Origin of the sequence: Kitasatospora sp. NPDC098663 (assembly GCF_044760075.1) — a bacterium.
In the GTDB taxonomy this organism is placed as follows: domain Bacteria; phylum Actinomycetota; class Actinomycetes; order Streptomycetales; family Streptomycetaceae; genus Kitasatospora.
In genome coordinates, this window is sequence record NZ_JBIWAP010000006.1 from 1 (window position 1) to 114,193 (window position 114,193).

A 114,193-nucleotide genomic window follows, 5' to 3' on the forward strand; every position below is an offset into this window, starting at 1 on the left:
CCGGTGGAGCGGATGATGCGGGACGCGAAGATCACCCAGATCTACGAGGGGACCAACCAGGTCCAGCGCATCGTCATGGCCCGCAACCTGCCGTAACAGCGCCTGCGAGGTGCACCGACGGCCGGGCCGAGCACCCGGTCCGGCCGTTCGGGGCCGATGCTATGTTCCGGGAATGAGCGAGAAGGAAGAGCAGGACCTGCCCATGAACGACGGGCCCGCCAAGCCGGCGATGCGCGAGGCGCTCGTCGCCGCGGCCTTCGAGCTCTTCCTGGAACGCGGCTTCGAGCAGACCACCATCGACGACATCGTCTCGCTCGCCGGGGTCGGCCGGCGCTCCTTCTTCCGCTACTTCCCGGCCAAGGAGGACGTGGTCTTCCCGGACCACGAGCGCAGCCTCGCCGAGATGACGGAGTTCCTGGAGTCCGGCACCGGCGAGGAGGACCCGGTCAAGCACGCCTGCGACGCGGCCCGGCTCGTCCTGCGGATGTACGCCGAACAGCCCTCCTTCTCCGTCCAGCGCTACCGCCTCACCCGCAAGGTCCCCGGCCTGCGGGCGTACGAGCTCTCGGTGGTCTGGCGCTACGAGCACACGCTCGCGGCCTACCTGCGCGGCCGGTTCGCCGACCGGCCGGACGGCCCGCTGCGCGCCGACGTGACCGCCGCCGCCGTCGTCGCCGCGCACAACCACGCCCTGCGCACCTGGCTGCGCTCGGGCGGCGAGAGCGACTGGGTGGTCGAGGTCGACGCGGCGATGGCCTTCGTCACCGGCACCTGGAACGACCGGCCGGGCGGCGAGAACGGCTCGGGCGGCTCGGGCGGCTCGGGCGGCTCGGGCGGGGAGTCCGGAGAGCCCGGGGAGTCCGGGGCGGACGATGTGGTGGTGCTGGTCGCCAGCCGCCGGGCGCCGCTGTGGCGGATGGTCCAGGGCATCGAGAGCGCGCTCGGCGACGTCCACCGGCTCTGACCGCCGTCCACCGGCTCCGTCCGCCGACGCCGAACCGCTCCGGCCGACGCCGACCCGCCGCGGAGGGCGTTCCCACCCGAACGGCGCAACTCCGCTCGTCCGGCGCCCGGCTGACGGCCCGCACGCCGTGCGGGCCGCCCGGCCCCGGGCGAGACTCGGTCGCAGGACGGGGGCCGCGCGCCCCGGGAGCGCGAAGGAGCGGCGATGCCGGGGACGCCCCAGCAGCAGGACGGTGGCCCCACCCTGCGCCAGGTGCTGCTCGGCAAGGGCTACCCCGGCCTGCTGCTGGTCGCCGTCCTGATCGGTGCCCCGGTCTCGCTGGTCGCCTTCGGCTTCGTCGGCCTGGAGCACCAACTCCAGCGCTGGGTCTGGGAGAGCCTGCCGGTCGCCGCCGGCTTCGACCGCGCCCCCTGGTGGTGGCCGTTGCCCGCGCTGCTGCTGGCCGGCCTGCTGCTCGCCCCCGTGGTCACCCGGCTGCCCGGGCGCGGCGGCCACGTCCCGGTGGACGGGCTGGGCGGCCCACCCACCCCGCCGGGCGCCGTTCCCGGCGTGGTGCTGGCCGCGCTCGCCTGCCTGCCGCTCGGCGCGGTGCTCGGCCCGGAGGCGCCGCTGATGGCGATCGGCGGCGGCCTCGCACTGCTCGCCGTCCGATCCGCCAGGCGGTCCCAACACCAGGATCTGGTACCGGTGTTGGGCACGGCCGGGGCGGCGGCCGCGATCTCCACCATCTTCGGCAGCCCGCTGGTGGCGGGCGTGATGATGATCGAGGCGGCCGGGCTGGGCGGCCCGCAGCTGACCGCCCTGATCCTGCCCTGCCTGCTGGCCAGCGGGGTCGGTGCGCTGGTCTTCACGGGCTTCGGCCACTGGACCGGGCTGTCGATCGGAGCGCTCTCGCTGCCGCGGGTGCCCGAGAGCGGCGTCCCGGACCCGGGTGACTTCCTCTGGGGTGTCCCGCTGGCGGTGGTGATCGCCGTGGTCTGCGTGGCCGGGCAGGCCCTCGGTCGGCGGGTCAAGGCCTTCACCACGGGTGATCCGGACGGCCCCCGGCCGGTGCCGACCGCTCGTCGGACCGCCGTCCGGACGGTGCTGTGCGCGATCGCCGTCGGAGCCTGCCTCGCGGCGTACGCCCTGCTCACCGGTCGCTCCCCGGAGGAGGCCGCGCTTTCCGGACAGGCCACCCTGGGCGCGCTGGCGGCCGACCCGGCGGCCTGGCCGATCGGCGCGCTGCTCGCCCTGGTGCTGTGCAAGACGGTCGGCTGGGGGATCGCCCTGGGCAGCCTGCGCGGCGGCCCGATCTTCCCGGCGATCCTGATCGGTGCCGCGCTCGGGGCGGCCTGCGCGCCGCTGCCCGGCTTCGGCACCGCGCCCGCGCTGGCCGCCGGACTGGCCGCCTCCGGCGCGGCCGTCACCCGGCTTCCGGTCACCAGCACGGTGCTGGCGGCGGCGCTGCTGGGCGGCCAGGCCGCCGACGCGATGCCGCTGCTGATCGTCGCCGCGGTGACGGCCTTCGTCACCGGCGAGCTGGTCCGGGGACGGTCGAGACGCGTCCGCGCCCTGCCCGGCCGACCTCGGCCGGCCCCGGCCGACTGACCGGCCCGCCCTCGTCCAGCCCTCGTCCGGTCGCCGGTCGCCGGTCGCCGGACGCCGGCGCCCCGACGTCAACGTTCTGCGGCGCGAAAATCCCTTCGGGAGACGGCAGATGAACAACTGCGGATTCCGCGGCACCCGGTCGGCGGTGTGCGCGATAACGGAGGGACCCCGACCGACCGACCGGCGGGGCACCAGGACCAGCAGCCAGGGAACCGAGGAACCACACCCATGCCGATCAGCGACTACGGCGTGCTCGCCGCCACCGCCGTCGACCGGCGCCGCGAGGGCGCCACCGACACCCCGCACTACCAGATCCACCTGCGCGACGCCGGGGGCACCGACTACCGCGCGGCGGTCAACGTCCTCTCCCAGCAGGCCCCCGCCGACCTGCGCTACCTCGCGGTCGAGGACTTCCGGCACCCCGTCACCGACCTCCTCCCGCCGGCCGGCAGCGGCTGGAACCCGCTGGCGTCCCGGCCGGGCACGGCGAGCCTGGACTTCGTCCGGGGGCGCCTGTTCGACCCCGCGGCGATGCACGTCCTGCCGCCCGATCTCCCGGGCCCGGACAACGACCTCGCCGACGTGCTCGACCAGCACGTCCAGCGGGCGATCGCCGACCCGGCGGCCGCGGTGTACGTCTTCGGGCAGCGGTTCGGGCCCGAACCCGGAGTCCCGGACAAGGTGTTCGGCTTCCTGCCCGGCAACGGCGTGCACGACGTGCACATGAACCAGGGCAACAGCGGGCGGTTCCGGACGGACGACGGCGTCTACCAGGACGGTGCGCTGCTCATCCACCTGCCGGCGGAGAGCCGGTGGGCGGCGGTGTTCCTGGCCTTCCAGTCGCAGTCCTGGCACACCGACGACCGCACCGGACACGCCCTGCCCGCGTCGGTCCCGCACCCCACCCGCCCCCGGACCGGGCCCCGTCAGGCGACCGGCCCCCAGCAGTAGCGCCCGCCAGGGCCCGCCGGCGGCCTCAGCCCGCGCTGTGGGACCGGCGGGACTGGGCGAGCAGCCAGGCGTAGACCTCGGGGTCGTCGTACGTCCGCGTCCAGGAGTCGTGGCCGACCCCCGGGTAGCGGGTGAACCGCACCGGACCGCCCACCTCCCGCAGCGCCTCGACCACCCGCTCGGTGTGGGCGACCGGGACGACGTCGTCCTCCCCGCCGTGGAAGGCCCACACCGGGAGGGCGGCGAGCCGCGGCGCAGCCTCCCTCAGCCCGGACCCGCAGATCGGCACGGCGGCGGCGAACCGGCGCGGGTACCGGGCGGCGAGCGCCCACGTGCCGGTGCCGCCCATGCTCAGCCCGGTGACGTACCGCCGGTCCGGGTCGATCCGGTACGTCCGCGCCACCTCCTCGACCAGGGCCGCCAGCGCGCTCACCTCCGCGACCCACGAACTGTGCGCCGGGCACTGCGGGGCCACCACCACGAACGGCAGCTTCGCCCCGGCGGCGATCTGCCGCACCGGCCCGTGCACGGCGAGGGCGTCCAGGTCCTCACCGCGCTCCATGGCGCCGTGCAGGAACAGCAGCAGCGGCCACGGCCCGGGGCCCTCGTCGTACCCGTCCGGCAGCGACAGGGCGTACCCCAGGTCGTTGCCGTCCTCGTCGACGGCGAACCGGTGGTGCTGAACAGGTGCGGACATCGGTCTCCTCCAAAAGCGTCAGGGGTTCCACGGGGCGGACCCGCCACCACCCTTCCGGAGCAGCCTCTCCGATTGATGACGCCGCCGTCACGGTTCACGTCGCAAAGACGCCGGACGCGGCCCGAGCGAGGGCGGCGCGGCGATGCCGAACTCCCTGCGGAGTGCGGAGAGGGCGGCGAGGTAGCCGCTCATGCCGTGGACGCCCGGACCGGGCGGCGTGGACGCGGAGCACAGGTAGACGCCGGGCAGCGGGGTCGCGTACGGGTTCCACCGGAGGGTGGGGCGCATGAGCAGCTGGCCGAGGGTCAGGGCCCCGGCCCCGATGTCCCCGCCGACGTAGTTCGGGTTGTACGCCTCGTACTGGACGCCGTTGGTGCTCCGGGCGGCGACGACCGTCTCGGCGAACCCGGGCGCGTACTTCTCGATCTGTGCCGTGACGGAGCCGGTGGGGTCCGCCGCGTACCCGTTGGGCACGTGCGCGTAGGCCCAGACGGGCCGCTTCCCGGCGCGGACCCGGTCGGGATCGGCGACGCCGGGATCCACCAGCAGCACGAAGGGGTCGCCCGCGTCGACACCGCGGGCGACCCCGGACTCCCGGCGGTAGATCTGCGCCTGCGACCCTCCGAGGTGCACGGTGGCGGCCCTGGCCACGTCGGCGTTGCGCCAAGGGATCGCCTCGGACACCAGGAAGTCGACCTTGGCCGCCGCGGGCCCGTACCGGAACCTGCGGAGCCGTCGCCGGTAGGCGGCGGGCAGCCGCTCGCCCGCCACGGCCGAGAACTCCTTCGGCCCGGTGTCGAACATGACGACGCGCGAACCGCGCACCTGCGCCAGGTCGGTGATGCGCGCACCGGTGTGGAGCTGCCCGCCGTGGCGCCGGATGTCCTCGGCCAGGCCGGCCGCGATCGCCGAGCTCCCGCCGCGCGGCACCGGCCACCCCGAACTGTGCGCCAGGTGGCCGAGGAAGACCGACACGGCTCCGCCGACGAGGCTGGGCAGCCTGCCGACGGCGTGCGCGGCCACCCCGGCGAGGAGGGCGGCCGCCTCGTCGGTCGCGAACCGGCGGGTGGCGAGCGCCGTCCCGTGGACCAGGGACCGCCATGCGAGCATCGCCGGAGTCCGCAGGGAGGTGGGGACGGAGCGGAAGTCGGAGAGGAAGAGCTCCCCGATCTCGGTGCTGCGGCCGATGAGCGGCGCCATCAACCGCCGCCAGCCGGCGCCGTCGCGGCCCAGCGCGTCGCAGGTCCGGTCGAGGTCCTGGTACGCCACGGCGGCTCGCCCGTCCGCCAGCGGATGGGCGTAGGACGCTTCCGGCCGGAGCAGGTCGATGCCGCGGGCCGACAGGTCGAACCGGCGGAGGAACGGCGAGACGGCGGCCATCGGATGGACGGCGGAGCAGATGTCGTGCCGTACGTCGCTGTCGAAGAGGGCGTGGGTGCGCAGACCGCCGCCGATCTCGTCCTGGCTCTCGTAGACGTCCACGTGCAGTCCGGCGCGGGCGAAGGTGACGGCCGCCGCCAGGCCGTTCGGCCCGCTGCCCACGACCGCGACGTCGCTGTTCCGTTCCATGCTCGGCCCGCCTCGTTCGTGCTCGGTCCGCCGCGCGGGATTCCACGGGCGGAGTGGCTGCCGGGAGCAGGCGCTACCGGCGGTCCTCCGCGTCGAACATTCCCTCCAGCTCCTTCAGGACCGACGGCAGGTAGAAGCCGGTCTCGCCCTCCCATTTTCGCTTCCCGACGCTGTACGCCGCGACGGTCCGGCTGACCGAGACGTTCGGGCGCCGCAGCAGGAGCTCCATGTTGTGTTCGACGACGGCATTTCCGGCCGGAAAGGCGGTGGCGAGCACGATCGGCTTCTCGGTGATCTGCAACGCCATGGTGGCGGGGGTGTTGCAGTTTCCCGCGGCGAGCCGCATGGCGAAATCGAGCGTCGCGGGGAAGACGGCGAAGGCGTCGACGCGTGCGCCGATCTCCACGTGAGCGGATTCCGGGAGGGAGGGGTCGGCGTAGTCGTCGGTCCACACGTCGCCGCCCACCAGTCGGCGCAGGGCGTCGAGCGTCACGAAACGCTGTGCGGACCTGGTCACCAGGAGATCGCTCGTGATCCGGGGAAACGACTGGCGCAGCCAGTGCAGCCAGTACGGCGTGAGCGCGGCGTTGATGGATCCGGTCACGATGAACAGGATCCGCTTCTCGCCCAGATCGGGGATCTCCTGATTTCCGCTGTTTCCAGCGGTTCCGAGGTTTCCAGCACTTCCGCTGTTTCCGGTGTTTTCGGGCATCTCGGTATTCCCCCGGTTCACAGGGCGAGTTCGGGCGAGATCATGATGGGCTTGATCCCGTCGGCACCCTCGGTCGGGACGGACGCCACGATCATGAACTGGTAGTCCCCGGACCCGCCGTTCTTCCTGCACGCGTCCCGCACGGCCCCGGCCATCAGGTTGTACCCGTCGCTGTTCAGCATCCACTCGAACATGGCCCCGTTCGAGGCGAGCGTGCGCACCTGCGACGCCATGTCGAACAGCGCCTTCGGAACCCGGCTCCCCGGGTTCCACAGCACGGCGAGCGGCTTCGCCTCGTTCCGCATGGCCAGGTCGGCCCACGTGGTCCAGCCGTCCGCGGGTGTCGCGCGCGTGCGGTAGAAGACGTACAGGTCCTCGATGCCGGGGTTCGGGGCGAAGAAGCGCCACTGCGGCAGGTCGGGGAAGAACGGCAGGCGCATCTTGATCGGCAGCTTGTCGTCGGGCAGGTTCTCGAAGACCGTCAGCACGACGTGCGTCACCAGGGCGGCCTTGACCAGGGACGCGACGGCCCTGCGCCACGCGCTCATGAGTTCTCCAGGATGATCGCCGCCGTCTGCTGCGCCAGGGCGGGCTTGGCGATGATGGACCGGTGGCTGCTCGCCGGGACGACGTGGAAGTCCGCGGCGACCCGCTCGCTGAGCTTGCGCTGCTGCTCGGTGTTGTCGGCGGCCGATATGACGACGCGCCGCAGCGGCCCTGCGGCCACGAAGTCCTGGGAAGGCCCTTGATGTGTCATGGTGTGCGCAATGCGAATCGGTTGCGGATAATTTCGAAGAAATTGACCAATTCCATTGTAGGTGGACATCCCGTGAATTCTGCACAATGCCCCTTTTGTTGTGGAGCCCCGGGTGTTTCTGTATTTGATCATTGATATCGCAGGTCAGGCCTTGATCGGGAGGTGGGGCGGGCGGCGGATTCCGCCGAACAGTCCGTATGGCCGCGAATCACCCCATTTGACTTGACGGCCTCGGAGTCGGGGCCGAGGTCGACCGGAGGGTGTATTTGGGTCGGCTTTGCAGGATTGGGACGCCTTGCTATGATCGGCCCAATGTTCAGAAAAGTGTGAAAATGAACGTTTCGATCATCCGAGAGAAGACGGCTCGTCGATTGAAAAAGAAAACCGGCAAGGCGGCGGACGCACCGCTGCTGCAACTCGTCGACGTCACACACACGTACGGTGACAGCACCGTGCTCGACCGGGTCTCCCTGCGCGTTCACCGTGGTGAGTGCGTCTCCCTGGTCGGGGAGAACGGGTCGGGCAAGAGCACGCTGCTCCGCGTGGCGGCCGGCCGGGAGAGACCCTCCGCAGGGTCGGTCGTCTTCGACGGGGAAGAGATCCACGAGGATTCCCTGGACGTGCGCAAGCGGGTCGCGTCGGTGATGGACCCCGGTGCGTTCTATCCGGACCTCACCGTGCGGGAGCACCTGCGGCTCGTGGCGTTGTCGCACGGCATGGGTGCCGGAGCCGATGCCGCGGTCGACGGGGCACTGGAGTCGCACCGCCTCACGGCGCAGTCCGAACAGTTCCCCTCGGCCCTGTCCTCCGGGCAGACCCAGGCGCTGCTCCTCGCCGCCGCCTTCATCCGGCCGCACGACCTCCTCATCCTCGACGAGCCCGAACAGCGGCTCGACTCCCACGCCCGGACCGCCCTCGCCCGCCTGATCGCGGAGCACCGCGACCGCGGAACGGCCGTCCTCATGGCCACCCACCACCGGGCCCTGAACGAGGTCGCGGACCAGATCGTCGAAGTCGGCTCGCGTGCGGGGCACTCGGGCCCGTTCGGGGCGGTGCAGGGGGAAGGATGAGCGGCTTGAGCGACAGCGTGGCACCCGCGACCGGGGCGAGGACGCGGGTGCCCGACAGGTCGGGGGACTGCACCGCGGACACCCTGCTGTTCCTGCGCGAAGCCCGGAGCGGTACGCGCCAGGAGAAGCGCAGGAGCGCGTGGTTCATCGCCTACACCGTCCTCCTGGTGGGCGGCTGCTGGGGCGTCCCCGCCCTGCTCCAGTGGACGAGTTCGACCAGGGCGGCCGACCGGCCACCCGTGCAGATCGGGGAACAGGCGTCCGCGACGCTCCTGGCGCTGATCCCGACGGTGCTGGTCCTCGCGCTGCTGCTCACCGCCCGGGGAGCGATGTGGCGGGGCCCGGTCCTGCTGGACCGGGCCACGACCGGCTTCCTGCTGCCCTCGGCCGTCGACCGGCGAGCCCTGCTCGCACCGGGGCTGCGGTCCTCGGTGGCGCTGGCCTGCGTGGTGAGCGGAGTCGCCGGCGCGGTCGCGGGCTTCCTGCTGCAGGGACTGGCCCCGCAGTCGTGGATCCTGCTGACCCTCGCGGGCTCCTGGACGGGCGTCTCGGTGGCGCTCACCACGAGCGCGGTCGGCGTCCTGGTCGAGCGGAACGACCAGTGGATGTCCCGGTACGGCCGCAGGGTCTTCGCCGCGGGGTGGCTCCTCGCCGCGGCCGCCGCCGCCGGCGTGTGGACGGCATGGAGGCAGGGGCGGCCGGGCTGGCCGCAGGACCTCCTGCTCTGGTCCGGTCCGTGGGGGTGGGCGTCCCAACCGCTCCTGTGGGCGCTCGGCCTCGTGGGTACGGCGGGCGCCGTCGGCACGGTGCTGTCGGTCGGCACCCCGGCTGTCGCCCTCGTCCTCGCCTGGCGGGAACTGCCCGCGATCCCGCAGGCCGCCCTCAGGCTGCGCGCGACGGTCGCCGCCCAGATCAGCACGTCCGTCCTCATGCTCGACCTCCGCCAGGCCCGCTCCGGAGTGCCGCGGCTCAAGGCGCGGCGCAGCACCCCCCGGCTCCGCCTCCCCATGCCGCGGCACCGGCTGCTGCTGGTCCCGTGGCGCGACCTCACCTGCCTGCTGCGCAACCCCCGCCGCCTGGGGTGGGCCGTCGCCTGGAGCGGGACCGCCGTCGCACTGACCGCGGCCGACCCCTCCTTCACCTCGACCGCGCAGCAGATCGTCGTCGTACTGTCCCTGGTCGCCGAATACCTGGCGGCCGCTCAACTCACCGAGCCGGCCCGCCTGGAGAGCGACGACCCGCGACGCTCCACCAACCTGCCCTGGACGTTCACGTCGCTCGCCCTCCAGCACTCGGCGGTGCCCGGCGGCCTCCTCCTCGCGCTCACCGGAGCCGGCGCACTGGCGTGCGCGCTCGGTGGCCGGGACACCGCAGGACTCCTCCCGCTCCTCGTCTCCGTACCCGCACTCACCGCGGCCGCGCTGGTCAGCTCCTACCGGGGCGTCGTGCCCATGCACCTGACGATCGGTGTCAACACCCCCATGGGCAACACCGGCCCCGGCCAGGTGGCGGTCTGGTACCTGCGCGGCCCCCTGGCGGTCGGCACCCTCCTGTTCCCGCTCGCCCGCTCCGCAGCCCAGGGCCACCCGTACACCGCGGCACAACTCGCCTGGACCCTGGCCGTCACCGCAGCCGCCCTCTGGTGGGTCCGGCGCACCGCCCACCGCCTCCACACCCGATAACCTCGACCCCGCACCAAGGGCCGGCCGACCCGCCATCACATCGGATCGACCGGCCCCACAAGGTCGGCCGCCCCCCGTCGCACCCGACGCCACGACGCCGCGACGCCCCGACGGAGATCCCCACCACCACCCGACACCACCCGCCGGGCCGCCGGCCCCGCGGTTGGTCACACGACGGCCGGGAAAAGCAAAAGACCCCTGAATCAACAGGGGTCTTGCTGGTGTCCGAGGGGGGACTTGAACCCCCACGCCCGATAAAGGGCACTAGCACCTCAAGCTAGCGCGTCTGCCATTCCGCCACCCGGACCGGGTGTTGTCTTTGCGGCTTCCGTTCTCTCGTCGGCCGCGCTGACAGATGTAACTGTAGCAAAGATCGGCTTGGGGTCCCAAAACGGTTCGGGGCCGGGGTGCGGGGGTGGTGGCGGGGGCAAGGGGGAGTGTGTGGCGGGGGCGTGACCAGGGGGTTTCGGGGGCGCGCAGGGGGTGGATCCGGGTCGGGGGCTGGGGGAGGATGGGCGTACGTGCTCGTACGGCCCGGGTGCAGGTCCTGGGGGTGGCGCGCTGGTGCGTCGGTGCGGGCCAAAGACGAGGAGTGACCGTGAGCGAGCGGAGCGAGTCGGCGGGGCCGAGGGCGACGGCTGAGTCGGAGGTCGCCGGGATCTGTCGCGATCTGATCCGGATCGACACCAGCAACTACGGGGACGGCTCCGGCCCGGGGGAGCGCAAGGCGGCGGAGTACGTCGCCGAGCAGCTCGCGGAGTTCGGGGTGGAGCCGCAGATCTTCGAGTCGGCCAAGGGGCGGGCCTCGACGGTGGTGCGGATCGAGGGCGAGGACCGCTCCCGCCCGGGCCTGCTGATCCACGGCCACACCGACGTGGTGCCGGCCAACGCCGCGGACTGGACGTACGACCCGTTCGGGGGCGAGATCGCGGACGGCTGCGTGTGGGGGCGCGGCGCGGTCGACATGAAGGACATGGACGCGATGACCCTCGCGGTGGTCCGCGACCGGCTGCGCACCGGCCGCAAGCCCCCGCGCGACCTGGTGCTGGCGTTCGTCGCGGACGAGGAGGCCGGTGGCACGTACGGGGCTCGGTTCCTGGTGGACAAGCACCCGGAGCTGTTCGAGGGCGTGACCGAGGGCATCGGCGAGGTCGGCGGCTTCTCCTTCACGGTCAACGACCAGGTGCGGCTGTACCTGGTGGAGACGGCCGAGAAGGGCATGCACTGGATGCGCCTGACGGTCGAGGGCCGCGCCGGGCACGGTTCGATGGAGAACGACGACAACGCGATCACCGAGCTGTGCGAGGCGGTCGCCCGGCTCGGCCGGCACAAGTTCCCGCTGCGGATCACCAAGACCGTACGGGCGTTCCTGAACGAGCTGTCGGACGCGCTCGGGGTCGAGCTCGACCCGGAGAACATGGACGAGACCCTGCGGGTGCTCGGCGGCATCGCCAAGATGATCGGCACCACGCTGCGCAACACCGCCCAGCCGACCATGCTCGGCGCCGGCTACAAGGTGAACGTGATCCCCGGCCAGGCCACCGCGCACGTGGACGGGCGCTTCCTTCCCGGCTACGAGGAGGAGTTCCTGGCGGAGCTGGACAGCGTGCTGGGTCCGCGCGTGAAGCGGGAGAGCCTGCACTCGGACAAGGCGGTCGAGACCACCTTCGACGGCGCGCTGGTCGAGGCGATGCAGACGGCGCTGCGGGCGGAGGACCCGATCGCCCGCGCGGTGCCGTACTGCCTGTCGGGCGGGACGGACGCCAAGTCGTTCCAGGACCTCGGGATCCGCTGCTTCGGCTTCGCGCCGCTGCAGCTGCCGCCGGAGCTGGACTTCGCCGGGATGTTCCACGGCGTGGACGAGCGGGTGCCGGTGGACGGGCTGAAGTTCGGCGTCCGGGTGCTGGACCGGTTCCTCGACGCCTGCTGAGCACCTTGGGTGGACGGCCCGTTCCCGGAGTGCCGGGGGCGGGCCGTCCGCATTGTCCGAGCTAATGATTTGGGACAGGGCAAAGGAGATCAACAGAAACGATCCTGCAAGGAAATGCGGATCGACCGTATGTGCGGACTGTCACCGTTGCGAGTGAATGGCAAATCTGTTCCGTACCCCGTTTGCCACACCCTCGTTCATCCCTGTGCAACCCGCCGAACGGGTTGCGTTGTCCATACAGGAGGAATGATGAAGGTCAAGAAGATCGCCGCTGTTGCCGCCGCCACCGGTGGCCTGGTGATCGCCGCCGCCGGTGTCGCGTCCGCTCACGGCGGTGCCGGCGCGGAGGGTGTGGCCGCCGGCTCCCCGGGTGTCGTCGCCGGCAACCAGGTGCAGATCCCGGTGCACGTCCCGGTCAACCTGTGCGGCAACACCGTCAGCGTGATCGGTGTGCTGAACCCGGCGTTCGGCAACCACTGCGCCAACTTCTGAGTCACGCTCCGAGCTGCTGAGGCTCGTTGAGCCGACTCATTCGGCCCCCGGGCGGCGGACGCGCCGCCCGGGGGCCGCTTGCATGCGGAGCGCGGGGAGCTGGCTGCGGGGAGCTGGGTGTGGAGAGGTAAACAAGGGGGCAATCGCTCGATCGGGTGAAGTTGGTTCGTTCGGCTCAACTTCCCCGCCGTTCTCTCGTTAACTCCTGTGCAGTCGAAGACCTTTCCGGATATCCGCATATGCGGAAATTCCGACTTTCGGACGGTATTTACGTCAAGGTCGTCACGTCGTTCTCGATACGTCAGGGGAAAAGATGAGGAATGTAGCCAAGAAGGGGATCCTCACGGTCGTGGCCACCGGCAGTGTCCTGGCCTCGACCGCCGGCTACGCCTACGCGGGCGCCGAGGCCCAGGGAGGTGCCGCCGGATCGGCGGGTGTCGCCTCCGGGAACTCGGTGCAGGTGCCGGTCGAGGTGCCGATCAACGCCTGCGGCAACACCGTCGACGTGATCGGCGTGCTGAACCCGTCCTACGGGAACCACTGCGCCAACGTCAGCGGCCACCCCGAGGCCGCCAAGCCGGGCGGATCCCACGCGGGCTCCGGCTCCCATACCGGTTCCGGCTCCCACACCGGCCCGGGGGCCAACGGCGGCTCCGGCCAGGGATCCTCCGCCTCGGGCACGTCCGCCTCCGGCGTCGCCGCCAACTCGCCCGGCGTGGTCTCCGGCAACAGCATCCAGGCCCCCGTGCACGTCCCGGTCAACGCCTGCGGCAACTCCGTCGACGTGGTCGGTGTCGGGAACCCGGCCTTCGGCAACGACTGCGCCAACACCGCGCAGCCCGCCCCGACCCCGAAGCCGGCGGACGACTGCCCCGAGAAGCACAGCCCGTCCGTCCCGCCGCAGGCCGGCGGGGAGACTCCGGGCTACCCGCGCAACGGCGGCCCGTCCACCACCCCCGAGGCCGGCGCACACTCGGCCCCCGCCGTCGCCCCGGCCGCGAGCGGCCAGGTCGCCCAGGTCGCGGCCCGCACCGCAGCCCCGGCCGTCGCCTCCGCGCCGAGCGGCGCCGCCGGCAGCCAGCTGGCCTCCACCGGCGCCGGTGACGTCGAACTGCTCGGCGCCGCCGGCCTCGCCCTGCTGCTCGGTGGCGGCGTGCTCTACCGCCGCGCCCGCGCCGGCGCCCGCTGAGCCACCGGCAGGCCACACTCCGGCAGCGCCGCACCCCCCGCGGCGCTGCCGGAGCACGACGCCGGAGTGTGACGCGCCCGCGGCCGCCTGGAGGTACGGGCGGTCGCGGGCGAGCGGAGGCCCGGCGTGAAAGCCCGCATCAAGGCCTGACGTGACGTGAAGCCCCGGCCCGAAAGCCTTGCGTGAGATCGCCACCGCGACGGCGTTCCCGGGCCCGAAGTTCCCCGATCCGGAGCCCCCGACCCGGCCGCCGCCCGTCTGGATCTTCCCCGCCCAGGCGCCCCGCCCGTCCATCCCCCCCGGCGGCGGGTGGGCTCAGGCATGCTCGCCCGTCACCAGCTCCGGACCTGCCGGATGATCCGCCGCTTCAGCCGGACCGTCCGGCTCCCGTCGGGGAACAGCCTCAGCCGGTCGAGCTCCCAGTGCCCGTACTCGGCGTGCTCGGTGAGCAGTTGGCGTGCCGCATTGCGCGTGGTGCCGCGCGGCATGCGCAGCGACTGGTACTCGTACTCCGGTTGCCGGACCGGCTTCGGTGGGGTCAAAACGCTCCTCCTGAGGATCACCTGCACGCAAGCCTACGACCTGCCTCGGACAGTCGGCCCGGGTATTTCCGGACGTCCTCCCGGCCGTCCGTCCGACCCGGCGGGACGCCCCGGACCGGCCGGGGCTCGCCGGCCCGTCTGACAGTGCATCAGTTTCGTTGTTCCTCCGGACGGGATACCCCGATCCCGGCGCGCGAAGCGGCACCCGATCGGCCCCGCGCGGCCCGGTCGCACGCCCTTCGCGCCGGGCATGCGCGGGGACAGAACCACGCGGATCGGACATCAGGGGGGAAGTTGCGGTGAAATCGCGGGTGTAGGTGACAACCGCTGTGCGTAGCGACACCGCGGGGAGATAGCGTCTGCACCATGTCTGATGCCGCGCAGCCAACCATTGCCGAGGTACGCGCCGCCGCCGAGGCGGTCAAGGCCGCCATCGACCGTCATCTGGAAGCGGTGTCGAGCCCCAGCGCAGCGGATGATCCCGCTGTGACCGCCGCCTACGAGCAGCTCGCGACGGCGGCCATCGCCTACGACCAGATCCTCTACGAGGTCTACGACGAGGTCACCCCCTTCGAGATCCCCGGGGACGAGGGTCCCGGCGGCTACCACGGCCCCGAACAGCCGGAGGCGATCAGCGTGCTGATCCGCCGCGACTACCACGTCGCCGACCCCAAGCGGCTGCGCGCCCAGGCCGAGCGGCTCGACGAGTCGCTGACCCCCGGCGGGGGCGGCACCAGCGGGGTGAACGCCGCGATCGGTGTGCTGTTCGGCGAGTACGAGCCGGACGAGATCGCCGCCCGCAGCGAGGAGTTCGGCCTGGAGGAGGCGGACTCGACGCTCTGGGTCGCGGCGGCGGAGCCGACCGAGCCGGGGGAGTGGCTGCCGGAACCCTTCGAGCACGCCGACCCGCAGATGCTGATCTGCCGGTTCGACGTGAGCGAGGTCTACGACGACGAGGACCCCGACGACTGAACCGTTCGTCGCGCAGACACCCGGAGGGCGGGCCCCACCTGTAGGGGGCCCGCCCTCCGCGCGTTTCGTTCCTAGTACGCCGAGGCGGCGTTCTCGGCGAGGATCGCGCGCAGCCGGGTGGTGCGCGGCTGCGCCGGGCGCTCGGTGACGGCCTGGGCGAGCGCCGGGCCCGCCGCGTGCACCACGGACAGGTGCCGCTCGCCGCGGCCGAAGGCGGTGTAGACCCACTGCCGGGTGAGCGCCGGGCCGGCGTCCTCCGGGAGCACCACGACCGCGCCCGGCCAGCGGCGGCCGAGTGCCTGGTGGACGGTCAGCGCCCAGCCGTGCCGCAGCCGGCCGGCCTGGGCGGGCGGGACGGTCCGGCGCGAGCCGTCCGCGTACGCCAGGTGCAGGCCGGTGGCGTCGCCGTCCAGCACCCGGGCCGGGCGGGTGACGCCGGGGGCCGGGGAGTCGACCACGCGGTCGCCCGGGTCGAAGCCGCCGAACCGGCCGGGCCCCGGGTTGAGCCGGGCCTTCGCGGCGGCGTTCAGCGCCCGGGTGCCTGCCGGGCCGCCGTGTCCCGGGGTGAGCAGCACCACCTGCTCGGCGGGGATGCCGAGGGCGCGGGGGATGGAGTCGGTGAGCAGTTGGAGGGCGCGGTGGACGGCTTCGCCGCCGTCCTTCGCGGTCAGGATGACCACCTCCTTGTCCGGCGCCTCGACGGGCTGGAGCTCGCCGATGCCGACGCCGGAGACCAGCTCGCCGATCGGGCCGAAGTCCGGGGTGCGGGAGGCGACCGCCGGGCAGACCTTGGCGGCCAGCAGGTCGGCGAAGAACCGGCCGGGGCCGGCCGACCAGAGCTGGCCGGGGTCGCCGCTGAGCACCAGCCGGGTGCCGTCGGCGAGCGACTCCAGGACGGTGGCGGCCAGTTCGACGTCCAGCAGCGGGGCGTCGAGGACGACCAGGACGTCCAGGGCGAGCGTGCCGTCGGAGGCGCGGCCCGGCCCGGCGGCGCCGGAGAGCAGGTCGGCGAGGGTGATCACGGCGGCCGGGGTGTCGGTGAGCGCGGCGAAGGACTCCCGGCCCTGGTCGGTCCAGGTGGCGGCCCAGGTCCGCAGTCCGAGGCCGCCGGCGGCGGCCAGCAGCGCGGCGGGTTCGGCGCGGGCGGCCTCGCCGCCGGTGTGCAGCACCAGGGCGCTGTCGGCGACGGCCTGGATCAGGGCGGTCGCGGAGGAGGACGGCGCGGCCTCGCCGGCAGCCGCCCACGCGGCCGGGCCGGGCGCGGCGGGGGCCTGCGGAGCGTCCTCCGCCGTGGGCTCCGCGGGGGCCGCGCTTGAGTCGGAGCCCGTCTCGGAACCGGAGGCCGACGAGGAGTCGGCCGCGGACTCGGAGTCCTCCGCCGTCCCGGCGTCCTCTGCCGCGTCCTCGTCGCCCGGCTCCGGGTCCTCGCCCGGCACGAAGGTCGACATCAGCCGGACCAGTCCGTCCGCGAGGCTCTCCTCGGCCAGCGCGAGCCGTTCCAGGGCGAGCAGCGTCCGGGTCGGCGGCTCCTCGTCCTCGTCGCCGCCCGCCGCGTGCGCCTCGGGACCGGTCAGCTCCTCCTGGAACGGCATCGCGCGCCCGTCCAGGACGGCGGCCTGGATCGCCGCGGCCGAGTCCGGCAGCCCGTGCCGGTCGAGCCCGGCCGCGATCTCGGCGACCTCGACGGCGGAGTGGCCGCGCAGCGCCGCCTGCTCCAGCAGCCACGGCACCAGCGCCTGGGCGCGGCGCGGGTCGCCGGGGCCGGCGGCGGGGCCGAGCAGGCCGCGGGCGAAGCCGTCCGCGTGCTCGGGGCGGACGCCGGGCAGGGACAGCACGGCCCACGGGTCGGAGCGCAGCTGTTCGGCGGCGCCGTCGCCGAACTCGGCCACCGCGGCGGCGGCGAGATCGGCCGGGGCGCCCCCGGCGGCCAGCACCTCGGCGGTGTCCTTGAGCGCCTGCGCGCGCTGCTGGTCGGGCTGCGCGGAGGCCGAAGCCTTGGCGTCCTTGACGTCCATGGCGCCCTCGGGAGCCGCGGGCCGGCCCTCGCCCTCCGGCGGTGCGGCCTGCGGGCCGACGCTGCGGATCCGCTGCGCCAGCTCGGCGATCGCCGCCGCCTTCTCCGCCGGGCTCGCCGTCTCCAAGGGGCTCGCCTTCTCCGCCGGACCGGCCGACTCCGCCGGGCTCACCGAGACTGCCGAGGTCTCCTCCGGAGCGCCGTTCTCCGTGTCACTCATCGTCCGCTCCAAGAGTCACTCCACTGCGTTTTCAGCTGGACGAGGGGGGCTACAGCTCGCTCCACCCCTGGTCCGGGTAGCGGTGCACCGGCGACGAGATGTCGTCCAGCGCACCACGGATCTCACCCGGAAGCGTAAGCGCCTCCACCGACAGCGCCGCCTGCAGCTGTGCCACCGTACGGGCCCCGACCAGCGCGCTCGCCACTCCGGGCCGGTCCCGGACCCAGGCGAGGGCGACCGCGAGTGGGCTGCTGGCGAGGCCGTCGGCGGCCGTGGCGACGGCGTCGACGATCCGCCGGGAGCGCTCCCCGAGGTACGGCTGGACGAACCCGGACAGGTACGGCGAGGCGCCGCGCGAGTCCTGCGGGACGCCGTGCCGGTACTTGCCGGTGAGCACCCCGCGCCCGAGCGGCGAGGAGGCGAGCAGCCCGACCCCGGCGTCCGCCGCGGCGGGGAGCGCCTCGCGCTCGATGCCTCGCTGGAGCAGCGAGTACTCCAGCTGGGCCCCGGCCAGCGGCGTGCGCCCGTGGTGGGCGCGCTGCCAGGTGGCTGCCTTGGCGAGCTGCCAGCCGCTGAAGTCGCAGACCCCGACGTACCGGGCGCGCCCGGAGGAGACGGCGATGTCGAGGGCGCTGAGCGTCTCCTCGACGGGCGTCATGGGGTCGAAGGAGTGGACCTGCCACAGGTCGACGTAGTCGGTGCCGAGCCGGCGCAGCGAGGCGTCGAGGGCGGCGAGGAGGTGGCCGCGGGAGCCGTCGAAGCGGCGGGCGGACTCCGGCACGCTGCCGGCCTTGGTGGCGATGACGAGTTCGGAGCGGGGGATGAGGCTGTCGGTGAGCCGGGAGATCAGGTACTCGGCGCCGCCGTCGGCGTACACGTCGGCGGTGTCGAGCAGGGTCCCGCCGGCGTCGACGAACTCCTTGAGCTGTTCGGCGGCCTCGTGTTCGTCGGTGTCGCGGCCCCAGGTCATGGTGCCGAGGCCGAGCCGGGAGACCTGGAGGCCGGTACGGCCGAGGTGACGTTTTTCCATCGGACGGGCCCTCCACTGGCCGGTGGCACCGGGCGCCCCGGTAGCCCTGAGAACGCGCAGGTGGGGAGAGCGCTCCCCACGTCGGCTGAGCGTAGCGGCCGGTGTCCGGGCAGGGGTGGCGACCCGCAGAACGATCACTGGGCCCGGGTGGCGGCGGGTGTGACCCAGACCACCACTACCGGTCAGTAGCATGACCGGCGAGTGCGCGGCTACCCTCGCCACCAACCCTCACCGACTGGAAGGTTCGGCACATGCGACTCGGAATCAACCTCGGCTACTGGGGTCTCGGCATGGACGCCGACAACATCGCCGTGGCCCAGGAGGCGGACCGGCTCGGCTACTCGGTGTGCTGGGCGGCCGAGGCGTACGGCTCGGACGCCGCGACGGTGCTGAGCTTCGTCGCCGCGAAGACCGAGCGGATCGACGTCGGTTCGGCCATCTTCCAGATCCCCGCCCGCACCCCGGCGATGACCGCGATGACCGCGGCGACCCTGGACACCCTGTCCGGCGGTCGCTTCCGGCTCGGCCTCGGCGTCTCCGGCCCGCAGGTCTCCGAGGGCTGGTACGGGGTGAAGTTCGACAAGCCGCTCGCCCGCACCCGCGAGTACGTGGAGATCATCCGCAAGGCGATGTCGCGCGAGCGGCTGGTCCACGAGGGCGCGAACTGGACGCTGCCGCTGCCCGGCGGCCCCGGCAAGCCGATCAAGCTCACCGTGCACCCGGTGCGTGAGCACATCCCGCTGTACATCGCCGCGATCGGCCCGAAGAACCTGGAGCAGACCGGCGAGATCGCCGACGGCTGGCTCGGCATCTTCTTCTCGCCCGAGCACGCCGCGCTCTCCCTCGACCCGCTGAAGGCCGGCCGCGCCAAGACCGGGCAGGGCCTGGACGGCTTCGACCTGTGCCCGACCGTCACCATCGCGGTCGGCGAGGACATCAAGGCCGGCGTCGACTCCCAGCGCTCCTACGCCGCGCTGTACATCGGCGGCATGGGCAGCAAGGAGAAGAACTTCTACAACCAGCTCGCCCGGCGGATGGGCTACGAGCAGGCCGCCGACGAGATCCAGGAGAAGTACCTGGCCAAGGACTACGCGGGCGCCGCGGCCGCCGTCCCGCACGACCTGATCGACGCCACCTCGCTGATCGGCGACACCGCCCGGATCGCCGACCGGATGCAGGCCTACGCCGACGCGGGCGTCACCACGCTCACCCTGGCCCCGTCCGGCTTCACCCTGGACGAGCGGATCCAGGCGCTGCGCACCGGCGTCGAGGCGCTGGAGCGCGCCGGCCTCGCGTAGCCGCCGGGGGGGGCCGTCGAGCGGCACTACAGCCAGTCGTGCCGCTTGAACACCCGGTGCAGCACTATGCAGACCGCGGCCATCAGCGACAGCACCGCCGGGTATCCCCAGGGCTGGTGCAGTTCGGGCATGTCCTCGAAGTTCATCCCGTAGACGCCCGCGATCATCGTCGGCACGGCGGCCAGCGCCGCCCAGGCCGAGATCTTCCGCATGTCGTTGTTCTGCTGCACGCTGACCTGCGCCAGGTTGGCGTTGAGGATGTCGGACAGCAGCCGGTCCATGCCCTCGACCTGGTCGGTCACCCGGGCCAGGTGGTCGGCGACGTCCCGCAGGTAGGGCAGGGTCTCCGGGCGGATGTACGGTTCGCCGCCGCGGGCCAGGCGCAGCGTCGGTTCCAGCAGCGGGCCGGTGGCGCGGCGGACGGTCATCACCTGGCGCTTGTAGCCGTAGATCCGGCCGGCGGTGTCGCGGCCGACCCGGCCGGGGGCGAAGACGTCCGCCTCCAGTTCGTCCAGGTCGGACTGGAGCCCGGTGGCGACCTCCATGTAGCCGTCGACGATGGTGTCGCAGACCGAGTGCAGCACCGAGCTGGGCCCGTAGCGCAGCAGTTCGGGCTGCTTCTCCAGCCGGGCCCGCAGGCCGGAGAGCGGGGTGTCGGCGCCGTGCCGGACGGTCATCACGAAGTCCGCGCCGAGGAAGACCATCACCTCGCCGATGGTCACCGCGTGGGCGCCGGGGTGGTAGCCGAGCGTCTTGAGGGCGACGAACAGGGAGCCCTGGTACGGCTCGATCTTGGGGCGCTGGTGGGCGCTGACGGCGTCCTCGACGGCCAGTGGGTGCAGGGCGAACTCCCTTCCGACGTGGTCGAGTTCCTCGGCGGTGGGCTCGAACAGGCCTATCCAGACGAAGCCGCCGGGCCCGGCGGCGCGGGCGGCGGCGAGCGCGCCGGCGAGGTCGTCGGGGGCCTCGATCCGGTGGCCGTCGTGGTAGCTGGCGCAGTGGACGATCATCGGGCCATTGTGGCCCGGGGCGGGGTGCCCGGGGCGGAGCCGGGCCAGGACGGCGTCGCGGGCCGGTGCCGGCGGCGGCTCAGGAGGTCCCGCACCTCACGCCCGCACCTCACGCCCGCACCTCACGCCCGCACCCCACGCCCGCACTCCGTGCCCGCACGCGATGCCCGTACCCCGCACCGGCACTCCACGCCCGCGCCCGGAGGCCGTAGGCTGAGCCCCATGCCCACCCTGCTGCTCGTCCGCCACGGCCGCTCGACCGCGAACACCGCCGGAATCCTGGCCGGTTGGACGCCCGGCGTGGACCTCGACGACACCGGGCGCGCGCAGGCCGCCGCGCTGGCCGGCCGGCTCGCGGGGATCCCGCTGGTGCAGGCCGTCAGCAGCCCGCTGGAGCGCTGTCGGCAGACCCTGGAGCCGCTGCTGGCGGCCCGGCCCGAGCTGGGCCCGCCCGCCGAGGACGAGCGGCTGGGCGAGTGCCACTACGGCGAGTGGACCGGCCGGCCGCTGGCCGAGCTGGCCAAGGAACCGCTCTGGCGCACCGTGCAGGACCACGCGGCCGCCGCGGCCTTCCCCGGCGGGGAGTCGTTGCGCGAGCTGAGCCACCGGACGGTCGGCGCGGTCCGGGAGTGGAACGAGAAGATCGCCGCCGAGCACGGCGCGGACGCGGTCTGGCTCGCCTGCTCGCACGGGGACGTGATCAAGGCGGTGGTGGCCGACGCCCTCGGCCTGCACCTGGACCACTTCCAGCGGATCAGCGTCGAGCCCTGCTCGGTCACCGCGATCCGCTACACCCCGCAGCGCCCCTTCGTCCTGAGGATGGGCGACACCGGTGACCTCGGCTCGCTCGCGCCCAGGCCCGGCGCGGCCCCGGCCGCCCCGGCGGGCGACGCGGTGGTCGGCGGCACCACCTGAGACGCTCGCTCCGCCCGACCTGCCCGACCCGCCTGGTACGACCCCGGCCTGACCGGCGCCACCCGGCCCGGAGCCGCATCACGTGGCGGGGGAGCCGCCGCACCCCGCCCCGCAGCGGCCGGCGGCACGGCCTGAGCTGGCCGGTGCCACTGCGGCTCGGCTCCCCTGCGGAGGCCCGGAGGTCGTAGGGTGACTAACGAGCCCCGCCGCGTGGCGAGCCCGCGCCCGGGCCGTCGTACGGCAGCCCGAGCCATGACGTCCGAACGATCCCTGTGATCCCCACGACCGACACGATCCGGAGCGAGAGCGTGCCCCGTCAGGTCTTCTTCTACGACCAGCCCGAACGGTTCGTGGCCGGCACCGTCGGCCAGCCCGGCGCCCGGGCGTTCTACCTGCAAGCCAGCGCCCGGGGCCGGATCACCAGCGTCCTGCTGGAGAAGACCCAGGTGGCGGCGCTCGCCGAGCGGATCGACGAGGTCCTGGACGAGGCGCTGCGGCGCAGCGGCGGCGACGTCTCCATCCCGGCCGCCGCCCCGCAGGACCTGCTCGACACCGCGCCGCTGGACCTGCCGCTGGAGCAGGAGTTCCGGGTCGGCACCATGGCCCTGGCCTGGGACAGCGTGGACGGCTGCCTGGTGGTCGAGGCGCAGGCGCTGATCGAGGTGGAGGAGGACGAGGACGAGGACAGCGCCGCGGCGGTCTTCGAGGACGACGACAACGGTCCGGACATGCTGCGGGTGCGGCTGTCCGGCGCGATGGCCCGGGTGTTCGCCAAGCGGGCGCTGGACCTGGTCTCGGCCGGCCGCAAGCCCTGCCCGTTCTGCAACCTGCCGCTCGACCCGGAGGGCCACCTGTGCCCGCGCGCGAACGGCTACCGGCGCTGAACACCGAGACCCCGCCCCAGGCGGACCCGGCGGCCGCCGCCGCCCTCGCCGCCGACGTGCCCACCGCGCTGGAGCTGCTGCGCGAGGGCGAGTTGACGGTGCACGGGCGCCTCACCGAGGCGTCCAACGCCGCGCTGTACTGCACCGCCACGCACGGTTCGCTGAGCGCGCAGGTCGTCTACAAGCCGGTCGCCGGGGAGCGCCCGCTGTGGGACTTCCCGGACGGCACGCTGGCCGGGCGCGAGGTCGCCGCGTACGAGGTGTCCGCCGCGACCGGGTGGGCGCTGGTGCCGCCGACCGTGCTGCGCGACGGGCCGCACGGGCCCGGCATGGTGCAGCTGTGGGTCGAGCCGGATCCGCAGGCCGAGCCGTTGCTGGCCCTCCAGGACCCGCGCGGCCCGGAGCACGGCTGGCTGCCGATCGTGCGGGCCGAGGTCGGCGGGGGACGCACCGCGCTGCTGGTGCACCACGACGACCAGCGGCTGCGCCGGCTCGCCGTGCTGGACGCGGTGCTCAACAACGCCGACCGCAAGGGCGGCCACCTGATCCCGGCCGCCGACGGCCGGGTCTACGGCATCGACCACGGCGTCACCTTCAACACCGAGGGCAAGCTGCGCACCCTGCTCTGGGGCTGGGCCGGCGAGCCGCTGCCCGCCGAGGCGCTGGAGGTGCTGACCCGGCTCGCCGAGCGGCTGGACGGCGAGCTGGCCGCGCGCCTCGCCCCGCACCTGACCGCCGCCGAACTGGAGGCGACCCGCGCCCGGGTGGCCGGGCTGCGCCGCACCGGCCGGCACCCGCTGCCCTCCGAGGACTGGCCCTCGATCCCCTGGCCGCCGGTCTAGGGGTACGGATCGGCTCGGGCCGAGCTGATGGTCTGGACCTGTCCGCGAACCGGCAGCACACTGCTCCGATGGACGCGTTACGGACCACCCCCACCCCCCGCACCACGCCGGACCTGCCGCTGCACCGGCTACAGGTCCCGCTGCCGCACCTGCTCCCGTTCGCCATCGGGAGCTTCGACACGATCGGCCCGCTGTCCCGGGCGGGCTTCCCGCACCGGCACTCGTTCTACGAGATCGTCCACGTCACGGGCGGCCGCGGCGCCCACGTCCTGGACCTGGTCCACCGGCCGCTGGCACCACCGCAGTTGTGCGTGATCACACCCGGCCAGGTGCACTACTGGTCGGACGCGGACGAACTCACCGGCCAGGTCGTCCTGTTCAACGAGGACTTCCTGCTCCGGAACCCGCAGGACCTCGCCGCGCTGCGCACCCTGGCCACCCGCCCCGCGCTCGGGCTCGGCGAACAGGCCGGGCCGATCGGCGCGTTGCTCGCCGACATGGAACACGAGTACTGCTCCAGGCAGCCCGGCTACCAGGGCGTGCTGCGGGCCAGCCTGCACATCCTGATCGTCCGGGCGCTGCGTGCCGGCCGGCCGGGGGAACGGCAGTCGCCGCCCGGCCGACCGACCGAAGTGGCCTCCGCCTTCACCCGGTTGATCGCCGGCCCGGGCGGGGTGCGGTACTCGGTGGCGTCCAGTGCGCAGGAACTCGGCGTCTCACCGGGCCACTTGCAGACCCTGGTCAAGCAGGCGACCGGTCGCACCCCGGGCGGGCTGATTCGGCGGCAGCAGACCCTGGAGGCCAAACGGCTGCTGGCCTGCACGGATTTGACGATTCGTCAGGTCTCGAAGGAGGCGGGCTTCGCCGATCCGGCCTACTTCTGCCGCTTCTTCCGGCGGGAGACCGGGATGACACCGGGGGAGTTCCGGGCCCGGGTCGACGGAAATCACCACGATCCCCGGATCGCGTCCATCGCGGCGGCCCCGGACTGCCCGTAACTTTGCAGGTGGCCACCGGTGGCCGGTCCGGCGCGCGCGGACGGGCGGCCGGTTCGGCCCTTGTCATGCCCCCACCATGGCAAGGGCCGTCCCCCACATCCACCCCACCCCCCACCCGAAGGAGAGGGCGCATGCCCACGCCCGACGGCATGATCAGCCGCAAGACCGTCCTGAAGGCCGCCGCCGCGCTCGGCGCCGCCCCGCTGCTGGTCGGCGGCGGCGTCGCGCTGGCCCGCGAGCAGGCCGGCACCGGCCGGCCCCCCGGCCTCACCCCCGAGTGCCACGACGGCGACGACCCCACCATCGAGCAGACCGAGGGCCCCTACTTCAAGCCCAACTCCCCACTGCGCAGCTCCATGGTCAACGACGGCCCCGGCACCCGGCTGACCGTCAGCGGCTACGTCTTCGGCCGCGCCTGCCGACCGATCTCCGGCGTCCTGCTGGACTTCTGGCAGGCCGACGACAACGGCGCCTACGACAACACCGGGTTCACCTTCCGCGGCCACCAGTTCACCGACGCGAACGGCGCCTTCAAGCTGGACACGATCGTCCCCGGCCTCTACCCGGGCCGCACCCGGCACCTCCACGTCAAGCTCCAGGCGCCCGGCCGCCCGGTGCTGACCACCCAGCTCTACTTCCCCGGCGAGCCGCGCAACAGCACGGACACCATCTACGACGCCCGGCTGCTGATGAACGTCCGCCAGAACGGCCCGGGCCGTGAGGGCAGTTACGACTTCGTCCTGGACGTGCCGCAGACCCCGGGCACACCGAGCCCGACCCCCACCGCCACGCCGACCGGAACGCCCACCGGAACGCCCACGCCGCCGAGCGGCAGCTGGAAGCCGGGGGCCTCGTACAACGCGGGCGACCGCGTCACCTACTCCGGCGCCTCCTACCTCTGCCTCCAGGCGCACACCGCCATGGTGGGCTGGGAGCCGCCGAACGTGCCGGCCCTCTGGCAGCGGTCGTAGCGGCTCCGGCCGCGTCCCCCGGGGTGCCGGGCGCCCGGTCGGCGGCAGGGTCGACCGGGCGCTCAACCGTGTCCGAAAGCCTGCCCGAAGCCTGTTGAGAGCCTGCTCGACGCCTGCCCAACGCCCGCCCGAAGCCTGCCGCACGCCTGCCCGAAGCCTGCCGCACGCCTGCCGGAAACAACGCCGGTCCCGTCAGGGTCCGTTCCTTATCAGTCGGGAAGCGGTCCGGCAATGACAGGAAGCGAATCCAGTCGATCTTGTGTACTGGTTAGGCTTTCAAATGTTCTCAAGGTTAAAGTCGGTTCCATGCATGCCTGGCCCGCCTCCGAGGTTCCCGCCCTGCCTGGTCAGGGGCTCCCCCTCCGTATCTTCGACACCGCAGCGGGCACGGTCCGCGAGGTCGTGCCGCAGGACGGCACCGCCCGGATCTACGTCTGCGGCATCACCCCCTACGACGCGACCCACATGGGCCACGCCGCCACCTACAACGCCTTCGACCTGGTGCAGCGCGTGTGGAAGGACGCCGGTCACGACGTCCTGTACGTCCAGAACGTCACCGACGTGGACGACCCGCTGCTGGCCCGGGCGGTCGAGACCGGTCAGGACTGGGTGGCCCTCGCCGAGCGCGAGACGGCCCTGTTCCGCGAGGACATGACCGCCCTGCGGCTGCTCCCGCCGGCCCACTACATCGGCGCCGTCGAGTCGATCCCGTGGATCGTCCCGCTGGTCCAGAAGCTGCTCGCCAGCGGCGCCGCCTACCAGGTGGACGGCGACATCTACTTCTCGGTCGAGTCCGACCCCCGCTTCGGCCAGGTCTCCGGCCTCGACCAGGAGGCCATGCGCCCGGTCTTCGCCGAGCGCGGCGGAGACCCGGACCGCCCGGGCAAGCGCCACCCGCTGGACGCCCTGCTCTGGCTCGCCGCCCGCCCGGGCGAGCCCGCCTGGGAGACCGAACTCGGCCACGGCCGCCCCGGCTGGCACATCGAGTGCGTCGCCATCGCGCTGCAGTACCTCGGCATGTCCTTCGACATCCAGGGCGGCGGCAGCGACCTCTCCTTCCCGCACCACGAGATGGGCGCCTCGCACGCCCAGGTCGCCACCGGCGCCCACCCGTACGCCAAGGCGTACGTGCACGCCGGCATGGTCGGCCTGGACGGCCACAAGATGTCCAAGTCCCGCGGCAACCTGGTCTTCGTCTCGGCGCTGCGCCGCGAGGGCGTCGACCCGGCGGCGATCCGCCTGGCGCTGCTCTCGCACCACTACCGCGAGGACTGGGAGTGGACCAAGGCGACCCTGGACGAGGCCGTCGAGCGCCTCGCCCGCTGGCGGGCCGCGGTCTCCCGGCCGGACGGCCCGGCCGCCGAGCAGCTGCTCGACGAGGTCCGTACGGCGCTCGCGGACGACCTGGACGCGCCCGCCGCGCTGGCCGCCGTCGACCGCTGGGCCGAGCGGCAGGAGGCCGGGGGCGGCACCGACATGGGTGCGCCGGGCCTGGTCAGCCGCACCGTGGACGCCCTGCTCGGCGTCGCGCTCTAGGGCTCACCCCCCAACACGCCGAAGGGGCGTCAGGACACCTGACGCCCCTTCGGCGTTGTCCGGGGCGGCGGCTACTCCTCGTCGCCGTCCTGGCTCTCCCGGGCCGCGCCCGGGGACTCCGGCTCGGCCGGCCGCTCCGCCGTGGCGTGCCCGGCGACCGGCTTCTCGCCGGTCGGTCCGACGTTCTCCCGGCGGCGCAGGTAGCGCTCGAACTCGCGGGCGATCGCATCGCCGGAGGCCTCCGGCAGCTCCGCGGTGTCCTGCGCCTCCTCCAACTGCTGGACGTACTCGGCCACCTCGCTGTCCTCGGCGGCCAGCTGGTCCACGCCCAGCTGCCAGGCCCGGGCGTCCTCGCCGAGCTCGCCCGGCGGGATGCGCAGGTCCAGCAGGTCCTCCAGCTTGTTGACCAGGGCCAGCGTCGCCTTGGGGTTCGGCGGCTGCGCGACGTAGTGCGGCACGGCCGCCCAGAGCGTCACGGCCGGGACCCCGGCGTGCGTGCAGGCCTCCTGGAGCACCCCGACGATGCCGGTCGGGCCCTCGTAGCGGCTCTCCTCCAGGTCCAGCCGGCGGGCCAGCTCCGGGTCGGAGGTGACCCCGCTGACCGGCACCGGGCGGCTGTGCGGGGTGTCGCCGAGCAGCGCGCCCAGGATCACCACCAGCTCGATGCCGAGCTCGTGCGCGAAGCCGAGCAGCTCGTTGCAGAACGAGCGCCAGCGCATGCTCGGCTCGATGCCGCGCACCAGGACGACGTCCCGGGTGGTCGGCTCGGTCACCCGGATCACCGAGAGCCTGGTGGTCGGCCAGGTGATCCGGCGGATGCCGCCGTCCAGCCAGACCGTGGGCCGGTTGACCTGGAAGTCGTAGTAGTCCTCCGCGTCCAGGGCGGCGATCACCTTGCCGCCCCAGGTGTCGTCCAGATGTGCCAGGGCCGCGGAGGCGGCGTCGCCCGCGTCGTTCCAGCCCTCGAAAGCGCAGACCATCACCGGGTCGATCAACTCGGGAACATCTTCCAGCTCGATCACCCAGCGTCTCCCTCCGGTCGGCGGTCGAACCCGCGCCGCCTCGGCTGGCCTGCCGGGGCGCCGACCGGTCGGCTGCCGACTGTCGAACCTCTCGTCACCCATGGAACGCCTCGCCCCATGGTCCCTACCTGCCCAGCCTACGGGCTTTGATGCGCACCGCGGCCGGGCACCGGGACAGTCTGGGGGAGCGTGCCGCCCCGATCCAGCGGATATCCGGACCGCTCCGGCTGACGGGGCGTCAGATGGCCCGGGGCGGGCGCGGACGGTGTCCGAACGGCGACGCGGCGCGACGACGCACCCTTCCCGCGCACACCCTTCCCGCACGCACCGCTCCCGCATACGCCGTTCCCGCGCGCACCGTTCCCGCACGCACCGCCGGAACGCCTCAGGCGTCGACCCACCCGCGCCGGTACGCCGCCCAGTGCTCCGGGGTGGCGGCGAAGTCCACGTACAGCGCGACGCCGAAGTTCCGCCGCCCCGGGTCCTGGCGGCCCAGGCCCAGCCGGACGCCCCGGACGGCGGCCGGCACGGTCTCGGCGTCACCCCGATGGCCGTGCCGGTCGTCCCAGAAGAACGGCAGGCCGATCAGCAGGTCCACCCCGGCCGGGGTGGCCTCCAGCGCCAGTTCGGTCTGCAGGGCGACGTAGCCGCCGTACAGCGGCTCGGTCGGCATGCTGGTGTCGTACGCCATCACGGCGACCTGGTCGACCCGGCGGGCGGTCTCGGTGAAGTACGCCTGGTCCCACCACTTGCCGTGGTCGGTGAGCAGGATCCCGGCGGTGTGCAGGCCGGGCACCGGGTCGAGCTGCGGGGCCGCCACCGAGAGCGCGGCGCCGCGCTCGGCCGTGACCGGGCGGACCTGGTCGAGCAGGGCCAGCCAGCCCGCGCTGCCGGGCCGGATCGGTTCCATGTCGAAGTGCACGCCGTCGAAGCCGAGGTCCAGGACCTGCCGGGCGGAGGCGGTGACCCGGTCCCGGGTGGGGGCGTCCTCCAGGTCCAGGGCGTCCTTCTCCGGCTTGACCTCGTCGCCCAGCCAGCTCTGCACCCGGACGTCCGGCAGCGCCCGGTGCACCGCGTCGGTGAACCAGCGGCCCCGGGGGTGGACGGCGGGCGGCAGCGAGCCGTCGTGTTCCAGCGGGCCGGTGTGCACGTACAGGTCGCGGATGCCGGTGCCGGCCAGCTGCCGCACCAGCGCGGCGACGTCGGCCTCGCTCTTGCGGCCGTCCACCCAGGCGTGGCCGAGCCAGAGCGCGTCCCGGCCGCGGGTGCGGGCCTCGGCGGACGGGTCGCCGGTGTAGTGCAAGCGGATCGCGACGAAGGCCGAGCCGAGCGCGGCCACCGGCACGGCCGCGGCGAGGCCCAGTACCAGCAGCGCCCGGCGCCACCGGGACCAGCTCCGCCAGCGCTTGCGCAACGCCGGGAACGGGGCCGCCAGGGCCCCTGCGACGCGTCGCGCGCCGGTCGGGAATCGGCCCACGCGGTTGCTCCCCCCTTGCGGTCGAACGCTCAGGATACGGAATGCGACCGCAGGCCGGGGCGCGGGCCGGATACCCTGGCCACGTGCGGGCCCGAGTAAGCGGGCCCGCAAAGCCGACAGCCGTCGCACCAGGGAGAAGCCCCATGGCCACTGCAGCCAATCCGTCCATCACTCAGCAGAGCCGCGCGAACGCGCTGCGTGAAGCGCTCGCCACCCGGGTGGTGGTCGCCGACGGTGCGATGGGCACCATGCTCCAGGCACAGGATCCGACGCTGGAGGACTTCCAGAACCTGGAGGGCTGCAACGAGGTCCTCAACGTCACCCGGCCCGACATCGTGCGCTCCGTCCACGAGGCCTACTTCGGGGTCGGCGTGGACTGCGTCGAGACCAACACCTTCGGCGCCAACTTCTCCGCCCTCGGCGAGTACGAGATCGCGGAGCGCATCTTCGAGCTGTCCGAGTCGGGCGCCCGGATTGCCCGCGAGGTGGCCGACGCCCACGCCGCCGACGGCCGCACCCGCTGGGTGCTCGGCTCGATCGGCCCCGGCACCAAGCTGCCCACCCTCGGCCACGCCCCGTACGAGACGCTGCGCGACGGCTTCCAGCAGAACGCGGCCGGCCTGATCGCGGGCGGCGCCGACGCGCTGCTGGTCGAGACCAGCCAGGACCTGCTGCAGACCAAGGCCGCCATCCTGGGCTCCAAGCGCGCCCTCGCCGAGGCCGGGCTGGACCTGCCGGTGCTGGTGCAGGTGACCGTGGAGACCACCGGCACCATGCTGCTCGGCTCCGAGATCGGCGCCGCGCTGACGGCCCTGGAGCCGCTCGGCGTCGACTACATCGGCCTCAACTGCGCCACCGGCCCGGCCGAGATGAGCGAGCACCTGCGCTACCTGGCCAAGAACGCGCGGATCGGCCTGTCCTGCATGCCGAACGCGGGCCTGCCGGTGCTCGGCAAGGACGGCGCCCACTACCCGCTCTCCCCGGCCGAACTGGCCGACGCGCACGACGTGTTCACCCGCGAGTACGGCCTCTCGCTGGTCGGCGGCTGCTGCGGCACCACGCCCGAGCACCTGCGCCAGGTGGTCGAGCGGGTGCAGGGCCGGCCGGTCACCCCGCGCACCCCGCAGCCGGAGTCCTCGGCGTCCTCGCTGTACCAGGCGGTGCCGTTCCGGCAGGACACCTCGTACCTGGCGATCGGCGAGCGCACCAACGCCAACGGCTCGAAGAAGTTCCGCGAGTCGATGCTGGCCGGCGACTGGCAGGCCTGCGTGGAGATCGCCCGCGACCAGATCCGCGACGGCTCCCACCTGCTGGACCTGTGCGTGGACTACGTCGGCCGCGACGGCGTCGCCGACATGAAGGAGATCGCCGGCCGGCTGGCCACCGCCTCCACCCTGCCGATCGTGCTGGACTCCACCGAGCCGCAGGTGCTGCGGGCCGGCCTGGAGGCGCTCGGCGGCCGCGCGGTGCTCAACTCGGTCAACTACGAGGACGGCAACGCCCCGGACTCGCGCTTCGGCCGGATCGCCTCGCTGGCCCGCGAGCACGGCGCCGGCCTGATCGCGCTGACCATCGACGAGGAGGGCCAGGCCCGCACCGCGGGCAAGAAGGTCGAGATCGCCGAGCGGCTGATCGCCGAGCTGACCGCCGACTACGGCGTCGACGAGGGCTCGATCCTGGTGGACTGCCTCACCTTCACCCTGGCCACCGGCCAGGAGGAGTCCCGCCGGGACGGCATCGAGACCATCGAGGCGATCCGCGAGCTCAAGCGCCGCCGCCCGGCCGTGCAGACCACGCTGGGCCTGTCCAACATCTCCTTCGGCCTCAACCCGGCCGCCCGGGTGGTGCTGAACTCGGTCTTCCTGCACGAGTGCGTCGAGGCCGGCCTGGACTCGGCGATCGTGCACGCCTCCAAGATCCTGCCGATCTCCCGGATCCCCGAGGACCAGCGCGAGGCCGCCCTCGACCTGGTCTACGACCGCCGCCGGGACGGCTACGACCCGCTGCAGCACCTGCTGGAGCTGTTCGACGGCGTCTCCTCGGCCTCGGTCAAGGCGTCCAAGGCGGAGGAGCTGGCCGCGCTGCCGCTGGACGAGCGCCTGCAGCGCCGGATCATCGACGGCGAGCGCAACGGCCTGGAGGCCGACCTGGACGAGGCGCTGGCCGGGCGGCCCGCGCTGGAGATCATCAACGACACCCTGCTGTCCGGCATGAAGGTGGTCGGCGAGCTGTTCGGCTCCGGCCAGATGCAACTGCCCTTCGTGCTCCAGTCCGCCGAGGTGATGAAGACCGCGGTGGCCCACCTGGAGCCGTACATGGAGAAGTCCGACAGCGAGGGCAAGGGCACCATCGTGCTGGCCACCGTCAAGGGCGACGTCCACGACATCGGCAAGAACCTGGTGGACATCATCCTGTCCAACAACGGCTACAACGTGGTCAACCTGGGCATCAAGCAGCCGGTCTCGGCGATCCTGGACGCCGCGCAGGAGCACAAGGCGGACGTGATCGGGATGTCCGGCCTGCTGGTGAAGTCCACCGTGATCATGAAGGAGAACCTGGAGGAGCTCAACCAGCGCAAGCTGGCCGCGAGTTACCCGGTGATCCTGGGCGGCGCCGCGCTCACCCGGGCCTACGTCGAGCAGGACCTGCACGAGATCTACGAGGGCGAGGTCCGCTACGCCCGGGACGCCTTCGAGGGCCTGCGGCTGATGGACGCGCTGATCGCGGTCAAGCGCGGCGTGCCCGGCGCGAGCCTGCCGGAGCTCAAGCAGCGCCGGCACGCCCGGGTCGAGGTGGTGGAGGAGCCGGAGGTCAACCTCGGCCAGATCCGCTCGGACGTCACCGTCGACAACACCGTGCCGACCCCGCCGTTCTGGGGCGACCGGATCGTCAAGGGCATCCCGTTCGCCGACTACGCCTCCTGGCTGGACGAGGACGCGCTGTTCAAGGGCCAGTGGGGCCTGAAGGCGGCCCGCAGCGGCGAGGGGCCCTCGTACGAGGAGCTGGTGGAGACCGAGGGCCGGCCGCGGCTGCGGATGTGGCTGGACCGGCTGCAGACCGAGGGCTGGCTGGAGGCGGCCGTGGTCTACGGCTACTACCCGGCCAACTCCAAGGGCGACGACCTGATCGTCTTCCACGAGGACGGCACCGAGCGGACCCGCTTCACCTTCCCCCGCCAGCGGCGCGGGCGCCGGCTCTGCCTGGCCGACTTCTTCCGCCCGGAGGAGTCCGGTGTGCGGGACGTGGTCGGCCTCCAGGTGGTCACCATGGGCAACCGGATCTCGGAGGCGGCGAACGAGCTGTTCGCCGACAACTCCTACCGCGACTACCTGGAGCTGCACGGCCTGTCGGTGCAGCTGGCCGAGGCGCTGGCCGAGTTCTGGCACGCCCGGGTCCGCTACGAGCTGGGCTTCTCCGGCGAGGACCCGCAGGACGTCAAGGACATGTTCGCGCTCAAGTACCGGGGCGCCCGCTTCTCGCTCGGCTACGGGGCCTGCCCGGAGCTGGAGGACCGTGCCAAGATCGCCGAGCTGCTGAAGCCCGAGCGGATCGGCGTGGTGCTCTCCGAGGAGTTCCAGCTGCACCCGGAGCAGTCCACCGACGCGATCGTCATCCACCACCCGGAGGCGAAGTACTTCAACGCCCGGTAACCCGGGCGCCTCGTTCCGTTCGCTCTTTTCGGGCGAACCGGGCGTATCCTGGATGATCCTGAACGGGCCGGTCCGCTCACCAGCGGGCCGGCCCGCGCCATCCCCGGGGGGCGCTCGAACGCGCCCGGGGGTACCGACGGAAGGACTCCCGCCATGACCACCTCCACCGCCGCCCGGATCCTCGACCACGGGGACGGCCGCGGCTTGCAGGCGGTGCTGCTGGACATGGACGGGACGCTGGTGGACACCGAGGACTTCTGGTGGCAGGCCGAGGTCACCCTGTTCGCCGAGCTGGGGCACGCGCTGACCGACGAGGACCGGGCCCAGGTGGTCGGCGGTCCGATGACGCGGGTGATCGACTACCTGGTCGGCACCACCGGGGTGGACCTCGCCCCGGCGGACCTGACGGTGCTGATCAACCAGCGCTTCGTCGACCTGCTGGCGGGCGGCGTGCCGCTCATGCCGGGCGCCGAACGGCTCCTCAACACCCTGGCCGCACACGGGATTCCGGCCGTCCTGGTGACCGCCTCGCACCGGCACGTGGTGGACATCGTGCTGCGCTCGCTGGGCTCCCACCACTTCGCGTTCACGATCGCGGGGGACGAGGTGCCGCGCACCAAGCCGCACCCGGACCCGTACCTGGAGGCGGCCCGGCGGCTGGGCGCGGACCCGGCCCGCTGCGTGGTGGTCGAGGACGCGCCGACCGGGGTCCGGGCGGCCGAGGCGGCGGGCTGCCCGGTCGTCGCGGTGCCCTCGGTGGCGCCGATCGAGCCGGCCCCGGGGCGGCTGGTGCGCTCCTCGCTGGAGCAGGTCGATCTTGAACTGCTGCGCTCGCTGGTCGCTTCGCGGGTGTGATTGTCATCTCATTGCGAGGGTGCTCTACTCGCCGGTAAGCGGCTGGATCCAGCCGCCGCCGACGGCCGTCCGGGGAGAAAAAGGGCATTGCCTGACAACTCGTCGGGTGTTTCGCGATGCCCTCAACCACCGTGTCCCAAACGTCATCTGCACGGGTATCGGTCGTGCGTGTTCGATATGGCACGCTACTCCAGTTCGTTCCCCTCCCTCGCGCCCTGCCACCGCCGACGACGGGCAACCCCGTCCCGCCCGCGGTCGTACGGGCGTCAGGCCCGCGCACGCCTTCCGCACCGGGAGCGCCCTCGACGCGGGCCGCCGGCCCCGGTCGGACCGCACCCAGAAGGACGCGCCCCGTGAAGACTTCAGCTGAACGCCTGGCAGCACTCGGCTGCGCCGGTCTTGTCGCCGTGACGGCGGCAGGCTGCGGATCGGTCACCGACGCCGTCAAGGGGGACGGCGGCAAGGCGATCGTCATGGGCACCACCCAGCTCACCGGTGTGCTGGACCCGGCCGCCGCCTACGACTCCGGCTCCTGGCTGCTGCTGCGCAACACCTTCCAGTCGCTGCTCACCTTCCCGGCCGCCTCCAGCGCCCCCTCCCCGGACGCCGCGCAGTCCTGCGAGTTCACCGCGGGCGACGCCACCCAGTACCACTGCACCATGCGGACCGGCCTGAAGTTCTCCAACGGCCACCCGCTGACCGCGGCCGACGTGGTGTTCTCGATCGAGCGCACCAAGAAGATCAACGACCAGAACGGCGCGGCCCCCCTGCTCTCCTCGATCAGGAGCGTCGAGGCCAAGGGCGACACCGAGGTGATCTTCCACCTCTCCACGCCCGACGCCACCCTGCCGGCCAAGCTGGCCGGCCCGGCCGGCGCCATCCTCGACCACCAGGCCTACCCGGCCGACAAGGTCGTCCCCAACGACAAGCTGATCGGCTCCGGCCCGTACCGCTTCGAGACGGTCGAGGTCATGGGCGGCGACGGCGACACCGCCAAGCAGCTGGGCAAGGTCGTCCTGGTGCCCAACGACAAGTACAACGGCGAGGCCAAGCTCCGGAACAGCAAGTTCACCGTCCGGTACTTCGACAAGCCCGCCGACCTGAAGACCGCGCTGGACAAGGGCGACGTCGACCTCACCGACAACAGCCTGGACCCGAACACCGCCGCCCAGATGCACTCCGACCAGCAGGGCGGCAAGACCGACCTCCAGGTCGTCGAGGGCGACAGCAACGACACCCGCTCGCTGGTCTTCAACACCAAGGACCCGGTCGCCGGCAACGTCGCCGTCCGCCAGGCCGCCGCCCAGCTGCTCGACCGCAAGTCGCTCGCCCGCGACGTCTTCGCCCGGACCGTCCAGCCGCTGTACGCGATGGTCCCGGCCGGCGTCACCGGCCACACCACGGCCTTCTTCGACCGCTACGGCGACCAGGACAGCGGCAAGGCCAAGAAGATCCTCACCGACGCCAAGGTCCAGCTGCCGGTCAAGCTCACCCTCACCTGGTCGCGCTCGCGGGCCGGCAGCGCCGAGCCCGAGACCCTGAAGAAGCAGCTGGAGGCCGGCGGCCTGTTCCAGGTGACCGTCCAGACGGAGCCGGACTGGGACAAGTACCGGGCCGGCTGGTCCGAGGGCCGCTACCAGGCCTACCTCATCGGCTGGTTCGCCGACTACCCGGACCCGGACAACTACATCGCCCCGCTGCTCATCGACGGCGGCGCCTACCACCACGGCTGGGACGACCCGAGGATCAGCCAGAAGCTGGTGCCGGACGGCCTCAAGCAGGCCGACCGCAGCGCCGCGGTGGCCGGCTACGCCCAGATCCAGCAGATCGTCGCCGAGAACGCGCCGCTCATCCCGCTGTACCAGAACAAGGGCTTCTTCGCGTCGCGCTCGTACATCACCGGCGTCGAGTCGACCATCGACACCACCGGCGTGTTCCGCTTCTGGGAGATCAGCCGCAGCGCCGGCAAGTAGCCGACCGGACGACACCCCCCGACACGGCGGCCCGCCCGCCTTCCCCCTGGGTGCAGGGGGAAGGCGGGCGGGCCGCCGGCTCGTTCCCGAGGGCTTACAGGGCGCCCGGGCGCACCAGCCCGCTCTCGTACGCGTACACCGCCGCCTGCACCCGGTCGCGCAGCTGGAGCTTGGTCAGCACATGGCCGACGTGCGTCTTCACGGTGGTCTCGCTGACGAACAGTTCGGCCGCGATCTCCGCGTTCGAGAGCCCGCGCGCCACCAGCTTCAGCACCTCCAGCTCACGCTCGGTCAGCGCGCTCAGCGCCTGCGGCGGCGCCTCCTCGCCCGAGGGCAGCTTGGTGGCGTACATGTCCAGCAGCCGGCGGGTGATGCTCGGCGCCAGCATCGCCGCGCCGTCCGCCACCACCCGGATCGCCTGCACCAGTTCCTCCGCCGGGACGTCCTTCAGCAGGAAGCCGCTGGCGCCCGCGCGCAGCGCCTCCACCACGTACTCGTCCAGGTCGAAGGTGGTCAGCACCAGCACCTTGGCCGGGCCGTCCCGCCCGGGGCCGGCGATCCTGCGGGTCGCCTCGACGCCGTCCATCCTGGGCATCCGGATGTCCATCAGCACCACGTCGGGCTGCAGCGCCCGCACCTGGTCCAGCGCCTGCTGACCGTCGCCGGCCTCGCCGACCACGACCAGGTCGGACTCGGCCTCCAGGATCATCCGGAAACCGGTGCGCAGCAGCGGCTGGTCGTCGACCAGCAGCACTCGGATCGTCACTAGGACTCCTTGCTCATCTGATCCCCCGTGGGATCGTCTTCGTCAGACGTACGCGACAGCGGCAGCGGGTACGGCGGGGGAGTGCCGCCGAACTCCGGGCAACTGGCCTGGTGGTCGCACCAGTCGCAGAGGCGGTTGCGGGTCGCCGGGAACTCCCCGGTGGCCACCGCGTGGGTGATCCGCTCCCAGAGCGCCCGCAGCTTGCGCTCCACCGCGAGCAGATCGGCCTCGTCCGGGTCGTAGCTGACCACGTCCCCGCCCCCGCCGAGGTAGACCAGCTGGAGCCGCTTGGGGACGACACCCTTCCAGCGCCACACCACGAGCGCGTAGAACTTCATCTGGAACATCGCCTTGCCCTCGAAGTCCCGCGAGGGCGCCCGGCCGGTCTTGTAGTCCACCAGCCGGACCTCACCGCTCGGGGCGACGTCCACCCGGTCGATGTAGCCGCGCAGCAGCAGCCCCGACTCCAGGGCCGTCTCCACGTACAGCTCGCGCTCCACCGGGTGCAGCCGGGTCGGGTCCTCCAGCCGGAACCACTGGCCGACCAGCTTCTCGGCGTCCGCCAGCCAGCGGGTGAGCGCCGCGCCGTCCGGATCGTCCGGGAACAGCGAGCCCAGCTCCGGGCGCTCGCCCAGCAGCCGCTCCCACTGCGGGCGCAGCAGGCCCAGCGCCCGCTCCGGCGTCCGCTCGGTCGCCGGGCTGTCGAAGAGCCGCTCCAGCACCGCGTGCACCAGCGTGCCCCTGGTCGCCGCCGCGCTCGGCGGCTCGGGCAGCCGGTCGATCACCCGCAGCCGGTACAGCAGGGGACAGGTCAGGAAGTCCCCCGCCCGGGACGGGGACAGGCCGGTCGGGGGCGCCGCCGGGCGCGCCGGGGCCCCGGCGGCGCTGGTGGTGTCGGTCTGCTGCATGCCTCCGACCCTATTGCCCCTCGCTGTCATCCCGCTGCCACGGTGCTGCCACACCGCGCGGCACAGTGGGTATGAAGCCTGACAGAGGGCCGCACGCCACCGGAGCGCCGCGATCACGTAGCGTGGGCGCACCGGGGCACGACGGGGCAGACGACCGAAGGGATCACGGTGAGCGACAGCAGGGGGCAACAGACCTCCGACCAGCCACCGCAGGACGACGGCGGCCGCCCGGCAGGGCGGCCGCCCCGGCCGCCCGAGCGCGGCAGCGGCCTCCTGGTGGGCCGCCCCTTCGGCGTGCCCGTCTACGTGACCCCCTCCTGGTTCGTCATCGCCGCGCTGATCACCTGGGTGTTCGGCGGCCAGCTCGGCGACGTCCTGCCGGACCTCGGCGCCGCCCGCTACCTGCTCGCGTTCTTCTTCGCGGTCGCCTTCTACGCCTCCGTCCTGGTGCACGAGCTCGCTCACACCCTGGTCGCGCTTCGCTACAGGCTCGGGGTACGGCGGATCCAGCTCCAGTTCTTCGGCGGCGTCTCGGAGATCGAGAACGAGGCCGAGAGCCCGTGGCGCGAGTTCTGGCTGGCCTTCGTCGGCCCGCTGCTCTCGCTGGTGCTCGGCGGCGTGTTCTTCCTCGCGATGCAGGCCGTGGAGCTCTCCACCGTGCCCGGGGTGCTGCTCACCGGGCTGATGGTCTCCAACCTGGTGGTCGCCGCCTTCAACCTGCTGCCCGGCCTGCCGCTGGACGGCGGCCGGATGCTGCGCGCGGTCGTCTGGGCGATCAGCGGCAAGGCGATGACCGGCACGGTCGCCGCCGCCTGGGTCGGCCGGGCGCTGGCCGTCGTGGTGCTGGTCGGCCTGCCGCTGGCCAGCGCCGCCCGCGGGATCGAACGCACCACGACCGACACCCTGGTGGACGCGGTGCTGGCCGCCGTCCTCGCCGCGATCATCTGGAACGGCGCCACCGGCAGCCTGCGCAACGCCCGGCTCAAGGAGGTGCTGCCCGGCCTGCGGCTGCGCGACCTCGCCCGCCGGACCGTCGAGGTCACCGCCGACACCCCGCTCGGCGAGGCGCTGCGCCGGGCCCGGGAGGCCCAGGCCGGCGCGGTCGTGGTGGTGGACGGCCGGGGCGACCCGATCGGCATCGTCCGCGAGTCCGCCGTCCGCGCGGTGCCCGAGCACCGCCGCCCGTGGGTCGCCGTCGGCCCGCTCGCCCGCGACCTCGAACCCGGCCTGCGGCTGGACGCCGACCTTGGCGGCGAGGACCTGCTGCGCGCCGTCCAGGCCACCCCGGCCGGGGAGTACCTGGTGGTCGAGGCGGACGGCCGGGTGTTCGGCGTCGCCGCGCTCACCGACATCGAGCAGCGCCTCACCGCCGCCGTCGCCGGCCGGTGATCACTCTGGTCGGGCGGACCGTCCGCTTCCCTTAGGATTGACCGCATGTCCGAACCGACCGGTGCCACCCGCCGACGCGGGCCCTTCCAGGTCGGGGACCAGGTCCAGCTGACCGACCCCAAGGGCCGCCACTACACGTTCACGCTCCAGGCCGGGAACCAGTTCCACACCCACAAGGGTGCGTTCCCCCACGACGAGCTGATCGGCGCCCCCGAGGGCACGGTCGTGCGCACCACGGGGAACGTCCCGTACCTCGCGCTGCGCCCCCTGCTCCCCGACTACGTCCTGTCCATGCCGCGCGGCGCGGCCGTGATCTACCCCAAGGACGCGGGGCAGATCCTGGCCATGGCCGACATCTTCGCCGGCGCCCGCGTCGTCGAGGCCGGTGTCGGCTCGGGCGCGCTCTCCACCTACCTGCTGCGCGCCGTCGGCGACACCGGCATGCTGGCCTCGTACGAGCGCCGGCAGGACTTCGCCGACATCGCCAAGGGCAACGTCGAGCGCTACTTCGGCGGGCCGCACCCGGCGTGGAAGCTCACCGTCGGCGACCTCCAGGACAACCTGGTCGAGGCCGACGTCGACCGCGTCATCCTCGACATGCTCGCCCCCTGGGAGTGCCTGGACGTCGCCTCCAAGGCGCTCGTCCCCGGCGGCCTGATCTGCTGCTACGTGGCCACCACGACGCAGATGTCCAAGACCGTCGAGGCACTGCGCGACCACGGCACCTTCACCGAGCCGCAGGCCTGGGAGACCATGGTCCGCACCTGGCACCTGGAGGGCCTGGCCGTCCGCCCGGACCACCGGATGATCGGCCACACCGGCTTCCTGCTCACCGCCCGCCGCCTCGCCGACGGCGTCGAGCCGCCGCTGCGCCGCCGCCGCCCGGCCAAGGGCGCGTACGGCGAGGACTACGACAACGGGGGCTCGGAGCCGAGCCTCCAGGAGCGTGCCGCGGCCCGTGCCGCCGCCCGTGCCGTCGAGACCGAGCAGCCCGACCTGGGCTGACCGGGAGCGCTTCCCAGGGGTGGTACGAGCCTGCTCGTGCCACCCCTCGGCATTCCGGCCGCCGGCGTGTGGGACGATGCTCGCGCACGCAGACCAGCTCCTGGGAGCACTGGAGGGGACGCCTGGTGGAGACCGCGGTCGGGACGACGGCTGGACAGCAGACACCGCGGGGCCGCACCGGGCCCGGGCACGCGCGTACCGCCCCCTGGCACTGGGCCCTGGCCCTGGCCGGCTGCGGCGCGGTGGTGGCCGCGGCCCTCGCCGCCGGCCCCGCCACCGGCACCCCGGTGCCCGTCCACGGCACTCCCAAGGCCCTCGGGGCGAGCGCCGCCCCGGACCCGGCCAAGGCCCAACTTCCGCTCGACTGCGGCCCGTTCCCGGTCGCGACGGCCATCAGCATGCCGGCCGACCTGGGCGACGGACGGCCCGGCACGGTCGTCGCCGCGCACTGCGCGGCCGAGAACGGCACCCCGCCGGACGCCGTCTACCTGCTCGGCTTCGGCCCCGGCGAGCGCCCGGTGGTGCTGGCCACGCTCCTCTCCGAGCGCGAGAACCTCACCCTCGGCCGGCTCGCGCTGCGCTCCGACGGCGCCATCACCGGTCACGCGCAGGGGTATTCGAGCGACGAGGTGCCGCGCTTCCGTCCCGACATCTCACTCGACCTCACCTGGATGCGCAAGGGCGGCGGCTGGGAACGTTCCCAGACCGCCGCCCCGGTCAGCCAGACCTGAGGGGAGGACGCGTCAGTCCGCGTCCGGCCCGTACACCTCGACCCGGTCGGTGACCCGGCGCACGTGGATGCAGTCGCCGGGGCACTCCTTCGCCGAGTCCACCACGTCCTGAAGGATCGTCAGCGGCACCGGGGCGGTCTGCCCGGGCTGCTGGCGCAGCTCGTCGTCCGGCCCCTTCACGTAGGCGAGGCCGTCGATGTCCAGCTCGAAGACCTCGGGTGCGTACTGCACGCAGATGCCGTCGCCGGTGCACAGATCCTGGTCGATCCACACCTCCAGCTGTTCGGCCGCTGCGGCCGTCTGCTCGGTTACCGACATGGTCCCCTGCCGTTTCTGTCCCGGGTCGCCCTTTTCCGGGGGCAATCCCGCCATTCGTACAACGATCGGACCCAGGCGCCCGGTCGCGATCGGATATCACTTCGCTCGACGATACATCTGGCCCGCTTTGGGTGGTGAGCGGTGGGTATCCCCTTAGCAGAGGGGAAGCACGCTGGGGCGAAGATCGGACACGCCCGTTCCATCTTTCTTGATCTAGGGGTTTACGGACCCCTGGTCCCAGGTAGGGTCTGGAAGCGTCCAGCTCCCCGGAGGAGGTGAGGACCGTGGCAGCCCACGATGACGACTACAACCGCAGCACCGGCAGGCCCGCTCGTGGTTCCGACGAGGCCGCTCAGGTCTCGTTCCTTGAGCAGGAAATCGCTGTGCTGCGCCGCAAGCTCGCCGACTCGCCGCGCAATTCGAGGATCCTCGAAGAGCGGATCGTCGAGCTCCAGACCAACCTGGCCGGAGTGTCCGCCCAGAACGAACGGCTCGCCTCCACCCTGCGAGAGGCCCGCGACCAGATCGTGGCCCTCAAGGAGGAAGTGGACCGGCTGGCACAGCCCCCGGCCGGGTTCGGCACCTTCCTCGAGGCCAACGAGGACGGCACCGCCGACATCTTCACCGGGGGGCGCAAGCTCCGCGTGAACGTCAGCCCCAACGTCGCCCTCGACGAACTGCGGCGCGGCCAGGAAGTGATGCTCAACGAGGCCCTCAACATCGTGGACGCGATGGCCTTCGAGCGCATCGGCGAGATCGTCACCCTCAAGGAGATCCTCGAGGACGGCGAACGCGCCCTGGTCGTCGGCCACACCGACGAGGAGCGGGTGGTGCGCCTCGCCGAACCGCTGCGCGAGCTCACCATCCGGGCGGGGGACGCCCTGCTGCTGGAGCCCCGCTCCGGCTACGTGTACGAGGTCGTGCCGAAGTCCGAGGTCGAGGAGCTGGTCCTCGAGGAGGTCCCGGACATCGACTACCGCCAGATCGGCGGACTGAGCAACCAGATCGAGCTGATCCGGGACGCGGTCGAACTGCCCTACCTGCACGCCGACCTCTTCAAGGAGTACGAGCTGCGCCCGCCCAAGGGCGTGCTGCTCTACGGTCCGCCCGGCTGCGGCAAGACGCTGATCGCCAAGGCGGTCGCCAACTCGCTGGCCAAGAAGGTCGCCGAGGTCACCGGGCGCCCCCAGGGGAAGAGCTACTTCCTCAACATCAAGGGCCCCGAACTGCTCAACAAGTACGTGGGCGAGACCGAACGGCAGATCCGCCTGGTCTTCCAGCGGGCCCGGGAGAAGGCGAGCGAGGGCACGCCCGTCATCGTCTTCTTCGACGAGATGGAGTCGCTGTTCCGCACCCGCGGTTCCGGCGTCAGCTCGGACGTGGAGAACACCATCGTCCCGCAGCTGCTCGCCGAGATCGACGGTGTGGAGGGCCTGGAGAACGTCATCGTCATCGGCGCCTCGAACCGTGAGGACATGATCGACCCGGCGATCCTGCGGCCCGGCCGCCTGGACGTCAAGATCAAGATCGAGCGCCCGGACGCCGAGGCCGCGAAGGACATCTTCTCCAAGTACCTCAAGGAGTCGCTGCCGTTCCACCCGGACGACCTCAAGGAGCACGACGGCTCCCTGGGCACCACGGTGGCCGCGATGATCCAGTCGGTCGTGGAGCGGATGTACTCCGAGACCGAGGAGAACCGCTTCCTGGAGGTCACCTACGCCAACGGTGACAAGGAGGTCCTGTACTTCAAGGACTTCAACTCCGGCGCCATGATCCAGAACATCGTCGACCGCGCGAAGAAGATGGCCATCAAGGACTTCCTCGACCACGGTCAGCGCGGTCTGCGCGTCTCCCACCTGCTCGCCGCCTGCGTGGACGAGTTCAAGGAGAACGAGGACCTGCCGAACACCACCAACCCGGACGACTGGGCCCGCATCTCCGGCAAGAAGGGCGAGCGGATCGTCTTCATCCGCACGCTGGTCACCGGCAAGCAGGGCGCCGAGTCCGGCCGCTCGATCGACACTGTCGCCAACACGGGGCAGTACCTGTAGGCACGCGGTGAGACCGGGCCGCCCGGCGGTCCCCGGAACAGCACGCACCCCGTCCGGCTGTGGCGCCTCGCGGCCCCGCAGCCGGACGGCGCGTCTCGGGGTCCGCCCGTCGGCGCCGGGTTCTAGGCTCGACCCACCGATCGCGGGCAGAACGCCGGCGCCGGTGTTGTTCAGCGGTACGTCGGCGTGCTCCGCCCGTGGGGGGCGGCGCACCGGGCAAGGAGGGCCGCATGACCGTACGGCGCGTGATGGGCATCGAGACCGAGTACGGGATCTCCGTGCCCGGGCACCCCAACGCCAACGCCATGCTCACCTCGTCCCAGATCGTCAACGCGTACGCGGCGGCGATGCACCGGGCGCGGCGGGCCCGCTGGGACTTCGAGGAGGAGAACCCGCTGCGTGACGCCCGGGGCTTCGACCTGGCGCGCGAGGTGGCGGACGCCAGCCAGCTGACCGACGAGGACATCGGCCTGGCCAACGTCATCCTCACCAACGGGGCCCGGTTCTACGTGGACCACGCGCACCCCGAGTACAGCTCGCCAGAGGTCACCAACCCGCGCGACGCAGTGCTCTGGGACAAGGCCGGCGAGCGGATCATGGCCGCCGCCGCGCAGCGCGCGCTGGAACTGCCCAACGGGCAGAACATCCACCTGTACAAGAACAACACCGACAACAAGGGCGCCTCCTACGGCACCCACGAGAACTACCTGATGAAGCGGGCGACGCCGTTCGCCGACATCGTCCGCCACCTCACCCCGTTCTTCGTCTCCCGCCAGGTGGTCACCGGCGCCGGCCGGGTCGGCATCGGCCAGGACGGCTCGACGCACGGCTTCCAGATCAGCCAGCGGGCCGACTACTTCGAGGTCGAGGTCGGCCTGGAGACCACGCTCAAGCGCCCGATCATCAACACCCGGGACGAACCGCACGCCGACGCGGAGAAGTACCGCCGGCTGCACGTGATCATCGGGGACGCCAACCTCTCCGAGATCTCCACCTACCTCAAGCTGGGCACCACCTCACTGGTCCTGTCGATGATCGAGGACTCCTTCATCGCCTCCGACCTCGCCGTCGACCAGCCGGTGCGCACCCTGCACCGGGTCTCCCACGACCCCACGCTCAAACACCTGATCACCCTGCGCAACGGGCGCAAACTCACCGCCGTCCAGCTCCAGCTGGAGTACTTCGAGCTGGCCCGCAAGTACGTCGAGGACCGCTTCGGCACCGACGCGGACGAGCAGACACTGGACGTGCTGGCCCGCTGGGAGGACGTCCTCGGCCGGCTGGAGCGCGATCCGATGTCGCTCTCCCGGCAACTGGACTGGATCGCCAAGCGGGAGATCCTGGAGGGCTACCGCAGCCGGGACGCCCTCGGGTGGGAGAACCCCCGGCTGCACCTGGTCGACCTCCAGTACAGCGACGTACGGCCCGACAAGGGCCTCTACAACCGGCTGGTGGCCCGCGGCCGGTTCGAGCGGCTGGTGACCGAGGCGGAGGTCGAGCGGGCCGTCTCCAAGCCCCCGGAGGACACCCGGGCGTACTTCCGCGGGCGCTGCCTGGAGCAGTACGCCGACCACGTCGCCGCGGCCTCCTGGGACTCGGTGATCTTCGACCTGCCGGGCCGGGACTCGTTGCAGCGGGTGCCCACGCTGGAGCCGCTGCGGGGCACCCGCAACCACGTCAAGGAGCTGCTGGACCGCTGTCGCACCGCGGAGGACCTGCTGCGGGTCCTCTCCGGCGGGTAACTTTTCGATCACCATGGGTGAACGTCCGCCGAATGGGAATCATCCGGGGTGGCAGCGGGTGTTGGACAGGAAGCGCCACCGGCAAACCGGGAGCGGCGGTCGCACCTTGTGTATAGGGTCGGTGCAGCAAGCAACGACCAAACCGTGCCAGAAGAATCGAGCGGGGTGAGGGAAATGGCGAGCAAGGACACCGGCGGCGGCCAGCAGCGGGCGAACCGCTCCTCCGAGGAGGTCGAGGAGCAGGCCGCGGAAACCCAGAATTCCGACGACCTCAAGGAACGCCAGGAAAAGCTGAGCGACGACGTCGACGCGGTGCTGGACGAAATCGACGAGGTCCTCGAGTCGAATGCGGAAGATTTCGTCCGCGGATTCGTGCAGAAGGGCGGGCAATAGCCCACCCCTGGTATTCGGGAATTCACGGTCGTGACCGTCGAGGGCGGTCGGGCGGCGAGGGCCGCCCGGCCGTCCGGCACCGGCCCCCTGCGCGCGTGGACAGTGATCGCCGGGCGGGTAGGGTGCGGGCAACGCGAGCTTCAAGCTACCTGGAAGGAATCGTGTGGAAGCCAACACTCGTGGCACCGGGCGTCTACCGGCTGCCTTCCTGACCCCGGGGTCCTCCTCCTTCGTGGACTTCCTCGCCGAGCACCGGCCGGAGCTGATCCCCGGCCACCGCGGGCTCCCGGCGGGGGCCGTGATCGAGGCCCCGCACGGGACCACCATCGTGGCCGCGGTGTTCGACGGCGGCGTGGTGATCGCCGGTGACCGTCGGGCGACGATGGGCAACGTGATCGCCCAGCGCGACATGGAGAAGGTGTTCCCGGCCGACGAGTACAGCGCGGTCGGCATCGCCGGCACCGCCGGCCTCGCCATCGAGATGGTCCGGCTGTTCCAACTGGAGCTGGAGCACTACGAGAAGATCGAGGGCGCGGTGCTCTCGCTGGAGGGCAAGGCCAACCGGCTCACCGCGATGATCCGGGGCAACCTGGGCATGGCGATGCAGGGCCTGGCGGTCGTCCCGCTGTTCGCCGGCTACGACCTGGACCTCGGCCGCGGCCGGATCTTCAACTACGACGTCACCGGCGGGCGTTCCGAGGAGCGCGGCTTCGCCGCCACCGGCTCGGGCTCGGTCTTCGCCCGCGGCTCGATGAAGAAGCTCTACCGCGACGGCCTGACGGCCGACCAGGCCGCCACGCTGGTCGTCCAGGCGCTGTACGACGCGGCCGACGACGACTCGGCCACCGGCGGCCCCGACCTCGCCCGCAAGATCTTCCCGATCGTCTCGCTGATCACCGAGGACGGCTTCCGCCGGCTCACCGACGCGGAGGTCACCGAGATCGCGGTCGCGATCACCGACGAGCGCCGCTCGTACCCCAACGGCCCGCAGGCCCCGCTGCTCTAGCCATCACCTCTCAGGAAAGGGACGACCGCCGGTGTCGACACCGTTCTACGTCTCGCCCCAGCAGGCCATGGCGGACCGCGCGGAGTACGCCCGCAAGGGCATCGCGCGCGGCCGCAGCGTGGTCGTGCTCACCTACGCCGACGGCATCGTCTTCGTCGCGGAGAACACCTCCAGAGCGCTTCACAAGGTCTCCGAGATCTACGACAAGATCGCCTTCGCGGCGGTCGGCCGCTACAACGAGTTCGAGAACCTGCGCATCGGCGGCGTCCGCTACGCCGACCTGCGCGGCTACTCCTACGACCGGGCCGACGTCACCGCCCGGGGCCTGGCCAACGTCTACGCCCAGACGCTCGGCACCATCTTCTCCTCGGTCGGCGAGAAGCCCTACGAGGTCGAGCTGATCGTGGCCGAGGTCGGCCGCACCGCGGACGAGGACCAGATCTACCGCCTCACCCCGGACGGCTCGATCGTCGACGAGAAGAACTACGTCGTGGTCGGCGGCAACGCCGACTCGATCGGCAACTACCTGGGCCAGCGCCACCGGGCCGGGATGAGCCTCACCGAGGTGGTCCGGGCCGCCGTCGACTCGCTCGCCCGCGACCCCAACGGCGGCAGCCCGCGGGCCCTCACCCCGGAGCAGCTGGAGGTGGCCGTCCTCGACCGCCAGCGGTTCCAGCAGCGCAAGTTCAAGCGCATCCTGGGCAACCAGCTCGCCCGGCTGCTCGACGGCGACCAGTCCGCCGAGTCGGACGACGAGGACAACCCGGCGGACACCGCGCCGGAGTAGCAGTGCCTGCGGAGTCCCGTACGGCGGCCGGACGGAGGCCGTACGGGACTCCGGTGCCCCTGCGGCGGCCCAGTCGTCGTGGAGGCGGTTTCGGACAGCTCCGACACAGAATGGAGTGCTCATGGACCGCCGGATTTTCGGGCTGGAGAACGAGTACGGCGTGACCTGCACGTTCCGCGGGCAGCGCAGGCTGTCGCCGGACGAGGTGGCGCGGTACTTGTTCCGCCGGGTCGTCTCCTGGGGCCGCAGCAGCAACGTCTTCCTGCGCAACGGCGCCCGGCTGTACCTCGACGTCGGCTCCCACCCCGAGTACGCCACCCCCGAGTGCGACGACGTGATCGAGCTGGTGACGCACGACAAGGCGGGCGAGCGGATCCTCGAAGGGCTCCTGGTCGACGCCGAGCGGCGGCTGCACGAGGAGGGCATCGCGGGGGACGTCTACCTGTTCAAGAACAACACCGACTCGGCCGGCAACTCCTACGGCTGCCACGAGAACTACCTGGTGGCCCGGCACGGCGAGTTCTCCCGGCTGGCCGACGTGCTGATCCCCTTCCTGGTGACCCGCCAGCTGATCTGCGGCGCCGGCAAGGTGCTGCAGACCCCGCGCGGCGCGGTCTACTGCGTCAGCCAGCGCGCCGAGCACATCTGGGAGGGCGTCAGCTCCGCCACCACCCGCTCCCGCCCGATCATCAACACCCGCGACGAGCCGCACGCGGACGCCGAGCGCTACCGCCGGCTGCACGTGATCGTCGGCGACTCCAACATGTCGGAGACCACGACGCTGCTCAAGGTCGGCGCCACCGACCTGGTGCTGCGGCTGATCGAGGCCGGCGTGGTGATGCGCGACCTCACCCTGGAGAACCCGATCCGGGCGATCCGCGAGGTCAGCCACGACCTCACCGGCACCCACCAGGTGCGGCTCGCCAACGGGCGCGAGGCCAGTGCGCTGGACATCCAGGAGGAGTACTACACCAAGGCGCTGGAGTTCGCCGACCGCAAGGGCATCAACACCGGCACCATCGGCCGGGTGCTCGAACTGTGGGGCCGGACCCTGGAGGCCGTCCGCACCGAGAACCTGGACCAGGTGGCCACCGAGATCGACTGGATCATGAAGTACAAGCTCATCGAGCGCTACCGCGAGAAGCACCAGATGAGCATGTCCAACCCGCGGGTGGCCCAGATCGACCTGGCGTACCACGACATCCACCGCCGGCGCGGCCTGTTCTACCTGCTCCAGGGCAAGGGCCAGGCGAAGCGGGTGACCACCGACCTCAAGACCTTCGAGGCCAAGTCCATCCCGCCGCAGACCACCCGGGCCCGGCTGCGCGGGGACTTCATCCGCCGGGCGCAGGAGCAGCGCCGGGACTTCACGGTGGACTGGGTGCACCTGAAGCTGAACGACCAGGCGCAGCGCACGGTGCTCTGCAAGGACCCGTTCCGCTCGGTGGACGAGCGGGTGGAGAAGCTGATCGCCGGGATGTGAGCCCCGCGGGGGATCCCAGGTTTGTGATCAAGGCGGTGTCCGGCCCCGGTGGTGTCTACCGGGGCCGGACACCGTCCGGGCATACGCTGTCCGTCGAAGTCAGGAGAGCCGACCTCGATCGACAGTTAGGACCACCGTGCGCCGCACCGCCGGTTTGCTACTCACCCTGCCCCTGCTGCTGGCGGTCGCCTGCAGCAGTTCGCCCAAGGCGGCCGGCCCGGCGACTCCGTCCGCGGCGAGCGCGCCTCCGACGGTGCCCGCGCCGGTCGGCGAGGCGTCGCCGATGCCCACGCTCTCGGGGGGCGGTTTCGGCAGCAAGGCCACCATCACCCTCCCGGAGGGCCAGCCCGGCGGCCAGTTCGTGGTGAACACCGTCAGCGAGGGCGAGCGGTCGACGGTCAACAAGGGCGACTGGGTGACGGTCAACTACACGGCGAAGGACTGGACCACCGGCAAGGACCTGCCCAGCTCGTACGACCCGAGCGGGAAGCCGCAGCTCTACCAGGCCGGCAGCGGACAGCTCGTGCCGGCGCTGGACCAGAGCGTGATCGGCAAGAAGGTCGGCAGCCGGCTGCTGGTGGTCGCCCCGCCGGCGGCGGCCTTCGGCGAGCAGGGCAGCACCCAGCTCGGCGTCAACAAGGGCGACACCGTGGTGTTCGTCCTGGACATCATGGAGAGCCTGCCGCAGGACTCCACGCTGACCGGCGCCATGACCCCGCCGCCGGCGACGATGCCGCAGGTCAAGGACAACGGCAAGGCCCCGGTGACGATCACCGTGCCGGCCGGGCAGGCCGCGCCCACCGACCTGGAGCAGGCGGTGCTGATCAAGGGCGAGGGCAAGCAGGTCAAGAGCGGGCAGACCCTGGTGGTGCAGTACACCGGGGTGCTCTGGAACAACGGCCAGCAGTTCGACTCCTCCTGGACGCACGGGGGCGCGCAGGCGGTGCAGATCGGCACCGGCAGCGTGATCGAGGGCTGGGACAAGGCGCTGGTCGGCCAGACCGTCGGCAGCCGGATCCTGCTCGTGGTGCCGCCCGCGCTCGGGTACAAGGACCAGGCGCAGGGCTCGGTGCCGCCCAACTCGACGCTGGTCTTCGTGATCGACGTTCTGGAAGCGGTTTAGGGAAGCGGTTTAGGGCGGACACGCTCTAGGAAGTCCCCTAGGGGATTCCGTACGCTTGGGCGGACGCTCGTACAACGAAGCGTCCGCCCTCATCCTGAGCTGTCATACTGCCCTCGCACTGTGGCAGGCGCCGCCCGGCGTCGAGGTCCGGGGCGGACGGTGCGACGGCAGACCGGCAGTCAGCACGCCGGTCGCAGACCTGGAAGACCTCGTGGCGAGATGGATGGGGAGTCATGACTGAGAAGACGCCGAGCCCGGGCGGGGCCGGCACCGCGGCGAACGACAGCTCTGCGGGTGACCCGGCCGCCTCGCGTCCCGGCGGCCCGCTCCCGGGGGACGGCGAGTCGATCGTCGTCCCGCCGTCGATCCTGAAGCAGCAGGCCGGCTGGGCGCAGCCCGGCGAGCAGCCGCGGGCCTCGGGCGGGACCAAGACGGACGACGCCCCGCAGATCTTCGCCTCCACCGTGCGTCGGGGCGACACCTCGGAGGCCGGGTACGACGAGAACCCGCCCGGGGTGGGCCGGCTGGGCGTGATCCTCGGCACGGTGCTGGCCGTGCTGCTGGCCGGCAGCGCCGTGACGCTGTACCTGGTGAACAAGGACGGCAAGTCGGACACCGCCGCCAAGCCGGACGCCGCCAAGAGCGCGCCGCCCACGCCGACCGCCGACCCGGTGCCGCCGATCAAGGACAGCGCCAAGGTGCTGCCCGCCGTCACCGGTGACTTCGGCAAGAAGGCCGAGATCCAGGTGCCGGGCGAGGCCTCCGACGGCTCCTTCGTGGTGAAGGTGCTGACCGAGGGCACCGGCCCCAAGGTGGACAAGAACTCCTGGACCTCGGTGGACTACACCGCCAAGGACTGGACCACCGGCAAGGACATCCCGAGCTCGTACGACAACAACGGCAAGCCGCAGATCTTCCAGGCCGGCACCGACGCGCTGATCCCGGCGCTGGACCAGGCCGTGGTCGGGAAGAAGGCCGGCAGCCGGGTCCTCGTGGTGGCCCCGCCGGCCGCCGCGTTCGGCTCCCAGGGCAAGGCCGACATGTCGATCGGGGCGAAGGACGACCTGATCTTCGTGATCGACATCCGCAACGCCAACGCGCCCGACTCGGTGGTGAGCGGCACCGTCACGCCGCCGCCCGCGGACTTCCCGCAGGTGAAGGACAACGGCAAGAAGCCGGCCGAGATCACCCCGGTGGCCGGCGCGAAGGACCCGACCGAGCTGAAGTCGCACGTCCTGATCAAGGGCACCGGGCCGGCGGTGGAGAAGGGCGAGAAGGTCGTCGTCCAGTACACCGGCGCGCTGTTCAAGGACGGCAAGATGTTCGACTCCTCGCTCAGCAAGGGCCAGGCGTTCTCCTTCCCGGTCGGCGGTGGCCAGGTCATCCAGGGCTGGGACCAGGGGCTGGTGGGCCAGACCGTCGGCAGCCGGGTGGAGCTGGTGATCCCGGCCGCGCTGGCGTACGGCGACAAGGGCCAGGGCGACATCCCGCCCGGCGCGCCGCTGGTCTTCGTGGTGGACATCCTGGACGCCGGTCAGGGCTGATCCACTTTCGGGTGACAATGGTGTGCGTGTGACCTTCAGGTCCGGCCGCGTGGCCGGACCACCCCGGGCGGTGGGCGCCCGTACCGTGGTCCGGGAACGGACCGGGGTGCGGGCGCCCGCCGCTTGGTCGTGACTGCAATGCGAAACGTGAGAAGAGGGACTGTGAGCGTCAACCTCAACGAGAAGCCCGAGATCGACTTCCCGATCGGCGACGCCCCGGCGGACCTGCAGATCCGCGACATCGTCGTCGGTGACGGCGAGGAGGCCAAGTCGGGCCAGGTCGTCAAGGTCCGCTACGTCGGCGTGACCTTCGAGACCGGTGAGGAGTTCGACTCCAGCTGGAACCGGGGCACCGCCCCGTTCTCGTTCCCGCTGGGCGCCGGCCGCGTCATCAAGGGCTGGGACCGCGGTGTCGCGGGCATGAAGGTCGGCGGCCGCCGCGAGCTGACCATCCCGTCGCACCTGGCCTACGGCAACCAGTCGCCGACCCCGCTCATCCCGGCGGGCTCGACCCTGATCTTCGTGGTCGACCTGATCGGCGTCTGAGTCGTTCCAGAGCGTGGGCCGAACCCCGACCGGGGTTCGGCCCACGGTCGTCTCCGGAGGCGGCTTTTGCACTGCGTACCGCTACCGGTACGGTCGGTCCCGCCGGGTGACGACCGCCCGGCGGGCGCACCCCGCGCACCCCGCGCACGCGCGGCACACCGGAAGGGTCAGCGATGGCGATCGCCAAGGCAGAGCGGCTGATGAATCTCGCCCTGTGCCTGATGAACACCAGACGTCCGCTCTCCAAGAAGGAGCTGCGGGAATCCATCGAGGCGTACCGCGAGGCCTGGCAGAACAGCAGCGAGGACGCCTTCAACCGGATGTTCGAGCGGGACAAGGACGACCTGCGCGAACTCGGCCTGGTGATCGACGTCGACGAGAGCGCCCTGGACGGCGAACTCGGCTACCTGGCCCGCGCCGACCGCAACCGGCTGCCCGAGATCGCGCTGGACGCCGAGGAGGCGGCCGCGCTGACCCTGGCCGCCCGGGTCTGGCAGCAGGCCAAGATGTCCGGCGCGGCCAGCGGCGCGCTGCAGAAGCTGCGCGCCGCCGGGGTGCCGTTCGCCGAGCCCGAGGGCCGGACCGCCCTGGAGCCGCGCATCCCCGCCCGGGAGGCCGCGTTCGAGCCGCTGCTCACCGCCGCCCGGGACCGCCGCCCGGTCGGCTTCGAGTACCGCAAGGCCGGCGCCGCCGCCGGCGAGCTGCGCACCGTCGAGCCGTGGGCGCTGGAGTGCTGGCGCGGGCACTGGTACCTGGCCGGGTGGGACCGCGACCGCGGTGACGCCCGGGTGTTCCGGCTCAGCCGGATCACCGGCAAGGTCCGGGCCAGGACCGGCGCCTTCCTCGGCACCGTGCCCGAGCACGTCGACGTCCGTGCCACCGTCGCCAAGTTCGCGGGCGAGGGCGCCACCGCCACCGCCACCGTCCGGGTCCGCCGGGGAGCGGGCTTCCCGCTGCGCACCAAGGCGCTGAGCAGCGCGCGGGTGGACGACGGCTGGGACGAGCTGGAGATCCCGTACGGCAACGGGCTGGGTGCCGACCTCGCCGAGTTCGGGCCGGACGTGCTGGTGCTCGGGCCCGAGGAGCTGCGGGCCGACGTGATCGACCGGCTGCGGGCCGTGGCCGGGCTGGACGTGGTGAACGGAAGCGGAGGGGTTCAGGCGTGAGCAACGCGATCGACCAGACGCGGCGGATGCTGTCGCTGGTCACCTACCTGCGCGAGCGCCCCGGCGCCGAGGTCGCCGAGGTGGCCCGCGCGTTCGGGATCTCCGAGCGCGAGCTGATCGGGGACCTCAACGTGCTGCCGATGTGCGGCACCAGCTTCCGCGGCGGCGACCTGCTCGACATCGACACCGACGGCGAGCGGATCTGGTGGCACAACGTCGACGACGTGGCGCAGCCGCTGCGCCTCGCCGCCGACGAGGCCACCGCGCTGCTGGTCGCCGCCCGTGCGGTGGCCGGGCTGCCCGGCCTGCGGGCCGGCGACCGGGAGGCGCTCACCCGGGCCGTCGTCAAGATCGAGAACGCGGCGGGCGAGAGCGCCGCCGGCAGCGCCCGGGTCGGCGTGACCTTCGAGGCCGAGGGTCACGTGTTCGCCGACATCGACCGCGCGCTCAGCGAGGGGCGCCGGCTGTGGCTGCGCTACTACTCGCACGGGCGCGGCGGGATGACCGAGCGCGAGGTCGACCCGATCCGGCTGCTCACCGAGGGCCACACCTACCTCGAGGCCTGGTGCCGCACCTCCGAGGACCACCGGATGTTCCGGCTGGACCGGGTCGCCGAGATCCGGGTGCTGGACGTCCCCGCCGACCCGCCGCGGCGCGAGCCGCGCGACCTGAGCGGCGGGCTGGTCAACCCGTCCGCGGACGACCCCGAGGTCGTCGTCGAGGTCTCCTCCGGCGGGCGCTGGGTGGCCGAGTACTACACCCACGACCGGGCCGAGGAACTGCCCGACGGCGGGCTGCGGATCACCCTGCGCAGCGCCGACCCCTCCCAGCTGCGCCCGCTGGCGCTGCGGCTGGGCCGGGACGGCCGGATCGTCTCGCCGCCCGGGCTCGCCGGGCAGGCCCGCGCGGCCGCCCTGGAAGCGCTGGCCGCGTACGGGGAGCAGACCGTCGCCGACGGGGAGGGGCGGGTCTGATCGGTGGAGCCCGGGACCAGATTCAAGGTGTACTGCTCCGAGTGCCGGGAGAAGGTCGAGCTCCCGGCGGACGAGTTCCGGCTGACCCTCGGTCGCACCCCGGCCCAGGCGCACTACAGCTTCGGCTGCCCGCTCTGCGGGGCGGCGGTGCGCAAGCCGGCCGGGGAGAAGATCGTTGCGGCGCTGGTCGGGGCCGGTGTCCGCACCATGCGGCTCGTCCCGGCCGAGGGGTAGCGGGCGCTCTCCCGCGGACCCGGCTGGGGGGCCGGGCCCGATAGGGTGGGGCGCATGTCCTGGATGCTCGTCGCCGCCGTCCTGCTCGCCACCGCGGGCCTGCTGGTCCTCGGGGTGCTCGCGATCCGGCTCTGGCTGGACGTGCGGGCGCTGGCCAAGGGCGTGGACGCGGCCGCGCGGGCGCTGGCCGAGGCGGCGGGGGAGCTGGCGGAAGCCGTACCGGGCCGGTAGGGCCGTCCGGTGGCGCCCTTCCGCCAGGGCCCGCCCGGTGAGACCGTCCGGTGGCGCCTGTTCGGTGGCGCCGGTTCGGTAGCACAGGAGGGCCGTCGGTGGTACGGGGGCTGCTGCGGGGAGGCTGGGGCGGGTTACGCTCTCAGATGGCTCCTGCAGATGGCTCCTGAACTGCGAACCGGGGCCGCTGTCCTGTTCGGGCGGCCGTCGTCGTGGCGTCATCCGCAGCGGTTACCATCCGCGGCGGGGGGCCCGACGGGTCTCCATGAGTGAAGGTGGTCGCGCAATGCGCATCTCGATGACCGCGATCGTGGTGGTCGTGATTTTCGCCGTTCTGCTGTTCGGCGCCAAGCGGCTGCCCGACCTGGCTCGCTCGCTCGGGCAGTCGATGCGGATCCTGAAGAGCGAAACCAAGGCCATGCGCTCGGACGGTGCCGAGGAGGACGCCGCCGCGACGCCGCCTCCGGCGCCCCGGGTCGACGGCGGTTCGGCGACGACCGCGGCCAGGACCATCCAGGCGGCTCCGGGCGCCTCGGGCACCGCCCGCCCGGTGGCCGAGCCCGCCGCCGGGCCGTCCGCGGCCGACGGCGACCGCCCGCACTGAGCGCGGCGCACGTGACGAACGCGACCACGGAGGCCCGTCGACCGGCGGGCCTCGACGCACGAGTTGAGGACCGGGGTTGAGCAAGCTCTCCAAGGCGTCGAAGGCGTCCAAGGATCCTGAGGGGCGGATGGCCCTCACCGACCACCTGCGGGAACTGCGCAACCGCGTGGTCAAGTCGGTCCTGGCGATCGTGGTGATCACCATCGTGGCGGCGGTCTACCACCGGCAGATCGAGAACTTCCTGTTGGAGCCGCTGCCGCGCTGCACACCGGAGACCGCCGACCAGTTCAAGGGCAAGTGCGCCCAGGTCTCCAACATCGGTCTGACCGCCGGTTTCACCTGGATGCTCAAGGTGTCGCTGACGGCCGGCGTGGTCGCGACCGTGCCGATCTGGCTCTACCAGGTCTGGGCCTTCGTGGCGCCCGGTCTGCACCGGCACGAGAAGAAGTACGCCGTCATCTTCATGCTGTGCGGGGCGCCGCTCTTCCTGGCCGGTGTGGGCTGCGCCATCCTGGTGCTGCCGACCACCGTCGACGTGCTGATCTCGTTCACCCCGGACAAGACCACGCCGATCCTGCCGCCCGAGGACTACCTCGACATCGCCACCCGGATGGTGCTGGTCTTCGGCCTGGCCTTCGAGTTCCCGCTGCTGCTGGTCATGATGAACATGGTCGGCATGGTCAGCGGCAAGCGGCTGCTCGGCTGGTGGCGCGGCATGGTCATGGGCATCACGGTCTTCGCCGCCTTCGCCACCCCGAGCGCCGATCCGGTGAGCATGCTCACGCTGGCCGCGCCGATCTGGGCGTTCTACTTCCTCGCGGTGGGCATCGCGATCTTCAACGACAGGCGCAAGGAGCGCCGCAACCCCGACGCCGGGCTGAGCGACGAGGAGGCCTCGGAGCTGGACCTCTCGGTGCAGCCGGTGGCCGGTACGGAGATGGTCCAGGCCTCGGCCGCGCCGACGGCGGGCGCCCCGGTGCCGGCCGCCCGTCACGAGCAGATCGACGACATCACCTGAGCCGGTAGCGCGTCCTGAGGCCCCGGCCCGCCGCCCGACGCGGTGGGCCGGGGCCTTTGCGCTGCTCCGGCCCGGTTTCGGGATTCGGCGGGTGGTCTTGGCATGGTTGATGGCATGTGACATATTACTGACGTGCTCAAGACCCAGAGACCTCCCCTGGATGTCGTCGTGGTCGGCGCCGGCGTGGTCGGCGCCGCCTGCGCCTACTACGCGGCCCGCGCCGGGCTCACCGTCGCCGTCGTCGACCGCGGGCCCGTGGCCGGCGGCACCACCGGCGCCGGCGAGGGCAACCTGCTGGTCTCCGACAAGGAGCCCGGGCCCGAACTCGACCTCGCCCTGCTCAGCACCCGGCTCTGGCACGACCTCGCCGAACACCTCGGCGCGGCCGTCGAGTACGAGCCCAAGGGCGGCGTGGTGATCGCCTCCACCCCGGCCGGGCAGGACGCCCTGCGGGCCTTCGCCGTCGGCCAGGCCGCCGCCGGCGTCACCGCCGAGGAGGTCGCCGCCGAGCGGCTGCACGAGCTGGAGCCGCACCTCGCCCCCGGCCTCGCCGGCGGCTTCCACTACCCGCAGGACGCCCAGGTCCAGCCCGCCCTCGCCGCCGCCCACCTGCTGCGCGAGGCCCGCCGGATGGGCGCCGAGCTGATCACCGGGGAGACGGTGACCGCCGTGCACCGGGGGCCGGACGGCGCCGTGCGCGGGGTGCGGACCGACCGCCGCCGACTCGACGCCCCCGCCGTCGTCAACGCGACCGGCACCTGGGGCGGCGAACTGGCCCGGCTGGCCGGGGTGCACCTGCCGGTGATGCCCCGCCGCGGCTTCGTCCTGGTCACCGAGCCGCTGCCGCGGATCGTCCGGCACAAGGTCTACGCCGCCGACTACGTCGCCGACGTCGCCAGCGGCTCGGCCGGGCTCCAGACCTCCGCCGTGGTCGAGGGCACCCCCGGCGGGCCCGTGCTGATCGGCGCCAGCCGCGAACGGGTCGGCTTCGACCGCACCCTCTCCCAGGAGGTGCTGAGGCGGCTCGCCGCCCAGGCCGCGGCGCTCTTCCCGGTGCTCGCGGACGTCACCGTGATGCGCACCTACCGGGGCTTCCGCCCGTACCTGCCGGACCACCTGCCGGCCATCGGCGAGGACCCCAGGGCGCCCGGGCTCTACCACGCCTGCGGGCACGAGGGCGCCGGCATCGGGCTGGCCCCGGCGACCGGCCTGCTGATCAGCGAGCAACTGACCGGCAAGCAGCCGGAGCTGGACCTCGCACCGTTTTGCCCGGACCGCTTCCCGGCGGACGCCGGGGGCTGAGTCGCGGCTCCTCGACCGCCGTTGCCCGCCTACCGACTGCCCTCGCTCTGTCGATCGCCCCCGTCGTGCCGATCGCCCCGTCGTGTCGACCGCCCCGTCGTGTCGATCGCCCTCGTTCGTCGACCAACCCCGGAACGGAGAAGCCGCCGATGCGCCGCACCCCCGCCGACCTGGTCCGGGCCGAACCCGGCCCCGCCCACCACATCGAGTTCGACGGGCGACCCGTCCCGGCCCTGCCCGGACAGTCGATCGCCGCCGCGCTCTGGGCCGACGGCGTGCTCTCCTGGCGCACCACCCGGGTCGGCGGCCGCCCGCGCGGGGTGTTCTGCGGCATCGGCGCCTGCTTCGACTGCCTGGCCACCGTCGACGGCCGCCCCAACCAGCGCACCTGCCTGCTCCCCGCCGACCCCGGCACCACCGTCACCACCCAGGAGGGCCACGGCCGTGCCGACCTCGCCGTCTGACCGGGCCGCCGCCGAAGCGGCCCGACGCCCCGACCTCGCGGTGATCGGCGCCGGCCCGGCCGGGCTCGCGGCCGCCGTGACCGCCGCCGACCTCGGGCTGCGCTGCGTCCTGTTGGACGCCGGCCGCAGCACCGGCGGGCAGTACTACCGGCACCCCGCGCCCGGCCTCGGCGCCGCCCGCCCGGACCGGCTCCACCACGGCTGGTCCGTCTACACCGGACTGGCCGACCGGCTCGCCGCGCACGAGCGGGCCGGGCGGGTCCGCTTCCTCGGCGGCCACCAGGTGTGGGCGCTGGAGCGGACCGGCGACGGCTTCGCCGTGCACGTCACGCGCGGACCGGAGGCCACCGACCGGGCCACCGTCCCGGCCGCGGCCGTGCTGCTCGCCACCGGCGCGTACGAGCGCCAACTGCCGTTCCCCGGCTGGACCCTGCCCGGAGTGGTCACCGCGGGCGGCGCCCAGGCGATGCTCAAGGCCGGGCTGGTGCTGCCCGGGCGGCGGATCGTGGTGGCCGGCAGCGGGCCGTTGCTGCTCGCGGCGGCGTCCTCGCTGGTCACCGCCGGGGCCGAGGTGCCGGCGGTCGTCGAGGCCACCGACTACCTCGGCTACGCCCGGCGCCCCGGCGCCCTGGCGGCCGTCCCCGCCAAGCTCGTCGAGGGCGCCGGCCACGGGAGCACGCTGCTGCGGCACGGCGTGCGGCTGCGCCCGCGCAGTGCCGTCGTCGAGGCGCACGGGACCGAGCGGGTCACCGCCGTCACGGTGGCCCGGCTGGACGCCGACTGGCGGCCGGTGCCCGGCACCGAACGCCGGATCGCCTGCGACGCCGTCGCCGTGGGCCACGGGCTGCTGCCGCAGATCGACCTGGCCACCGAACTGGGCGCGGCCACCAGGACCGCCCCGGACGGCGCCGTCGGGCTCCGGGTCGACGCCCGGCTGCGCACCACCGTGCCCGGCCTCTGGTCGGCCGGGGAGACCAACGGCGTCGGCGGCGCGGACCTCGCGATCGTGGAAGGCGAACTGGCCGCGCACGCCGTGGCCGACCGGGTACCGAAGCCCGCACTGCTGCGCCGCCGGGCCCGGCTGCGGAACTTCGCCGACCTGATGGCCGCGGCGCACCGGCCCGGCCCCGGCTGGACCGGCTGGCTGCGCCCGGACACCGACGTCTGCCGGTGCGAGGAGGTGTCGGTCTCGGCGATCCGGGAGGCCGTGGACGAGCTGGGCGCGGGCGATCCGCGCACCGTCAAGCTGCTCACCCGGGCCGGGATGGGCTGGTGCCAGGGTCGGATGTGCGGTCCGGCGGTGGCCTGCCTGGCCGGCTCGGGTGAGCCGGGGCCGGACCGGCGGCCGCTGGCCTGCCCGGTGCCGCTGTCCCAGCTGGCGGCCGGGTCGTCAGGGTCGTCAGGGCCGTCAGGGTCGTCAGGGCCGTCCGGGAGGTTCGGGCCGACCGGCGAGGACGCCGACACGGCCTGAGGTCCGTCGAACACGCGGGCCGGGGACTCTTGTCTCCGGCCCGTCTCCTCTAATAAAATGTCACACCTCACCAAGGAGCTCACCGTGTCCAACACCCCCCACGACACCGCCCGGCCCTGGCGCGGCATCATGGTCGCCACCACGATCCCGCTGCGCCCGGACCTCTCCGTCGACTACGACGCGTACGCCGAGCACGTCCGCTGGCTGATCGAGTCCGGCTGTGACGGCGTCGTCCCCAACGGCTCGCTGGGCGAGTACCAGACGCTCACCGCCGAGGAGCGCGCCCGTGTCGTCGAGGTGGCCGTCGAGGCGGCCGGCGACGGCTCCCGGGTGATGCCCGGCGTGGCCGCCTACGGCAGCGCCGAGTCCCGCCGCTGGGCCGAGCAGGCCGCCGAGGCCGGCGCCGGCTCCGTGCTCCTGCTGCCGCCGAACGCCTTCCGGGCCGACCACGCGTCCGTCCGGGCGCACTACGCCGACGTCGCCAAGGCCGGACTGCCCGTCGTCGCGTACAACAACCCGATCGACACCAAGGTCGACCTCGTCCCCGCGCTGCTCGCCCAACTGCACGGCGAGGGCTCGATCGTCGCGGTCAAGGAGTTCAGCGGCGACGTCCGCCGGGCCTACGAGATCGCCGAACTGGCCCCCGGGCTGGACCTGCTGATCGGTGCCGACGACGTGCTGCTGGAACTGGCGCTGGCCGGCGCGGTCGGCTGGATCGCCGGCTACCCGAACGCCCTGCCGGAGGCCAGCGTCGCGCTGTACCGGGCCGCCGTGGCGCACGAGCTGGACACCGCGCTGCCGCTGTACAAGTCGTTGCACTCGCTGCTGCGCTGGGACTCCAAGACCGAGTTCGTCCAGGCCATCAAGCTGTCCATGGACATCGCCGGGCGCCCGGGCGGCCCCGTCCGCCCGCCGCGCCAGCCGCTGACCCCGGACATCGAGGCGGCCGTCCGCGCGGCCACCGAGAAGGCGCTGGCCGAGGGCCTGGCATAACCGGGAGACCTCGCCGCCAGGCCGGCTGAGGGGGCAGCCGGCCCGGCCCCACCCCACCCGATCCCACCCGATCCCACCCGATCCCACCCGATCCCGCGTACGGTCAGCTCCTCCGTACGCCCACTCCGACGGGAGTCGTCAGAGCCATGCGCAGCCGTCACGTGTTCCACGCCGTCGACTCGCACACCGAGGGCATGCCGACCCGGGTCATCACCGGCGGCTTCGGCGTCATCCCCGGCGCCACCATGGCCGAGCGCCGGGCGCACTTCCAGCAGCACCTGGACCACTTCCGCACCCTGCTGATGTACGAGCCGCGCGGCCACGCGGCGATGAGCGGCGCCATCCTCCAGCCGCCGACCCGGCCGGACGCCGACTTCGGCGTGCTCTACATCGAGGTCTCCGGCCTGCTGCCGATGTGCGGCCACGGCACCATCGGCGTCGCCACCGTGCTGGTCGAGACCGGCATGGTACCGGTGGTCGAACCGGTCACCACGGTGCGGCTGGACACGCCCGCCGGGCTGGTGATCGCCGAGGTGCGGGTCGAGGACGGCGCCGCCACCGCCGTGACCATCCGCAACGTGCCGTCCTACTCGGCCGCCCTGGACGCCAAGATCGAGGTGCCCGGGTACGGCACGATCGGCTACGACCTGGCGTACGGCGGCAACTTCTACGCCGTCCTGCCGCTCGCCGAGTTCGGGCTGCCCTTCGAGCGCGAGCGCAAGCAGGACATCCTGGAGGCCGGACTGGCCCTGATGGCCGCCATCAACGCGAGCCCCGACCGCCCGGTGCACCCGGAGGACCCGTCCATCCACGGCTGCCACCACGTCCAGCTGCTCGCCCCCGGCTCCACCGCCGAGCACTCCCGGCACGCGATGGCCATCCACCCCGGCTGGTTCGACCGCTCGCCCTGCGGCACCGGCACCTCGGCCCGGATGGCGCAGCTGCACGCGCGCGGCGAACTGCCGCTGGGGCGCGACTTCCGCAACGACTCCTTCATCGGGACGACCTTCATCGGGCGCCTGGTCGAGGAGACCGAGGTGGCCGGGCGGCCCGCCGTGGTGCCCACCGTCACCGGGCGGGCCTGGGTCACCGGCACCGCCCAGTACTTCCTCGACCCGCGTGACCCGTTCCCGGCCGGGTTCCTGCTGTAGAGCGGTTCGAAGCTGTCCGAAGCTGTTTTGAAAGAGGAGCCGGCCTCGCGGGAGGGGCCCGCTCAGACGTCCGCTGAACCACCTTCGAAGGGCTGCTGGTCGTGACCATCACCTCGTACAACCCCGCCGACCCCGCGGACCTCGTCGTCGCCGTCGAGGAACCCGGCGCCGAAGCCGTCCGGGCCGCCGTCGCCCGGGCCCGGGCCGCCCAGCCCGGCTGGCTCGCGGCCGGCGCGGGCGCCCGGTCCGCGGTGCTCGGCCGGGTCGCCGAAGCGGTCGAGGCGCACGCGGACGAACTGGCCGGGCTGATCGTGCGCGAGGTCGGCAAGCCGCTCGCCGAGGCGCGCGGCGAAGTCGCCCGCACCGCGGCGATCTGGCGCTACTACGCGCAGGCGCCGTTCGCGCCGTCCGGGGCGGTGCACGAGACCGCCGCCGGGCCCGGGCTGCTGCTCACCCGGCGCCGCCCGTACGGCGTCGCCGGGCTGATCGCGCCGTGGAACTTCCCGCTGGCGATCCCCACCTGGAAGGCCGCGCCGGCGCTGGCGGTCGGCAACACCGCGGTGCTCAAGCCGGCGCCCGAGGCGACCGCCTGCGCGCTGCGGCTGGCCGAACTGGCCGCCGGGGCCGGGCTGCCCGAGGACGTGTTCACCGTGCTGCCGGGCGGCGCCGAGGAGGGCGCGGCGCTGGTCGACACGGCCGACGTGATCTCCTTCACCGGCTCGACCGGCGTCGGCCGGGCCGTGGTGCGGGCCGCCACCGAGCGCGGCGTCCCGGTGCAGGCCGAACTCGGCGGGCTGAACGCCGCGCTGGTGCTGCCGGACGCCGACCTCGCGCAGGCCGCCGCCCACCTCGCCGCCGCCATCGCCGGGTACGCGGGGCAGAAGTGCACCGCCACCAGCCGGGTGATCGCGGTCGGCGCCGCGTACGAGCCGCTGCGCGACGCCCTGGTCAAGGCGCTGGAACTGGTCGACGACGCGGCCTGCGGGCCGGTCATCAACGCCGCCGCCCGGGACCGGCTGACGGCCGCCGTCGACTCGGCCGTCGCCGCCGGGGCCACCCTGCTCACCGGCGGCCGGGCGCCCGAGCGGGACGGCTGGTACCTCGAACCCGCCCTGCTCACCGACGTGCCGGCCGAACACCCGCTGGCCCGCGAGGAGTTCTTCGGCCCGATCGCGCTGCTGCACGCCGCAGCCGACCTCGACGAGGCGATCGCGCTCGCCAACGACACCCCGCACAGCCTCTCCACCTCCGTGCACACCCGCAGCCTGGACGTGGCGCTCGCCGCCGCCGACCGGCTGGACGCGGGCATGATCCGGGTCAATGCGCCGTCCAGCGGCGTCGACTTCCACCTGCCGTTCGGCGGCGCCAAGGGCGCCGCCCACGGCGAGCGCGAACAGGGCCAGGCGGCGCTGGACTTCTACACCGTCAGCCGCACCGTCAGCCTGCTGCCGGGCGGGGGCGCGTGATGCTCGTCCGCACCGTCGACTACCACGCGGCCGGTGAGCCGTTCCGGATCGTGCTGGACGGCGTGCCCGCGATCCCCGGCGACAGCGTCGCCGAACGGCGGGCCATCGCACTCGGCGCCGGCGGCAGCGCGACCGCGCCCCGGCCGAGCGCGCTGGACGACGCCCGGCAGCTGCTCAGCCGTGAACCGCGCGGCCACGCCGGGATGTACGGCGGGTTCCTGGTGCCGCCGGACGACGACGAGGCGCACTTCGGGGTGCTGTTCTGGCACAAGGACGGCTACTCGACGGCCTGTGGGCACGGCACCATCGCGCTCGGTGCCTGGGCGGTGGACTCCGGACGGGTCGCGGCCCCCGCCGACGGCGTGGCCCGGGTGCGGATCGACGTGCCGTCCGGCCGGGTCACCGCGCTGGTGCACCGGGCCGGCGGGCGGACCACCGGCGTGACCTTCCGCAACGTGCCCACCCGGGTCGCCGCTCTGAAGTTGCCGTTGGCCACTTCACGGGGCACCGTGGAGGTCGCGGTGGCGCACGCGGGCGCCTGCTACGCCTCCGTGCCGGCGGCCGCCCTCGGCCTCGCGGTCGAGCCCGCGCAGCTGCCCGAACTGACCGCCGCCGGGCGGGAGATCAGGGAGCTGCTGGCCGGTGCGGCGGCGGTGGCGCACCCGAGCGACCCGCTGCTGTCGGGGGTGTACGGGGTCATCCTGTTCGACGAACTCGTCTCGGAGGACGGCGTGTTGAACCAACGGAACGTCACCGTCTTCGCGGACGGGCAGATCGACCGCTCGCCCTGCGGCTCCGGGACCTCCGCCCGGCTGGCCGTCCTCGCCGCCGAGGGCCGGCTCGCGCCGGGGGAGGAACTGCGGCACGAGTCCGTCATCGGGACGGTCTTCACCGGCCGCGTCCTGCCCGGCGGCGACCCGCTGGACGGCGGCGTCGTCACCGAGGTCACCGGCAGCGCGCACCGCACCGGCGAGCACGCGTTCGTCCTGGAACCGGACGACGAGCTGGGCGCGGGGTTCCTGCTGTGACGGCTCCCGCGAACCCGCCCGTGGACCCTTCTGCGCGGCCTCATGCGTCGTCTCATGTGCCGCCTCCTGTGCCGCCCGGTACGGCGGCTGAGCCGCTCCAGTACGCCGTGCCGGGCGTCGGCGGGGTCGGGCCCGCGGCCGCGGTGGCGGCGATCGAGCGGGTGCTGCTCGACGGGTTCGACCCGGAGCCCGCACCGGCCCGCTCGGCCGTCCCCGTCCCGGCCGGCGAACTGCTGATGATGCCGGCCGCCGCCGGCCCGTACGCCGGGGTGAAGATCGCCGGGGTCGCGCCCGCCAACCCCGGCCGGGGGCTGCCCCGGATCACCGGCAGCTACCTGTTGCTCGACGGGCCCACCCTGCAGCCGCTCGCCCTGCTCGACGGCGCCGCGCTCACCGCGCTGCGCACGCCCGCCGTCACCGCCGTCGCGCTGCGCCGGCTGGCCGCGCCGGACGCCGAACACCTGGTGCTGTTCGGCTCCGGGCCGCAGGCGTACGGGCACCTGGACGCCCTGCTGGCCGTCCGGCCGCTGACCAGGCTCACCGTGGTGGCACGGGACGCCGGCCGGGCCGGGGCCCTCGCCGCGTACGGGCGCGGCCTCGGGCTGGCGGCCGGGGTCGGCGGGCCGGAGGCCGTCGCCGAAGCGGACCTGGTGGTCTGCTGCACCACCGCGCGCACGCCGCTGTTCGACGGCGCCCTGGTGCCCGCGCACGCCGCCGTCGCGGCCGTCGGCTCGCACGAGCCGGACGCGCGGGAGGTGGACGAGGTACTGGTCGGGCGGTCCGAACTGTACGTGGAGGCGCGGACGGTGGCCGCGCGCGAGGCCGGCGACCTGATCATGGCGGGCGTGGCCGGCCGGCAGCTGTGGAACCTGGCCGAGCTGGTGCGCGGCGACGCGCTGGTGCCGGATGGGCGGCCGCGGTTCTTCAAGAGCGTCGGCATGGCATGGGAGGACCTGGCGGTCGCGGCGGAGGTCTACCGGCAGGGGTAGGCGCCGGGCACTCCCGGCTGCCAGGGTCGGCGCGGCCGGAGGGCAGGTGTCCGAATCGCGAAATGTTGCGCACTCAACGTAACGTGACATTGTACGCTGGTGTTCTGCACCCACCCGGAGGAACACCATGGCCGACCTCAAACCCCGCACCCTGATCTCCGTACAGGAGCGGCTTCGCGACCAGGTCGCCCACGCGCTCCGGGCGGCCCTGATCTCCGGCGAACTGCGCCCCGGCGTCGTCTACTCCGCACCCGCGCTCGCCGCCGACTTCGGCGTCTCCGCCACCCCCGTCCGCGAGGCCATGCTCGACCTCGCCCGCGAAGGCCTCGTCGAGGCCGTCCGCAACAAGGGCTTCCGGGTCACCGAGCTCACCGAGCGTGACCTCGACGACTACACCGAGATCCGCGCCCTGATCGAGGTCCCCACCGTCGGCCGGGTGACGCGGACGGCGACCAGGGAGCAGCTGGAGCGGCTGCGTCCGCAGGCCGAGGAGATCGTCGCGGCCGCGCGCAAGCACGACCTCATCGGGTACCTGGAGGCCGACCGGCAGTTCCACCTGGACCTGCTGGGGCTGGCCGGCAACGCCCGGCTGGTCGACGTCGTCAGCGACCTGCGGAAGCGCTCGCGGCTGTACGGCCTCAACCGGCTCGACGAGCGCGGCGAGCTGACCTCCTCGGCGGAGGAGCACCTGGAACTGCTCGACCTCATGCTGGCCGGCGACGCCGAGGCGGCCGAGGCCTGCATGACCCGCCACCTCAGCCATGTCCGCTCGCTGTGGGCGGGGCAGGACGAGGCGGCGGAGGAGGCCCGCCCGGCGCTGAAGCTGCGGGCGCGGTAGGGGCTAAACCATCCGTTCGGGTGAAGACTGGGGACTGGGCGTCGGAAGGTGCTTGCGTCCTACGATGATGTTCTCGACATCGGCAGCCAGGAGGAAATCCATGTCCGCCGCAGCAGTGGAAGAACCCATGGGGCAGCCGACGCTGCTCGAAGCCGCCGAGCTGATCTCCAGCCAGTTCGCCGGGCACCGGGTCGAGATCGTCGGGAGCCAGATCACCGTGACGCCGCCGCCGAACGCTTCGCACGGCAAGTCGCTGAGCCGCCTCATGCGTGTGCTGTTCGCGGCCGGCCTCGACGGGGACGAGGTCGACGTCATTCAGGGCGTTGGCATCTGGCTGCCGGATGGGCCGTCGGACTACGCCGTTCCCGACCTGGCGATCGTCGATGCCGACATCGATGACCACTTGATCGAGTACAACTGTTACGACCCGGCGGTCTTCCGTCTCGTGGTGGAGGTCACGTCGTCCAACCTCAGTGACGACCTGAAGAGAAAGCCCTTCGTCTACGCCGCCGCCGGAGTACCCGTCTACGTGATCGTGGACCGGACGAACCAGCGGGTGATGGTGCTCACCGACCCGCAGGACGGCGAGTACCGCGTGCACGCCGTCCACCACCCGGGGCAGTCGTTCACCCTGCCGGAGTCGATCGGGGCGTCGGTGACGCTCTCGGTGGACGACGTGCTGGCGGCGAAGAAGTAGCTCAGGCCGCTGCCGGGACGGTCAGGCGGCCGTCGTGGACTTCGGCGATCCGGTCGACGGCCGTCAGATGGGTGCGGTCGTGGGTGACCAGGACGGTGGCGGTGGCGCGGCGGTGGGTGAGGTCGGTGATGAGGTCGAGTACGGCGGCGCCGCGTTCGTGGTCGAGGGCGCTGGTGGGTTCGTCGATCAGTAGGACGGTGGGGTCGTTCATCAGCGCGCGGGCGATGTTGACGCGCTGGCGCTGACCGCCGGAGAGCTGGTGCGGGCGGCGGGCGGCCTGGTCGCGCAGGCCGACGGCGGCCAGCAGGTCCAGGGCCCGGGGGAGGGCGGTGCTCGGGGAGCGGCCGTCCAGGTGGGCCATCACCTGGAGCTGTTCGACGGCGGTGAGCGAGGGCAGCAGGTTGGCCTGCTGGAAGACGATGCCGATCCGGGTGCGGCGCAGGGCGGTGAGTTCGGCGCGGCCGAGTCCGCTGGTGTCGGTGCCGTCCAGCACGACCCGGCCGGAGTCCGGGCTGATCAGGGTGGCGGCGACCGCCAGCAGGCTGGACTTGCCGGAGCCGGACGGGCCGACGACGGCCGTGATCGAGCCCTTGGGGACGGTCAGCGACACGTCGTCCAGCGCCGTGAGCCGGCCGTCGCCGTCCGGGTAGGTGAGGGTGATGCGGTCGAGGGTCAGGCTCATCGGGCACTCCCCAGGGCGGTCAGCGGGTCGACGGAGGTGATCCGGCGGATGGACAGGGCGGCGCCGACCGCGCCGAGCGCGATCATGACGGCGGCGGGCAGCAGCAGGGTCGGCGCGTCGAGGACGAAGGGGACGGCGGAGCCGATCAGCGCGCCGGCGCCCAGGGCGAGCGCGGTGCCGGCGGCGGTGCCGAGCACCAGCAGCAGGACGGCCTGGCCGAGGGCGTCGCGCAGCAGGTAGCGGGTGGAGGCGCCGAGGGCCTTGAGCACCGCGACGTCGCCGCTGCGCTGGATCGTCCAGACGGTGAAGAAGGCGCCGATCACCAGGGCCGAGATGGCGAACAGGAAGCCGCGCATCAGCTGGAGCGAGCCGTTCTCGGAGGTGTAGGAGCCGATCGCGGCGAGGGCGTCGTCGCGGGTGCGGGTCTCGGTGCCGTGGCGGGCGTCGGCGCCGTGCAGGTCGGCGCCCTTGGCGGTGGTGAGCGCGATGACGGTCGCGTGGCCGGTGCCGCCGGGGGCGGCCTGCTGCCAGTCGGCGAGGCTGGTCCAGATCACCGGGGTGTGGCTGTACGCGGCGTCGCCGTCGACGGCCGCGACCCGGAGGCGGTGGCCGGCCAGGGTGAAGTCGGCGCCGGGGGCGAGGTCGCCCAGGTTCTCGGCGGCGGTCTTCGACAGGACGGCCTGGCCGGGGGCGATCCGGGCGCCCTGCGGGGCCAGCGCGGAGCCGTCCGGGACGCCGAAGGCGGACAGCGCGGTGGTGCGGGTGCCGGCGGCGGCCTTGGTGGTGGTGATGCCCAGCGGTTGGGCGGAGGTGACGCCCGGCTCGGCCGCCCAGGCCTGCCACTGCTCGGGGGTGACCTGGGAGTCGGTGAAGGAGAGCTTCTGCCCGTCGGCGGGCTCGCCGAACACCAGGTGGTCGGCGGGCAGGCCGGTGATCGCGGAGATGTTCTGCCGGCCGAGTCCGGCGGTCAGTCCGGACAGCAGACCGACCAGTACGGTGATCAGCACGATGACGGTCCCCATCAGGGCGAACCGCCCCTTGGCGAACCCCAGATCCCTCCAGGCGACGAACACGGTGGGCCTTCCTGCTGAACGAGTGCTTCCGACGCTTCCACCGTCCCGGAGAAGGGGCCCCGCGGGCATCGCACCGCGGATTGCATCCTCGGCATCAAAGGGCAGAAGCGGAGTTCAACCTTTTGATTGATGCCGGGGCCCGGTCCGGAACCTAGGCTGGACGGATGGCGACCGAACGATCCCGCACCACCCCCGTCGCCCGCGTCCTCCAGGTCTGCCTGCACCTGCTCGTGGCGGGTCTGCTCGCCCTGGCCGTCGCCCGCGCCGTCGTCGGCCGCGGCGACCCACTGCCCGTCGCCGCCGCGGCCACCGCGATGGCCGCCGTGTACGCCGTCGGCCCCCGGCTGGCCGCCGTCCGCCGCTCGCGCCGGGCCGCCGCGCTGTGGCTGGCGCTGCTCGGCGTCACCTGGGTGGGCGTGCTGATCGCCACCCAGGACGGGGTGTGGCTGGCGTTCCCGCTGTACTTCCTGGAACTGCACCTGCTCGGGCGGCGCGGCGGCCTCACCGCCGTCGGGCTGACCGCCGCCACCGCCATCGCCGCCTGGTCCTGGCACCAGCACACCTTCAGCCTGCCCGCCGCGATCGGACCCGCGCTCGGCGCGGCCGTCGCCACCGCCACCGTGCTCGGCTACCAGGCGCTGTACCGGGAGAGCGAGGAGCGCCGCCGGCTGATCGACGAACTCACCGCCGCCCGCGCCGACGCCGCGGCCGCCCACCACACCGCCGGGGTGCTCGCCGAACGCGAGCGCCTCGCCCGGGAGATCCACGACACCCTCGCGCAGAGCCTCAGCTCCATCCAGCTGCTGCTGCGGGCCGCCCAGCGGGCCCTGCCGGAACGCACCGAGGCCGCCTCCGGGTACGTCGAGCAGGCCCGGCAGGCAGCCCAGGACAACCTGGACGAGGCCCGGCGGTTCGTCCGCGCGCTCACCCCGCCCGCGCTCGACGGCGACCCGCTGCCGGTCGCGCTGGAACGGCTGTGCGCCACCACGGCGGCGCACAGCGGCCTGCCGGTGAAACTGCACGTCTCCGGGGACCCGGTACGGCTGCCGGTGCCGCAGGAGGTCGCGCTGCTGCGGATCGCGCAGTCCGCGCTCGGCAACACCGTCCGGCACGCGCACGCCTCGCACGCCGAGGTGACGCTCAGCTACATGGAGGGCGAGGTGGCGCTGGACGTGTTCGACGACGGGGCCGGCTTCGACCCGGCGGCGGTCGCCGGGCGCAGCGGAGGGGACGGCGGGTTCGGGCTGCCGTCGATGCGGGCCCGGGCGCGGGCGCTCGGCGGCACCTTCACGGTGGAGTCGGCGCCCGGCGGGGGCACGGCGCTCGCGGTGCAGCTGCCGGTGACGGAGGGCGGGGCGTGAACGGGCGCAGTGACGGCGGGCGGGGCGACGGCCGGCGGGGCGAAGGCGGGCGGGGTGTGATCGGGCGGAACGAGGGAGGGCAGGGCGTGAACGAGCGGAGTGACGGCGGGAGCGGGAGCGGCGCGGTGATCCGGCTGCTGCTGGCGGACGACCACCCGGTGGTGCGGGCGGGGCTGCGGGCCGTTCTGGAGGGCGAGCCGGACTTCACCATCGCCGCCGAGGCCGCGACCGCCGAACGGGCCGTCGAACTGGCCGCGGCGGGCGGGGTCGACGTGGTGCTGATGGACCTCCAGTTCGGGCCCGGCTCGGCCATGAACGGCGCGCAGGCGACCGCCGCGATCACCGCCCGGCCGGGTGCGCCCCGGGTCCTCGTCGTCACCACCTACGAAACCGACGCCGACACCCTGCCCGCCCTGGAGGCCGGCGCCACCGGCTACCTGCTCAAGGACGCCCCGCCGGAGGAACTGGCCCAGGCCGTCCGGGCGGCCGCCGCGGGCCGCTCGGCGCTGGCGCCGAGCGTCGCCGACCGGCTGCTGGAACGGATGCGGACGCCGGCGGCGGCGCTCAGCGCGCGGGAGACCGAGGTGCTGGGGCTGGTCGCGGACGGGCTGACCAACCAGCAGATCAGTCAGCGGCTGCACCTGAGCCAGGCCACGGTGAAGTCCCATCTGGTGCACGTCTACACCAAGTTGGCGGTGGACTCGCGGACGGCGGCGGTGCGGGCGGCGCGCGGGCGGGGGCTGATCCGCTGAGCGTAGGGTGGGCCCGGTCCGAACCGTTTCCCGGAGTGGAGGACCCCGGTGGCCGTGCGTCTCGATGAACTTTCCGTGCCGGTGATCGGCGCGCCGATGGCGGGCGGGGCGTCCACCCCGGAGCTGGTGGCGGCGGTGAACCGGGCCGGCGGGCTGGGGTTCCTCGCCGCCGGGTACCGGAGCGCCGCCGCGATGGCCGAACAGGTCGCGCTGGTCAGGGAGTCGACCGGTGGGCCGTTCGGCGTGAACCTGTTCGTCCCGGCCCCGCCCGGCGATCCGGCGGCCGTCGCCGCCTACCGGGAGCGGCTGCGGCCCGAGGCCGAGCGGTGGGGCGTGGCGCTGCCCGAGGAGATCGGGCCGGACCGGGACGACTGGGAGGCCAAGCTCGCCGTGCTGCTGGCCGACCCGGTCCCGGTGGTCTCGTACACCTTCGGCCTGCCGACACCGCAGGAGGCGGCGGCGGTCCGCGCGGCCGGGTCGTTCCAGGTCGGCACCGTCACCACGCCCGCGGAGGCGCGGGCGGCGGAGGCGGTCGGGATGGACGCGCTGTGCGTGCAGGGCCCGGAGGCCGGCGGGCACCGCGCCACCCACCGGATCGGGGACGAGCCCGGCGACGTCCCGCTGCTGGAGCTGCTGCCCGCCGTCCGGGCGGTGACGGCGCTGCCGCTGATCGCGGCCGGCGGGCTGGGCGACGGCCCGGCGGTCGCGGCGGCGCTGCGGGCCGGCGCGGCGGCGGTGCAGCTGGGGACGGCCCTGCTGCGCGCCGACGAGGCCGGCACCTCGGCCGCGCACCGGGCGGCGCTCACCGAACTCCCGGAGACGGCCGTCACCCGGGCCTTCACCGGCCGCCCGGCCCGCGGCCTGCGCAACGCCTTCATCGACCGCCACGGCCCGTACGCCCCGCCCGCCTACCCCGAGGTGCACCACCTCACCCAGCCGCTGCGCGCCGCCGCGACCCGCCGCGCCGACCTCCGGTCCATGCACCTCTGGGCCGGCACCGCCCACCACCTCGCCCGCACGGGCCCGGCGGCGGACCTGATCGCGGAGCTGTGGGCGGCGGCACGGGCGGTGTGAGCAACCGCTCCCCGGGCTCAGCCGAGGAGGTCGGCCATCCAGGATTCGATGGCGGGGGCGGTGCGGGGGAGGGCGTGGGACATGAGGTGGGCGCCGTCGGGGGTGATGACGAGGTCGTCCTCGATGCGGATGCCGAGGCCGCGGAGTTCGAGGGGGAGGGTTTCGTCGTCGGGCTGGAGGTAGAGGCCGGGCTCGACGGTGAGGACCATGCCGGCTTCCAGGGTGCCGTCGAGGTAACGGTCGGCGCGGGCCCTGGCGCAGTCGTGGTAGTCGAGGCCGAGCATGTGGCCGCTGCCGCAGAGGGTGTAGCGGCGGTGGAGGCCGTTGTCCTCGGCGAGGGACTGCTCGGCGGGGATGCGCAGGACGCCCCAGTCGGCGAGGCCTTCGGCGATGACCCGCATGGCGGCGTGGTGGAAGTCGCGGAAGCGGGCGCCGGGGCGCAGCGCGGCGATGCCGGCGCTCTGGGCGGCGAGGACGAGGTCGTAGGCCTGCCGCTGGACGGGGGTGAAGGTGCCGCTGAGCGGGAGGGTGCGGGTGATGTCGGCGGCGTAGAGGGTGTCGGTTTCGACGCCGGCGTCCAGCAGGAGCAGGGAGTTCGGGTCGAGGGCGCCGTCGTTGCGGATCCAGTGCAGGACGCAGGCGTGGGCGCCGGAGGCGGCGATGGTGGTGTAGCTGGTGCCGTTGCCTTCGGCGCGGGCGCGCAGGTCGAAGACGCCCTCGATCCAGCGTTCGCCGCGGGGGTGGCGCAGGGCGGTGGGCAGGGCGCGGACGACGTCCTGGAAGCCGGTGACGGTGTGGTCGACGGCGAGTTGCAGCTGGCCGATCTCCCAGGTGTCCTTGACCAGGCGCAATTCGGCGAGGACGGCGGCGAGTTCGCCGTCCCGCGCGGTGTGGGCGCCGGGGCGTCCGGTGCTCTCGTCGACGAGGGGGTCGGTGCCGGCGAGGACGCGGGTGGGCGGCTGGGGGCCGGTGAGGAGTTTGTCGAGGTCGTCGAGGTGTTCGGTGCGCAGTCCGGTGAGTGCGGCGGCTTCGGCGAGGTCGGGGCGGCGGCCGACCCAGAACTCGCCGTAGCGGCGGTCGCGGTAGAACTCGGTGCCGTTGGCGTGCCCCCCGCGGGGGGAGCGGGGGCGCAGGTACAGGACCGGCTCGTGGCCGTGCGGGCCGGTCGGTTCGAGGACGAGGACGTGGTCGGCCTGGTCCTCGCCGGTGAGGCCGGTGAGCCAGGCGTAGGCGCTGTGCGGGCGGAAGCGGTGGTCGAGGTCGTTGCAGCGGACCTTGAGCCGGCCGGCGGGGACGATCAGCCGCTCGCCGGGGAAGGCGGCGGAGAGGCGGGCGTGGCGGCCGGGGAGGCGGTCGCGGCCGGGAACGCGCTGGTCGGCGGGGAGGGGGGTGGCGGCCCAGCGGGTGCCCATGAAGGCGTCGAGGGCGGGGGAGACGGGGAGGTCGTGGCTCCCGGTGTTGAGGCCGGTCTGGCGGAGGGTCACCGGTGAACTCCTAGGAGGTGCGGGGGTGGTGTGGCCCGGACACAGCTCGGTAACGGGGGGCGTCACCTCTTGTGCAGTGCAATTTCACATTACTATGTTACGGGTCACACCGCGGAGCGGCCAGATCTCGAAGGTCTCCTCCCGGTCGGGTCCCGGATCACCTCCCGGGGCGGACCACGGGCTTCACGGCAGGCCCCCCACAGCGGAGTTGCACATGACCAGGCGCACCCACGCCGCCCTCGCGGCGGCCCTCGCGGCGACCCTCACCCTCGGCCTCGGGGCCTGCAAGAACGACAAGAGCGACAGCGGCGCCGACGCGGCGGCGGGCAGCACCAAGGGCCCGGGGGCGGAGTCCGGGTCGATCGTCGGTGGCACCCCGGTCAAGGGCGGCACCCTCACCGTCCTGTCCAACCAGGACTTCGCCCACCTCGACCCGGCCCGCAACTGGGTGGTGCCGCACATGGACTTCGGCACCCGGTTGATCTACCGCACCCTGACCACCTTCAAGTCCGAGCCGGGCGCGGCCGGCAGCGAGATCGTCCCGGACCTCGCCACCGACCTGGGCAAGTCCAGCGAGGGCGGCAAGGTGTGGACCTTCACCCTGAAGGACGGCCTCAAGTACGAGGACGGCACGCCGATCAAGTCCGCCGACATCAAGTACAACGTCGAGCGGTCCTTCTCCCCGGACCTCACCGGTGGCCCCGACTACGCGGCCCAGTACCTGGCCGGCGGCGAGAGCTACAAGGGCCCGCTGAACGGCGAGCACCTGGCGAGCATCGAGACCCCCGACGACAAGACCATCGTCTTCCACCTGAAGCGCCCGGTCGCCGAGTTCTCGGACACCGTCACCCTGCCGACCTTCTCCCCGGTGCCGCAGGCCAAGGAGAAGGGCACCCAGTACGACGCCCGGCCGTTCTCCTCCGGCCCGTACAAGATCGAGACCTACGACCGCGGCAAGCAACTGGTGCTGGTCCGCAACGACAGCTGGGACCAGGCCACCGACACCGTCCGCAAGGCCTACCCGGACCGGATCGTGGTCACCCAGGGCATCAAGGGCGGCCAGGCCGACGACCGGATCATCGCCAGCGACGGCGCCGACGCCAACGCCATCAACATGCCCTGGATGCAGCACGAGACCGTCGCCAAGGTGCTGCCCAAGGCGGACGTCAAGTCCCGCATGGTCGCCGAGCAGACCGGCTGTACCGACATGCTCTACCTGAACACCGCCAAGGCCCCCTTCGACGACCCGAAGGTGCGCGAGGCGATGATGTGGGCGGTCGACCGCGAGGCGCAGGTGACGGCCTTCGGCGGTCCAGCGGTGACCGACGCGGCAACCTCCTACCTGCCGCCGTCGCTGACCGGCGGCGTCAAGTCCGACCCGCTGAAGATCCCGGTGGCCGGTGACCCGGAGAAGGCCAAGGCGATGCTCAAGGACGCGGGCAAGACCGACCTCAAGGTCTCGCTCACCGTCTCGCTCGGCGACAAGACCCGTGCCGAGGCGATCCAGCAGTCGCTGGCCAAGGCCGGCGTCCAGGTCACCGTCAACACCACGGACCCGTCCGCCTTCGCCGACACCATCGGCGACACCAAGAACGCCCCCGAGCTGACCCTCAACGGCTGGTGCCCCGACTACCCCTCCGGCGCGACCTTCCTGCCGTTCCTCTTCGACGGCCGCACCATCAAGGAGAAGGGCAACCAGGGTAACTACAGCCAGTTCAAGGACCAGGCCACGATGGACCGGATGGACCAGATCGCGGCCATGACCGACGTCGACGAGGCCGGCAAGGCCTGGCAGCAACTGGACCAGGACCTGATGAAGAAGGCCCCGGCCGTCCCGCTGCTGTGGGAGCGCCGCCCGCTGCTGGTGGGCACCAACGTGGCCGGCGCGTTCGGCAACGCGGGCTTCGCCGGGATGATCGACCTGGCCACGGTCGGCCTCAAGGACCCCGCCAAGGGCAAGTGAGGGACCACCAGCGATGAGTACCACCACTGAGCCCGCCGCCGTGGCCGAGTCCACGCCGGCGGGCGCCCAGAAGAGTGCCGGGCGGGGTCCGTGGCGGCTGGTCTGGGACCAGCTGTGGGCCAAGGGCCCGGCCCGGTTCGGACTGGTCACCGTCGGCGTGCTGGTCCTGGTCACCGCGTTGGCCGGACCGCTCAGCTCGCTCGGCGGCTGGACCCCCGAGGAGTTCGACAAACGCGCCATCGACCCGTACCTGGGCGGCCTGCCCCGGGGCGACTTCGGCGGCATCAGCGCCAGGCACTGGCTGGGCGTCGAGCCGATCACCGGCCGCGACCTGTTCGCCCGGGTGCTGCACGGAGGGCAGGTGTCCCTGCTGATCGCGTTCACCGCGACCGCCGTCGTCGTGATCGTCGGCACCCTGGCCGGCATCGCGGCGGGCTACTTCGGCGGGCGCGTCGACACGCTGCTGTCCCGGCTGATGGACCTCACGATGTCCTTCCCCTCGCTGATCTTCATGATCGCGATGATGTCGGTGGCCAAGGACGTCAACCGGATCCTGCTGATCACCCTGGTGATCGGCCTGTTCACCTGGCCCGGCATCGCCCGCGTGGTGCGCGGCCAGACCCTCTCGCTCAAGCACCGCGAGTACGTCGAGGCCGCCAAGGTCGGCGGGGCGCGCTCCTGGCGCATCCTCACCCGGGAGATCCTGCCGAACGTCTCCGGCCCGATCATCGCCTACACCACCCTGCTCATCCCCGGCATGATCGCCACCGAGGCCGCGCTCAGCTACCTCGGCGTGGGCGTCCGCCCGCCGACCGCGTCCTGGGGCCAGATGATCGCGGAGAGCATCGTGCACTACGAGACCGACCCGACCTACTTCCTGATCCCGACCGCCTTCCTGTTCCTCGCCGTGCTCGCGTTCACCCTGCTCGGGGACGCGCTGCGCGACATCCTCGACCCCCGGGGAGGCCGGTCGTGATCCTCTACCTCGGCCGCCGGCTGCTCGGCGTGGCGGGCATCCTGCTCGCCATCTGCGCCATCACCTTCACCATCTTCTACCTGCTGCCCAACGACCCGGCGGCGGCCGCCTGCGGCAAGACGTGCAGCCCCGAGCGGCTCGCCGACGTCAAGGCGGCGATGGGCCTGGACAAGCCGATCTGGGAACAGTTCCTCGCCTACCTCGGCGGCATCTTCGCCGGCCGCGACTACGGCTCCGGCCCCGGCGCGGTGCACTGCGGCTTCCCCTGCCTCGGCTACTCCTACGAGTACGGGCTGCCGGTGTGGGACCTGCTCGTCGACCGGCTGCCGGTCTCCATCTCGCTGGCCCTCGGCGCGGCCGTGCTCTGGCTGGTCCTCGGCCTCGGCGCGGGCGTCACCTCGGCGCTGCGCAAGGGCAGGCCGATCGACCGGACGTTGATGGTGCTCTCGGTCGGCACCGCCTCGCTGCCGGTCTACTTCACCTCGATCATGCTGATCTGGGGCGTTGTCAGGACGGCCGGCGTGCTGCCCTACCCCTCGTACCACAAGTTCGCCGAGAACCCCTTCGAGTGGGCCTCCAACCTGCTGCTGCCGTGGATCGCCCTGGCCCTGCTGTACGCGGCCATGTACGCCCGGCAGAGCCGCAACTCGATGATCGAGACGATGGCCGAGCCGTACATCCGCACCGCCCGGGCCAAGGGCCTGCCGCCGCGGACGGTCACGGTCAAGCACGGGCTGCGCGCCGGGATGACGCCGATCCTCACGATCTTCGGCATGGACCTCGGCGGCCTGCTGGCGGGCGCCGTCATCACCGAGTCCATCTTCGGCCTGCCCGGCGTCGGCCGGTTGTTCTACGACGGTCTGGGCCGCTCCGACCAGCCCGTCATCCTCGGCGTCACCCTGCTCGCGGCCTTCTTCATCGTCGCGGCGAACCTGCTGGTCGACCTGCTCTACGCGTTCGTCGACCCGAGAGTGAGGTACTGATGACTCTGTTGGAGGTCGACGACCTCAGGGTCTCCTTCGACACGCCCCGGGGCGTCGTCCGGGCGGTGGACGGCATCTCCTTCGCCGTCGAGGCCGGGCGGACCCTCGGCCTGGTCGGCGAGTCCGGCAGCGGCAAGTCCGTCACCTCGCTCGCCGTCATGGGCCTGCACCGCGGTGCCGCCGTCACCGGCTCGATCCGGCTCAACGGGACGGAGCTCAACGGGCTCGGCGAACGGGAGTTGGGTACCGTCCGGGGCCGCCGGATCGCGATGATCTTCCAGGACCCGCTGTCCAGCCTGCACCCCTTCTACACCGTCGGCGAGCAGATCGCCGAGCACTACCGGGTGCACTTCAAGGCCAACCGCAGGGCGGGCCGCGCGCGGGCGGTCGAGATGCTGGCCGAGGTCGGCATCCCGGAGCCGGCCCGGCGGGTCGACGAGTACCCGCACCAGTTCTCCGGCGGCATGCGCCAGCGCGTCATGATCGCCATGGCCCTCGCCTGCGAGCCCGAGCTGCTGATCGCCGACGAGCCCACCACGGCCCTCGACGTCACCGTCCAGGCGCAGATCCTCGACCTGATCGCCCGCATCCAGCAGGAGCGCGGCCTCGGCGTCGTCATGATCACCCACGACCTCGGCGTGGTCGCCCGGGTCGCCCACGAGGTGCTGGTCATGTACGGCGGCCGGGCCGCCGAACAGGCCCCGGTGGACCGGCTGTTCGCCACCCCCGGGCACCCGTACACCCGCGGCCTGCTGGACTCGCTGCCGCGCCTGGACGACACCGACGACGCCCCGCTGCGGGCCATCCCCGGCAGCCCGCCGTCGCTGATCACCCCCGCCCCCGGCTGCTCCTTCGCCCCGCGCTGCACCCGCACCGGCGCCGCCACCGCCGAGGAACACGCCCGCTGTCTGGCCGAACGCCCCGAGCTCGGCCCGCTCGCCCCCGGCCACCAGGCCGCCTGCCACCTGCCACTGGTGCCGGAAGGAGTCCGGTCATGACCGAAACTCTGCTGTCCGTACGGGACTTGGTGAAGACCTTCCCCGGCCGACGAAGCCGCACCGGCCGCCCCGGCGCCCCGATCCGGGCCGTCGACGGCGTCAGCTTCGACGTCGGCAAGGGCGAGACGCTCGGCCTGGTCGGCGAGTCCGGCTGCGGCAAGTCCACCACCGGGCGGATGATCGTCCGACTGCTCGACCCGACCTCGGGCACCGTCACCTTCGACGGCACCGAGATCGGCGGGCTCTCCCAGACCCGGCTGCGACCGCACCGGCGGCACCTGCAGATGGTCTTCCAGGACCCGTACTCCTCGCTCAACCCCCGGCAGACGGTGGCCCGGATCATCTCCGAGCCGCTGCTGCTCCAGGGGTCGGGCGCGGCCGACGCGCGCAGGCGGGCGGGCGAGCTGATGGAACTGGTCGGGCTGATCCCCGAGCAGATCGACCGCTACCCGCACGAGTTCTCCGGCGGCCAGGCGCAGCGCATCGGCATCGCCCGCTCGCTCGCCACCTCGCCGAAGCTGGTCATCGCCGACGAGCCGGTCTCCGCGCTCGACGTCTCCATCCAGGCCCAGGTGGTCAACCTGATGGAGCGGCTCCAGCAGGAGCTCGGCCTGGCGTACGTGTTCATCGCGCACGACCTCTCGGTGGTCAAGCGGGTCTGCGACCGGGTGGCGGTGATGTACCTCGGGCGGATCGTCGAGATCGGCGACAAGGCCGAGGTGTACGGCAGCCCGGCGCACCCGTACACCAGGGCGCTGCTGTCCGCCGTCCCGCTGCCCGACCCGGCGGCGGAGCGCGCGCGGGAGCGGATCGTGCTGCTCGGCGACCCGCCGAGCCCGGCGAACCCGCCGTCCGGCTGCTCCTTCCACCCGCGCTGCCCCAAGGCGCAGGAGGTCTGCCGCACGGACCGCCCGCTGCTGCGGATCGCCGGGCCGGGCGGCCGGGAGGCGGCCTGCCACTTCCCGGAGGCCTGATTCCCGGAGGCCTCCGGGGGCCGACCGAGTCCGGCTGAGGCCGGGCACACAGAGCCGCCGTACCGCCCAGTTGCCCCCACGCCGGGCGGTACGGCACCCAAGGGGCGAGGGACGCGATCCCTCGCCGCAGACGCCCGGTCGGGCGCGGCGGGGAACCTCACGAGGGCCGCGTCCGACCGGGTTCCACCGTGTTCACGGTCCGGCCGTTCTCACGGTCCGGCCGTTCGCACGGACTGATCGTTCTCGTGGGCCGGCCGTTCTCGTGGGCCGGCCGTCCTCACGATCCGGACGGCCCGCCCGCCTCGCCCGCCGTGCCCGGCAGCAGCCGGCGCGGGCCGGGCCCCTCGGCGGCCAGTTCGTCCCCGGGGTTGAGCACCCGGCAGCGGCGCAGCGACACGCAGCCGCAGCCGATGCAGCCGGTCAGTTCCTCCTCCAGCCGCTCCAACTCGGCGCGACGGGCGCGCAGTTGTTCGGCCCAGCGCCGCGAGATGCGGTCCCAGTCGTGCTTGCCCGGCATCCGGTCCTCGGGGAGCCCGGTGAACACCTCGGCCACCTCGGAGAGCGGGATGCCGAGCCGTTTGGCGACCAGGATGAGCGAGATCCGGCGCAGCACGTGCCGCCGGTAGCGGCGCTGGTTGCCCGGCGACCGCTCGGAGGAGATCAGCCCCTGGTCCTCGTAGAAGCGCACCGCCGAGGTGGCGATCCCGGCCCGCCGGGCCACCTCGCCGACGCTCAGCAGGTCGACCGGTGCGGTGTCCATGCCTGCTCCTCGACTCCTTGACTTCAAGTCCTGTTGAAGATCCAGCCTACCGGACGTGGCCGTACCATGCGCTGCGCGGAGCGTTACTACCCCTGCCGAGCAGGACAGTTACCGCTCGATTCGGCGCCGAACGGCCTCGTCGGAGGTCGGCGTGAACCGTTCTCCGGGTGCGGCGAGACCCACGAGCCGGCCCCGGGCCCCTTTTCGTCGGGGGCCCGGGGCCGTCGCCGCGGGTTCCTACGAGGCCGGGCCGACCCGGACGGTGGTGATCCGCCCGCCCTGGGACTCCCGGACGACCTCGATCCTGGTGTTGGTGTCCGGGACCTTCACCGCGAGCTGCGGGAGGGCCGGGTCGGTGTACGTGCCGGTGTGGTCGTTGAAGACCGGGACGGCCGGTTCGGACGGGATCCGCACCGCGACGCCGCCCTTGTGCAGGGTGAACGCCGTGGTCGGCTTGAGCGAGAACGGCGCGTCGTAGGTCTGCGCCCGCCCGTTGACCAGGGTGCCGTCGGCGAAGCGGACCGCGGCCGGGTGGGCGTCGATCGGCAGGATCAGGCCGCCGCCGGGGTGGTCCTTGGTGTTGTTGTCGCCGTACGCGGTGTCCCACAGCCAGAGCAGGACGCCCTCCTGGTACGGGTAGGTGTCGACGATGTCGGCCTTGCCCGCGACGCCGCTGTACCCGAAGTTGTACGGGCCGGTCTTCAGGAACGCGCCGTAGCCGGTGTAGCGGCGGTTCTCGGCGAGGTAGGCGCGCGGGTGCTGCTTGACGGCGGTGCGGCCGGTGATGACGGTGAAGCCGGTGGCGGTCCAGCCGTTGGCGCCGTTCTCGGCGCCGTCGGCGAAGAGCTCGGTGCCACCGGCGCTGATCTTGACGGCGTCGACGAGCACGCCCCGGCCGTGGGTGTTGCCGTCCGAGGTGGCGTGGAAGCGCAGCCGGACCTGCTGGCCGAGGTAGCCGTCCAGCGGGATGTGCAGCTTCCGGTAGGTGCCCGAACTTCCGCTTAGGCCTGGGGTGTTGGCACTGGTGTTGCCGATCGGCGCGCCGTCGACGGTGCCGCCCAGGGCCGTCCAGTGCTTGCCCTTGTCGGTGGAGGCCTCGACGGTGAGGAAGTCGTAGTCCTGCTCGGTGTCGTACCAGGCGGCGGCGTCCAGGGCGGCCGGGCCGGTGGCGGTGCGCAGGTCGACGTCCCGGCTGAGGGAGTTGTCGAGGTTGTCGCCGGTGTCGCTCCACCACTGCCTGGCGCCTTCGTACGGGTCGGCGAGGTCGGTGCTGGTGGTGCTGTCCGGCAGGTGGACGAGCAGTGCCTGGGCCTGGTCGGTGTTGTAGCCGCTCACCCCGAGGGCGTGGCTGGACCGGGTGGCGGCCTGCGCCTCGTCGTAGTCGAGCCAGCCGAACTGGAGCTTGCTCCAGGCGTCGAGGTCGCCGGGGTAGCCGCCGGTGGTGTTCGGCCCCTTGCCGAGGTAGGAGCCGGAGGACATCAGCGACCAGAAGTTGACGCTGTTGTCGCCGCCGTTGGTGCTGTACAGGTCGGGCAGGCCGAGGTTGTGGCCGTACTCGTGGGCGAACAGGCCGACGCCGCTGTTCTCGCCGGCCTGGACGTAGTCGTAGACGTAGAGGCCGGTGTCGCCGACCGGCGCGCCGCCGATCTTGTTGCCCTCCGGTCCGGTTTGGCCGGTCGCGTCGGGGAATGTCCAACTGCGGTGCGCCCACAGCGCGTCGGCCCCCTGGGCGCCGCCGCCCCAGGTCTCGTCGACGCCGGCGTGCACCACGATGACGTTGTCGAGGTAGCCGTCGGGCTGGTTGAACTCGCCGGTCCTGGTGTGGTCGTAGCGGTCGTAGACGTCGTACTGGGCGAGCCGCGCCTTGATGTCGGCCACGCTGCGGCCCTTGGCGATCTCGCCGTCGTACCAGGCCTTGACGGCGTCCCGGATGAACTCCTGCCCCTGGGTCCAGGCGCCGGAGCCCTGCGGGCCCTTGTTGCTGCCGTAGCGGGCCTCGTTGTACGGGACGGTGACCCAGTCGCTGACGGTGCCCTGGACGTCGTAGCGGCCGGAGGACTGGGTGCGGTAGTAGTTGCGCATCGACACGGCGCCGGGCGTGTCGTCGAAGAACATCTTCTGGTAGTAGTCGCGGCTGAAGTCCGGCTCCCACAGCGTGTGGTTGTCGCCCTTGCCCGGCTTGGGGATCTGGTCGTGGCGCGGGCCGGGGGTGCCGCCGTAGCGGGGCTGGCCGTTGTACTGGGTGGTGTTGTCGACCTCGTCGCCGAACTGGGCGAGGATCACGAAGACCTTGTCGGTGCGCTGGTGTGCCAGTTGGACGTAGTCGTTGCCGACCTTCACCTTGGCGGGGGCCCGCTTGCCGGCGGTCTTGGCGACGGCGCCCTGGTTGAGCTGTTCCAGGGCCTTGGTGCGGAGGGCCTGGCGCTCGCGCTCCTGGGGGGCGAGCGGCGCGGGCGGGGCTTCGGCGCCCTGCTCCGCCGGGGCGGCGGCGATCGTGGCGGGGGCGGTCGTGGCGGCGGGGGGAGCGGCCTGGGCGGGGGTGCCCAGCAGGGCGGCGGCTATCGCGCTCGTGGTGAGCGCGGCCGCGAGTGCGGCGGACAGTCTGCGCAACTGACCGGTCCTTTCCGGGGGATGGGGTCTCGGGCTTCCGGGTGGTCCGGGTGGTCCGGTGGTCCGGGCGGTCCGGGTGGGAGTAATCGTTCGGTGAAGCGCAGGTAATATTTCACATGTCACGGGTCACGTGGAAGAGGTGGAGGCAAGGCGAAGGGCGTCGCACCACCGGTGCGACGCCCCTGCCCGTGAATCCGGAGGCTCAGCCCAAAGACGCCCGCAGGAAGGCGAGTTCGGCCTGGGTGACCTGCTCGTTCACCCCGCCCGGGGTCATGTGGGTGACGCCCGGCAGTGGCAGCACGCTGTGCGGGCGGCCGGCCTTGGTGAGCGCCTCGGAGAGCAGCAGGGTGTGCGAGGGGTGGACGTTGTCGTCGGCCAGCCCGTGGATCAGCAGCAGCGGCCGGGTCAGCCCGGGCGCGTCGGTGACCAGGCAGTCGTCGGCGTAGCCCTCCGGGTTGTCCTGCGGCAGCGCGAGGTAGCGCTCGGTGTACGCGGTGTCGTAGTGCCGGAAGTCGGTGGGCGGGGCGCCCGCGCAGGCGGCGTGGAAGACGTCCGGGCGGCGCAGCACGGCGAGCGCCGCGAAGTACCCGCCGTAGGACCAGCCGCGCACGCCGACCCGGCCGAGGTCGAGGTCGGGGTGCTGCCCGGCGAGCGCCCGCAGCGCGTCCACCTGGTCGTCCAGCGCCACCTGGGAGAAGCGGCGGAAGATCGCCCGGGTGAACTCGGGCGAGACGAACGGGGTGCCGCGGTTGTCGGTGGTGACGACGGCGAAGCCCTGGTCGGCCCACCACTGGCGGAGCTGCCAGCGGCGCGGCTCGGCCGCCACGGCCTGGAAGCCGGGCCCGCCGTAGACGTCCAGCAGCACCGGCAGCCGGCGGCCGGGGGCGTGGTCGCGCGGGTACACCACGGCGGTGGGCAGGGCGAGTTCGGTGACCCGGGCGAGCCGGGGCCGCACCCGGTAGGGCAGGGCGGCGCTCAGGTCGGTGAGCGGCAGCGCGGGGCCGTCGGGCGAGGCGTCGAGCGAGCCGTCGCGCAGCAGGCGGCGCCGGATGCCGTCGGCGTCGGCGGTGGTGAGCAGCAGGGTGCGGCCGGCGGCGAGTGCGGAGTGCGCGCCGGGGCCGGTGGTGACGGGTTCGGGTGCGCCGCCGTCCGGGTCGACCAGGTGGACGTACTGGTCGGCCGGGTCGCCCTGGCCGGTCTCGCAGAGCAGCCGGCCGTCCAGGTGGCCGACCACCCGGCGGATCTGGAGCCCGGTGGTGTCCAGCGGCTTGCCGTCCAGGGCGAGGCCGCGGGCCTGCGGGGTGTCGTGGGCGGTGAGCAGCCGGCCGTCGGCCAGCCGGGCGGGGGTGCCGGGCAGGTCGTCGACCCAGAACTCGTCGGTGGTGCGGGAGAGTTCGCGGGTCTCGCCGGTGGCCGGGTCGGCGGTCAGCAGCAGGACGTGCTGCTGGAGCCGGTCGGCGACGGTGAGCAGCAGCTCCTGGTCGCAGGCCCAGGTGGCGGCGCAGAGGTACGGGAACGCGGCGGCGTCCCAGCGGAGCCGTACCCGGCTGCGGTCGAGGCCGAGCACCCAGAGCTGGACGTCCGCGTTGGGGCCGCCGGCCTGCGGGTAGGCGAAGTCCTCGGCGGGCTCGCCGGGGTGGGCGGGGTCGGCGAAGTAGCGCCGGGGGAGGGCGGATTCGTCCACCCGGGCGGCCAGCAGCGCGCCGCCGTCGGGGCGCCACCAGTGGCCGCGGGAGCGGCCGAGCTCCTCGGCGGCGGCGAACTCGGCGACGCCCCAGCGGGCGCCGTCGGCGGGGGAGAGCGGTTCGAGGTCGGGGGTGACGTACAGGGCGTCGTCGGCGACGTAGGCGACGCGTTCGCCGGCGCCGTCCGGCCTGGGGTCGAACGCGGGCCCGGCGACGGGCAGTTCGGTGCCGGTACCGGTGGCGGTGTCGATCCGGAACAGCCGGCCGTCGAGGACGAGGACGGCGGTCGCGAGGTCGGCGGTGGCCGCGTACGTGCCGATGCCGGCGGCGACCAGGCGGGTGCGCTCGCGCAGCCGTCGTTCGACGGCGGGCAGGTCGTCGCGGCGGCCGGTGCGCCCGGGGGCGAGGACGGCCGGGTCGGCGACGAGTCGTTCCTCGCCGGTGGCGGTGTCGAGCAGGTGGAGGCGGTCGACCGGATCCTCGGAACCGGTCGAGCGGAGCAGCAGCAGCCGGGTACCGTCCTCGGCGAGGGTGAACGCGCGCGGCGCACCGAAGGTGAACCGGCCGGTGCGGGCGCTGAGCGACAGGAAGGGGTCGGTGATGGTCACGGCCCGATCGTCGTCTCGGGGCGCGCCACCCGACCAGTACCCTGTCATGTGAAATGTCACACATCACAATGCGGAGGATGCCGTGATCGAGGACCTGTGGACCGCCGAACCCCCGGCACCGCTGCCCGCGGCCGACGGGCTGTTCGGCGTCTCACCGGACGCGGCGCACCTGAACCACGGTTCGTTCGGCGCGGTGCCCGTCCCCGTGCAGCGGGCACAGCAGCGGCTGCGCGCCGAACACGAGCTGGACCCGGACGGCTTCTTCGCCGACCTGCCGGCCCGGGTCGGCGCGGCGCGCACCAGGATCGCCGCCGACCTGGCCGTCGACCCGGACCGGCTCGCCCTGGTCTCCAACGTCACCGAGGCGGTCGCGATCGCCCTCGACACCATCCCGTTCGCGCCCGGCGACCGGATCCTGGTCACCGACCACGGCTACGGCGTGGTCACCCGGGCCGCCGAGCGCCGGGCCGCCGAGACCGGCGCCGAGGTGGTCGAGGTCGAACTGCCGCTGGACACCCCCGACGAGCAGGCCGTCCGGGAGGCGGTGCTCGCCGCCGTCGACGAGCGCGTCACCGTCGCGGTGCTCGACCAGATCACCTCGCCCACCGCCCGCCTGATCGCCGGCCCGGGCCTGCTCGCCGACCTGCGCGAACGCGGCGTGACCACCGTCGTGGACGGCGCCCACGCCCCCGGCATGCTGCCCGCCCCCGTCGACCCGAACGCCGACTTCTGGTTCGGCAACCTGCACAAGTGGGCCTTCGCCCCGCGCGGCACCGGCGTGCTCGCCGTCCGCCCGGAGTGGGTGGACCGGGTGCGCCCGCTCACCTTCTCCTGGGAGCACGACCGGGGCTTCCCGTGGAACGTCGAATGGCGCGGCACCTGCGACTACACGGGCTGGCTGGCCGCCCCGGCCGGGTTCGAGCTGCTGCGCGAACTCGGCCCCGAGGCGGTGGCCGCGCACAACGCCGCGCTCGCCGGGTACGGCCAGCGGGTGCTCGCCGAGCGGGCCGGCCTGTCGCCGCTGCCCGCGACGCCCGGGGTCTGGATGCGCTCCGTCCGGCTGCCGGCCGGGTGCGTCGAGGCGGAGCAGGACGTGAGACCGCTGCGGGACGAGGTGTGGCAGCGGCTCGGCACCCGGATCGCGATCCGCCCGTGGGCCGGCGGCGGGGTGCTGCGGGTCAGCGCGCAGCTGTACAACCGGCCGCGGGAGTACGAGCGGCTGGCGGACGGGCTGGCCGGCCTGCTGAAGGGCTGACCGGCGCGCGGGGGCAGGCCTGCGCGCGCGGTTGGTCCGGGCCGGTCCGCACGCGGCTACTCCGGGCCGGCCCGCTCGGAGCCGGTTCGGTCGGAGCCGGCCCGTTCGGCGTCGGCTCGTTCGGATCCGGCCCGCTCGGAGCTGGCCCGCAGCTCGGCGAGCAGCAGGTTCTGGTCGGCGAGCAGCCCGGTGAGGATCCGCCGGGCCGCCCGCAGCAGGTCGGCGACGTCGCCGCCGGCCAGCGCGTACACCACCGTGCTGCCCTCCCGGGTGGCGGTGACGATGCCGGACCGGCGCAGCACCGCGAGCTGCTGGGAGAGGCTGGAGGGTTCGACCTCCAGCTCGGCGAGCAGCCCGCGGACGGGCGTCGGTCCGGCCTGGAGCAGTTCCAGCACCCGGATCCGGACGGGATGGCCGAGCATCCGGAAGAACTCGGCCTTGGCCTGGTAGAGCGCTACCGCCACGAGTCCCCCCTTCCCTGGTGTCGGTCCGTTCAGATCTCCAGCGAGAGTTCGATCCGCTTGAGCTGGTGGCGGGCCATCGCGAGGTTGGAGCGGCCGCGGTTGAGCGCCAGGAAGAGGAAGAGGCCGCGTCCGGTGGGCGTCGTGATCGGTCGGACCATGTGGTACTGGTTGGTGAGGCTGATCAGGATGTCCTCGATCTCGTTGTCGTGCAGGTTGAGCATCTCCATCGCCCGCATCTTGGCGCGGACCACGTCGGTGTTCCCGGCGGCCGCGACGTTGAGGTCCAGTTCGCCGCCGTCGCCGAGGCTGCCGAGCGCCATGCCGCTGCCGTAGTCGACCAGGGCCACGCCGATCGCGCCGTCGATCCCCATGGCCTCTTTGAGGGACGTCTCCAGGTTCGCCATCGTCGGTGTCCTCCCGTGAGTTGGTGGCGGTCGCTCCGCCGTGCCAACGACGGTAGGGAGACCGGCGGCGGTCCACCGGGGATGACCGGAGACGTCCGAAGCTGGTCGGACTCCGATCACTTGAAGATGTTTGCAACTATGGATGTGAGAGGGAAGCGATCCCGGAATGATCCCGCGGCCGATCCCGCCGTGCGGAAGCCCCACGGACGCTGCACGGAAGCCGCAGGGAAAGCCGTACGGAAGCCGTGGGGAAGCCGTACGGAAGCCGCACGGAAAGTCGCACGGAAAAACGGTGCTATCGATGTCAGTGCCGCCGGGTAACCTCTCGCTGAGATGCGAGATCACACCAACCACACCCGGACGGCGATGAACACCCCTGAGCCCCAGCCCCACGACGACCAGGAGCTCAGCCCCGCCGAGGCGTACGCGGCCAGCCGCCGTCGGGCCAAGGAGCAGGCGACCGCGCTCCACGGCTTCCAGCAGCTGTACGACTTCCCGCTGGACGACTTCCAGCTGGAGGCCTGCGAGGCGTTGGAGGCCGGCTCGGGCGTCCTGGTCGCCGCGCCCACCGGCTCGGGCAAGACCATCGTCGGCGAGTTCGCCGTGCACCTGGCCCTCCTGGGCGGCCGCAAGTGCTTCTACACCACGCCCATCAAGGCGCTGTCCAACCAGAAGTACGGCGACCTGGTCAAGCGCTACGGCGCCGCCAAGGTCGGCCTGCTCACCGGCGACAACACCGTCAACGGCGACGCCCCCGTGGTGGTCATGACCACCGAGGTGCTGCGCAACATGCTCTACGCGGGCTCCAGCACCCTCGACGGCCTCGGCTACGTCGTCATGGACGAGGTGCACTACCTCGCCGACCGCTTCCGCGGCGCCGTCTGGGAGGAGGTCATCATCCACCTCCCCGAGTCGGTCACCCTCGTCTCGCTCTCCGCGACCGTCTCCAACGCCGAGGAGTTCGGCGACTGGCTGGACACCGTGCGCGGCGGCACCCGGGTGATCGTCTCCGAGACCAGGCCCGTGCCGCTGTGGCAGCACGTGATGGCCGGCAACCGGATGTACGACCTGTTCGCCAACCCCGACCGGGACGGCCGCCCCAAGGACGGCCCGCGCAACCCCGGCAAGGCCGTCAACCCCGAGCTGGTCCGGCTCGCCCGCTCCGAGCTGGACCGCAACCCGCGCGACCGGTTCGGCCGCGGCCGGGGCCGCAGCATGCCCAACGGGCGCCCCGGCCGGGTCTGGACGCCGGGCCGGGTGGACGTCATCGACCGGCTCGACGCCGAGGGGCTGCTGCCCGCGATCACCTTCATCTTCAGCCGGGCCGGCTGCGAGGCCGCCGTCCAGCAGTGCCTCAGCTCCGGCCTGCGGCTCAACAAGGACGCCGACCGCGCCCTCGTCCGGGCCTTCGTCGAGGAGCGCTGCGCCGACATCCCCGACGAGGACCTGCACGTCCTCGGCTACTTCGAGTGGCTGGACGGGCTGGAGCGCGGCATCGCCGCCCACCACGCCGGGATGCTGCCGCGGTTCAAGGAGGTGGTCGAGGAGCTGTTCGTGAAGGGCCTGGTCAAGGCCGTCTTCGCGACCGAGACCCTGGCGCTCGGCATCAACATGCCCGCCCGCTCGGTGGTCATGGAGAAGCTGGTCAAGTGGAACGGCGAGACCCACGCCGACATCACCCCCGGCGAGTACACCCAGCTCACCGGCCGGGCCGGGCGCCGAGGCATCGACGTCGAGGGCCACGCCGTGGTGCTCTGGCAGCGCGGCCTCGACCCGGAGGCGCTGGCCGGCCTGGCCGGCACCCGCACCTACCCACTCAAGTCCTCGTTCCGGCCGTCCTACAACATGGCCGTCAACCTGGTCTCCCAGTTCGGCCGGCACCGCTCGCGCGAACTGCTGGAAACCTCCTTCGCCCAGTTCCAGGCCGACCGCTCGGTGGTCGGCATCGCCCGCCAGGTCCAGCGCAACGAAGAGGGGCTGGAGGGCTACCGCGAGTCGATGACCTGCCACCTCGGCGACTTCGACGCGTATATGGACCTGCGTCGCCGGCTCAAGGACCGCGAGAACGAACTCGCCCGCGAGGGCAGCAGCCAGCGCCGCGCGGCCGCCGTCGAGTCGATCGAGCAGCTCAAGCCGGGCGACGTCATCCACGTCCCCACCGGCAAGTTCGCCGGCCTCGCCCTCGTCCTCGACCCGGGCCTGCCGCCGGTCAGCCGCAACGGCCGGGTCGGCCGCCACCCCGACTTCCAGGACGGGCCCCGCCCGGTGGTGCTCACCGCCGAGCGGCAGGTCAAGCGGCTCGCCATGATCGACTTCCCGTACCCGGTCGCCGCCGTCGAGCGGGTGCGCATCCCCAAGTCCTTCAACCCGCGCAGCCCGCAGTCCCGCCGGGACCTCGCCTCCGCGCTGCGCACCAAGGCCGGCCACCTCGAACCCGAGCGGTTCCGCCGGGGCCGCGCGGCCGCCGCCGACGACCAGGAGATCACCCGGCTGCGCACCGAACTGCGCCAGCACCCCTGCCACGGCTGCGACGAGCGCGAGGACCACGCCCGCTGGGCCGAGCGCTACCACCGCCTGCACCGCGACACCGAGGTGCTGGAACGCCGGATGCGCTCCCGCACCCACACCATCGCCCGCACCTTCGACCGGGTCTGCGGGCTGCTCACCGACCTCGGCTACCTGAGCGGCGACACCGTCACCGACGACGGCAAGCGCCTCGGCCGGCTCTACGGCGAACTCGACCTGCTCGCCTCCGAGTGCATCCGCGAAGGCGTCTGGAGCGGCCTGGACGCCGCCGAACTCGCCGCCTGCGCCTCGGCGTTGGTCTACGAGGCGCGCCAGTCCGACGACGCCACCGCCCCCCGGGTGCCGGAGGGCGGGGCCAAGGAGGCGCTCGGCCAGATGGTCCGCATCTGGGGCCACCTGGACGCCCTGGAGGAGCAGCACCGGATCAACACCGCCGAGGGCGTCGGCCAGCGCGAGCCCGACCTCGGCTTCGCCTGGGCCGCCCACCGCTGGGCCCTCGGCCACAGCCTGGATCAGGTGCTGCGCGACGCCGACATGCCGGCCGGCGACTTCGTCCGCTGGACCAAGCAACTGATCGACGTCCTCGGCCAGATCCAGGACGCGGCCGGCGAGGACGCCGAACTGCGCCGGACGGCCCGCAAGGCCGTCGACGGCCTGCGCCGCGGCATCATCGCCTACTCCTCGGTGGGCTGACCACCGTACGCCAGGGGCCCGCCCGTTCACCCCGAACGTGCGGGCCCCTCCGCATGGTTGCTCAGTCGAATCAAGCCGCCCCAACCCTTCTCCTTCGTGGAAGGAGAAGGGTTCGAAGTGCTTCTGCCCCTGCCAACGGCAGAGGCAGAAGCGGCAACGGAATAATGCGGGGTTGCGAAAGTCGATTCGATCGACCTCCTGCTCGGAAGGAGGGGCGGAGAGAGTATTCCTGCAGCCTCTGTCCTGGTCCTGAGAACGCGATGACCTGCATCGGGGCCCGGTGTCAACGCAACAACGGAGGCGAGAGCCCCCCGTCACCTCAAGGCCGTTGACGCGGCGGGACTTCTTCTGAGGCTGGGCTCCCCGTTGCGGGCAGGACCATCGCGTCGTACACGGGGCTGTCGTCGGCGTGCTTGATCTGCCCGATGATCTCGTAGCCCCACCGCCGGTAGGCGCCGTGTGCAGGCTCGTTGTCCGGGATGCAGGTGAGTGCTGTCCAGCGCTGTCGCCGTTCGGCGATCCACTCGTCGTGCAGGCGCCGACCGATGCCCTGGTTTCCATAGTCAGGTCGGACCATCAGTTCGCGCAGCCAGGCTACGCCTTCGGCTTTGGCGGCGGTGATCATCGCCTCCGGGCGCTGGTCACCGAGGGACGTCCACCAAGTGCGTTCGGCCGGCAGGGTGACGCCGTGGATCAAGCCGACGACGGTCTCGCCGCTGTGCGCGGTCAGGCACTCGAAGCCGTTCAGCTGGGTGGCGCCGAGCAGTCGGTCACGGAAGGCGTCGACGGAGAAGAAAGGGTCTCCGATGTACGGCGGGACGTTGTAGACGCGGGTGTAGAGGTCGAGCAGGTCGTCCAGCGCCCGTACGGTGGCGTCGGGGGTATGGCGGTTGAGGCGGAGTTCGGCGATGGGCATGGGAGGAGCTTCCTTGCTGGTCAGGCGGCCGACTGGGTAATGCGCTCGATCGTGTGCCGGGCATGAGGGTTGTCGTTGAACCGGTGCAGCCCGTTGGCGATGTCGAGCAGTACCCGTTTGTTCCGGCGGGAGGTCATGCCACTGCCGATCATCCGGACGGACCGTTCGGCAGCGTCGATCGATTGGTCCAGGTTGCCGGCCGACAGAGCGGCTGCGGACAGGCGGACCAGGCACATCCCGCGGTTGCGGTCGTGCGCCGCGTCCTGCAACTCCGCCGACCGGCTGAGAAGGCGGATGGCCTTCTCGTGTTCGCTGAGGTCGCTGCGGCACATCCCTTCCAGGCAGACCAACTCTGCTTCGTTCAGGAACCGAGCCCAGTCCGGATCGTCCTCGCTGGCGCCCCGCTCAAACCCGCGCCACGCCCGGAGGATCGCTTCGTTGGTACTGGCTGCGTCGCCCAGGGCAGCGTGCCCCTGAGCCTCACGAATGGCCAGGAGTGAGTGGACGCGAGGCGGTACCCAGGGTCCGAGTCGGGTCGCAGCGATCTGTGCGTAGCGGACGGCGTCACGACCCTTGCCGAGGTCGACGGCCTGCCTCGCCATGACGGACAGCGTGCGGATGGCCAGCGGCGAATTGTTGGACAGCAACGCGGTGTTGAGGGCCTGGGACCAGTAGACAGAGGCGTCTTGGGTCCGTCCGGCGTCGTAGCAGTACCAGCCGATGGAGGTGGTCAGTGAGCCCTGCATCGCCTGGAGTTCGTCGCCTACCTCCGTGGAGAACGTCCCCCGGTCCAGGAGCCCGTGGATGTAGTGCAGGGTGTGTCTGGCGGAGCGCCAAAGGCTGTCGCCGCCGAAGCGCTGATCCCATGCGTCGAGGTGCTGGAGGACCGTGCGTAGGTCCTCGACCTCGTCCTCACCGATCCGGAGAGGCTCGGTCGGCCGAACGCCGACGACCGGTGAGAGCCAGGGCAATCCGCCAAGGGCGGCAGCCACTCCGGCTGCCAGTGCGTCACGTCGGTTCACAGGCGGGATGATGACTCCTCCCATGACTCCTGCGCCATCTGGCGAAAGATCTACCGGCGACACGAAGCCCAGTTTGTCGTACGAGACCTGGAACACTTCGCATAGCGACCGGAGGACCTCCGGTGCGCGGGGGACGTCCGGGCCGGGTGTTGTCTCCCAGCGTCGCCACTGCCGTTCGCTCACCCCCACCGCTTCAGCGGCGGCAGCCTGAGTGAGGTTCAGTCGCTTTCGGGCCTCGTACAGCAGCTGGTTCCGGCTTTTGGGGATGCGCCTGCTCACGGCAGCGCCTTATGCAGCATCACATACCAAACATAGAGAGGGATTCAGTCCTTCGGCCGGATTCCGGCCGGATTCACCGCTGCGGACGTGGAATGTCCGGTGAATGTCCGGTCGATGTCTGGCTCCATGTCCTTCCCGGCCTTCGTAGCGGCTGGTGGAATGAGCGTCCACTACGGAGCGGATTCGACTCGTCACGGAGTGGTGTATCCGCCTCGCGGTAGCTCTTCCCACCCCTGGCACCGGAGCCACCCCCCGGAGGGAATGTCATGCCCACCTCTGAGTTTGAGCTGTCGGCCGAATCCGTCAGCGCCAGCACGGCCCGACGCACCACACGGAGGATCCTTCGCGGGTTCGGCCTGGTTCTCGGCCAGGACCTGGAGGACACTGTCCTGCTTCTCGTCTCCGAGCTGACGACCAACGCCATCAGGCATGCGACGGGTGCAACGTTCATGGTCTCGTTGCAGATCGGCAAGGAGCTGCTGCGAGTTGCCGTGATCGACCGGGCAAATGGATCTCCGCAGCTTCGGACAGCTGCGGAGACCGACCAGAACGGACGAGGCCTGGAGCTCGTGAAGGCGCTCTCCACCCGCTTCGGCTGGAATCGCCTGGGTGACGGCAACGAGGTCTGGTTCGAGCTGGAATTCAACGAGCCCACCCAACCCACCGCCCCAGTGCCGGCCCTCGCGGGCGAGCGGGGCGGCTTTCAGATCGCGATGCCGGGCTCGGCCACCGTCGTAGTCGGAGGGGCGCACACGCTCGCGACGTCCAGTTCGTCCCTCGGCGCCTCCGGGACGGAAGGCCGGGACGCTCGCGGTGCCCTTGTGAAGGCCGGCGGGGCAGGGGCAGTGCGCGGAATTGCCGTCCCAGATCGATGCTCCTTCTCGCCCCTCCACCCACTCCCGTGCCCCTGGACCACGCCGTGAGCGTCGGACCGCGCACCAGAACGCTGCTCAAGACCACAACCCCCGCCCGCAGGCTGGACATTGCGGCGTCCTTCGAGGCTCTGACGCAGGCGGGCGTGACCACCGGCGACGGTGTCGCGAAGGCCGAGCTGGTCAGCGACAGCCCGAACCACCTGTGGTCGCTGCCCACTTCACGCGCACTCGCCATCGTCCACCCCGACCTTGACGAGGCCGGGGCGCTCATCAGGGGCGCGCAGTTCCTGCGGCAGCATCAGGTCCCCGTCACCTCCCCCCGGTACACCGACGTTCGCACGTCTGCCGAAGGCCGGGCCGTGACCTTCTGGCAGGACCCCGGGAAGCCGAGCACCGACACGTCCCTGTCCGCATGGGTGACCGCCCTCACGCACCGAACCGACCCCAGGACGGCCCCGTGGCTCAGGGAGCACGATCCGTTCGCCGGGCTGCTGGACGGCCTGGGCGATGCTCCGCTGAACGAGGCCTCCCGCAGCTTCCTGCGCGACCACGCGGCCCAACTGCGCGAGGAGTGGGACTACCTCGACTGGCCGACACCGGACACCGTCATCCTCGGCGCCCTCGGCATGGCCCCCTGCCACGACGACGGAGTCCACGTCGGGCTCCTGCTGCGCCGCCCGCTGACGCGCGGCCATCGCGAGTGGGACCTGGTCGCCGCCCGCTGGCGCTCCGAACTGCTCATCGGCCCGCGCGAAGACCACCGGACCTACGCCGACACCTACCTCTCGTACGAGCGGGAGGGCCAGCCCCTGGACCACCCCTACATCGGCGCCTGGTCCGGCTACCAGGTCGTACGCGACATCGTCGTCCTCACCGCAGTGATGGACACGGTGCGCCGCGCCTACCTCGACGCCAACCTCCGCCAGGAGGCAGCCCACCGGGTCACATGCCTGCGCGGTGCCCACCCGGCCCCGTGGAACTGGGGGCTGCGATGACGAGCCCGAACGAGGAGTTCACATGGACGTGACCCGAGGGTTCTTCATCACCGTCGACCGATTGTGCTGGAGGTGGACGAACGCGTCCGCCAGGAGCGGCTTCGCCGGCGGCCGAGCTGGGAACGCCGAGTTCCTGGCACCGGTGGGAGGAGCCGAACGTGGCCGAAAGATCCCGTGTGTAACGGGCGTTCGGACTGCTGCGGGTCGACGGCACCGACCACACGCCTGATGAGGTGGCTCGCAGCATCGCCGATACCGTGCGCTCATCTGCCCGTATCACGCTGAGGAAGGCGATTCCACTGGCGCCGCTTCGGCCGGAGTCGAAGCGGCGCCAGTGCTGCGCAGGAAGTCGGCCCAGCCGACTTCCTGCGTGGACGAAGGAGATGAAGCGCTTCTGCCCCTGTCGTCGGCAGGGGCAGAAGCGGTCAACTGCCTGGCGAGCTGGTCTGATGAGTGCGCTGCGCGTCAAGGAAGATTGACGCGGTGGCTGTCGCCCCTTCGGTCAGGGGGCGGGGTCCACCGGGGCGAAGTAGTCACGGAGCATCTCCGTCGTCCACGCGGGTTGGCGCACCTCTCCGCGCGGGCCGAACTCCTCGAACCACGGCTTCACTTCGAGTACCGGGGTGCCGTCGATGGCGTCCAGGTCCTCGACATGCAGGTCCAGTCCGTCGACCTTGACGAGTCGGCAGCGGGAGGCCCCGAGCCAGTTGATGCGCCGCATGTTCCGGTGGCCGAACACACCGACCTCGGGCCAGTCCGGATTGTCCCGGGGACGACGCGCGCCGAAGTTCAGGTCGGCTGGGTCGGTCCTGTGGAACCGGAAGATCACGTCGAGGTGGGAGAACTCCTCCAGCCCCTTCGTCGCGTCGAGCGGAAACCTGTCGCCGTCGAGCCGGATGATGGCACGCGTCCCTCCCCAGTAGTCGTCGGTCGGTTCCGTACGGCCTCCCACAACATGCCCGAGCGCTTCCACGCTGAAGACCTCACCCACGTGCTTCCCCTCCTGTGAACGGCCCGCGCCAGGACGGCGGGTCAAATGGTGGCTGCCAGGTATTCGGCGGCAAGCCCGTCGACGGCGTCGATGGCCTGCACCTTCCGTCCGCGATAGGGCGACAGCGCACTGCGGATACCCAGGGCGACATCGCGGGTGCGGGCGGAACGGACGGTCTGCATGGCGTCGAGCGACCGGGACCAGATCGTGCAGGCTTCCTCGATCGAGTGCTGCCGGGCCTTCACGAGGGCGCTCAGAGTCCCGAGCGAGTACGTGAGGGTGCGGAGGAGCTGTCTGCGTTCCACGTCAACGTCGATCCGTCCAAGGGCCGCCAGGGCTTTCAGCGTATCCAAGCCCCGGTCGCGCAGGTCCGGTTGCTCGTCCCCGAGTCCCATCGCGGACAGGGTGATGTCGAGGTTCAGTCAGGCGGTGAGCACCTGAGCGAGGTGCTGCGAAACGGAGTTCACGTCGGACGTGACCCGAGGGGCCTTCATCCCCCTCAACGGTCTCAGCGCGAGCGGGAAGACCACCGTCGCCCCGTTGGTCGACGACGACACGGATTGGGAGGAGGGCTACTACTAGTGCTTTGTTAGGTGGTGTCGTAGGTCTGCCATGGGACGGGTTGTCGGCAGGTGGGGCAGTGGCCGGTCCAGGTGGCGATGAGGTGTTGGAGGAGGTCCAGGGCCTGGCCGAAGGTCAGGCCCTGGACAGGGCTTTTGGGAGGGCCCGCTGTTCGGTGAGGAACAGGTGGGCAGCGCTGACGAGGGTGACGTGGCGGTGCCAGCCGATGAAGGAGCGTCCCTCGAAGTGGTCCAGGCCCAGGCGGGTCTTCAGCTCGCGGTAGTCGTGCTCGATCCGCCAGCGTGACTTCGCCAGCCGGACCAGGTCCCTGGCGGGAATGTCGGCGGGCAGGTTGGAGATCCAGTACCTGACCGGCTCGGCCTCGTTCTCGGGCCACTGGGCGATCAGCCAGGTGAGCGGGATCGTGCCGTCGTCGGCCGGCTTGGGACGACGGCCGGCGAGGCGGACCCGCAGCAGGACGAAGTGCGAGCTCATCGCCGCCTTGGAGCCCTTGCGCCAGGTCACGCTCCGCCCGGCCCGGCGTCCTGCGGCCAGCACGTGCTCACGCAACGGAACCGGGCGCGTGCGGTAGCGCCGCAGCGGACGCGGCCCCAGACCCCCGTAGGCGGGCTGATACGGTTCGGCATCCTCGCCGTGGGCGGTCATCTCGCCCTTGGCCTGCAGCACGTAGGCCAGGCGGCGGTCCTCCAGCCCGTGGCGGAAGTCGGCGTTCGCCCCGTAGGCGGTGTCCGCGACCAGCACCGCGGGCCGCAGCCCGGTGGCGGCGAGCTCGTCGAGCATCTCCAGGGCCAGGGCCCATTTCGGCCGGTGGTGTTCGTCCTCGGGGATCCGGCAGGCTGCCCGCCGGCCGGCCGCCTCGGGCCCGTCCCAGGACTCGGGCAGGAACAGGCGCCAGGACAGCGGGCAGGAGGCGGTGCCGGAGACCGCGTGGACGCTGACGCCGATCTGGCAGTTGCCGACCTTGCCCAGGGTGCCGGAGTACTGGCGGGCGACCCCGGGCGAGGCCCTGCCGTCCTTGGGGAAACCGGTGTCGTCCACGGCCCACACCTCCGGCCGAACCGCCCGCACCGCCCGCCTGGCCAGCCGGGCCCGGACGTCCTCGACCGGCCAGGTCGAGGACGTCATGAACTGCTGCAACGCCTGATGGTCGACCCCCAGGCGCTCGGCCATCGGCTGCATCGACTTGCGCCGGCCCTCCAGCAACAACCCCCGCAGATACAGACTGCCCTTGGCCCGCTGATCACAGCGGGCCAAGGGCGCGAACACCTCCGCCGCGAACTCCTCCAACCGCCCCCGCCACAACGCAAGCTCCCCAGCCCTCATACCACCAGAGAACTCCCAACCACACGCTGCGACAAGCCTCCTAACAAAGCACTACTACGGCATCCGCCGGTATCTCACCGATCAGGGGGAGCACGTGGTGGGTGTCTGCATCCAGCGGATGGACCTCTGTGTTCCCGTGGCCGAGCTGCCGAGGAGCGGGATCGTGGAAGAGGTGCGGGCCTGCAAGGACGCCGAAGCCTGGGGGCTGGCGAGCGAGTGCGGAGCCGCTGCCTGACGGGTGGCGGTCGCCCGGGGAGTCGCGCTGGCCGCCCGGGCGGGATCTTTCGGCGGAGTGGTTCAGCGGGTGGCGGCGAGGGATTCCAGGAGGCGGTCCAGGGAGGTGCCGAGGCCCCAGCGGGTGGCGAGGTGTTCGAGGGTCATCGGGTCGAGCGGTTCGTGGGGGAGGGCGGGGTCGAAGTCGGGGAGGGGGGCGTCGGGGGCGACGCGGACGACGGTGGGGGCGACGTCGAGGTAGGCGGCGCCTTCGACGAGGTTGCGGCGGCGGGCCGGGGTGAGCTTGGAGAGCGGGTCCGCGGCGGCGGCGCGGATGGTGGCGAGGTCGCCGTATTCGTTGATCAGTTGGGCGGCGGTCTTCTCGCCGATGCCCTTGACGCCGGGCAGGCCGTCGCTCGGGTCCCCGCGCAGGGCGGCCATGTCGGCGTACCGGGCGCCGCGTACGCCGTACTTCTCCAGGAGCAGCGCGTCGTCGGTGATCTGCAGGTTGCCCATGCCCTTGACCGGGTAGAGCACGGTGATCTCGCGGGCGTCGTCGACCAGTTGGAACAGGTCGCGGTCGCCGGTGACGATCTGCACGGGCCCCTGGGCGCGGGCGGTGAGGGTGCCGATCACGTCGTCGGCCTCGTAGCCGGGGGAGCCGACGCGGGCGATGCCGAGCGCGTCCAGCACCTGTTCGATCACCGGGACCTGGGGGGCCAGCGTGTCCGGCACCTCCTCCTCGCCGTCCTGGGCCGCTTCGGCGACCCGGTGGGTCTTGTACGAGGGGAGGAGGTCGACCCGCCACTGCGGGCGCCAGTCGGCGTCCATGCAGGCGACGAGGTGGTCGGGGCGGTGGTCGTGGACCAGCCGGGCGATGAAGTCCAGCAGGCCGCGGACGGCGTTGACGGGTTCGCCCTGCGGGGAGCGCAGGGTGTCCGGCACGCCGTAGTAGGCCCGGAAGTACAGGCTGGCGGAGTCGAGGAGCATCAGTCGCGGTGCGGTCACGTGTCAGATCATGCCGCACCGCGACGACAGGAGGGCGGCTTCAGTGCTCGTGCGGGCCGGCGCGGTGGACCGGGCCGTGTGCGTCGGCGCAGTGTTCGGCGGGCTGTTCGCCGGGGGCGGCGATCTGGAGCAGGGCGCCGGCCTCGTCCTCGCCGACGTGGTCGACCTGGAGCGTGCTGTGGGTGATGCCGTACTCGTCGGCCAGTCCGCGCTGGAGTTCGCGCCGGACGGCGTGGCAGTCGCCGCCGGGGGTGACCAGGATGTGCGCGGACAGGGCCGGCTGGTTGGAGGTGATCTCCCAGATGTGCAGGTCGTGGATCTCCTCGACCAGCGGTTGGGCGACCATCCGGTCGGCCACCGCGTCCGGGTCGATGCCGGCCGGGGCGGCCTCCAGGAAGATCCGCCCGGAGTCGCGGACCAGGCCGATGCCGGCCTTGAGCATCAGCGCGACCACGACCAGCGAGGCGATCGCGTCGGCCCGGACGAAGCCGGTGGTCAGCATGACGGCGCCGGCGACGGCGGTGGCGATGAACGCGTACAGGTCGGTGAGCACGTGCTGGAAGGCGCCCTCGACGTTGAGCGAGCTGCGGTTGGCCTTCGACATGCACCAGGCGGCGGCCAGGTTGACCACGATCCCGATCAGCGCGGTGACCAGCACCAGCGAGCCGGCGACCTCCGGCGGTTCGAACAGCCGGGTGACGGCCTCGTAGCCCAGCCAGGCGGACAGCACCAGCAGGGTGACGCCGTTGGCCTGCGCGGACAGGATCTCGGCGCGCTTGAGGCCGTACGTGTAGCCGCCGCGGGCCGGGCGGGCGGCGAGGCGCATCGCGACCAGCGCGAGGACGATCGAGGCGGCGTCGGTGAGCATGTGCGCCGCGTCGGAGATCAGGGCCAGGGACTTCGCGGCGAAGCCGACGACGACCTCGCCGGCCATGAAGACGACGATGAGCGTGAGGGCGCCGAGCAGCCAGCGGCGGTCGGCGTCGGCGGCGACACCGTGCGAGTGGCCGCCGTGTCCGCCGTGCCGGTGTCCGCCGTGGTCGTGCGCCTGCTTGTGGTCATGTGCATGATCAGTGTGGGAATGCTCGTGCCCGGCCATCGAAGTCCTCTCTGGACGCACGGGTGGGGAGGGGAGGGGCGCGATCGCCCTGCACCCGAAGTGAACCGCAGAACGGACAAAGATCCAAAGGCTGTACTGGTGACCGTTGTCGTTGCCGTTGAGCGGCCGTTCCGAGGGGGCGGGCGCGCCCCGGCTACCCGATCAGCGCGGTGTCCAACTGCGCCGCGGTGGCCGCCCGCACCAGGGCCTGCATCACCCGCAGGTCGTCCCCCTGCTCCGGGTGCCACTGCACGCCCAGGGTGAACCCCGGGCCCTCGACCGCCTCGACCGTCCCGTCCGGCGCGTGGGCCGAGACCCGCAGGCCCGCCCCGACCCGGTCGACGGCCTGGTGGTGGAAGGTCGGCACCTCCACCTCGCTCTCCGGCAGCAGCCCGCCGAGCAGCGTCCCCGGCACCGGCCGCACCAGGTGCGTCCCGTAGCCGCCGCCCGCGCCGCCGTGGACGTCCACCGGCACGACGTCCGGCAGGTGCTGGACGAGGGTCCCGCCGCAGACGACGTTGAGCACCTGCATGCCCCGGCAGATCCCCAGCAGCGGCATCCCGGCCGCCAGGGCCGCCCGCAGCAGGGCCGACTCCCACCGGTCCCGTTCGGGGGAGTCGACCTCGGTGCGGGGGTGGGCGGGCTGACCGTAGTAGGCGGGGTCGATGTCGGGCCCGCCCGCGATGACGAGGGCGTCGAGCCGGGCGAGCACCTCGGGTGCGCGGTCGGGGGAGTCGGGCGGGAGCAACACCGCGATCCCGCCGGACTCCTGGACGTACGCGGTGTACCGCTCGGGCACCAGGGCCACCCGGCGGCCCTGCCAGTTGCTCCAACTCGCGTCGACCAGGTAGGTGCTGACGCCGATGAAAGGCTTGCGATCCATGGCGGGCATTCTCCACCCGCACCGCCTGATCCCCCGTCAACCACGCATGTCGGCGCGCCACACCTGTCCGCCCTCTTCCGCGCCGTCCGCCGCAGGCCGTACGGTTCGCTGTGACCGCTTGAACTCGAAGAGTGATCGTGGAGGGTTCCGTCATGCCCGAGAACGCCGCCGCGGGCGTGCCGCCCCGGGCGCCGCTGACCCTGGACGAACTGCGCATGCTGGTGGACACCGGCGAGGTCCACACCGTGGCGCTGGCGTTCACGGACATGCAGGGGCGCCTGCAGGGCAAGCGCTTCGCCGCCCGCTTCTTCCTGGACGAGGTGGTCGAGCACGGCGCCGAGGCCTGCGACTACCTGCTCGCCGTGGACGTCGACCTGAACACCGTCGACGGTTACGCCTTCTCCTCCTGGGCCACCGGCTACGGCGACTTCGCGATGCGACCCGACCTCGGCACCCTGCGGCTGACCCCCTGGCAGCCGGGCACCGCGCAGGTGACCGCGGACCTGGCCCGGCACGGCGGCCACCCGGTGGACGCGGCCCCCCGCCAGCTGCTGCGCCGCCAGATCGCGCGCCTGGCGGAGTACGGGCTGGCCGCCGACATCGGGACCGAGCTGGAGTTCCTGGTGTTCCGGGACACCTACGAGCAGGCCTGGCTGGGCGGTTACCGCGGCCTGACGCCGGCGAACCTGTACAACGTGGACTACTCGATGCTGGGCACCGCCCGGGTCGAGCCGCTGCTGTCCCGGATCCGCAACGAGATGGCGGGCGCCGGTCTGGTGGTGGAGTCGGCCAAGGGCGAGTGCAACCTCGGCCAGCACGAGATCGCCTTCCGCTACGCGGACGCGCTGACCACCTGCGACCAGCACAGCGTCTACAAGACGGGTGCGAAGGAGATCGCCGCGCAGCAGGGGTGCGCGCTGACCTTCATGGCCAAGTACAACGAGCGCGAGGGCAACAGCTGCCACATCCACCTGTCGCTGCGCGACGCGGTGGGCGCGCCGGCCTTCGCCGACCGGGACGGCCGGATGACCGACACCATGCGGCACTTCCTGGCCGGCCAGCTGACGGCGCTGCGCGAGTTCAGTCTGCTGTACGCGCCGAACATCAACTCCTACAAGCGCTACCGCCAGGGCTCGTTCGCCCCGACGGCGGTGGCCTGGGGCCGGGACAACCGGACCTGCGCCTACCGGGTGGTCGGCCACGGCCCGGGCCTGCGGATGGAGAACCGGGTGCCGGGCGGGGACGTCAACCCGTACCTGGCGGTGGCCGGGATGATCGCGGCCGGCCTGCACGGGCTGCAGCGGAAGCTGGAGCTGCCGGCACCGTGCCTGGGCAACGCCTACGCCGTCGAGGAGTACGCCCGGGTGCCCGGTTCGCTGCGCGAGGCCGCGGAGTTGTGGGGCGACAGCGAGCTGGCCCGGGTGGCCTTCGGCGACGACGTGGTCGAGCACTACCTGAACATGGCCCGGGTGGAGCAGTGCGCCTTCGACGGCACCGTCACCGACTGGGAGCGCTACCGATCCTTCGAACGGATGTGAGGCCGATGACAGACCCCACCGACCCCACCGTCAGCACCGTCCGCAATCCCGCCACCGGCGAGGTGCTCGCCACCGTCCCGGACACCACCGCGGGGCAGGTGGACGCGGCGGTCCAGCGCGCGTCGAAGGCCCAGCCGGCCTGGGCGGCGCTGGCACCGGGCGAACGGGCCCGGCTGCTGCGCCGGTTCGCCGACCAGGTCGAGGTGCACGTGCCGGAACTGGCCGCACTGGAGGTGCGCGAGGCCGGGCACACCGTGGCCAACGCCCGCTGGGAGGCCGGCAACGTCCGGGACCTGCTGGAGTACGCGGCCGGGGGAGTGGAACGCCTGACCGGCCGCCAGATCCCGGTGGCCGGCGGCCTGGACGTGACCTTCCACGAGCCGGTCGGCGTGGTCGGGGTGATCGCGCCGTGGAACTTCCCGATGCCGATCGCCGCCTGGGGCTTCGCCCCGGCCCTGGCGGCGGGCAACGCCGTCCTGCTCAAGCCCGCCGAGGCGACCCCGCTCACCGCGCTGCGGCTGGCCGAACTCGCCCTGGCGGCAGGGCTGCCCGAGGGCCTGTTCCAGGTGCTGCCGGGCCCGGGCGGGACGACCGGCCGGGCCCTGGTGGACCACCCGGCGGTCCGCAAGATCGTCTTCACCGGCTCGACCGTGGTCGGCAAGGAGGTGGCCGCCCGCTGCGCGGCCCGGGCCAAGCGGGTCACCCTGGAGCTGGGCGGCAAGAGCCCCAGCATCGTCTTCGCCGACGCCGACCTGGCCCGCGCCGCGGACCCGATGTCCTTCGCCGACAACAGCGGCCAGGACTGCTGCGCCCGCAGCCGGATCCTGGTCCAGCGCGAGGCGTACGACGACTTCCTGGCGCTGCTGCTGCCCGCCGTCGAGGCGCTGCGCACCGGCGACCCGGCGGACCCGGAGACCCGGCTGGGCCCGCTGATCTCGGCCGCCCAGGTGCGCCGGGTCGCCTCCTACGTCACCCCGGACCTGCCGGTGCTGGCCCGCGGCGCGGTCCCGGACGGGCCCGGCTACTGGTACCCGCCGACGGTGATCGCGCCGGCCGACCCGGAGGTGCCGGCGGTCACCGAGGAGATCTTCGGCCCCGTCGCCGCCGTGCTGCCGTTCACCGACGAGGCGGACGCGCTGCGGCTGGCCAACGCCACCCGCTACGGCCTGTCCGGCTCGATCTGGACCAGGGACCTCGGCCGGGCGCTGCGGCTGGCCCGCGGCGTCGCGGCGGGCAACCTGTCGGTCAACTCGCACTCCTCGGTGCGGTACTGGACGCCGTTCGGCGGCTACGGCGAGTCCGGGGTCGGCCGGGAGCTGGGGCCGGACGCGCTGCGCCACTTCACCGAGACCAAGAACGTCTTCATCCACAGCGAGGAGTAGCAGCCGATGACCGAGAACGACGCACCGGTGTGCCGCCGCCTGGTCGGCCGCACCGCCGTGATCACCGGCGCCGGCAGCGGGATCGGCCTGGCGGCGGCCCGCCGGCTCGCCTCGGAGGGCGCGAAGGTGGTCTGCGCGGACCTGGACGAGCAGTCCGGGCGGGCGGCCGCCAAGGAGGTCGGCGGCCTGTTCGTGCACACCGACGTCACCGACCCGTACATGGTCGAGGCGCTGTTCGACGAGGCGTACGAGACGTACGGGAGCGTGGACGTCGCGTTCAACAACGCGGGCATCTCGCCGCCGGAGGACGACTCGATCCTGACCACCGGCCTGGACGCCTGGCGCAAGGTCCAGGAGGTCAACCTGACCTCGGTGTTCCTGTGCTGCAAGGCCGCGCTGCCGTACATGCGGCGGCACGGACGGGGCTCGATCATCAACACGGCCAGCTTCGTGGCCCGGATGGGCGCGGCCACCTCGCAGATCTCGTACACCGCCTCCAAGGGCGGGGTGCTGGCGATGTCCCGGGAACTGGGCGTGCAGTTCGCCCGGGAGGGGATCCGGGTGAACGCGCTGTCACCGGGGCCGGTGGACACCCCGCTGCTGCGGGAGCTGTTCGCCACGGACCCGGAGCGAGCCGCCCGCCGGCTGGTGCACGTCCCGCTGGGCCGGTTCGCCCGGGCCGAGGAGATCGCCGCCGCGGTGGCCTTCCTGGCGAGCGACGACTCGTCCTTCATCACGGCGAGCGAGTTCCTGGTGGACGGTGGCATCTCGGGCGCCTACGTGACCCCGCTGTAGCCCCGGGCGGGCCGACAGTCCTGAGTGTGCCCGACGCACCCCTTCTCACCGTAATCTCATCGAAAACCACCGGAATTCGAGGCCGCGCTGATTTCGCGTTTATCCGCGTGCCTTTAGATTCTCTGTTGTGAGCGAGCAGATTCCCGCCGGGTGGTACCCGGACCCGAAGGACACCGGCGGCGACCCGAGGCCGCAGCGCTGGTGGGACGGCAGGGGTTGGACGGCCAGCACCCGGCCCGCACCCTCGGACGCCCCGGAGCCGGTGCCCCCGGCGGCCGGGGCTCCGGGGCCGGTGCCGGCCGACGAGACCACGGTGCTGCAGGGCGAGGTGCTGGGTAGCGGGCCGACCGTCCGCTACCCGGAGCCGCCGCCCTTCGGCACCGCCTACGGCCACGAGGCACCGCCGCCGCGCAAGCCCCGGCGCCGGCCGTCCCCGATGATGATCGCCGCCACCGTCGCGGCGCTGCTCGGCCTGGGCACCGGCTCCGGGATCACCTTCCTGGCGATGGACGGCAACAGCGACAACCGCCCCCAGCGCAGCGCCCGGCAGGCCGTGCCGAACGGCGAGAACGGCCCCTGGAACGGCTTCCCGGGCCTCGGCGGCAACGGGAACGGCGGGAACGGCGGCAACGGGAACGGCAACGGCAACAACGGGAACGGCAACGGCAACAACGGGAACGGCAACAACAACAACGGCGGTAGCGGCGACGGCAGCAACGGGACCGGTGGCAACGGCGGGCCCGGTGGGAACGGCGGGAGCGGCGGCAACGGGAGCGGCGGCAGCGGCAAGACCAGGCCCGGCGGCGGGAACGCGATCGACCTGGTGAACGGGCTCACCCTGCCCGTCCCCTCCGGCTGGCAGGGCGGCTACACCTCCGACGGCTACGCCTCGGTCGTCGTCGGCCCGTACCAGTGTCCGGACGGCAACGGCTCGTGCACCCTCGGCGGGGTGACCACCGGCCGGATCGACGGCGGCGGCACCGACGCCCAGGCGGCCGCCAAGGCCGACATCGAGAAGGCGGCCAAGGACTCGTACGGCGCCATCACCGGGCACCAGGAGCTGAAGTCCGAGGCGGTCAAGGTCAACGGCCAGGACGGCTACCTGGTCCGCTGGAAGGTCGACGCTCCCAAGGGCAACAACGGCTACGTGCAGACGGTGGTCTTCCCGTCCACCGACGGCAAGTCGCTGATCTCCGTGCACTTCGGCTTCGACATCGCCGACAAGGCGCCGGACCTCGGCCTGATGGACACCATCGTCAACGGCATCGCGGACTTCAAGGGCAAGCTGCCGTCCATCCCGGGCGGCGGGCTTCCCGGCGGCGCCACCGGTGGCACCGGCGGCACCAGCACCTGAGCGGCACCAGCACCTGAGCCACCCGCTCCTCACACGGCGGCGGCCCACCCGGAGAGCACTCTCCGGGTGGGCCGCCGCCGTTCGTTCCGGACGGGGTGGAGCCGCGGAACCGGGCCGGACGGGGGTTTGGCCGCCCCGGCCCCGCGTCCGGCGTCAGGAGTCGCGTCGAACAGCCTCGATGCGACGGCGCCGGAGCACCATGCCGGCCCAGCCGACGCTGATCGCGGCGGCGCCGGCCAGCAGCAGCGGGCCGGTGGCCGACGTGCCGACGGCCGCGGCGGCGGTCGGGATCACGGCGCCGGCCGGGGAGTTGGGGTCGCCGCCGTGGCCGTGGTGGGCGACCGTGGACTTGGGCGCGTCGGCCGCGATCTGCGCGTCGCTGGGCGCGGCCGGGGCCTGCGCGGTGAGCGCCGAAACGGCCGGGGCACCGGCCGCGGTGGCCGCGCCGAAGTCGACGTCGGAGCAGCTGTAGAACGCCTCCGGGCTGTCGCTGCGCTGCCAGACCGTGTACAGCAGCTGGCGGCCGGTGCGCTGCGGCAGGGTGCCGGCGTAGGTGTAGAAGCCGTTGGTGGCCGTGCGGTCGACCTGCACCTGGGCGACTGGTGTCGGGTCGAGGTCCGACCACTTCAGCGGCTTGGTGGGGTCGTAGCCCGGCTTGGTGATGTAGACGGTCTGGGTGCCCACGTGCGGCGCGGTGGTGCGGAACTGGAAGGTGAAGGCGCCCGCCTTGACCGCGGTGGCCGGCCAGTCGGTGCGCGGCCAGTCCAGGGCCTGGTACTTGTCGCGGTTGGCCGAGCAGAGCTTGCCGTCCGGGATCAGCGACTTGTGGTTGCCGGCCGCGTTGGCGATGTTGACCTCGTTCCAGTCGTACAGCGGCTGGGTGCCGCTGGCGGCGACGAGGTCCTTGCAGATCTGGGACACCGGGTGCTCGGGGCCCTCGGCGTAGCAGGCGGCGACCCGGCTGACCGGGTTGGTCATGGTGCCGTGGGCGCTGGCGGTGCCTGCGGTGGAAACGGCCACCGCGAGGGCGGCGACGCCGACCGCGCCGACGGACAGGGCACTTCGCTTGATGGACATGGGGTGGGGACTCCTTGACCGTCGTTCCGGGCGGGTGTGGGGGGAGCGGACACGCCTGCCCGTTCGGGGGTCGCCGGCCCGGACCGCGGACCCCTGGCCAGAGCGTATGATTGGTCTGGACCAGCTGGCAATAGTCGTGCGTGCCGCGCTTCCTGACGGACTGTAGGCCCCCGAACAGGGCAAAGGCCCGACGGAACGGCCGGGTTAGGCGTTCCATCGGGCCCGCTTAAGGCTCCGGAAAGGTCGTCGGACGGCCGTTCGGGCGGTCAGGCCGCCGTCGGCCGCCGACCGGTCACAGGAACGCCTTCCCCTCGCCCCGGTACGTCGGGACGGTCCGGACGATCCGGTCGCCCTCGATCAGGTGCAGTTCGGCGAAGCGCTCGCACAGTTCGCCGGCCTTGGCGTGCCGGAACCAGACCCGGTCGCCGATCAGCAGGTCGTCCGCGGCCGCGCCGAGCAGCGGGGTCTGCACCTCCCCGGCGCCCTCCATCGGGTCGTAGCGCAGCCCCTGCGGCAGGTACGGCACCGGCGAGCGGTCCGGGCCGGCCGGGCCGGAGGCGGGGTAGCCGCCGCCGAGCACCGTCACCACGCCGACGCCGGGGCGGCGCACCACCGGCTGGCCGAACAGTGCGGCCGGACGGCCTTGGAACGAGCGGTAGTTGTCGAACAGCCGGGGCAGGTAGAGCCCGGAGCCCGCCGCGACCTCGGTGACCGCGCGCTCGGCCGCGGTGGACTCCACGCTGCCGGTGCCGCCGCCGTTGACGAACTCCAGCTCGGCCACCCGCCGCAGCCGCCGGACCACGGCCGCCCGCCGCTCGGCCAGTTCGGTCCTGGCCCTGGCCTGCATCAGCCGGATCAGCTGCGAGCGCAGCGGCCGGCCGGCCACCCGGTCGCCCACCCCGGCGACGTGCCCCTCGTAGGCCATCAGGCCGACCACCCGGAAGCCCCGGCGGTGCTGGACGAGTTCGGCGAAGGCGCCGAGGTCCTCGGGGGTGCGCAGCGGGGAGCGCCGGGCGCCCACCCTGACCCGCCCGCCGAGCAGGTGCAGCGCGGTGTCCAGCTCCAGGCAGACCCGCACTTCGGCGTCGCCGCCGCGGGCCTTGTCGATCAGGTCCAGCTGGGCGGGGTCGTCGAGGACGACGGTGACCTCGCGGGCGAGCGCCGGATCGGCGGTCAGCTCGGCGTAGGCGGCCCGGTCGGCGGACGGGTAGGCGAGCAGGACGTCGCGCACGCCGGTACGGGCCAGCCAGAGCGACTCGTCGAGGGTGTAGCTCATCACCCCGGCGAAGCCGTCCACGGCCAGCGCGCGGTCCAGCAGCGCCCGGCAGCGCACCGACTTGCTGGCCACCCGGATCGGCTTGCCGCCGGCCCGGCGCGCCAGGTCGGCGGCGTTGGCGTCGAAGGCGGCGAGGTCGACGACGGCCACCGGCCCGTCCAGGTGCGCGGTGGCCCGGTCGTACCGGAGGCGGTCGGAGACCGGAGCGGGAGCGGTCGCGGGTGCGTCGAGGATCACCATGGGCGCAGGGTGCCACACCGCACTACCGGTGGGTAGGCCCCGCGTGCAGGGAAGTGGGGCGGCTCGCGCGCGGTGGCATAGGGTCGGGCGGGTGGACCGCAAAGACTTCTCCAACCCGGCGTTCGTCGGCAAGGCCATTCCGAACCCAGGCTTCTCCGACGACGACGGCACCGCCGACCCGGCGCTCGCCGAGGCCCTCGCCCGCTGGTCGCAGGACCGCGCGGCCGAGCCGGAGGTGCTGGCGGCGCTGGCCCCCACCCGGCTGATGGTCCCGATCGTCGCGATCCTCGGTGAGGTCGAGGTGGACGCGCACGGGCACAAGCACGAGAAGACCAGCGACATGGCCGTCCCGGTGCTGGAGGCCCCGGACGGGCGCCGCGCGCTGCCGGCCTTCACCTCGCTCGACTCGCTCGCCCGCTGGCGTGCCGACGCCCGCCCGGCGCCGACGGCGGCCCCGCAGGCCGCGATGGTCGCCTTCTCGGAGCGTGCCGACACCCTGCTGGTCGACCCGGCCGGGCCGGTGCCGTTCCAGCTGAGCGGCGCCCGGCTGCGGGCGCTCGCGGAGAACCGCCCGTTCCTGCCGCCGGTCCGGGACCCGGAGGTGCGCGAGGCGGTCCGCGGGCTGCTGGCGGCCGAGCCGCAGGTGCTCACCGGGCTGCTGGCGGCCTCGGAGGGCTCGGACGGGGTGCTCGCGGTGGTGTTCGACCCGGCGCTGGACCAGGACGGGCTGCAGGCGGCCGTGCAGCGGGTCGGGCGGGCGGTGGCCGCCGACCCGGTGCTGCGGGTGCGGCTGGACCGGGGGCTGGACCTCGCGGTGCTGCCGGCGAGCGCGGAGCTGCCGGGGGAGCCGCTCTACAAGCGGTAGGCAGCGGTGGGGAGTCGCAGGAAACGCGTCGGGGGCGGTGCGTCGCGTGACGCACCGCCCCCGAGTCGCGTCCGGGTCAGGAGTAGACCGGTCCGGTGAACTTCTCGCCCGGGCCCGTGCCCGGCGCGTCCGGGACGATGGAGGCCTCGCGGAAGGCGAGCTGCAGCGAGCGCAGGCCGTCCCGCAGCGGCGCCGCGTGGAAGTTGCTGATCTCCGGGGCGCCGGCGGTGACCAGCCCGGCCAGCGCGGTGATCAGCTTGCGGGCCTCGTCGAGGTCCTTGTCCTTGTCCCCGCCCTCGGCCAGGCCGCACTTGACCGCGGCGGCGCTCATCAGGTGCACCGCGACGGTGGTGATCACCTCGACGGCCGGGACCTCGGCGATGTCCCGGGTGAGGTCGTCGAAGCCGATCGCGTCGTCGTCCGCGCCGGGGGTCTTGGTGGGCTCGCTGCTCAAGGGGGGCTCGTTCCGTCGTGCCGGTGTCCGTACCCCTGGAGCGTACAAGGGCCCTTCCGGAGCCGGACAAAGGTGGTTGAGGTGGGGCGGAATAGCGTTCGACTCCGCGGCGCTGTATGCTTCGAGACTGACCGGCCGGGATCCCGTATGGGCACCTGGCCAGCAAGTGGAGGCTCCACCCAGGAGGCCCGAGAGGGCAACCGCGAAAGTCTCCCACCTGGTCGACCTCAGGGTCGACGGGTCCCGGTCCGCGACGGGCGCCACGGCGCCGAGTCGCAGCAGCGCTCCTCACCAGGGTGTTGCCCCCGGATTGTGTGGAGCCCCGCTTGTACCGAGCGGGGCTTTTTTCGTGTCGCGGTGCACACGGTGCCGAACAGGTGCCGGGCAGCGCAGCACGAATGAAGCCCCGCCCAGTGGTCGAGTCCACTACGTGCGTCCGCCGTCCGACGGCCGCATCGCAGAAGGTGCAACCGAGGAGGCCCCATCAGCACCGAGCCCCGCATCAACGACCGGATTCGCGTCCCGGAGGTGCGACTCGTCGGTCCCAGCGGCGAGCAGGTCGGCATCGTGCCGCTTGCCAAGGCGCTGGAGCTCGCGCAGGAGTACGACCTCGACCTGGTCGAGGTCGCGGCGACCGCCCGGCCGCCGGTGTGCAAGCTCATGGACTACGGCAAGTTCAAGTACGAGTCGGCCATGAAGGCCCGTGAGGCGCGCAAGAACCAGGCGCACACGGTCATCAAGGAGATGAAGCTCCGGCCGAAGATCGACCCGCACGACTATGACACCAAGAAGGGTCACGTCGTCCGGTTCCTCAAGCAGGGCGACAAGGTCAAGATCACGATCATGTTCCGTGGTCGTGAGCAGTCCCGCCCCGAGCTGGGCTTCCGCCTGCTGCAGCGGCTCGCCGACGACGTCCAGGACCTGGGCTTCATCGAGTCGTCGCCGAAGCAGGACGGCCGAAACATGATCATGGTTCTTGGCCCGCACAAGAAGAAGACCGAGGCGATGGCCGAGGCCCGCGCCCTCGCCGACGCCCGCAAGGCCGAGCGTCAGGGCCGTACCCCCGGCTCCGACGCCGCCGCGGACGACGACCTGGACGACGACCTGCTGGTCGACGACGAGGTCGCCGATGACGAGGCCGCCGACGACGAGGTGACCGAGGCCGCCGAGGCACAGGACGCCCCGGCCGAGGCGCCGGCCGCCGAGGCCGACGCTCCGGTCGAGCAGCCGGCCGCCTCCCAGGGCGCCTGAGCCTTCACCGGCCAGGGCGGCCCGGGAGACCGGCCCCAAGGTGACGGGGCGCCCCGCCCGGTCACACAGATCCATCCAGTTCACGCCCGCGTGGCGCAGGCCGCGCGGGCGCGGACGGGACCGACGAGGAGATACGGCGAAATGCCGAAGCAGAAGACGCACAGTGGCGCCAGCAAGCGCTTCAAGATCAGTGGCTCCGGCAAGGTGCTCCGCGAGCGCGCCGGCCGCCGCCACCTCCTGGAGCACAAGCCCTCGACGCTGACCCGCAAGCTGGCCGGGACCGTCGAGCTGGCCCCCGCTGACGCCAAGAAGATCAAGAAGCTTCTCGGCAAGTGATCGCCCTCCCGCTCGGCGCGAGCCGTGAGCGGGTCAGCTGATCCTTCCCGACCCATTCGAATGACGGACCACGTGAAGTAGTCCGTGGTCCAACCCAAGGAGTAATCAAGTGGCACGCGTCAAGCGGGCAGTCAACGCCCACAAGAAGCGCCGGGTCATCCTGGAGCGCGCCAGCGGCTACCGTGGCCAGCGCTCGCGGCTGTACCGCAAGGCCAAGGAGCAGGTCACCCACTCGCTGGTCTACAACTTCAACGACCGCAAGAAGCGCAAGGGCGACTTCCGTCAGCTGTGGATCCAGCGCATCAACGCTGCGGCCCGTGCCAACGGCATCACCTACAACCGCTTCGTGCAGGGCCTGAAGGCCGCCAGCGTCGAGATCGACCGCAAGATGCTGGCCGACCTGGCCGTCAACGACCCGGGCGCGTTCGCGTCGCTGGTCGAGGTCGCCCAGAAGGCGCTGCCGGCCGACGTGAACGCCCCCAAGGCTGCCGCCGACGCCGCCTGATCTTCCGAGATCAGTCGAGCTCTGACCGGACCCGCAGGCTCCCTGCGGGTCCGGTTCTGCGTTTCCCCGGATCTTCAGCGCCGCCCGCCACAGAGAACGAGACCATGCCGAGCACCGACACCCCCCTGCTCACCTCCCTGCGCTCGCCGCGCGTCGTCGCCGCCCGCCGGCTCGCCAAGCGGAACCAGCGCACCAAGGAGCGCCGCTTCCTGGTCGAGGGCCCGCAGGCCGTCCGGGAAGCCGTCGCCTTCGGCCAGCTGCCGGGCTCGGCCGAGCACGCCGTGGTCGAGGTGTACGTGACCCCGGAGGCCGCCGAGCGGCACGCCGCCATCGTCGAGGCGACGCTGGCCGAGGGGCTGCCGGTGCTGACCGCCACCGACGAGGTGATCGCCGACATCTGCGACACGGTGACCCCGCAGGGCATCGTGGCGCTCTGCCGCTTCATCGACACTCCGTTCGCCGAGGTGCTCAAGGCCCGTCCCAAGCTCGTCGCGGTCCTCGCCCACGTCCGCGACCCCGGCAACGCCGGCACCGTGCTGCGCACCGCCGACGCGGCCGGCGCGGACGCCGTGGTGCTCACCGACGCCTCGGTGGACCTGTACAACCCGAAGGCCGTCCGGGCCTCCGTCGGCAGCCTGTTCCACCTGCCGGTGGCGGTCGGCGTGCCGGTCGAGGAGGCGGTCGCGCAGCTGCGCGCGGCCGGCGTCCGGGTGCTCGCCGCGGACGGCGCGGGGGAGCGCGACCTGGACCAGGAGCTCGACGAGGGCACCCTGGGCGCGCCCGGCGCGTGGGTGTTCGGCAACGAGGCCTGGGGGCTTCCGGAGGAGACCCGCGCGCTGGCCGACGAGGTCGTGCGCGTCCCGATCCACGGGCACGCCGAGAGCCTCAACCTGGCCACCGCCGCGGCCGTCTGCCTGTACGCCTCGGCCCGGGCGCAGCGCTCGCCCGGCGGCTGCCGTTCGAACGCCTGACCCGTACGCTCCCGGCGGCACCGGCCGAGGGCCTACTACAGGGGGCTGCGAGGCGCTAGGGTCTGCCTCTGTGGGGGGAACGGCACGGTGGGTAATCGGGGAGGACACCCATGGTCGGCAGCGGGCCAGAGCTCGACCCGGACGACCTACCGGACGGCCTGGTGGTCGCGGATGCGCTGGGTCGGGTGGTCTGCTTCAACCGGGCCGCGGCCCGGCTCACCGGCCTGCCCCCGGAGGCCGCGCTCGGTAGCGGGCTGGAGGACGTCCTCCCGCTGGAGGACCTGGACGGCCGCCGCTGGTGGCAGCTGACCGACCCGTACGGTGGCCTGGCCACCCGCACCGGCCAGCCGGAGCGCAACCTGCTGCTGCCCGGCGGCCGCGAGGTGCTGGTCTCCGCCCGGTACGTCCGGGAGGTGCCGCTGGGGCCGCCGCAGCGGGTGGTGGTCGCGTTGCGCGGCACCGAGGCCCGGCGCCGCACCGAGCGCAGCCACGCCGAGCTGATCGCCACCGTCGCCCACGAGCTGCGCTCGCCGCTCACCAGCGTCAAGGGCTTCACGGCGACGCTGCTGGCCAAGTGGGAGCGGTTCACCGACGGGCAGAAGCGGCTGATGCTGGAGACGGTGGACGCCGACGCCGACCGGGTCACCCGGCTGATCGCCGAGCTGCTGGACATCTCCCGGATCGACGCCGGCCGGCTGGAGCTGCGCAAGCAGGTCGTCGACCTGGCCGCCGCGGTGCGCCGGCACGTCGAGCGCAAGGTCGCCACCGGCATCCCCGAGGAGCGCTTCGACGTCCGGATCAGCGAGTCGCTGACCGTCCTGTGGGCCGACCCGGACAAGGTCGACCAGGTGCTGGCCAACCTGCTGGAAAACGCGGTGCGCCACGGCGAGGGAACTGTCACGATCGAGGTGGCACCGGCCAAGGAGGTCGTCGAGGCTCCCCTCTGGGAGCGTTCGGGCACCCCTCCCCGCATCGTGGAAGGAACCGCGGTCACCGTGAGCGACGAAGGAAGCGGCATCCCCGAGGAGTCGATGCCGCGCGTCTTCACCCGCTTCTGGCGCGGTTCCAAGCGCGGCGGCACCGGCCTGGGCCTGTACATCGTCAAGGGCATCGTGGAGGCCCACGGAGGCTCGATCCGGGTCGACCGGGCCCCCTGCGGCGGCGCCCGGTTCCGATTTATCCTGCCCGCCAGCGTTCCGGACTTCATGCTCTGAAAGAGATGAACGACGAGCACAGCATGCTCTGAAGGAGCATGAACGACGAGCAGCGCGTGCTCGGAAAGAGCATGAACGCACGCTCCGGGGTCCCGCTGGACGGGCTTCCAGGCAGTCGCGCTACGCGCTGCGACTACACTCGACCTTTGGCGTTGTGGGACGCCCTGTGCGGCTGAGCCGCGGACACCCCTCTTCCCCGTCGTACGGAGAACGGCTGCCCGTGCCCCGGCCACACCGGGCGTACCGCAGAGGCAGCCACCCTTACCTGAGCACGGACGAGCAGGAGCACGGGAAGATAGAGATGTCGGCACCCAACAAGTCGTACGACCCGGTCGAGGTCGAGGCCCTCAAGCCCGAGGTGGTGGAGCAGGCGCGGGACGAGGCCGTCGCCGCCTTCGCCGCCGCCAGCACGCTCGACGAGCTGAAGGAGGCCAAGGTCGCCCACACCGGCGACCGTTCCGCGCTCTCCCTCGCCAACCGCGAGATCGGCGCCCTGCCCCCGCACGCCAAGGCCGCCGCCGGCAAGCTGATCGGCCAGGCCCGCGGCGCCGTCAACAAGGCCCTCGCCAAGCGGCAGGCCGAGCTGGAGGCGGAGCGCGACGCCCGCGTGCTGGTCGAGGAGGCGGTGGACGTCACGCTGCCGTACGACCGCGCCCCGCGCGGTGCCCGGCACCCGCTGACCACCCTGGCCGAGCGCATCGAGGACACCTTCGTCGCGATGGGCTACCAGGTCGCCGAGGGCCCCGAGGCCGAGGCCGAGTGGCTGAACTTCGACGCCCTCAACCTGGGCCCGGACCACCCGGCCCGCTCGATGCAGGACACCTTCTTCGTGCAGGCCCCGGACGGCTCCGCCGACTCCGGCGTGGTGATGCGCACCCAGACCTCCCCGGTCCAGGCCCGCACCCTGCTCGACCGCGAGCCCCCGGTCTACGTGGTCTGCCCCGGCCGCGTCTACCGCACCGACGAGCTGGACGCCACGCACACCCCGGTGTTCCGCCAGGTCGAGGGCCTCGCGGTGGACGAGGGCATCACCTTCGCCGACCTCAAGGGCACCATCGAGGTGCTGGTCGAGAAGCTGATCGGTGGCGGCCTGGAGCTGCGCTGGCGCCCCTCGTACTTCCCGTTCACCGAGCCGAGCGCCGAGATCGACCTGCAGTGCTTCGTGTGCCGCGGCGAGAGCGTCGGCAACCCGGA

104 protein-coding genes and 1 tRNA gene (1 of these 105 cut by a window edge) are annotated in these 114,193 nt (G+C 72.6%); 71 read left to right on the forward strand and 34 right to left on the reverse strand.

Annotation, left to right across the window (positions count from 1 at the left end):
- From ACIQVZ_RS08040 to ACIQVZ_RS08055, 4 genes are all read left to right on the forward strand, one after another.
- On the forward strand, positions 1–96 hold a 96-nt coding region (locus ACIQVZ_RS08040; protein ID WP_157849844.1), incomplete at its 5' end, for an acyl-CoA dehydrogenase family protein.
- Between the two features lie 76 nt (positions 97–172).
- Positions 173–964, forward strand: a complete 792-nt coding sequence (locus ACIQVZ_RS08045; protein WP_402448088.1) for a TetR family transcriptional regulator — start codon at positions 173–175, stop codon at positions 962–964.
- 204 nt (positions 965–1,168) lie between these two features.
- Positions 1,169–2,554: a chloride channel protein gene (locus ACIQVZ_RS08050; RefSeq protein WP_402448090.1), complete on the forward strand. Its 1,386-nt coding sequence runs from the start codon at positions 1,169–1,171 to the stop codon at positions 2,552–2,554.
- A 228-nt stretch (positions 2,555–2,782) separates the two neighbouring features.
- Positions 2,783–3,505, forward strand: a complete 723-nt coding sequence (locus tag ACIQVZ_RS08055; RefSeq protein ID WP_402448092.1) for a DUF2278 family protein — start codon at positions 2,783–2,785, stop codon at positions 3,503–3,505.
- 25 nt (positions 3,506–3,530) lie between these two features.
- Here ACIQVZ_RS08055 and ACIQVZ_RS08060 read toward each other — a convergent pair whose 3' ends face one another.
- From ACIQVZ_RS08060 to ACIQVZ_RS08080, 5 genes are all read right to left on the reverse strand, one after another.
- Positions 3,531–4,202 (reverse strand): prolyl oligopeptidase family serine peptidase, encoded by a 672-nt coding sequence (locus tag ACIQVZ_RS08060; RefSeq protein WP_350878038.1) that lies wholly within the window; start codon positions 4,200–4,202, stop codon positions 3,531–3,533.
- Positions 4,203–4,289: 87 nt separating this feature from the next.
- The gene (locus ACIQVZ_RS08065; protein WP_402448094.1) at positions 4,290–5,771 is read right to left on the reverse strand and encodes a phytoene desaturase family protein; all 1,482 of its coding nucleotides are present in this window, start codon (positions 5,769–5,771) and stop codon (positions 4,290–4,292) included.
- 73 nt (positions 5,772–5,844) lie between these two features.
- On the reverse strand, positions 5,845–6,483 hold the full coding sequence (locus ACIQVZ_RS08070) for a flavoprotein (RefSeq protein WP_402448096.1): 639 nt from the start codon (positions 6,481–6,483) through the stop codon (positions 5,845–5,847).
- A gap of 17 nt (positions 6,484–6,500) precedes the next feature.
- Entirely contained in the window at positions 6,501–7,031 is a 531-nt protein-coding gene (locus ACIQVZ_RS08075; RefSeq protein WP_402448098.1) for a hypothetical protein, read from the reverse strand.
- Complete coding sequence (locus ACIQVZ_RS08080; RefSeq protein ID WP_402448100.1) at positions 7,028–7,240, reverse strand: hypothetical protein; 213 nt, start codon at positions 7,238–7,240, stop codon at positions 7,028–7,030. Before ACIQVZ_RS08080 ends, ACIQVZ_RS08075 begins: the two co-directional genes overlap by 4 nt.
- 371 nt (positions 7,241–7,611) lie before the next feature.
- On the opposite strand from ACIQVZ_RS08080, the gene ACIQVZ_RS08085 reads away from it, so the two are divergent.
- Together ACIQVZ_RS08085 and ACIQVZ_RS08090 are read left to right on the forward strand one after the other, a co-directional pair.
- Positions 7,612–8,310, forward strand: coding sequence for an ATP-binding cassette domain-containing protein (locus ACIQVZ_RS08085; protein ID WP_350878030.1), 699 nt, complete (start codon positions 7,612–7,614; stop codon positions 8,308–8,310).
- 5 nt (positions 8,311–8,315) lie between these two features.
- Complete coding sequence (locus tag ACIQVZ_RS08090) at positions 8,316–9,992, forward strand: DUF6297 family protein (RefSeq protein WP_402448101.1); 1,677 nt, start codon at positions 8,316–8,318, stop codon at positions 9,990–9,992.
- 219 nt (positions 9,993–10,211) lie between these two features.
- Here the strand turns inward: ACIQVZ_RS08090 and ACIQVZ_RS08095 are convergent.
- A tRNA-Leu gene (locus ACIQVZ_RS08095) sits at positions 10,212–10,299 on the reverse strand.
- A 291-nt stretch (positions 10,300–10,590) separates the two neighbouring features.
- Here ACIQVZ_RS08095 and ACIQVZ_RS08100 point away from each other — a divergent pair.
- From ACIQVZ_RS08100 to ACIQVZ_RS08110, 3 genes are all read left to right on the forward strand, one after another.
- Positions 10,591–11,922 carry a M20/M25/M40 family metallo-hydrolase gene (locus ACIQVZ_RS08100; protein WP_350878021.1) on the forward strand — a complete coding sequence of 444 codons (1,332 nt, stop codon included), beginning with the start codon at positions 10,591–10,593 and terminating at the stop codon, positions 11,920–11,922.
- A gap of 249 nt (positions 11,923–12,171) precedes the next feature.
- Positions 12,172–12,414, forward strand: a complete 243-nt coding sequence (locus ACIQVZ_RS08105; RefSeq protein ID WP_402448402.1) for a chaplin — start codon at positions 12,172–12,174, stop codon at positions 12,412–12,414.
- A 313-nt stretch (positions 12,415–12,727) separates the two neighbouring features.
- The gene (locus ACIQVZ_RS08110; protein ID WP_402448104.1) at positions 12,728–13,603 is read left to right on the forward strand and encodes a chaplin; all 876 of its coding nucleotides are present in this window, start codon (positions 12,728–12,730) and stop codon (positions 13,601–13,603) included.
- A gap of 332 nt (positions 13,604–13,935) precedes the next feature.
- On the opposite strand, the gene ACIQVZ_RS08115 is transcribed toward ACIQVZ_RS08110, so the two are convergent.
- Positions 13,936–14,145 (reverse strand): DUF5703 family protein, encoded by a 210-nt coding sequence (locus tag ACIQVZ_RS08115; protein WP_033350848.1) that lies wholly within the window; start codon positions 14,143–14,145, stop codon positions 13,936–13,938.
- 366 nt (positions 14,146–14,511) lie between these two features.
- On the opposite strand from ACIQVZ_RS08115, the gene ACIQVZ_RS08120 reads away from it, so the two are divergent.
- Positions 14,512–15,117 (forward strand): hypothetical protein, encoded by a 606-nt coding sequence (locus tag ACIQVZ_RS08120; RefSeq protein WP_350878018.1) that lies wholly within the window; start codon positions 14,512–14,514, stop codon positions 15,115–15,117.
- Positions 15,118–15,188: 71 nt separating this feature from the next.
- Here ACIQVZ_RS08120 and ACIQVZ_RS08125 read toward each other — a convergent pair whose 3' ends face one another.
- The gene (locus ACIQVZ_RS08125) at positions 15,189–17,351 is read right to left on the reverse strand and encodes a helix-hairpin-helix domain-containing protein (RefSeq protein WP_402448106.1); all 2,163 of its coding nucleotides are present in this window, start codon (positions 17,349–17,351) and stop codon (positions 15,189–15,191) included.
- Between the two features lie 49 nt (positions 17,352–17,400).
- Positions 17,401–18,381, reverse strand: a complete 981-nt coding sequence (locus ACIQVZ_RS08130) for an aldo/keto reductase (protein ID WP_350878016.1) — start codon at positions 18,379–18,381, stop codon at positions 17,401–17,403.
- Positions 18,382–18,632: 251 nt separating this feature from the next.
- Here ACIQVZ_RS08130 and ACIQVZ_RS08135 point away from each other — a divergent pair, with 251 nt between their 5' ends.
- Positions 18,633–19,679, forward strand: coding sequence for an LLM class F420-dependent oxidoreductase (locus ACIQVZ_RS08135; protein ID WP_402448108.1), 1,047 nt, complete (start codon positions 18,633–18,635; stop codon positions 19,677–19,679).
- Between the two features lie 26 nt (positions 19,680–19,705).
- Here ACIQVZ_RS08135 and ACIQVZ_RS08140 read toward each other — a convergent pair whose 3' ends face one another.
- Positions 19,706–20,689, reverse strand: coding sequence for a magnesium and cobalt transport protein CorA (locus ACIQVZ_RS08140; RefSeq protein ID WP_402448110.1), 984 nt, complete (start codon positions 20,687–20,689; stop codon positions 19,706–19,708).
- Between the two features lie 222 nt (positions 20,690–20,911).
- On the opposite strand from ACIQVZ_RS08140, the gene ACIQVZ_RS08145 reads away from it, so the two are divergent.
- From ACIQVZ_RS08145 to mshC, 6 genes are all read left to right on the forward strand, one after another.
- Complete coding sequence (locus ACIQVZ_RS08145; RefSeq protein ID WP_350878007.1) at positions 20,912–21,604, forward strand: histidine phosphatase family protein; 693 nt, start codon at positions 20,912–20,914, stop codon at positions 21,602–21,604.
- 308 nt (positions 21,605–21,912) lie between these two features.
- A complete protein-coding gene (locus tag ACIQVZ_RS08150; RefSeq protein ID WP_350878006.1) occupies positions 21,913–22,488 on the forward strand; it encodes a DUF3090 domain-containing protein in 576 nt (191 codons plus the stop codon).
- Positions 22,489–22,544: 56 nt separating this feature from the next.
- Positions 22,545–23,330, forward strand: coding sequence for an SCO1664 family protein (locus ACIQVZ_RS08155; RefSeq protein WP_350878053.1), 786 nt, complete (start codon positions 22,545–22,547; stop codon positions 23,328–23,330).
- Between the two features lie 68 nt (positions 23,331–23,398).
- Complete coding sequence (locus ACIQVZ_RS08160) at positions 23,399–24,328, forward strand: AraC family transcriptional regulator (protein WP_402448112.1); 930 nt, start codon at positions 23,399–23,401, stop codon at positions 24,326–24,328.
- 65 nt (positions 24,329–24,393) lie between these two features.
- Entirely contained in the window at positions 24,394–25,299 is a 906-nt protein-coding gene (locus ACIQVZ_RS08165; RefSeq protein WP_402448114.1) for a carbohydrate-binding protein, read from the forward strand.
- Positions 25,300–25,605: 306 nt separating this feature from the next.
- On the forward strand, positions 25,606–26,835 hold the full coding sequence (mshC, locus tag ACIQVZ_RS08170) for a cysteine--1-D-myo-inosityl 2-amino-2-deoxy-alpha-D-glucopyranoside ligase (RefSeq protein ID WP_350878003.1): 1,230 nt from the start codon (positions 25,606–25,608) through the stop codon (positions 26,833–26,835).
- 71 nt (positions 26,836–26,906) lie between these two features.
- Here mshC and ACIQVZ_RS08175 read toward each other — a convergent pair whose 3' ends face one another.
- A complete protein-coding gene (locus ACIQVZ_RS08175) occupies positions 26,907–27,857 on the reverse strand; it encodes a PAC2 family protein (RefSeq protein WP_350878002.1) in 951 nt (316 codons plus the stop codon).
- A 385-nt stretch (positions 27,858–28,242) separates the two neighbouring features.
- Positions 28,243–29,334 (reverse strand): hypothetical protein, encoded by a 1,092-nt coding sequence (locus tag ACIQVZ_RS08180; protein WP_402448116.1) that lies wholly within the window; start codon positions 29,332–29,334, stop codon positions 28,243–28,245.
- A 143-nt stretch (positions 29,335–29,477) separates the two neighbouring features.
- Here ACIQVZ_RS08180 and metH point away from each other — a divergent pair, with 143 nt between their 5' ends.
- The 3 genes from metH to ACIQVZ_RS08195 all read left to right on the forward strand — a co-directional run bounded on the left by metH (position 29,478) and on the right by ACIQVZ_RS08195 (position 35,812).
- Positions 29,478–32,984, forward strand: a complete 3,507-nt coding sequence (gene metH / locus ACIQVZ_RS08185) for a methionine synthase (protein WP_350878000.1) — start codon at positions 29,478–29,480, stop codon at positions 32,982–32,984.
- 153 nt (positions 32,985–33,137) lie between these two features.
- Complete coding sequence (locus tag ACIQVZ_RS08190) at positions 33,138–33,839, forward strand: HAD family phosphatase (protein WP_350877998.1); 702 nt, start codon at positions 33,138–33,140, stop codon at positions 33,837–33,839.
- Between the two features lie 353 nt (positions 33,840–34,192).
- Positions 34,193–35,812: an ABC transporter substrate-binding protein gene (locus ACIQVZ_RS08195; protein WP_350877997.1), complete on the forward strand. Its 1,620-nt coding sequence runs from the start codon at positions 34,193–34,195 to the stop codon at positions 35,810–35,812.
- Positions 35,813–35,906: 94 nt separating this feature from the next.
- Here the strand turns inward: ACIQVZ_RS08195 and ACIQVZ_RS08200 are convergent, their stop codons facing one another.
- Together ACIQVZ_RS08200 and ACIQVZ_RS08205 are read right to left on the reverse strand one after the other, a co-directional pair.
- Positions 35,907–36,578: a response regulator transcription factor gene (locus ACIQVZ_RS08200; RefSeq protein WP_063346919.1), complete on the reverse strand. Its 672-nt coding sequence runs from the start codon at positions 36,576–36,578 to the stop codon at positions 35,907–35,909.
- The gene (locus tag ACIQVZ_RS08205; RefSeq protein WP_350877996.1) at positions 36,578–37,486 is read right to left on the reverse strand and encodes a RecB family exonuclease; all 909 of its coding nucleotides are present in this window, start codon (positions 37,484–37,486) and stop codon (positions 36,578–36,580) included. Before ACIQVZ_RS08205 ends, ACIQVZ_RS08200 begins: the two co-directional genes overlap by 1 nt.
- 168 nt (positions 37,487–37,654) lie before the next feature.
- Between ACIQVZ_RS08205 and ACIQVZ_RS08210 the strand changes: the two genes are divergently transcribed.
- The 3 genes from ACIQVZ_RS08210 (at position 37,655) to ACIQVZ_RS08220 (ending at position 40,611) form a co-directional block, all read left to right on the forward strand.
- On the forward strand, positions 37,655–38,875 hold the full coding sequence (locus ACIQVZ_RS08210; protein WP_350877995.1) for a site-2 protease family protein: 1,221 nt from the start codon (positions 37,655–37,657) through the stop codon (positions 38,873–38,875).
- Between the two features lie 45 nt (positions 38,876–38,920).
- On the forward strand, positions 38,921–39,880 hold the full coding sequence (locus ACIQVZ_RS08215) for a tRNA (adenine-N1)-methyltransferase (RefSeq protein ID WP_350877994.1): 960 nt from the start codon (positions 38,921–38,923) through the stop codon (positions 39,878–39,880).
- Positions 39,881–40,005: 125 nt separating this feature from the next.
- Entirely contained in the window at positions 40,006–40,611 is a 606-nt protein-coding gene (locus tag ACIQVZ_RS08220) for a hypothetical protein (RefSeq protein WP_350877993.1), read from the forward strand.
- Positions 40,612–40,623: 12 nt separating this feature from the next.
- Here the strand turns inward: ACIQVZ_RS08220 and ACIQVZ_RS08225 are convergent, their stop codons facing one another.
- A complete protein-coding gene (locus ACIQVZ_RS08225; RefSeq protein ID WP_350877992.1) occupies positions 40,624–40,929 on the reverse strand; it encodes a ferredoxin in 306 nt (101 codons plus the stop codon).
- 284 nt (positions 40,930–41,213) lie between these two features.
- Here ACIQVZ_RS08225 and arc point away from each other — a divergent pair, with 284 nt between their 5' ends.
- The 25 genes from arc (at position 41,214) to ACIQVZ_RS08350 (ending at position 66,230) form a co-directional block, all read left to right on the forward strand.
- Positions 41,214–42,980: a proteasome ATPase gene (gene arc / locus ACIQVZ_RS08230; protein ID WP_350877991.1), complete on the forward strand. Its 1,767-nt coding sequence runs from the start codon at positions 41,214–41,216 to the stop codon at positions 42,978–42,980.
- A 230-nt stretch (positions 42,981–43,210) separates the two neighbouring features.
- The gene (gene dop / locus ACIQVZ_RS08235; RefSeq protein WP_208869055.1) at positions 43,211–44,722 is read left to right on the forward strand and encodes a depupylase/deamidase Dop; all 1,512 of its coding nucleotides are present in this window, start codon (positions 43,211–43,213) and stop codon (positions 44,720–44,722) included.
- A gap of 174 nt (positions 44,723–44,896) precedes the next feature.
- Positions 44,897–45,115: a ubiquitin-like protein Pup gene (locus ACIQVZ_RS08240; RefSeq protein ID WP_031069167.1), complete on the forward strand. Its 219-nt coding sequence runs from the start codon at positions 44,897–44,899 to the stop codon at positions 45,113–45,115.
- A 163-nt stretch (positions 45,116–45,278) separates the two neighbouring features.
- Complete coding sequence (gene prcB / locus ACIQVZ_RS08245; RefSeq protein WP_350877990.1) at positions 45,279–46,121, forward strand: proteasome subunit beta; 843 nt, start codon at positions 45,279–45,281, stop codon at positions 46,119–46,121.
- A gap of 31 nt (positions 46,122–46,152) precedes the next feature.
- Positions 46,153–46,908: a proteasome subunit alpha gene (gene prcA, locus ACIQVZ_RS08250; RefSeq protein ID WP_350877989.1), complete on the forward strand. Its 756-nt coding sequence runs from the start codon at positions 46,153–46,155 to the stop codon at positions 46,906–46,908.
- Positions 46,909–47,029: 121 nt separating this feature from the next.
- On the forward strand, positions 47,030–48,391 hold the full coding sequence (pafA, locus tag ACIQVZ_RS08255; protein WP_350877988.1) for a Pup--protein ligase: 1,362 nt from the start codon (positions 47,030–47,032) through the stop codon (positions 48,389–48,391).
- Positions 48,392–48,527: 136 nt separating this feature from the next.
- Entirely contained in the window at positions 48,528–49,514 is a 987-nt protein-coding gene (locus tag ACIQVZ_RS08260) for an FKBP-type peptidyl-prolyl cis-trans isomerase (RefSeq protein WP_350877987.1), read from the forward strand.
- Positions 49,515–49,747: 233 nt separating this feature from the next.
- On the forward strand, positions 49,748–51,058 hold the full coding sequence (locus ACIQVZ_RS08265) for an FKBP-type peptidyl-prolyl cis-trans isomerase (protein WP_402448123.1): 1,311 nt from the start codon (positions 49,748–49,750) through the stop codon (positions 51,056–51,058).
- Positions 51,059–51,220: 162 nt separating this feature from the next.
- Complete coding sequence (locus tag ACIQVZ_RS08270; RefSeq protein ID WP_350877985.1) at positions 51,221–51,604, forward strand: FKBP-type peptidyl-prolyl cis-trans isomerase; 384 nt, start codon at positions 51,221–51,223, stop codon at positions 51,602–51,604.
- Between the two features lie 173 nt (positions 51,605–51,777).
- Positions 51,778–52,770: a WYL domain-containing protein gene (locus ACIQVZ_RS08275; RefSeq protein ID WP_350877984.1), complete on the forward strand. Its 993-nt coding sequence runs from the start codon at positions 51,778–51,780 to the stop codon at positions 52,768–52,770.
- 26 nt (positions 52,771–52,796) lie between these two features.
- Positions 52,797–53,744 carry a WYL domain-containing protein gene (locus ACIQVZ_RS08280; RefSeq protein WP_350878052.1) on the forward strand — a complete coding sequence of 316 codons (948 nt, stop codon included), beginning with the start codon at positions 52,797–52,799 and terminating at the stop codon, positions 53,742–53,744.
- A gap of 27 nt (positions 53,745–53,771) precedes the next feature.
- The gene (locus tag ACIQVZ_RS08285; RefSeq protein ID WP_350877983.1) at positions 53,772–53,978 is read left to right on the forward strand and encodes a hypothetical protein; all 207 of its coding nucleotides are present in this window, start codon (positions 53,772–53,774) and stop codon (positions 53,976–53,978) included.
- Between the two features lie 54 nt (positions 53,979–54,032).
- Positions 54,033–54,209, forward strand: a complete 177-nt coding sequence (locus ACIQVZ_RS08290; RefSeq protein ID WP_350877982.1) for a hypothetical protein — start codon at positions 54,033–54,035, stop codon at positions 54,207–54,209.
- Positions 54,210–54,495: 286 nt separating this feature from the next.
- On the forward strand, positions 54,496–54,813 hold the full coding sequence (gene tatA / locus ACIQVZ_RS08295) for a Sec-independent protein translocase subunit TatA (protein ID WP_350877981.1): 318 nt from the start codon (positions 54,496–54,498) through the stop codon (positions 54,811–54,813).
- 127 nt (positions 54,814–54,940) lie between these two features.
- The gene (gene tatC, locus ACIQVZ_RS08300) at positions 54,941–55,831 is read left to right on the forward strand and encodes a twin-arginine translocase subunit TatC (RefSeq protein ID WP_402448406.1); all 891 of its coding nucleotides are present in this window, start codon (positions 54,941–54,943) and stop codon (positions 55,829–55,831) included.
- 132 nt (positions 55,832–55,963) lie between these two features.
- The gene (locus ACIQVZ_RS08305; RefSeq protein ID WP_402448126.1) at positions 55,964–57,133 is read left to right on the forward strand and encodes an NAD(P)/FAD-dependent oxidoreductase; all 1,170 of its coding nucleotides are present in this window, start codon (positions 55,964–55,966) and stop codon (positions 57,131–57,133) included.
- Positions 57,134–57,282: 149 nt separating this feature from the next.
- Positions 57,283–57,597, forward strand: coding sequence for a (2Fe-2S)-binding protein (locus ACIQVZ_RS08310; RefSeq protein WP_402448128.1), 315 nt, complete (start codon positions 57,283–57,285; stop codon positions 57,595–57,597).
- A complete protein-coding gene (locus ACIQVZ_RS08315; RefSeq protein WP_402448130.1) occupies positions 57,578–59,068 on the forward strand; it encodes an NAD(P)/FAD-dependent oxidoreductase in 1,491 nt (496 codons plus the stop codon). The genes ACIQVZ_RS08310 and ACIQVZ_RS08315 overlap by 20 nt, the downstream gene beginning before the upstream one ends.
- 57 nt (positions 59,069–59,125) lie before the next feature.
- Entirely contained in the window at positions 59,126–60,061 is a 936-nt protein-coding gene (locus ACIQVZ_RS08320; protein ID WP_402448132.1) for a dihydrodipicolinate synthase family protein, read from the forward strand.
- 146 nt (positions 60,062–60,207) lie between these two features.
- The gene (locus ACIQVZ_RS08325; RefSeq protein WP_402448134.1) at positions 60,208–61,212 is read left to right on the forward strand and encodes a proline racemase family protein; all 1,005 of its coding nucleotides are present in this window, start codon (positions 60,208–60,210) and stop codon (positions 61,210–61,212) included.
- Positions 61,213–61,307: 95 nt separating this feature from the next.
- Complete coding sequence (locus tag ACIQVZ_RS08330) at positions 61,308–62,678, forward strand: aldehyde dehydrogenase family protein (RefSeq protein ID WP_402448407.1); 1,371 nt, start codon at positions 61,308–61,310, stop codon at positions 62,676–62,678.
- A complete protein-coding gene (locus ACIQVZ_RS08335; RefSeq protein ID WP_350877975.1) occupies positions 62,678–63,706 on the forward strand; it encodes a proline racemase family protein in 1,029 nt (342 codons plus the stop codon). Before ACIQVZ_RS08330 ends, ACIQVZ_RS08335 begins: the two co-directional genes overlap by 1 nt.
- A 68-nt stretch (positions 63,707–63,774) precedes the next feature.
- Positions 63,775–64,695: an ornithine cyclodeaminase family protein gene (locus ACIQVZ_RS08340; protein ID WP_402448136.1), complete on the forward strand. Its 921-nt coding sequence runs from the start codon at positions 63,775–63,777 to the stop codon at positions 64,693–64,695.
- Positions 64,696–64,822: 127 nt separating this feature from the next.
- The gene (locus tag ACIQVZ_RS08345; protein WP_402448137.1) at positions 64,823–65,533 is read left to right on the forward strand and encodes a GntR family transcriptional regulator; all 711 of its coding nucleotides are present in this window, start codon (positions 64,823–64,825) and stop codon (positions 65,531–65,533) included.
- Between the two features lie 100 nt (positions 65,534–65,633).
- On the forward strand, positions 65,634–66,230 hold the full coding sequence (locus ACIQVZ_RS08350) for a Uma2 family endonuclease (protein ID WP_402448139.1): 597 nt from the start codon (positions 65,634–65,636) through the stop codon (positions 66,228–66,230).
- Position 66,231: 1 nt separating this feature from the next.
- Here the strand turns inward: ACIQVZ_RS08350 and ACIQVZ_RS08355 are convergent, their stop codons facing one another.
- Both ACIQVZ_RS08355 and ACIQVZ_RS08360 read right to left on the reverse strand, forming a co-directional pair.
- Complete coding sequence (locus ACIQVZ_RS08355) at positions 66,232–66,912, reverse strand: ABC transporter ATP-binding protein (RefSeq protein WP_402448140.1); 681 nt, start codon at positions 66,910–66,912, stop codon at positions 66,232–66,234.
- Positions 66,909–67,985: an ABC transporter permease gene (locus ACIQVZ_RS08360; RefSeq protein ID WP_402448141.1), complete on the reverse strand. Its 1,077-nt coding sequence runs from the start codon at positions 67,983–67,985 to the stop codon at positions 66,909–66,911. The genes ACIQVZ_RS08355 and ACIQVZ_RS08360 overlap by 4 nt, the downstream gene beginning before the upstream one ends.
- Before the next feature lie 164 nt (positions 67,986–68,149).
- Here ACIQVZ_RS08360 and ACIQVZ_RS08365 point away from each other — a divergent pair, with 164 nt between their 5' ends.
- The 3 genes from ACIQVZ_RS08365 to ACIQVZ_RS08375 all read left to right on the forward strand — a co-directional run bounded on the left by ACIQVZ_RS08365 (position 68,150) and on the right by ACIQVZ_RS08375 (position 71,172).
- Positions 68,150–69,346 carry a sensor histidine kinase gene (locus ACIQVZ_RS08365; RefSeq protein ID WP_402448143.1) on the forward strand — a complete coding sequence of 399 codons (1,197 nt, stop codon included), beginning with the start codon at positions 68,150–68,152 and terminating at the stop codon, positions 69,344–69,346.
- An 86-nt stretch (positions 69,347–69,432) separates the two neighbouring features.
- Positions 69,433–70,098, forward strand: a complete 666-nt coding sequence (locus ACIQVZ_RS08370) for a response regulator transcription factor (RefSeq protein ID WP_402448145.1) — start codon at positions 69,433–69,435, stop codon at positions 70,096–70,098.
- Positions 70,099–70,152: 54 nt separating this feature from the next.
- Complete coding sequence (locus tag ACIQVZ_RS08375; protein WP_402448147.1) at positions 70,153–71,172, forward strand: nitronate monooxygenase; 1,020 nt, start codon at positions 70,153–70,155, stop codon at positions 71,170–71,172.
- A gap of 17 nt (positions 71,173–71,189) precedes the next feature.
- Here the strand turns inward: ACIQVZ_RS08375 and ACIQVZ_RS08380 are convergent, their stop codons facing one another.
- Positions 71,190–72,656, reverse strand: coding sequence for an aminopeptidase P family protein (locus ACIQVZ_RS08380; RefSeq protein ID WP_402448149.1), 1,467 nt, complete (start codon positions 72,654–72,656; stop codon positions 71,190–71,192).
- A gap of 214 nt (positions 72,657–72,870) precedes the next feature.
- Here ACIQVZ_RS08380 and ACIQVZ_RS08385 point away from each other — a divergent pair, with 214 nt between their 5' ends.
- From ACIQVZ_RS08385 to ACIQVZ_RS08405, 5 genes are read left to right on the forward strand one after another with little or no spacing between them, the layout of a single operon-like run.
- Positions 72,871–74,619: an ABC transporter substrate-binding protein gene (locus ACIQVZ_RS08385; RefSeq protein ID WP_402448151.1), complete on the forward strand. Its 1,749-nt coding sequence runs from the start codon at positions 72,871–72,873 to the stop codon at positions 74,617–74,619.
- A gap of 13 nt (positions 74,620–74,632) precedes the next feature.
- The gene (locus ACIQVZ_RS08390; RefSeq protein ID WP_402448153.1) at positions 74,633–75,595 is read left to right on the forward strand and encodes an ABC transporter permease; all 963 of its coding nucleotides are present in this window, start codon (positions 74,633–74,635) and stop codon (positions 75,593–75,595) included.
- A complete protein-coding gene (locus ACIQVZ_RS08395; RefSeq protein WP_402448154.1) occupies positions 75,592–76,578 on the forward strand; it encodes an ABC transporter permease in 987 nt (328 codons plus the stop codon). Before ACIQVZ_RS08390 ends, ACIQVZ_RS08395 begins: the two co-directional genes overlap by 4 nt.
- On the forward strand, positions 76,578–77,576 hold the full coding sequence (locus ACIQVZ_RS08400; RefSeq protein WP_402448155.1) for an ABC transporter ATP-binding protein: 999 nt from the start codon (positions 76,578–76,580) through the stop codon (positions 77,574–77,576). Before ACIQVZ_RS08395 ends, ACIQVZ_RS08400 begins: the two co-directional genes overlap by 1 nt.
- Positions 77,573–78,550 (forward strand): ABC transporter ATP-binding protein, encoded by a 978-nt coding sequence (locus tag ACIQVZ_RS08405; RefSeq protein ID WP_402448157.1) that lies wholly within the window; start codon positions 77,573–77,575, stop codon positions 78,548–78,550. Before ACIQVZ_RS08400 ends, ACIQVZ_RS08405 begins: the two co-directional genes overlap by 4 nt.
- 277 nt (positions 78,551–78,827) lie before the next feature.
- On the opposite strand, the gene soxR is transcribed toward ACIQVZ_RS08405, so the two are convergent.
- From soxR to ACIQVZ_RS08420, 3 genes are all read right to left on the reverse strand, one after another.
- Positions 78,828–79,310, reverse strand: coding sequence for a redox-sensitive transcriptional activator SoxR (soxR, locus tag ACIQVZ_RS08410; RefSeq protein WP_350877957.1), 483 nt, complete (start codon positions 79,308–79,310; stop codon positions 78,828–78,830).
- 237 nt (positions 79,311–79,547) lie between these two features.
- Complete coding sequence (locus tag ACIQVZ_RS08415) at positions 79,548–81,920, reverse strand: immune inhibitor A domain-containing protein (protein WP_402448159.1); 2,373 nt, start codon at positions 81,918–81,920, stop codon at positions 79,548–79,550.
- Between the two features lie 202 nt (positions 81,921–82,122).
- Complete coding sequence (locus ACIQVZ_RS08420) at positions 82,123–84,213, reverse strand: prolyl oligopeptidase family serine peptidase (RefSeq protein WP_402448160.1); 2,091 nt, start codon at positions 84,211–84,213, stop codon at positions 82,123–82,125.
- An 82-nt stretch (positions 84,214–84,295) separates the two neighbouring features.
- On the opposite strand from ACIQVZ_RS08420, the gene ACIQVZ_RS08425 reads away from it, so the two are divergent.
- Positions 84,296–85,468 carry an aminotransferase class V-fold PLP-dependent enzyme gene (locus ACIQVZ_RS08425; RefSeq protein ID WP_402448162.1) on the forward strand — a complete coding sequence of 391 codons (1,173 nt, stop codon included), beginning with the start codon at positions 84,296–84,298 and terminating at the stop codon, positions 85,466–85,468.
- Positions 85,469–85,524: 56 nt separating this feature from the next.
- Here ACIQVZ_RS08425 and ACIQVZ_RS08430 read toward each other — a convergent pair whose 3' ends face one another.
- Positions 85,525–85,932 (reverse strand): ArsR/SmtB family transcription factor, encoded by a 408-nt coding sequence (locus tag ACIQVZ_RS08430; protein WP_402448163.1) that lies wholly within the window; start codon positions 85,930–85,932, stop codon positions 85,525–85,527.
- A 29-nt stretch (positions 85,933–85,961) separates the two neighbouring features.
- Complete coding sequence (locus tag ACIQVZ_RS08435) at positions 85,962–86,336, reverse strand: hypothetical protein (protein ID WP_350877952.1); 375 nt, start codon at positions 86,334–86,336, stop codon at positions 85,962–85,964.
- Positions 86,337–86,702: 366 nt separating this feature from the next.
- On the opposite strand from ACIQVZ_RS08435, the gene ACIQVZ_RS08440 reads away from it, so the two are divergent.
- Positions 86,703–89,555, forward strand: a complete 2,853-nt coding sequence (locus ACIQVZ_RS08440; protein WP_402448410.1) for a DEAD/DEAH box helicase — start codon at positions 86,703–86,705, stop codon at positions 89,553–89,555.
- 319 nt (positions 89,556–89,874) lie between these two features.
- Here the strand turns inward: ACIQVZ_RS08440 and ACIQVZ_RS08445 are convergent, their stop codons facing one another.
- Together ACIQVZ_RS08445 and ACIQVZ_RS08450 are read right to left on the reverse strand one after the other, a co-directional pair.
- Positions 89,875–90,471 (reverse strand): GNAT family N-acetyltransferase, encoded by a 597-nt coding sequence (locus tag ACIQVZ_RS08445; protein WP_402448166.1) that lies wholly within the window; start codon positions 90,469–90,471, stop codon positions 89,875–89,877.
- A 20-nt stretch (positions 90,472–90,491) separates the two neighbouring features.
- Positions 90,492–91,772, reverse strand: a complete 1,281-nt coding sequence (locus tag ACIQVZ_RS08450; RefSeq protein ID WP_402448168.1) for a helix-turn-helix domain-containing protein — start codon at positions 91,770–91,772, stop codon at positions 90,492–90,494.
- 266 nt (positions 91,773–92,038) lie between these two features.
- Between ACIQVZ_RS08450 and ACIQVZ_RS08455 the strand changes: the two genes are divergently transcribed.
- Both ACIQVZ_RS08455 and ACIQVZ_RS08460 read left to right on the forward strand, forming a co-directional pair.
- Positions 92,039–92,695: an ATP-binding protein gene (locus ACIQVZ_RS08455; RefSeq protein WP_402448170.1), complete on the forward strand. Its 657-nt coding sequence runs from the start codon at positions 92,039–92,041 to the stop codon at positions 92,693–92,695.
- The gene (locus tag ACIQVZ_RS08460) at positions 92,692–93,642 is read left to right on the forward strand and encodes a hypothetical protein (RefSeq protein ID WP_402448171.1); all 951 of its coding nucleotides are present in this window, start codon (positions 92,692–92,694) and stop codon (positions 93,640–93,642) included. Before ACIQVZ_RS08455 ends, ACIQVZ_RS08460 begins: the two co-directional genes overlap by 4 nt.
- Positions 93,643–94,144: 502 nt before the next feature.
- On the opposite strand, the gene ACIQVZ_RS08465 is transcribed toward ACIQVZ_RS08460, so the two are convergent.
- From ACIQVZ_RS08465 to ACIQVZ_RS08490, 6 genes are all read right to left on the reverse strand, one after another.
- Positions 94,145–94,633 carry an SAM-dependent methyltransferase gene (locus ACIQVZ_RS08465; RefSeq protein WP_402448173.1) on the reverse strand — a complete coding sequence of 163 codons (489 nt, stop codon included), beginning with the start codon at positions 94,631–94,633 and terminating at the stop codon, positions 94,145–94,147.
- Positions 94,634–94,674: 41 nt separating this feature from the next.
- Positions 94,675–95,028 carry a hypothetical protein gene (locus tag ACIQVZ_RS08470; RefSeq protein ID WP_402448175.1) on the reverse strand — a complete coding sequence of 118 codons (354 nt, stop codon included), beginning with the start codon at positions 95,026–95,028 and terminating at the stop codon, positions 94,675–94,677.
- Positions 95,029–95,329: 301 nt separating this feature from the next.
- Positions 95,330–96,538, reverse strand: a complete 1,209-nt coding sequence (locus tag ACIQVZ_RS08475) for an IS701 family transposase (protein ID WP_350875600.1) — start codon at positions 96,536–96,538, stop codon at positions 95,330–95,332.
- Positions 96,539–96,835: 297 nt separating this feature from the next.
- Positions 96,836–97,741, reverse strand: coding sequence for a 5'-3' exonuclease H3TH domain-containing protein (locus ACIQVZ_RS08480; RefSeq protein WP_402448412.1), 906 nt, complete (start codon positions 97,739–97,741; stop codon positions 96,836–96,838).
- Between the two features lie 58 nt (positions 97,742–97,799).
- Positions 97,800–98,858, reverse strand: a complete 1,059-nt coding sequence (locus ACIQVZ_RS08485; RefSeq protein ID WP_402448178.1) for a cation diffusion facilitator family transporter — start codon at positions 98,856–98,858, stop codon at positions 97,800–97,802.
- 154 nt (positions 98,859–99,012) lie between these two features.
- Positions 99,013–99,741, reverse strand: a complete 729-nt coding sequence (locus ACIQVZ_RS08490) for a gamma-glutamyl-gamma-aminobutyrate hydrolase family protein (protein WP_402448180.1) — start codon at positions 99,739–99,741, stop codon at positions 99,013–99,015.
- 152 nt (positions 99,742–99,893) lie between these two features.
- Here ACIQVZ_RS08490 and ACIQVZ_RS08495 point away from each other — a divergent pair, with 152 nt between their 5' ends.
- From ACIQVZ_RS08495 to ACIQVZ_RS08510, 4 genes are all read left to right on the forward strand, one after another.
- Positions 99,894–101,279: a glutamine synthetase family protein gene (locus tag ACIQVZ_RS08495; protein ID WP_350877940.1), complete on the forward strand. Its 1,386-nt coding sequence runs from the start codon at positions 99,894–99,896 to the stop codon at positions 101,277–101,279.
- A gap of 5 nt (positions 101,280–101,284) precedes the next feature.
- Positions 101,285–102,661 (forward strand): aldehyde dehydrogenase, encoded by a 1,377-nt coding sequence (locus ACIQVZ_RS08500; RefSeq protein WP_063346867.1) that lies wholly within the window; start codon positions 101,285–101,287, stop codon positions 102,659–102,661.
- A 6-nt stretch (positions 102,662–102,667) separates the two neighbouring features.
- Positions 102,668–103,456: a 3-oxoacyl-ACP reductase gene (locus ACIQVZ_RS08505; RefSeq protein WP_350877939.1), complete on the forward strand. Its 789-nt coding sequence runs from the start codon at positions 102,668–102,670 to the stop codon at positions 103,454–103,456.
- A gap of 127 nt (positions 103,457–103,583) precedes the next feature.
- Complete coding sequence (locus ACIQVZ_RS08510; RefSeq protein ID WP_402448183.1) at positions 103,584–104,810, forward strand: DUF2510 domain-containing protein; 1,227 nt, start codon at positions 103,584–103,586, stop codon at positions 104,808–104,810.
- 153 nt (positions 104,811–104,963) lie between these two features.
- Here the strand turns inward: ACIQVZ_RS08510 and ACIQVZ_RS08515 are convergent, their stop codons facing one another.
- Together ACIQVZ_RS08515 and ACIQVZ_RS08520 are read right to left on the reverse strand one after the other, a co-directional pair.
- Positions 104,964–105,887 carry a lytic polysaccharide monooxygenase gene (locus ACIQVZ_RS08515; protein WP_402448185.1) on the reverse strand — a complete coding sequence of 308 codons (924 nt, stop codon included), beginning with the start codon at positions 105,885–105,887 and terminating at the stop codon, positions 104,964–104,966.
- Between the two features lie 292 nt (positions 105,888–106,179).
- Positions 106,180–107,403, reverse strand: a complete 1,224-nt coding sequence (locus ACIQVZ_RS08520; RefSeq protein ID WP_402448187.1) for an alanine racemase — start codon at positions 107,401–107,403, stop codon at positions 106,180–106,182.
- Positions 107,404–107,494: 91 nt separating this feature from the next.
- Here ACIQVZ_RS08520 and ACIQVZ_RS08525 point away from each other — a divergent pair, with 91 nt between their 5' ends.
- Positions 107,495–108,268 (forward strand): SseB family protein, encoded by a 774-nt coding sequence (locus ACIQVZ_RS08525; RefSeq protein WP_350877934.1) that lies wholly within the window; start codon positions 107,495–107,497, stop codon positions 108,266–108,268.
- Positions 108,269–108,344: 76 nt separating this feature from the next.
- Here ACIQVZ_RS08525 and ACIQVZ_RS08530 read toward each other — a convergent pair whose 3' ends face one another.
- Positions 108,345–108,722 carry a DUF1844 domain-containing protein gene (locus tag ACIQVZ_RS08530; protein WP_350877933.1) on the reverse strand — a complete coding sequence of 126 codons (378 nt, stop codon included), beginning with the start codon at positions 108,720–108,722 and terminating at the stop codon, positions 108,345–108,347.
- Between the two features lie 483 nt (positions 108,723–109,205).
- On the opposite strand from ACIQVZ_RS08530, the gene infC reads away from it, so the two are divergent.
- The 6 genes from infC to pheS all read left to right on the forward strand — a co-directional run.
- Entirely contained in the window at positions 109,206–109,973 is a 768-nt protein-coding gene (gene infC, locus ACIQVZ_RS08535) for a translation initiation factor IF-3 (protein WP_350878045.1), read from the forward strand.
- A gap of 141 nt (positions 109,974–110,114) precedes the next feature.
- Positions 110,115–110,309: a 50S ribosomal protein L35 gene (gene rpmI, locus ACIQVZ_RS08540; protein WP_030055648.1), complete on the forward strand. Its 195-nt coding sequence runs from the start codon at positions 110,115–110,117 to the stop codon at positions 110,307–110,309.
- Between the two features lie 109 nt (positions 110,310–110,418).
- Positions 110,419–110,814, forward strand: a complete 396-nt coding sequence (gene rplT, locus ACIQVZ_RS08545) for a 50S ribosomal protein L20 (protein WP_030055649.1) — start codon at positions 110,419–110,421, stop codon at positions 110,812–110,814.
- A gap of 104 nt (positions 110,815–110,918) precedes the next feature.
- Positions 110,919–111,785, forward strand: coding sequence for an RNA methyltransferase (locus tag ACIQVZ_RS08550; protein WP_350877932.1), 867 nt, complete (start codon positions 110,919–110,921; stop codon positions 111,783–111,785).
- A gap of 110 nt (positions 111,786–111,895) precedes the next feature.
- Entirely contained in the window at positions 111,896–112,999 is a 1,104-nt protein-coding gene (locus ACIQVZ_RS08555; protein ID WP_350877931.1) for an ATP-binding protein, read from the forward strand.
- Positions 113,000–113,300: 301 nt separating this feature from the next.
- On the forward strand, positions 113,301–114,193 hold the 5' portion of the coding sequence (pheS, locus tag ACIQVZ_RS08560) for a phenylalanine--tRNA ligase subunit alpha (protein ID WP_350877930.1). The gene runs 229 nt beyond the window's last position; the window shows 893 of its 1,122 coding nt (coding positions 1–893); the start codon lies at positions 113,301–113,303; the stop codon falls past the right edge of the window.

Coding starts and splice junctions, on each gene's coding strand:
- ACIQVZ_RS08480 (WP_402448412.1), bottom strand. CDS start 97,741: ATGCTCCTCGACTCCGCCAGCCTGTACTTCCGGGCCTACTACGGCGTG.
- ACIQVZ_RS08145 (WP_350878007.1), top strand. CDS start 20,912: ATGCCCACCCTGCTGCTCGTCCGCCACGGCCGCTCGACCGCGAACACC.
- ACIQVZ_RS08555 (WP_350877931.1), top strand. CDS start 111,896: ATGGTCGGCAGCGGGCCAGAGCTCGACCCGGACGACCTACCGGACGGC.
- soxR (WP_350877957.1), bottom strand. CDS start 79,310: ATGGACACCGCACCGGTCGACCTGCTGAGCGTCGGCGAGGTGGCCCGG.
- ACIQVZ_RS08265 (WP_402448123.1), top strand. CDS start 49,748: ATGACTGAGAAGACGCCGAGCCCGGGCGGGGCCGGCACCGCGGCGAAC.
- ACIQVZ_RS08475 (WP_350875600.1), bottom strand. CDS start 96,538: ATGAGGGCTGGGGAGCTTGCGTTGTGGCGGGGGCGGTTGGAGGAGTTC.
- ACIQVZ_RS08400 (WP_402448155.1), top strand. CDS start 76,578: ATGACTCTGTTGGAGGTCGACGACCTCAGGGTCTCCTTCGACACGCCC.
- ACIQVZ_RS08075 (WP_402448098.1), bottom strand. CDS start 7,031: ATGAGCGCGTGGCGCAGGGCCGTCGCGTCCCTGGTCAAGGCCGCCCTG.
- ACIQVZ_RS08225 (WP_350877992.1), bottom strand. CDS start 40,929: ATGTCGGTAACCGAGCAGACGGCCGCAGCGGCCGAACAGCTGGAGGTG.
- ACIQVZ_RS08045 (WP_402448088.1), top strand. CDS start 173: ATGAGCGAGAAGGAAGAGCAGGACCTGCCCATGAACGACGGGCCCGCC.
- ACIQVZ_RS08365 (WP_402448143.1), top strand. CDS start 68,150: ATGGCGACCGAACGATCCCGCACCACCCCCGTCGCCCGCGTCCTCCAG.
- ACIQVZ_RS08435 (WP_350877952.1), bottom strand. CDS start 86,336: ATGGCGAACCTGGAGACGTCCCTCAAAGAGGCCATGGGGATCGACGGC.
- ACIQVZ_RS08140 (WP_402448110.1), bottom strand. CDS start 20,689: ATGATCGTCCACTGCGCCAGCTACCACGACGGCCACCGGATCGAGGCC.
- ACIQVZ_RS08105 (WP_402448402.1), top strand. CDS start 12,172: ATGAAGGTCAAGAAGATCGCCGCTGTTGCCGCCGCCACCGGTGGCCTG.
- ACIQVZ_RS08125 (WP_402448106.1), bottom strand. CDS start 17,351: ATGAGTGACACGGAGAACGGCGCTCCGGAGGAGACCTCGGCAGTCTCG.
- ACIQVZ_RS08065 (WP_402448094.1), bottom strand. CDS start 5,771: ATGGAACGGAACAGCGACGTCGCGGTCGTGGGCAGCGGGCCGAACGGC.
- ACIQVZ_RS08490 (WP_402448180.1), bottom strand. CDS start 99,741: ATGGATCGCAAGCCTTTCATCGGCGTCAGCACCTACCTGGTCGACGCG.
- ACIQVZ_RS08550 (WP_350877932.1), top strand. CDS start 110,919: ATGCCGAGCACCGACACCCCCCTGCTCACCTCCCTGCGCTCGCCGCGC.
- ACIQVZ_RS08240 (WP_031069167.1), top strand. CDS start 44,897: ATGGCGAGCAAGGACACCGGCGGCGGCCAGCAGCGGGCGAACCGCTCC.
- ACIQVZ_RS08135 (WP_402448108.1), top strand. CDS start 18,633: ATGCGACTCGGAATCAACCTCGGCTACTGGGGTCTCGGCATGGACGCC.
- ACIQVZ_RS08515 (WP_402448185.1), bottom strand. CDS start 105,887: ATGTCCATCAAGCGAAGTGCCCTGTCCGTCGGCGCGGTCGGCGTCGCC.
- ACIQVZ_RS08405 (WP_402448157.1), top strand. CDS start 77,573: ATGACCGAAACTCTGCTGTCCGTACGGGACTTGGTGAAGACCTTCCCC.
- ACIQVZ_RS08500 (WP_063346867.1), top strand. CDS start 101,285: ATGACAGACCCCACCGACCCCACCGTCAGCACCGTCCGCAATCCCGCC.
- ACIQVZ_RS08385 (WP_402448151.1), top strand. CDS start 72,871: ATGACCAGGCGCACCCACGCCGCCCTCGCGGCGGCCCTCGCGGCGACC.
- ACIQVZ_RS08050 (WP_402448090.1), top strand. CDS start 1,169: ATGCCGGGGACGCCCCAGCAGCAGGACGGTGGCCCCACCCTGCGCCAG.
- ACIQVZ_RS08345 (WP_402448137.1), top strand. CDS start 64,823: ATGGCCGACCTCAAACCCCGCACCCTGATCTCCGTACAGGAGCGGCTT.
- ACIQVZ_RS08485 (WP_402448178.1), bottom strand. CDS start 98,858: ATGGCCGGGCACGAGCATTCCCACACTGATCATGCACATGACCACAAG.
- ACIQVZ_RS08495 (WP_350877940.1), top strand. CDS start 99,894: ATGCCCGAGAACGCCGCCGCGGGCGTGCCGCCCCGGGCGCCGCTGACC.
- ACIQVZ_RS08110 (WP_402448104.1), top strand. CDS start 12,728: ATGAGGAATGTAGCCAAGAAGGGGATCCTCACGGTCGTGGCCACCGGC.
- ACIQVZ_RS08325 (WP_402448134.1), top strand. CDS start 60,208: ATGCGCAGCCGTCACGTGTTCCACGCCGTCGACTCGCACACCGAGGGC.
- ACIQVZ_RS08440 (WP_402448410.1), top strand. CDS start 86,703: ATGAACACCCCTGAGCCCCAGCCCCACGACGACCAGGAGCTCAGCCCC.
- ACIQVZ_RS08335 (WP_350877975.1), top strand. CDS start 62,678: ATGCTCGTCCGCACCGTCGACTACCACGCGGCCGGTGAGCCGTTCCGG.
- ACIQVZ_RS08080 (WP_402448100.1), bottom strand. CDS start 7,240: ATGACACATCAAGGGCCTTCCCAGGACTTCGTGGCCGCAGGGCCGCTG.
- ACIQVZ_RS08215 (WP_350877994.1), top strand. CDS start 38,921: ATGTCCGAACCGACCGGTGCCACCCGCCGACGCGGGCCCTTCCAGGTC.
- tatA (WP_350877981.1), top strand. CDS start 54,496: ATGCGCATCTCGATGACCGCGATCGTGGTGGTCGTGATTTTCGCCGTT.
- ACIQVZ_RS08520 (WP_402448187.1), bottom strand. CDS start 107,403: ATGGTGATCCTCGACGCACCCGCGACCGCTCCCGCTCCGGTCTCCGAC.
- ACIQVZ_RS08310 (WP_402448128.1), top strand. CDS start 57,283: ATGCGCCGCACCCCCGCCGACCTGGTCCGGGCCGAACCCGGCCCCGCC.
- ACIQVZ_RS08355 (WP_402448140.1), bottom strand. CDS start 66,912: ATGAGCCTGACCCTCGACCGCATCACCCTCACCTACCCGGACGGCGAC.
- ACIQVZ_RS08445 (WP_402448166.1), bottom strand. CDS start 90,471: ATGCCCATCGCCGAACTCCGCCTCAACCGCCATACCCCCGACGCCACC.
- ACIQVZ_RS08275 (WP_350877984.1), top strand. CDS start 51,778: ATGGCGATCGCCAAGGCAGAGCGGCTGATGAATCTCGCCCTGTGCCTG.
- ACIQVZ_RS08205 (WP_350877996.1), bottom strand. CDS start 37,486: ATGCAGCAGACCGACACCACCAGCGCCGCCGGGGCCCCGGCGCGCCCG.
- ACIQVZ_RS08350 (WP_402448139.1), top strand. CDS start 65,634: ATGTCCGCCGCAGCAGTGGAAGAACCCATGGGGCAGCCGACGCTGCTC.
- ACIQVZ_RS08055 (WP_402448092.1), top strand. CDS start 2,783: ATGCCGATCAGCGACTACGGCGTGCTCGCCGCCACCGCCGTCGACCGG.
- ACIQVZ_RS08060 (WP_350878038.1), bottom strand. CDS start 4,202: ATGTCCGCACCTGTTCAGCACCACCGGTTCGCCGTCGACGAGGACGGC.
- ACIQVZ_RS08320 (WP_402448132.1), top strand. CDS start 59,126: ATGTCACACCTCACCAAGGAGCTCACCGTGTCCAACACCCCCCACGAC.
- ACIQVZ_RS08280 (WP_350878052.1), top strand. CDS start 52,797: ATGCTGTCGCTGGTCACCTACCTGCGCGAGCGCCCCGGCGCCGAGGTC.
- ACIQVZ_RS08505 (WP_350877939.1), top strand. CDS start 102,668: ATGACCGAGAACGACGCACCGGTGTGCCGCCGCCTGGTCGGCCGCACC.
- mshC (WP_350878003.1), top strand. CDS start 25,606: ATGCATGCCTGGCCCGCCTCCGAGGTTCCCGCCCTGCCTGGTCAGGGG.
- tatC (WP_402448406.1), top strand. CDS start 54,941: ATGGCCCTCACCGACCACCTGCGGGAACTGCGCAACCGCGTGGTCAAG.
- ACIQVZ_RS08290 (WP_350877982.1), top strand. CDS start 54,033: ATGTCCTGGATGCTCGTCGCCGCCGTCCTGCTCGCCACCGCGGGCCTG.
- ACIQVZ_RS08130 (WP_350878016.1), bottom strand. CDS start 18,381: ATGGAAAAACGTCACCTCGGCCGTACCGGCCTCCAGGTCTCCCGGCTC.
- ACIQVZ_RS08160 (WP_402448112.1), top strand. CDS start 23,399: ATGGACGCGTTACGGACCACCCCCACCCCCCGCACCACGCCGGACCTG.
- ACIQVZ_RS08455 (WP_402448170.1), top strand. CDS start 92,039: ATGCCCACCTCTGAGTTTGAGCTGTCGGCCGAATCCGTCAGCGCCAGC.
- ACIQVZ_RS08470 (WP_402448175.1), bottom strand. CDS start 95,028: ATGGGACTCGGGGACGAGCAACCGGACCTGCGCGACCGGGGCTTGGAT.
- ACIQVZ_RS08070 (WP_402448096.1), bottom strand. CDS start 6,483: ATGCCCGAAAACACCGGAAACAGCGGAAGTGCTGGAAACCTCGGAACC.
- rpmI (WP_030055648.1), top strand. CDS start 110,115: ATGCCGAAGCAGAAGACGCACAGTGGCGCCAGCAAGCGCTTCAAGATC.
- ACIQVZ_RS08120 (WP_350878018.1), top strand. CDS start 14,512: ATGTCTGATGCCGCGCAGCCAACCATTGCCGAGGTACGCGCCGCCGCC.
- pafA (WP_350877988.1), top strand. CDS start 47,030: ATGGACCGCCGGATTTTCGGGCTGGAGAACGAGTACGGCGTGACCTGC.
- ACIQVZ_RS08190 (WP_350877998.1), top strand. CDS start 33,138: ATGACCACCTCCACCGCCGCCCGGATCCTCGACCACGGGGACGGCCGC.
- ACIQVZ_RS08390 (WP_402448153.1), top strand. CDS start 74,633: ATGAGTACCACCACTGAGCCCGCCGCCGTGGCCGAGTCCACGCCGGCG.
- dop (WP_208869055.1), top strand. CDS start 43,211: ATGACCGTACGGCGCGTGATGGGCATCGAGACCGAGTACGGGATCTCC.
- ACIQVZ_RS08165 (WP_402448114.1), top strand. CDS start 24,394: ATGCCCCCACCATGGCAAGGGCCGTCCCCCACATCCACCCCACCCCCC.
- metH (WP_350878000.1), top strand. CDS start 29,478: ATGGCCACTGCAGCCAATCCGTCCATCACTCAGCAGAGCCGCGCGAAC.